Below are 115,343 nucleotides of genomic sequence, written 5' to 3'. Positions count from 1 at the left end.
GTTTCCCGAGAGATACGCATGATGCGCGCCACACCCTTGGACGGACCCACGAGTACGACCCCTCTCTCGAACATCGCGCCACGACGCGACCGGCGCCGCTTCGGCGGCTTGGCCCGCGCCGCGGCGGCCTTGCTGATCGCGGCCACGGTGTTGGTCGCCGGCTGCAAGCGCGATACCAGCGGACAATTGCCGGAGATCAGCGGCGAAGCGATCCAGGCCAAGCGCGATGCGATCAAGGGCTTCGCCCTGGTGGCGGCCTATCCCGATCAGAAGGGTAGCGACGAGCTCGCCATCGCCCTCGAATTCAGCCAGCCCCTGGTAGGCACCCAAAGCTTCGACGAGCTGCTGGCGGTGGCCGACAAGAACGGCGCGGCGGTGCAGGGCAGCTGGGTGCTCGACGAGGATGGCAAGATCCTGCGCTTCCCGCACGTCGAAGCCGGTAAGGACTACGTGGTCACCATCAAGGCCGGGTTGACCGCCGCGGCCGGCGACCGCATCGGCCAGCAGATCAGCAAGCCGGTCCACACCGGTCCGCTCGATCCGGTGGTCGGTTTCGCCTCGCAAGGCAGCGTGCTGCCGGCGCGCGACAGCCGCGGCCTGCCGGTGGTATCGATCAACGTGCCCGAGGTCGACGTCGAGTTCCTGCGGGTGAAGGAGAAGGAGCTGCCTAAGTTCTTCTCCGAATACCAGCGCGGCGGCCGTCGCGGCAGCTGGGATCTGGAACGCGACTGGGACGACAAGAAGCCGCTCTCCAAGCTGGCCGAGCCGGTCTACGTCAATCGCTTCGTACTCGGCGGCAAGCCCAACGAGCGCGTACTGACCTATCTGCCCCTGCAGGACATCAAGGAACTGCAGGAGCCGGGCCTGTACTTCGCGGTGATGAAGCGCGCCGGCCAGTTCAAGGACGAGTTCGAGACCGCGTTCTTCACCGTCAGCGACCTCGGCCTGCATGCGCGCGCCTACAAGGACAAGCTGTTCGTGCACGTGGCCTCGCTGCAGGGCGGCGAAGCGGTCAGCGGGGTCGAACTGAAAGTGCTCAACGCCGAAGGCGAGCCGATGCTGAAAGGCGAGACCGACGGCAACGGCAACGCCATGCTCGGTTACAAGCTCGATGCCGGTCATGTGCTGATCGCCCAGCGCGGCAGCGACGTGTCGATGCTGCCGTTCAACCAGCCGGCACTAGACCTGTCCGAGTTCGCCGTGGCCGGCCGCGAGCAGGCCTGGTTCGACGTGTTCGCCTGGTCGGGCCGCGACCTGTACCGCCCCGGCGAAACCGTGCGCCTGTCGGCGCTGCTGCGCGACCAGGACGGCAAGCCGGTCGACAGCAAGGGCAAGGCCTTGCAACCCTTGTTCCTGCGTTACGTGCAGCCGGACGGCAAGACCTTCCTGGAAACCCGCCTGCAGCCCGACGCGCAGGGCTATGTGCGGCATGCGCAGCTGATCCCCGCCGATGCCGCCACCGGCCGTTGGCGGGTCGAATTCCGTACCGACCCGAGCAGCAAGGAAGCGGTGCAGGGCATGACCCTGCGCATCGAGGAATTCCTGCCCGAACGCCTGAAACTCGAACTCGATGCGCCGGCCGTGCTCAAGCCCGGCCAGCCGTTCAAGCTCGGCGTCGATGCCGCCTATCTGTACGGCGCGCCCGCCGCGGGCAATCGTTTCACCGCCAAGCTCGCGGTGATGATCGAACAGCATCCGCTGGAGCAGTTGCCGGGCTATTTCTTCGGCGACCCGACCATCACCCTGCCCAAGGAAGCCAAGGACGTCGTCGACACCAGCCTGGGCGCCGACGGCAAGCTGCAGCAGGACATCGCCTTGCCCGACGAGGCCAAGCCGGTCAGCACCATCGCCGCGATCGTCACCGGCAGCGTTTACGAGACCGGTGGCCGCAGCGTCAACCGCAGCCTCAAGCGCGTGCTGTGGCCGGCCGATGCGCTGGTCGGCGTGCGTCCCTTGTTCGAGGACAAGGACGGCACCGATGCCGACAGCAACGCCGGCTTCGAGATCGCCCGCGTCGGCAGCGACGGCAAGCCGCGCCCGGCCAACGGCCTGCGCGTGACCCTGGTCCGCGAGCACCGCGACTATCACTGGAACTACGGCGACGAAGGCGGTTGGGACTACGACTTCACCCGCCGCTACGAAGACATCGAAGTGCGCAACGTCGACGTCGGCGCCGCGCCGGTCAAGCTGAACTTCCCGGTCAAGTGGGGCGAGTACCGGGTCGACGTCTACGACCCGGCGACCAAGCTGACCACGCGCTATCCGTTCCGCGCCGGCTGGAGCTGGGACGATCAGAACCGCGGCCTCGACGCGCGTCCCGACAAGGTCAAGCTCGCGCTCGACAAGACCGCCTACAAGGCCGGCGACACCCTCGAAGTTACCTTGACTCCGCCGCACGCGGGGCCGGGCCTGTTGATGGTCGAGAGCGATCGCATGCTGTACGTGCAGTCGATCGATGCCAAGGCCGGCAGCAAGTTCAAGATCCCGGTCACCGCCGACTGGGAGCGCCACGACGTCTACGTGACCGCGTTGGTGTTCCGCGGCGGCAGCGCTCCGAGCAAGATCACCCCCGCGCGTGCGGTCGGCGTGGCCCACGTCAAGATGGACCGGCGCGAGCGCAAGGTCGCGGTCGGCCTCCACGTGCCCAAGCTGATGCGTCCCGAGCAGGACCTGCCGGTCGTAGTCAGCGCGCCGCAGTTGGCCGGCAAAGAGGCCTACGTGACCGTGTCCGCGGTCGACCTGGGCATCATCAACATCACCCGCTTCCCGGTGCCGGATGCGGCCGCGCATTTCTTCGCCCAGCGCCGCCTCGGCGTCGACGGCTACGACGTCTACGGACGGGTCATCGAAAGCTACGAAGGCGAGACCGCCAAGATCCGCTTCGGCGGCGACATGGCCTTGCAGGCGTTGCCGCAGGCGCGGCGCCCGACCGCGCGCGTGCAGACCGTCGATCTGTTCGCCGGTCCGGTCAAGCTCGACGCCCAGGGCATCGCCCGCATCAAGCTGGCGGTGCCGGACTTCAACGGCACCCTGCGCGTATCGGCCCTGGTCTATGCCGGCGGCAGCTACGGCAATCGCGACGCCGAAACCGTGGTGCGCGCGCCGGTGCTCGCCGAAGCCAGCACGCCTCGCGTGCTCGCGCCCGGCGACAAGAGCAACGTGACCCTGGACGTGCAGAACTTCACCGGCAAGCCGGGCGAGTTCGAGGTGCGCGTGGAAGGCATCGGCCCGCTCGGCCTGTCCGACGGCCAGCACAAGCTCTCGCTCGGCGTCGAAGCCAAGCGGACCTTGACCTTCCCGATCGTCGCGCGCGAGGGTTATACGACCGCGCAAGTACGAGTGCGAGTGGACGGCAACGGCTACAAGGTCGACCGCCGCTACGACGTGCCGGTGCGTCCGGCCTGGCCGTCGGTGCTGCGTTCGCGCACGCGCGTGCTCGACGAGCTCGGCACGGTCCAGCTCGGCGCCGATTTCGCCGACGGGTTGATGGCCGATTCGGTCAACGCGCGCATGGTGATCAGCGCCTTGCCGCCGATCCCGTTCGCCAGCGCCTTGCAGGGCGCGCTGGAATACCCCTACGGCTGCGCCGAGCAGACCACCAGCAAGGGCTATGCCGCGCTCGAACTCGACGACGCCACCGCCAAGATGCTCGGCGCCAAGGGCCTCGACGCCAAGCAGCGGCGCGCGCGCATGGAAGGTGCGTTCGGCCGTCTGGCGGCGATGCAGATCGGTTCGGGCCATTTCTCGATGTGGGGCGACGGCGACTACGTCAACCCGGCGATCACCCCGTACGTGGTCGAGTTCCTGCTCGACGCGCGCGACGGCGGTTTCGCCGTGCCCGAGGCGATGCTGCAGAAGGCGCTGAAGGTGCTCAACGAGGATCTGCTCTCGGGCAATGCCTCGTTCTACGGTTACGACCGCCGCGAACACCTCAAGTTCGCCTATCAGGCCCATGCCGGCTACGTGCTCGCCCGCGTCAACCGCGCGCCGCTGGGCACCCTGCGCGCGCTCTACGACAACGATCGCAAGCAGAGCCTGACCGGCCTGCCGCTGGTCCATCTCGGCCTGGCCTTGTCGCTGCAGGGCGACAAGGGCCGCGGCGCCAAGGCGATCAAGGAAGGTTTCGCGCGCGATCCGGCCGAGCGTCCCGAGTACCTCGGCGACTACGGCAGCCGCTTGCGCGACGACGCCTTGATGATCGCCCTGGTGCACGAGCACAAGCTGTCCAAGCCCGAGTACGAGGCACGCGTGGTCGGCATGGGCCGCGAACTCGATGCGCGCCGCAACAGCGGCTGGCTGTGGCTCAGCACTCAGGAGCAGGTCGCCCTGGCGCGGCTCGGCAAGGCGTTGATGGCCGACCAGAGCAAGCAGATCTCCGGCCGCTGGACGGTCGGCGACACGGCGTCGGACGCCGACCCGGCCAAGCTGATCGGCCGCGTGTTCGACTACGCCGCGCTCGCCCGCGGGGTCAGCTTCAGCCCGAGCGGCCAACCGCCGTTGTACGCGAGCATGGAAATCGCCGGCGTGCCGCGTACCGCGCCGGCCGCGGACAGCTCGATGATCGAAGTCGGGCGCAAGTACTACACGACCGAAGGCAAGGAATGGTCGGGCGGCGGCCTGGTCGAGGGTGAGGCGCTGATCGTGCAGGTCACCATCAAGGCCCGTCGCGCGATGCCGGATGCGTTGCTCACCGACTTGCTGCCGGCCGGCCTGGAAATCGAGAACTTCAACCTCGGCGACGCCAAGCAGTGGGCCGGCGTGGTGGTCGACGGGATCGAGATTTCCGAACGCAGCAGCGCCGCCGAAGTCCGCCACGAGGAGTTCCGCGACGACCGCTACATCGCCGCGCTCAAGCTCGAGCAGAACCAGACCGCGCGGGTGTTCTACCTGGTGCGTGCGGTCACGCCCGGCACGTATACGGTGCCGCCGTCGTTGGTCGAGGACATGTACCGTCCCGATCTGCGCGGTGTCGGCCGGGCCTCGCCGGCCTCGCTGACGGTGCGTCAGCCTTGACCCGGCGCAAGGCGGCGGGAAGCGCGATGCTTTCCGCCGCGTTGGCCTCGCTGCTGGCGGCCTGCGCGGCGCCGACAGCGCCCGCGCCTGCGGCGGACCCGCCGCAAACGACCGCCGACGCCGGCGTTGCCGAAGCCGTGGCCGAAGCCGTCGCCAGCCCGGCCCAGCCGGCGAGCGAAGCGGCGCCGCCGGCGGCGCATCCCTTGCAGCGCGCAGCCGAGGCCTTGCTGCGCAAGGACACGCCGGAGTTCGACCGCTACTACGCCGACTACGCGATCGGCGACCTCGATCGCGACGGCCGCGACGACATCGCGGTCGAGTACGGCATCGGCGAAGAGGGCGCGATGCGCCATGTCGCCAATCACGTGCGCATGCTGATGGCGCGCGAGGGCGGGCTGCAACTGCTGGCCGACGACGGCGAGAATCTGTTCGGCTATTGCGCAGCCTTGCGCGACATCGTCGACGGCGTGCTGCGGGTCGACGCGCTCGAAGCCTGCATGGTGCCGTTCCCGAAGACCATCGCCCACCATCGCTACGAATGGTCGGGGCAGGGGCTGCGCCCGCTCGGCGAGGAATCGCCGGAGCAGCGCATCCTGTCGCAACTGGCCGAAATCGAAACCGCATTGCGCGAACGACGCGACGAGGTGTTGGTCCGTCATCTGCGCGAGCACCCCGTGTCGAGCCGCCCCGGCGCGGCGCCGACACCGGCCGAGCAGGGCGTCGATCGCTCCTTGTTCGTCGATGCGCCGCGGCGCGATGCTTTCGCCAAGGCGGTCGAGCGCTTGCGCAAGGCGGGGTTGCAGTCGCTCGGCAGCGACGAATGGCGGGCCACGGTGCGTGGCCGCGACGCCAACAGTAGCGGTGAGTATCGGCTGCAGATCGACCTGAGCCCGGACCAGGGCCTGGTCGAGACCGACGACGCCAGCTACGTGGTCGATGCCGACGTCATGCTGGAATGGCCGCAACGCGACGGCAGCCATTACCACGCCAATTTCCGCCTGATCGAAGGCGAGCTGTACCTGCTCGACCACAACTCCGATGAAGTCTGACGTCTGAAATCCGACGCGCGCGCGACCGACGCCAGGTGGCGCCGTAACATTCGTACTGCCCACGGTCCGGCCCGAGGCCGCGATCGACACCCACGCAAGGAGCGAACATGCGCAAGATCGCCGTACTGTCCCTGATGCTTGGCCTGGCGGCCTGCCAGTCGGGCACCGACGCCGCCCCGGCCGATACCGGCGCGGCGAAGAATGCGGGCGCCGAGTCTGGCGCGAGCGCCGTGCCGGCGTCCGCGAGCGAGACCCAGAAGGCCACCGCCGAGCGCGCCTTCGCGGCGCTGCGCAAGCTCGAGCCCGGCTTCGAGCGGCTGGGCTTCGAACACCTGATCGGCGACCTCGACCGCGACAGCCACGACGACGTCGTGGTCCTGTTCGGCCAGGGCACGCCCGATGCGACCATGGCCGCGTCGAAGAAACTGGTGGTGCTGATGAGCCGCGGCCAGGATTTCCAGGCGCTGCCGCAAGCCGGCATGCCGGAGTTCTGCCCGGAGCTCGACAAGATTTCGTCCGGCCGCCTGTACCTGCGCGCGATCGACATCTGTTCGGCGGCGCGCCCCAAGACCACCGACTATTACGTCTACGCGTGGAACGGCCAGACCGTCGCCCAAGCCGAACACCAGAGCCGGCAGCAGCGCGTCCTCGCCGAACTCGCCGAGCTCGGCCGGGCCTTCCGCATGCGCGACAAGAACATCGTACTCGGGCGCATGAACTTCCCGCTCGAGGCGGTCGGCCTGCCGATCTACGAGACCGAGCTGGAAAAAGTCGCCAAGGCCGCCGGCGGCAAGATCGACCGCGCCATGGCCGAGAAGCACTACACCGACCTGTTCCCGGATTCGCGCGCCGACACTTATGCCGAAACGATCGAGCAGGTGATCGGTCAGACCTTCCAGAGCGAACCGGACGGTACGCTGGTGGGGATGCGCAAGCGGCAGCAGGGCAAGACCGAGGAGGCGTATTCGATCAGCATCCGCCCCGACCCGGACGCCGACCGCGAGGAAGGCAACCACGACCTCATCGACGCCGAGGTGTCGGTGATCGCAGCGGCGGCCGAAGAGGTGGAAGTGGCCGACGGCGAGGGCGGCAAGAGCGTCGAACGCCAGGAAGGCGCCGAAAGCCTGATCCTGCACCTCATCGATGGACGCCTGCGCCTGGCCGCGTTCAACGTCGCAGGCTGAGCGCCCGCCGCGGCGCGCCGCTGCCTCCCGGGCAACGGCGCGCCGCGCTGACGTAAGCTGACCATGGTCTTTGCCGGTCGTAGCGTGTCCACCCTGTCCACCGAACCCTCCGTTCCGCCCCGGCGCGACCCGCGTCGGCGGCGTGTCGTCCTGAAATCGTCGCTGGCGCTGATGCTGTTCGCGATCATGGCGATGCTGCTCGATCTCGCGTTTCCGCTGCCATTGCCGAAACCGCGCGACGCCGGCGCCGTGGTCACCGCGTCCGACGGCACGCCGCTGCGCGCCTTCGCCGACCGCGACGGCGTCTGGCGTTATCCGGTGCGCGACAGCGAGGTCTCGCCGCTGTATCTGCAGGCGCTGTTGAACTACGAAGACCGCTGGTTCTGGAAGCACCCGGGCATCAATCCGGTCGCGATGTTGCGCGCCGCCGGCCAATGGCTGCGCAGCGGGCGGGTGGTTTCGGGCGGTTCGACCTTGACCATGCAGGTCGCGCGCATCCTCGATGCCGCGCCCGGGCAGAACCGGCGCAGCCTGTGGTCGAAGAGCCGGCAGATGCTGCGCGCCGTGCAGCTCGAAGTGCATTTGTCCAAGCGCGAGATCCTCGGCCTGTACCTCAACCGGGCGCCGTTCGGCGGCACCGTCGAAGGCGTCGAAGCGGCGAGTTGGGCGTATCTCGGCAAGCCCTCGTCGCGTCTGTCGCACGCCGAGGCCGCACTGCTGACGGTACTGCCGCAATCGCCGAGCCGACTGCGGCCGGACCGCGAGCCCGAGCGCGCGCGCAAGGCGCGCGACAAAGTGTTGCAGCGAATGGCGGCGCTGAAGGTCTGGTCGCAGGACGAAGTCGCCGACGCGCGGGTCGAACCGGTCGTCGCGCGCTCGCTGCAACCGCCGCGTTTCGCCCCGTTGCTGGCGCAGCGCTTGCGCGTGGAGAACCCTAAGGCCTTGCGGGTCGCGTCGACCATCGACCTGGAGCTGCAACGCACTCTGGAAGATCGCGTATCGGCGTATTTCTCCAGCCTGCCCGAGCGCACCTCGGCGGCCTTGCTGGTGGTCGACAACGCCAGTCTGGAAGCGCGCGCCTATGTCGGTTCGGTGACCTTCGGCGATGCCGCGCGGCTCGGCCACGTCGACATGGTCAAGGCCTGGCGTTCGCCGGGCTCGACCCTGAAGCCGTTCCTGTACGGCTTGGCGCTCGACGATGGCCTGATCCATTCCGAAAGCCTGTTCGTCGATGCGCCGCAATCCTTCGGCGGTTATCGCCCGGGCAATTTCGACACCGCCTTCAACGGCCCGGTCAGCGCGGCGACGGCCTTGCGCCTGTCGCTGAACATTCCCGCGGTCGATCTGCTCGACCGGGTCGGGCCCTCGCGTTTCTCCGCTCGCTTGGCCCACGCAGGCATCGACCTGCAGTGGCCGCGCGGCGCGAGCCCGAACCTGGCGATGATCCTCGGCGGCACCGGCGCGCGCCTGGAGGACTTGGTCGGTGCCTATTCGGCGTTCAACCGCGAAGGCATCGCCGGGCGGGTGCGCTATCAGCGCGATGCGCCGAGGCTGGAACGGCGGCTGCTGTCGCCGGGCGCGGCCTGGATCGTGCGCGAGATTCTCGAAGCCAACCCGCGTCCCGGCAGCGTCGAGGAAACCTTCGACACCCGCGGCCGGCCGCGGGTGGCGTGGAAGACCGGCACCAGTTACGGCTTCCGCGATGCCTGGGCGCTCGGCAGCACGCGCGGCTATACGGTCGGGGTCTGGGTCGGGCGGCCGGACGGCACGCCGCTGCCGGGCCAGTACGGCGCGGTGACCGCCTTGCCCTTGTTGTTCGAGGTGATCGACAGCCTGCCGCGCCAGAACGGCGACGCCGCACTGCGGCCGCCGCCGAAGAACGTCGAGCAGATCGAGATCTGCTGGCCGCTGGGCATCGCACCGGATCCGCAGGCGCCCGAACTCTGTCACAGGCGTCTGCAGGCCTGGACGCTCGACGGCTCGGTGCCGCCGACCTTCGCCGAACGCGATGCGCGTTTGTGGAACGCCGGGCTCGAACGCTATGAGGCCGATGCGCGCAGCGGCCTGCGCCTGTCGGGCGAATGCAGCCAGCCGCACGAACGCCGTTCGCGCGAACTCGCGCGTTGGCCGGCGCTGGCCTCGCCCTGGCTCGCCGCCGACACCCGCAAGGCCGCGCGTTTGCCGCCGTTGGCGCCGGACTGCAGCGACGATGGCCGCGATGCGGTCGAGGAGTTGCGCATCGAAGGCATCGACGACCAGGCCACGCTGGCGCGCGCGCCCGGCAACGCGACGCCGCTGCGTTTGTCGATCCGTGCGCTCGGCAGCGATGCGCGGGTGCGCTGGTTGCTCGACGGTCGCCTGATCGGCGAATCGCAGGGACGTGCGCGCTTCGACCACGACTTCGGCGAAGTCGGCGAGCACACCCTGACCGCGTTGGCCGACACCGGTGCCTGGTCGCGAGTGAGGTTCCGGGTGTTGCGCTAGGGCGCGCACGAGGCGCGAGTTGGCCCGCGCAGGGCGCCCTGGCGCTTGACGAAGAAACATACGAAAGGTAACTTACATCTAGTAAGTTACTTTTGGTAATTAATCTTTCTTTTGCCGGATACCCTCATGAACGCACTCATCGTCGTCGCCCATCCCGACCCGCAGTCGCTCACCCATGCCGTCGCCGCGCAACTGGCGGACGGGCTGTCGCAGTCGGGTCACGCCTTCGAGGTCGCCGACCTGGCCGCCGAAGGCTTCGACCCGCGCTTCAACAACGACGACGTCGCCGGCTTTTACCTGCGCGCTGCCGCGCCCGAGGACGTGCGCGCCGAGCAGGCGCGGATCGACCGGGCCGATGCGCTGGCCTTGGTGTTCCCGGTGTACTGGTGGTCGATGCCGGGCCTGTTGAAGGGCTGGATCGACCGGGTATTCGCCAACGGCTGGGCTTACGAGGAACGCGACGGGCGGGTGGTCAAGAAACTGCAGCATCTGCGCGTGCATTTGCTCGGCGTCGGCGGCGCCGGCCCGGGCACCTACCGCAAACACGGCTACGACGTGGCGATGAAGACCCAGATCGACCACGGCATCTTCGATTATTGCGGCGCCCGCGTGCTGACCTCGGAACTGTTGCTGCACACCAACCCCGACGAAGCCGCGGCGCATCTGCGCACGGCCTTCGCGCTCGGCCGCGGCCTGTTCGCCGAGGCCGAGCAGGGGGAAGCCGCCTGAGGCGGCGACGCAAACGGGAGGCATCGCGGTCGCGGCTCGCGCCGCTCCTACGGCGGCAGGACGCAGTTGCTCGTGTAGGAGCGGCATGAGCCGCGACCGAGGGACGCGCGGAGCACGCAACGCCGTCGCCGCCGATCGAAGATCGCGATCGGCGCGGGGTAGGAGCGGCGCAAGCCGCGACAACCGAAGCGACGGAGCTGGCCTCACGCCGCTCGTACCAAGGCGGGGAGCGCCGCCTCGGTAACTCCGGCTTACTTGCCGGTCAAACCGTTGAGCAGATCGGCCAGTTCGTCGGCGTGTTCTTCTTCCTGCGCCAGGATGGACTCCATCAGGCGCTTGGTGGTGGTGTCCCGGTCGCCGATGTAATCGATGATCTGCCGATAGCTGTCGATCGCGATGCGTTCGGCGACCAGATCCTCCTTGACCATGTCGCGCAGGTCGGTGCCTTCGACGTATTCGGCGTGCGCGCGCTTGGACAGCACGTCGGGATTGAAATCGGGGGCGCCGCCGAGTTGCACGATGCGTTCGGCGATGCGATCGGCATGCACCTGTTCTTCGTTGGCGTGTTCGAGGAATTCGGCCTTGATCGCGTCGGCCATCAGGCCGCTGGCCATGAAGTAGTGGCGCTTGTAGCGCAGCACGCAGACGATCTCGGTCGCCAGGGCTTCGTTGAGCAGCTTGATCACTGCCTCGCGATCGGCGCGGTAGCTGTCGGTGATCGCGCCGTCTTCGATGTGCTTGCGGGCACGGGCGCGGATGGTGGCGAGGTCGGCGACGAACGCCGAGGGTTTGCCGGCGGACGGCTGCGCGGGCGTCGAACGGGCGCCGGTCTTGCTGACGGGCTTGGCAGGCATGGTGCCTCCTGGCTGGTCGGGGGAAGAGAGCGGGGAAACCTCGTGCGGGCGGTTGTAAGGGAAACGCTGCTGTGCGCGTGGATGAAGCAGCCGGCCCGGACCTGCAGCGATCCGGGCCGGCCGTGGCTCAGACCTGTTGCAGCATGTACTCGGCCGAGGACACCCGGTACTCGCCGGGTTCTTCGACGTGCAGTTGCTTGACCACGCCATCGTCTGCGTACAGAGCGAAGCGCTTGGCGCGCGTGCCCATGCCGTAGGCGCTGGCATCGAGTTCCAGACCGAGCGCGCGGGTGAAGTCGCCGTTGCCGTCGGCCAGCATGATCATGCCGTCCGGAGCGTGCTGACTCTGCGCCCAGGCCTGCATCACGAACGGGTCGTTGACGGCCAGGCACAGCACTTCGATGCCCTTGTCGCGGAACTCCTGGAAATGCTGGACGAACCCGGGCAGGTGCTTCTCCGAGCAGGTCGGGGTGAAGGCGCCCGGCACCGCGAACAGCACGGCCTTGCGGCCGTCGAACAGGGCCCGGGTATCGACGCTCTCGATGCCTTCGTTGATGCGCTTGAGTACGACTTCGGGAAGGCGTTCGCCGACCTGGATGCTCATGGAAATCTCCTGTGGGGGTTCGAGTCTAGGCAGCAGGTTCTAAATACCGCGTCAACGCGACTTGAAATCGCGATCGTCGCCGCCATGCTGTCAGGCTAATGATGCGTCAAGACGGCGTGAGTGGGCTGCGCCGCGTATGGCGCTTGCGAGCGGGGAGCAACGATGCAGTTCAAGGATTACTACGAAACCCTCGGCCTGGAGCCGAGCGCCGGCGAGGCCGAGATCAAGACGGCCTATCGTCGCCTGGCGCGAAAGTACCATCCCGATGTCAGCAAGGAGGCCGGCGCGGAGGAGAAGTTCAAGGCCGTCAACGAGGCCTACGAGGCGCTGCGCGACCCGCACAAGCGCACCGCCTACGATCAGCTGCGTGCACGCGGCTACCGGCCCGGCGACGAAGTGCAGCCCACCGCGGGCGGCTACGGCGGCGGCAGCCCCGACTTCGAGGAGATCTTCGCCGGCGGTGGCGCCGGCGGCGGCTTCAGCGATTTCTTCGAGACCCTGTTCGGGCGCGGCCGTTCGGCGGCCGGCGGTTTCGGCCAGCAGGGCGCCCGCAGCGCGCCGCCGCGCGGCGATACCCGGGCCAAGCTCGCGGTGTCGCTGGAAACGGTCTACGAAGGCGGCAGCATCCGCATTTCGGTCAACAACAAGACCCTCGACGTACGCGTGCCGAAGGGCGTGCGACCCGGGCAACTGATTCGCCTGGCCGGGCAGGGCGCGCACGGCGACCTACTGCTCGAGATCGAATACGCCGCGCACCCGCATTTCGAAGTCGACGGCCGCAACGTGATCTACATGTTGCCGTTGGCGCCGTGGGAAGCCGCGCTTGGCGCGACCATCAGCGTGCCGACCCTGGGCGGCCCGGTCGAACTCAAGATCCCGGCCAACTCCGAGGCGGGGCGCAAGCTGCGCCTGCGCGGCCGCGGTTTGCCCGGTACGGCGGCGGGCGACCAGATCGTCGAACTGGAAGTGCTGGCGCCGCGAGCGGAAACGCCGGCCCAGCACGATGCTTACGAGGCGATGCGGGTGGCCTTCGGCGAGGATTGGCGGCGGGTCTGAGCGCCGCCGCGGCCATCGGTCGCGCCAGGCTTGGCCGGCGCCGCTCTCGGCGGGCTGGCCCGTGCGGCGACGGCGCCAGCGGCACCTGGAAAAGAAAAACCCGGCTCGCGCCGGGTTCGTCGGTCTGCTGCGTGGGTTGGGCCTGTATCAGAAGCCTTCCACGCCACGCATTCAGGCGGCCGAGGGCAGCAACTGCGCGATGATCTCGGACAGATCGGTCTCGCTGAACGGCTTGGTGATGTAGGCCTTGGCGCCCTGGCGCATGCCCCAGACGCGGTCGGTGTCCTGGTCCTTGGTCGTGACCAGCACGATCGGGATGTGTTTCGTCGTGGATTCGCGGCAAATCGAGCGCGTCGCCTGGAACCCGTTGAGGTTCGGCATCACCACGTCCATCAGGATCATATCGGGCAGCTCGCGCTTGGCCGCTTCGACGCCGGCGGCGCCGTCTTCTGCGGTCAAGGCTTCATGCCCCAGTTTTTCGACGATGCGACGAATGCCCTTCAGCTGGGACGGCGAATCGTCGACGATCAGAATACGCGCCATGTGTTTCCCCCAAGAACCTGCGGCCGATTGTAGCGACGCGCCGCGCCGCTGCAATGCCAACTAGATCACGACGAGGGTCCGGCCGACCGAACCGCCGGCCAACATGCCCGGAAATACCTGCGGCAGCTCGGCCAGACCGACTTCGCGGGTGCAGATCCGGTCCAGATGCGCGGGCTTCCAATCGCTGCCCAGGCGCTGCCAGATCTCGTCGCGGATGCTCCTTGCGGTGCCGGCCGAGGCGATGCCGAGCAGCGATACGCCGCGGATGATGAACGGCATGACCGTGGTGGCCAGCTCGTGGCTGGCGGCAAGGCCGGCGGTGGCGACGTTGCCGTAGGGCGCGGTCTGGGCAAGCAGGCTGGCCAGCATCGGCCCGCCGACGTTGTCCAGACCGCCGCCGAAGCGCGCCGACTCCATCGGTCGCGCGGTCTGCAGGGCGTCGCGGCCGAGCACCTCGTGGGCGCCGATCGAGCGCAGGTAATCGCCCTGTTCGGGCTTGCCGCTGATCGCATGCACCTCGAAGCCGGCGCGGCTGAAGATGTCCAGCGCGAGCGAGCCGACGCCGCCGGTGGCGCCGGTGACCGCGAGCGGTCCCTGCGCCGGCGTCTGCCGGTTGTCGAGCATGCGATGCAGGGCGAGCGCGGCGGTGAAGCCGGCGGTGCCGAGGATCATGCTCTCGCGCAGGCTCAGCCCGGCCGGCAGCGGAATCGTCCACTGCGCCTGCAGGCGCGCGTACTGGCCGTAGCCGCCGTCGCGCACCTCGCTCAGGCCGCAACCGGTGACCAGCACCGCGTCGCCTTCCTTGAACGCCGGATCGCTCGAGGCGACCACGTGGCCGGCGACGTCGATGCCGCCGACCAGCGGGAACCGGCGCAGGATCTTGCCTTCGCCGGTGCCGGCCAGCGCGTCCTTGAAGTTGATCGACGAGTACGCGGTCTTGATCACCACCTCGCCGGGCGCGAGATCGTCCAGGCAGACCGACTCGATGCCGCTGCGGTAGCCGCTGGCGTCGTTGTGGATGCGGAAGGCGTCGAAGGAGGCGGGTAGGGTCATTGCGTGCTCTGGCGGCTGTACGGCCCTGGCTGGCGCCGTGCGGGCGGTGGTTGGAGATGATAGCCGAGGACGGATCGGGCTATTTCGGCTGGGAGAGGGCGTTACTGGTGGCAGCTTCCTGTAGGAGTAGGTGTCCTACTGGATTTCCTTCGGTCACAAGCCGCGACCGCGGTCTTTCGATCTGGCGTCGTCGCTCGCCGCAGTCCAGGGTAGGAGCGACGCGAGTCGCGACCGCGCTCTGACGGCCTCGCGGCGCTGTTCGTCGCGGTTCCTGCAGGAGCGGCGTCCTACTGGATTTCCTTCGGTCATAAGCTGCGACCGCGTTCTTTCGATCTGGCGTCGTCGTTCGCCGCAGTCCCAGGGTAGGAGCGACGCGAGTCGCGACCGCGCTCTGGCGGTCTCGTGGCGTATCGCTCAAGAAAGATGAGGATCAAGATCAAACGCCTAGAGCTTCCGCCACTAAAGCGGCGGGTAACTTTCTTTTGTCCAAAGCAACAAAAGAAAGTCACCAAAGAAAAATGCTTTTCCTTGACGAAGCTCCCTTGCGAGTTCGCCGCATGCGCCGGGATTTTTCGATAGGACATCCTTGTCCTATCGAAAAACGGCGCACGTCCTGTGCGCCGCCCTCCGGGTCTCCAGGTGTTCTCGCGAGCTCGTCGCTGCGCCAAGCTATTCACAGCAACAGCAACAGCAACAGCAACAGCAACAGCAACGGTGATCCGCCTATGTAGGAGCGGCGTGAGCCGCGGCCAAGCAACCACGATCACTCGCGCCGGCGGCCGCGGATCGCGGTCGCGGCTCGCGCCGCTCCTACCCCAGCGCCTGAACGAGCCGTCGTAGCGGTTGCCGTTGCTGTGCGCCGATTCGCACTAGCGAAGGCAATCGGAGACCCGGAGGGCGGCGCGCAGGGATGCGCGCCGTTTTTCATCGGGACAGGGATGTCCCGTATGAAAAATCCCTGCGTCGGCAACGAACGTGCGGGCCTGTGATTCAAAGAGAAGCAACTTCTTTGGTGTGCACTGTCTAACCTCAAGCGCATCACCCACCCTTGAGGTCAGCGCATGGGAACCCAGTACAGCCACTTCAGCGCCGAAGAACGCGGTGTGCTCATGGCCATGAAGCAGCATGGCCATAGCGGCCGCGCTATCGCCCGAATGTTGGGGCGTGCCGATAGCAGCGTGTCGCGCGAATTGGCCCGCAATGGGGTGCGTACGCCGGGGCCCACCCCGGCGCTGGGTCGACCCCGGCGAGGCTATGATGCGGTTCGTGCTGGCGAACGGGCGCGGCGCTTGCGCCGTCGAGCGCGACGCGAGCGCAAGCTGAGCGCCGACAGTGCCTTGTGGCTGGAGGTGCAGCGGCGACTGGCACGTTATTGGTCGCCACGTCAGATCAGCCAGGGACTGCGCGAAGAATATCCTGACCGACCGGAGTGGCGGGTGTCGCACGAGACCATCTATACGGCGATTTATGCCATGCCCCGTGGCCCCATTCGGCGGGAGCTGACTCGTTTACTGAAGCAGCAGCGCGCTGCCCGCCGTTCGTCCGCACGGGGCCCGGAGCGGCGCGGTCGGATGCTGGATGTGCAGAGTATTCACCTGCGTCCGCCCGCCGCCACCGAACGCCTGGTGCCCGGCCACTGGGAAGGCGATTTCCTGGTCGGCGCACGCAACGCTTCGGCGATCGGCGTGCTGGTGGACCGCAAGACCCTGTTCACGGTGCTGGCGCGGATGCGTGGTTGCACGGCCGCTGACGCGCTGGAGGGATTCAGCCGGGTGCTGCGTCGTTTGCCGCTATCGGCGAGGCAGACGCTGACCTACGACCAGGGCAAGGAGATGGCGCTGCATCGGGTATTGACCCAGCGCACCAACGTATCGGTCTACTTCGCTGACCCAAGCAGTCCTTGGCAGCGCGGCATCTGCGAGAACACCAACGGTCTGCTCCGGCAATATTTTCCGAAGGGCACCGATCTGTCGGGCTACACGCAACGGCAATTGGATCGAATCGCTCATGAGTTCAACACGCGGCCACGGGCGTCGTTGGGCTATCAATTCCCGGCGGTGGTGTTCTTGCGTGAGCTGGGCATGCCTGAGTTAGCCGCGAAGGTTCGTCAGAGTGTTTTCGACTCGTTTGCTGCACTTAGACGTTGACAGTGCAGTTAGCTTTCTTTTGTTGCTTATGACAAAAGAAAGTAACCCGCCGCTTTAGTGGCGGAAGCTTTTAGCGTTTGATCTGGATCTGGATCTGGATCTGGATCTGGATCTGGTTCTGGATCTTGATCTAGCTTGATCTAGCTTGATCTAGCTTGAGAGAAACGCCGCAAACCCGTTACGGCGCGGTCGCGGCTTACGCTGCTCCTACAGGAACCGCGTCGAACAGCGCCGCCAGGCCGTCAGAGTGCGGTCGCGACTCGCGTCGCTCCTACCCCGGGGCTGCGGCGAGCGACGACGCTAGATCGAAGGAACGCGGTTGCGGCTCACGCCGCTCCTACAGGGAGAGATTCGCAGGCCTCATGGGGGCGAGGCGCCCGCATTCGGCACCCGACCGAACGACGGCAACCGGCAGCGTGTCGGCGGCGACAGCCTGGGGTCGTTCGGGTCTTGCGGCGGACGAGTTTCGGCCGACCAGTAGCCGGCGCAGCTGGCGGTCTCGATCAGGTCGACGGTCTCGCAGAACACGTCGGGGACGAAACGGGCGCGTTTGTCGATCGAGGTGGACGACAGGGCGCCCGGTTTCTTGCGGTCGCGCAGGCAGGCGACGGCGTTCTGGACGACGCGGCGCTCGCCGGAGGGCGTGCTTACGGTGATCGTGGAGGTCGGGCCATCGGAGACGCCCGCGGAGTACTCCGGCTGCAACTCGGCAAAGGCCTTGGAGTTCACCCGAGCGAACAAGGCGCGTCGATCCTGAGCCGAGAGTTCGTACGGAATCGCCAGGTCGCCGCTGGCGCTGCGCAGCGGGTGGCGGCCGGTGAAGTCGCGGGCGCTGAAGATCGCGACGCCGTCCGAGTTGATCCTGAGCTTGTAGGTCGGACAGCTATCGAGGCAACCGCTGCGCTCGATCTCGACCGTGGTGCGGTCGATGCCGCTTACCGGAGGCCGGGCCGGCTTGCAGGCCGCCACGGCGAGCAAGAGCGAGGGCAATACGATCCAGCGCATGGTCGGCCTCCTGTCCCTGGGGCTTTGTAGCTTAGCGCAGGGCGTTGCGCCGCTTCTCGTCCATCCACTTCGATGCGGCGGCCGGCTGGTACTCGCTCATCCAGGCCAGCATCGTGTCGAGGTCGTCGCCGTGCCACAGGTCGCGGCGCTGGTCGGCGTGCAGGAAGCGTTCTTCGACCATCCGGTCGAGCATCGACATCAGCGGCGAGTAGAAGCCGTCGATGTCGAGGAAGGCGCAAGGCTTGTTGCCGATGCCGAGCTGGCGCCAGGTCAGCATCTCGAACATTTCGTCGAGGGTGCCGAAGCCGCCGGGCAGGGCGACGAAACCGTCGGCGAGGTCGAACATGCGCGCTTTGCGTTCGTGCATCGAACCGACGATCTCCAGCTTGGTCAAGCCGCGGTGGGCGACTTCCCAGTTCACCAACTGCTCGGGAATCACCCCGATCGCTTCGCCGCCGGCTTCGAGCACCGCATCGGCGACCGTGCCCATCAGGCCGACGTTGCCGCCGCCGTAGACCAGGGCGATGCCGTCCTTGGCCATGCGCGTGCCGAGCGCCATCGCGCGTTCGGTATAGATCGGCTTGGAGCCGGAGTTGGAGCCGCAGTAGACGCAGAGGGTTTGCATGGGATTCGAGATTCGGGAGTCGGGATTCGGGATTGGCAAAAGCGGGAATTGTTGCGAGAGATTCGGCTCCGGGAGGCCTGAAAAGCAAAACGCCAGGCTAGGCCTGGCGTCTGCGTGAGAACCAGGCGAGGCGGGGTCGCTGTTGCGAATCCCGAATCCCCATTCCCGAATCCCGGCCGTCAATTGGCTTTATGAATCGCGCGCTTGTCGACCGCCATGGCCGCATCGTGGATCGCTTCCGACAGGGTCGGGTGGGCGTGGCAGATGCGGGCGAGGTCGTCGGCGGAGCCCTTGAACTCCATGGTCAGCACGCCTTCGTGGACGAGCTCGGAGACGCCGACGCCGACCAGGTGCAGGCCGAGGACGCGGTCGGTTTCGGCGTGGGCGATGACCTTGACGAAGCCGGCCGGCTCGCCCATGGCCACCGCACGGCCGATCGCCGCGAACGGGAAGCTGCCGGTCTTGTACGGCGTGCCTTCGGCCTTGAGCTGCTGCTCGGTCTGGCCGACCCAGGCGATTTCCGGCTCGGTGTAGATGACCCACGGGATGGTGTCGAAGTTGACGTGGCCCGGCAGGCCGGCGATGAGCTCGGCCACGGCGATGCCTTCCTCGAAGCCCTTGTGCGCCAGCATCGGCCCGCGCACGCAGTCGCCGACCGCCCACACGCCGTCGACGCCGGTGTGGCAGTGCTCGTCGACTTCGATCTGGCCGCGCTCGTTGAGCTTGACCCCGGTGCCCTCGGCCAACAGGCCCTTGCTGGCGGCGCGGCGGCCGACCGCGACGAGCAGCTTGTCGACCACCAGTTGCTGGTCGGCCTTGCCGTCGTTATAGGTCAGATGGACGCCGTCCTTCTGCACTTCGGCCTTGCTGACCTTGGCGCCGAGCTTGATCTCCAGGCCCTGCTTCTTGAATTCCTTGGCGGCGGTCTTGGCCACTTCGGCGTCGGCGACGGCGAGGAAGTCGGGCAGCGCTTCGAGGATGGTGACCTCGGCGCCGAGGCGCTTCCACACGCTGCCGAGTTCCAGGCCGATCACGCCGGCGCCGATCACGCCCAGGCGCTTGGGCACTTCGGTGAAGTCGAGCGCGCCGACGTTGTCGACGATCTTGTCGCCGTCGAACTTGGCGAACGGCAGTTCGATCGAATCCGAACCGGCGGCGATGATGACGTTGGTGCCCTTGAGCTCGACTTCCGAACCGTCGTGCTGCTTGACCTTGACGATGTTGCCCGGGTGCAGGGTGCCGAAGCCGTAGAACGGCGTGACCTTGTTGGCCTTGAACAGCATCGCGATGCCGCCGGTGAACTGCTTCACGATCTTGTCTTTGCGGCCGACCATGGTGCCGACGTCGATCTTGGCGTTGTCGGCGCTGATGCCGTGCTCGCCGAACAGGTGCTGCAGGTTCCAGTACTGGCGCGAGCTGTCGAGCAGCGCCTTGGACGGAATGCAGCCCACGCGCAGGCAGGTGCCGCCGAGGGCGGGCTTGCCGTCCTTGCCGAGTGCGGCGTCGATGCAGGCGGTCTTGAGGCCCAGCTGGGCGGCGCGGATGGCGGCGTGATAGCCGGCCGGACCGGCGCCGATGACGACTACGTCGAATTGCTCAGACATTGGGGGTCCTTGTTGGCTCGAAATGATTCAGGAGAAAAGGAGTGAGTATGGAAAAGTGAGAAATGAGTAAGGCAACGTCCGCCACTCACTCCTCACTCCTGTTGACTCTCAGCTCGCCCTTACATTCCCAGCAGCATGCGATGCGGATTTTCCAGCTGGTTCTTGATGTCGACCAGGAACAGCACCGCGTCCTTGCCGTCGATGATGCGGTGGTCGTAGGACAGGGCGATGTACATCATCGGCGCGGCGATCACGGCGCCGTTCTCGACGATGGCGCGCTCCTTGATCGCGTGCATGCCGAGGATGGCCGACTGCGGCGGGTTGACGATCGGGGTCGACATCAGCGAGCCGAAGGTGCCGCCGTTGGTGATGGTGAAGGTGCCGCCCTGCAGGTCTTCCAGCGCCAGCTTGCCGTCGCGCGCCTTCTTGGCGTAGTCGCCGATGGCCTTCTCGACCTCGGCGAAGCCCATGCGCTCGACATTGCGCAGGACCGGCGTGACCAGGCCCTTGTCGGTCGACACGGCGATCGAGATGTCGGCGTAGCCGTGATAGACGATGTCGTTGCCGTCGACCGAGGCGTTGACCACCGGGTGGCGCTGCAGCGCGTTGGCGGCGGCCTTGGCGAAGAAGCTCATGAAGCCGAGCTTGACGCCGTTGGCTTTCTCGAAGGACTCGCCCAGCTCCTTGCGCATCGCCATGACCTTGCCGAGGTTGACTTCGTTGAACGAGGTCAGCATCGCGATCGAATTCTTCGACTGCATCAGTCGCTCGGCGATGCGCGCGCGCATGCGGGTCATCGGCACGCGCTCTTCCGGGCGCGCGCCCGAGGCGTTGCCGACGCCGCCGGACTTGGCGTAGTTGAGGATGTCTTCCTTGGTGACCGCGCCCTTGCGGCCGGTGCCTTCGACCTGGGCAGCGTCGATGCCTTCCTTGTTCGCGGTGAAGCGTGCGCCCGGCGGCAGCTGGTCGTTGGACGCAGCGGCCTTCGGCGCTTCAGGCTTGGGCGTGATCGGCTGGGCGCCGGCGGCCGGCAGCGCTTCGGCCTTGGCGGCGGCCGGAGCGGCGGCGGCGGGCTGGGCCTCGGCGGCGGCACCGGCTTCGACGATCGCGAGCAGCTGCTGGCTGGTCACGGTCGAGCCTTCCTCGAACTTGATTTCCTTGAGCACGCCGTCGACCGGCGAGGGCACTTCGAGCACGACCTTGTCGGTTTCCAGATCGACCAGGTTCTCGTCGCGCTTGACCGCATCGCCCGGCTTCTTGTGCCACGTGGCGATCGTGGCGTCGGAGACCGACTCGGGAAGGACGGGGACTTTGATCTCGGTGCTCATGGGGCAGGCATCCTGGAGTGCTTGAAAGGGTGTGAGTCGTTCTTGGATGTGTGGTCGGCAGGCCAGCGCTTATTCAGCGCTGGACTCGCCTTGCAGCGAATTGACCAGCGCGTCGGCGACCAGCTTGGTCTGCTCGGCGACGTGGTCGGCCAGGTGGCCGGCCGCCGGCGACGGCGAACGCGCGCGGCCGGCGTAATGCAGGCTCTGCTTCGGCGCCAGGCAGGCGGACAGGTGGTGGCGGATCTGGTACCAGGCGCCCTGGTTCTGCGGCTCTTCCTGGCACCACACCACGTCCTTGGCCGCGCTGTAGCGCTTGAGTTCGGCCGCCAGCAGCTCGCGCGGGAACGGATACAACTGTTCGATGCGGAGCAGGGCGACGTCTTCCAGACCGTCCTTCTGCGCCTGCTCGAACAGGTCGTAATAGACCTTGCCCGAGCACAGCACGATGCGCTTGACCTTCTTGACGTTGGCCTGGGCGTCGGGGATCAGGTGCTGGAACTCGCCGTTGGCCAGCTCGTCCAGGGTCGAGACCGCGAGCTTGTGGCGCAGCAGCGACTTCGGCGTCATCACCACCAGCGGCTTGCGCGTGCTCATGCGCATCTGCCGGCGGATCATGTGATAGGCCTGGGCCGGCGTGGTCGGCGCGCAGACCAGCATGTTCTCGAGCGCGCACAGCTGCAGGAAGCGCTCCAGGCGCGCCGAGCTGTGCTCGGGGCCCTGGCCTTCGTAGCCGTGCGGCAGGAACAGCGCCAGGCCGCACAGACGGCCCCACTTGGCTTCGCCCGAGGACAGGAACTGGTCGATCACCACCTGGGCGCCGTTGGCGAAGTCGCCGAACTGGGCTTCCCAGATGTCCAGGGTCATGGGATCGGCGGTCGAATAGCCGTACTCGAACGCCATCACCGCTTCTTCGCTGAGCAGCGAGTCGATGATGGTCATGTCCGACGGCGTGCGCACCAGCTCGCGCAGCGGCATGACGTAGGCGTCGGTGCTCTGCTCGTGCAGGATCGCGTGGCGGTGGAAGAAGGTGCCGCGGCCGCTGTCCTGGCCGACCAGGCGCAGCTTGTAGCCTTCGCTGAGCAGGGTGGCGTAGGCCAGGTTCTCGGCGAAGCCCCAGTCGCCGCCGAGCTCGCCGGCGGCCATCTTGCGGCGGTCTTCGTAGATCTTGGCCACGCGCGGGTGCAGCTTGACGTTGTCGGCGACCGCATTGATCTGGGTGGCCAGGGCGTCGAGCTTGCTGCGCTCGAACTTGGTGTCGACCGGGTCGCTGAGCTTGCCCGACAGGTACTTGGACCAGTCGATGGTGAACTCGTCCGGCTTGACCTCGACCAGCTCGGTGGTGACCGCGCCCTGATCGAGCTTGTCGCGGTAGGTGTCGACCAACGCCTGCGCGTCTTCGGCCTTGAGCACGCCTTCGGAAACGAGGCGGTCGGCGTACAGCTCGCGCGGGGTCTTGTGCTTGCGGATCACCTGGTACATCAGCGGCTGGGTCGCGGCCGGCTCGTCGGCCTCGTTATGGCCGTGGCGGCGGTAGCAGACCAGGTCGATGACCACGTCGCGGCCGAAGCGCTGACGGAAGTCGAGCGCCAGTTCGGCGCAGAACACCACCGCTTCCGGGTCGTCGCCGTTCACGTGCAGGATCGGCGCGCCGACCATCTTGGCCACGTCGGTGCAGTACAGCGTCGAACGCGCGTCCTGGCGCTCGCTGGTGGTGAAGCCGACCTGGTTGTTGATGACGATGTGGACCGTGCCGCCGACCGCGAAACCGCGCGCCTGCGACATCTGGAACAGCTCCATGCCGACGCCCTGACCGGCGAACGCGGCGTCGCCGTGCAGCAGCACCGGCAGCACTTGCGCGCGACCGTTCTCGCCGCGGCGGGTCTGGCGCGAACGCACGCTGCCGGCGACCACCGGGTTGACGATTTCCAGGTGCGAGGGGTTAAACGCCAGCGCCAGGTGGACCGGGCCGCCGGGAGTGGCGACGTCGGCGCTGAAGCCCATGTGGTACTTCACGTCGCCGGTGTGGGCGTGCTCGTCGTGGTCGAACTTGCCTTCGAACTCGTCGAACAGCTTGCGCGGCGGCTTGCCGAGGGTGTTGACCAGGACGTTGAGGCGGCCGCGGTGGGCCATGCCGATCACCACGTCCTGCACGCCCTGATCGCCGGCGCGGCGAATGGTCACGTCCATCAGCGGGATCAGCGCGTCGCCGCCTTCCAGCGAGAAGCGCTTCTGGCCGACGTACTTGGTGCCGAGGTAGCGCTCCAGGCCGTCGGCCGCGGTCAGGCGCTCGAGGATGCGCTTCTTGTCGTCGGCGCTGCGGGCGAACTTGCCGCCGGCGCCTTCCAGGCGTTCGTACATCCAGCGGCGCTGTTCGGCGTCGGCGATGTGCATGAACTCCGCGCCGATCGGGCCGGTGTAGGTGGCCTTGAGCAGGGCGAGCAGGTCGCCGAGCTTCATGCGTTCCTTGCCGGCGACGCCGCCGGTGCTGAACTCACCGGACAGATCGCTTTCGGACAGGCGGTGGAAGCCCAGCGCCAGGTCCGGCGCTTCCGGCTTCTCGAGCAGGCCGAGCGGATCGATGTTGGCGGCGAGGTGGCCGCGCGAACGGTAGGCGGTGATCACCTTGCCGACCGAGCGCTCGCGCTCGTCGCTGGCCTGGGAACCGCCCGCGGCGGCCGTTACGACGCCCCGGGAGGCGGCGCGGCTGGCGGCGGCGATGCTTTCAATGGCGGCCGAATGCGGGATGTCCCCGGCTTCGCGGCCCTTGAACCCGTCGAAATAGGCTTTCCATTTGCCCCCGACGCTTTCGGGGTCGACCAGGTACTGCTCGTACAGGTCTTCGATGAAGGCGGCGTTGGCGCCGAGTTGCGAGGATTGCGAGAACTGCTTCAGGAGACTGTCCACGATGGCTATCGGGAAACTCTAGGTGGGCGGATTGGGGTCGCGCATACGCCAGGGGCGCGCGGACAAGGCCCGGAATTATAGCGGTAGTGTTAAGGCCAGCGGCATAACTACTTATGTCTAAGCGGCCGATTTTGTTCGATATCCGATGCCGGGGCGGATACGGACCGTTCCGGCAATGCCGCTTGGCGCGGGGCGGCAGGGCGATTGCGGGTGGCGGGACCCGCGCCAGGCCCGCTTGGCGACGATTTACCCGAGCCTCAGATTCCGAGCGCGCGGTACTCGCTGCAGGGGCGGGCGCGCTCCCAGACCGGGTCGAAATGCGCGCGCAGCTGGCGCGCGCGTGCGCCGCCGTCGAGCTGGGTCTCGCCGTCGTAGCGGTGGCCGAGGGGGCGGTAGTACCAACCGTCGCGGTCGTTGACCAGGTAGGCCGAGGGATATTTCAGGTCGACCGGCTCTTCGATGGCGCGGAACTCGAACACGCTCGACAGGCGCTGGCTCAGCCCGATCAACGGTGCGAGCGCGCGTTGCGGCGCGCCGGGGTCGTGCAGCAGCACCCGGATCGCGCCGCCGGAGGTGGCGAGCCGGCGCAGCGCGGCGACCACCTCGGGCCGGTCGAGCAGGCCCGGGTCGAGGTCGCGGCTGTAGATCGACAGGCCGCGGCGGGCGTTGGCGATGACCCCGGCCAGGGCGGCGAGGGCGGCGGCGCGGGTCTCGACGGGGTTGGCGGCGTCGAGCAACAAACGCATCGACTGGTGATCGATACCGGCTTCGACGAAACGATCGCCGAACGGCAGGAAGCCGCGGCGGGCATAGAAACCGATCGCGCTGGCCTGGGCGTGCAGGGACAGCTCGCGCCAGCCGAGCTGGCGGGCGCGTTCGATCAGGGCATCGAGCAGGGCCTCGCCGACGCCGCGGCCGCGCCAGCCGGCGAGCACGGCCATGCGGCCGATGCGCCGGTCCGGGGTCAGCCGGCCGGTGCCGATGGGGCGTTCTTCGGCGTCCAGGGCCAGCACGTGCTGGCACAGCGGGTCGTGCGGGTCGAGTTCGATCTCGGCCGGGACCTGTTGTTCCTGCACGAACACGGCCTCGCGCACCGCGCGCAGCGCCGCCAGGGCGGCGGCGTAATCGGCGACGGCGACGACCCGGAACCCGGCGCTCATTCGTCCTCCCCAGCGTCCTCGTCGTCGATGCCGAGGCGGTAGTGGCCGGCGGCGATGAGTTCCTGGACGCAATCGCGGCCGGCTTCGGACAGCGCCGAATACACGGCGGCGTCGATTTCGGCGGCGGCCGAGATGGCCTGGGCGTCGCCGGCGGGTAGGGCGAATTCCTGGCCGCTGACGTAGAGCCGGGCCACGGCGCCGTGCGCTTTGGCCCGCTTGGCCGGTTGCGCATGGGCCTTGCGCCAGGCCATGCGCGACCACGGATGGCGCCACAGGCTGGCGCCGCGTTCGAGGTCCCATTCGATCTCGATGCGCGAGCGCGGGTCGTCATGGCCGGACGAGACTTCGCCGGCGGCGCGGTAGACGGTGATGAAGCGGCCGAACCAGTCGCCGAGGCGGTCGGGGTCGTTCATGCGCAGGACGTTCAAGGCCTCGACCACCCGGCCCATCGCCGCGGCATCGATCTCGTTGGGATCGGCCGGCGGGCTCAGGTCGGGGTCGTGGTAGCGCAGGCTCTCGTCGGCTTCGGCGGCCAGGGTGTCGATGAAGTCGCCCATCAACTCGGCCGCCGAGGGCGCACGCATGCCGACCGAGAAGGTCAGGCAGGCATCCTCGGCGACGCCGTGGTGCGGCACGCCGGGCGGCAGGTACAGCATGTCGCCGGGGCCGAGCACCCAGTCGTGGCTCGGCTCGAACTCGCGCAGCAGCTTGAGCTCGGCGTCCGGGCGGAAGTCCTGCGGCGCGCCGGGGCGGGCGTCGATCTGCCAGCGCCGGTGGCCCTGGGCCTGCAGCAGGAACACGTCGTACTGGTCGACATGGGCGCCGACCGAACCGCCGGGCGCGGCGAACGAGACCATGATGTCGTCGATGCGCCAGCGCGGCAGGAAATCGAAGGCCGGCAACAGGGCGGCGACGTCGGCGTCCCACTTGTCGACGTCCTGGACCAACAGCGTCCAGTCCTGGTGCGGCATGCCGGGGAACTCGGACTCCTCGAACGGCCCATGCCGCAGCGAGTAACGATCGTTCGCGCGATCGTGCTGGATCAGGCGCGCCAGCACGCCCTCCTCGCAGGCCAGGCCGGCCAGGTCTTCGGGTTGGATCGGCGATTGCAGGCCGGGGAAGGCGTTGCGGATCAGCAGCGGGCGTTTCTGCCAGTAGTCGCGCAGGAACACGGCCGGCGGCATGCCGAGCGGCGGGCGTCGAGCGGCGTCGACTTCGATGAGAGGCGATTTCATGGGCGCGAAGTCTACGCCAGGGGCGTCGCGCTTGGCGTCGTCGTGGGTAGCGGAATCAGCGCGGCGTCAACGCGTCTTTCAGTTCGCTTTCGCGGCGTTCGATGTCGGTCTTGAGATCGCCGCCGCCTTCATGATGGGTAGCTGGCGCGGCCTGGCCGCCGCCGCCGAGTTCGCCGCCGCCCTGGGCCAGGCGCAAACGCTGCAGATGCGCCGGCTCGCGCGGCAGGGTCAGGTCGCGTGCGGCCAGCAATTGCTGACAGCGCTGCTGCCATTGCGCGAGTTGCGGGAATCTGCCGCCGTCGACCGGCCACCAGTAGACGTTCTCGACCACGGTCTGGGCGCCGATGCGCTCGGGCTTGGCCGCGCTTTCGAGGCGGTGGGTGGGGTCGGCGCCGCGTTCGAGCAGCCAATGGGCCTTGTCGAACTGGCCGCGCGAGTAATACGTCAGCAAGGTGTCGCCGCTGTCGCCATGGGCCGGCGCATCGATGTCGGCGCCGTGCTCGATCAGCAATTTGACGTTGTCCCATTGCCCGGCGAGCGCGGCGATCCGGGTCAGCGGTTGCCGGTCGAGGTCGCTGGTGTCGGCGCGGCCGCCGCGTTCTAGGAAGGCGCGCAGGATCTCCGGCGATTCGGCTTTCGCCGCCCACACCATGACCGTGCCGACCGCGGGCACGGCGCGGTTGGGGTCGGCGCCGGCATCGAGCAAGGCGGCGACGCCGGCGGCATTGCCGCGCAACACCGGCCAAGCCAACAGCGGCAGGCCGCCCGGGGACACCGCATTCGCATCGGCGTGGCGCTCCTTGACCAGCCGCTGCACCTCGTCGCCGCGACCGGCCGCGGCCGCCTGCGCGAGTTCGAGTTCCGGACCGTTGAAATGTTGCTCGATGTGCAGGTTCGGGGTCATGGCGACGACGGGCTCGGCAGAAGGTTTGGGTGCGACCGCGGGCATCGGTGCGGAGTTGCTGCAGGCGCACAGCGCCACCAGCAGCGAAGGCGCCCAGTGAGGGCACGAACCGCCTCGGGGGAAGGGCGCGCGGGTCATGTCGGCAGTATGGCCACTGCGGCAATCATCCGGCGTGAGTCCGGCTCGGCAAGGCTCATCGGCCTGGGCTCAGCCGTCGAGCTGTTCGCGCAAGGCCGCTTCTTCGCTGTCGATGTGGCTGGCCATGGAGTCGTCGAACACGCCGAAGCTATGCCGGTCGACCATTTCCAGCACGCTGGGGATGGTATCGGGCTCCAGCCCGGCCTCGATCGCGGTGGCCACGCCGGTCTCGATGGCGTCGGTCGCGTCGGCGGCCAGATCGCCGCCTTGCTCGACCAGGTCGCCCAGCGATTCGATGCCGTCGCCGAGGGTTTCCACACCGTCGCCGAACGCGCCGAGGATCGCGCCGGCCGGGCCGGGCAGATGCTCGTCGATGAATTCGGTGCCGCTGTCGATCAGGTCGGTGAAGCCGCCGACGATGTCGCCGAACAGGCCGCCGCCGTCGCCGACGGTCTCGGCGATGTCGCCGAGTTCGCCGATCGGCAATTGGTCGGAGGCGGCGTTGATGCCGTCGATGGTGTCGTCGAGCGAGACGATGTCGGGACGCGCTTCGCCGTTTTCGTCGGTGGCCTCGAGGGTGACCCGGCGGCCGACCGCGTCGGGCAGGGCCAGCACGCTGTCGGCGGTGGCGTTGGTCGGCAGCACCACATCGTCCTGCAGACGGTTCGCGGCCAGGCCGACGCCATTGAGGATGGCGGCGAAGCCGGCGGCGTTGTCCTCGGACAAGCCCGAGGTCGCGGCCTGCAATTCGGTCAGCAGGTCGCCGTCGACGTTATAGGTGGTGATGTTGCCGTCGGCCTGTTCGAAGCTGAGGCCGCGCTCGGCCAGTGCGGCCTCGACCGTGGCCGGGTTCACGCCGGCCGGGTTGGAGACGATGCCCGGGTTGCCGGTGACCAGCGCCGCCGCGGTGGCGAGGCCGCCGCCGAGCGAGTGGCCGCTGAAGATCACGTTGTCGCCGCCGTGTTCGGCGACCGAACTGGCGATGTCGATGGCCTGGTTGTAATAGGCCTCGTCGTTGCCGAGCGCCTGGGCGACGTCGGCGTTGACGTCCTCCAGGTCGGCGAAGTCGGTGCCCTCGAACTGCAGCACCGGCGCCGCATCGGGGCCGAACACCGCCGGGTCGGGGATGAACAGCTCGGCGTTGAAGCCGGAGCCTTCGGGATGCAACTGCTCCGGGGTCAGCCCGTACTGCTCCAACTCGGCCTCGCTGGCGCGATGCCAGCCATCCGGCACCGGGTCGTCGGCGCCGAGCGAGCGGCTCAGGGCCAGCACTTCACGGTCGTGGTACAGCGTTTGCAGCGCTTCGGTCTGCTGCCACAGGGCGCCGTCCTGGTCCTGCTGCGCCTGGGTATAGCCCTGCGTGAGCAGTTCGCGTTGTTCCGGGTTCGAGGTCGCGGCGTTGACCCGCGCTTGAATCTGTTCGGGAGTCTGCGCCGGCGGCGGAGGCGGCGGCTCCTGCTGCAGGACTTGTTCGACGACACGGGAGACGCTTTGGACGAAATCGGTGACGAAGGACATGACCGCGATCCGGGCTGTGACGGCTGCCGCGAATCTCGCCACAAGCTGCGCCGCTCCGCCATCCGGGCGGACCCTAGCCTAGGGTTCGCCCCGGGGGGCGCAGATCAGTCCAGCTCAGTCCGGGTTTGCGATCTCGTCGTAGCCGCGGCCGACGAACTGCAGCAGGCACCAGCCATTCCCGAACGGGTCGGCGATCTGGACGATGCGGCCCCAACGGGTGCTGCGGATACGGTCTTCCTGCGCCGCGCCGGCCGCGACCGCGCGGGCGAGCGCGGCTTCGATGTCGTCGACGACCACATCGCAGTGCACCGGCGTCCAATGACGCGAATACACCCGTACGTCGTGTCCGGCGGCCTGACTGCCTTCTTTCTTGAGCAGCAGGTAGATCGGCGCTTCGCCGCCGAGCAGTTCGACCACTTGATCGCCGAAACGGCGGCCGACCCGCAGGCCGAAGGCTTCGGTATAGAACGCGGTGGCCTCGTCGAGATGCGGTACGTCGATGTTGATCAATTGTTTCATCGGGCGGCTCCGCAGGCGATAGCCGCCGATCATGCGCGCTCCCGCGCTAAGGCCGTGTGGCGATGCGGGCCATGCCGTTGTCGGCGTAGCCCGCATGCGGGGCAGGCAGGCGCGGGCTCAAGGTGCCGACGCGCGTTCCTTGGCCAGGCGATCTTCGAGCTTGCCGGCCCCGGTCGCGGCGTACGCGCGACAATCGGTCGAAGTGCCCTGCGGCGCACCCGGCGCTGCGTCCAGTCGCGCCAGCAGGTTACTGGCGTTGGGGTGCGGGGTCACCAGGATGTCGCAAGGCAGCGCGGCGACGGTCTCGATGCTGCGGCGGAACGCGGCCAGTACGCCGGGATGGGCGGTTTCGTCGCTGTAGCGGTACACGTCGTCGGTGAAGGGCGTGAGGCTGTCGGCATAGGCGATCGCGCGGCACTCGCCGGCCCCGTCGCAGGCGCGCCAGCTCCAACTGGTGCCGCCGGGCGTGTGACCCGGAGTGGCGTGTGCGGTCAGCACGATCGGCCCCAGGCTCAGGGTTTCGCCGTCGCCGATGGCGCGTACCGCGGTCACCGGCGGGAACGGCGACACGCTCAGGAACTGCGGATCGCTGCGGTCGCCTTTGCCGGTTTCCAGCGCGGCGATGGCTGGCCTACGCGCGACCACGGTCGCGCCGGTGACGCGCTGCAGATAGGCGAGGCCGCCGGCGTGGTCGTTGTGTTCGTGCGAATTGAGCAGATAGCGGACCTCGCGCGGATCGAAACCGAGCGTGCGGATATTGGCTTCGATCTGCGGCGCGGCTTTTTCGGTGGCGCCGTCGACCAGCACATGGCCCTGCTCGGAGGTGATCAACACCGCGCTGAGCCCGCAGGTGCCGACGTACCAGGTATTGCCGTGGATGCGGCGCGGCTGGGTAGGCTGGTTCCAGTCCGGATCGGCCGCACACGGCGCGACGGCGGTGCCGGCGGAGGCGGTGGGAGCGGGCGTCGATGTCGACGCGCAGGAGGCCAATACGCAGATCAGGGAAGCGGCCAGCAGGCCGTCACGCAAAGACATCGGCGGATCCGAACGGAAGCGAAGGGGCGCTCACTATGTTCGATCGCGTCGTGCAGTGGAACCGCAAGATGCGCAAAGCGCGTTCTATCCAACTTTAGGAGCGACGCATCCCTTGGCTTTTGGCTGTGGGGTAGGAGCGACGCAAGTCGCGACCGCGCCGCCCCATGTTCGCGACGCCGCTGTCTGAAAGCCCGCGATCGCGGCTCGCGCCGCTTCTACGCAGACGCGACGCATCGCTCGGGCTTTTGGCTTTGGGGTAGGAGCGACGCAAGTCGCGACCGCGTCGCCCTAGGATCGGGGCGCGACTACCCGCAACCCCGCGGTCGCGGCTCGCGCCGCTCCTACACAGACGCGACGCATCGCTCGGGCTTTTGGCTTTGGGGTAGGAGCGACGCAAGTCGCGACCGCGTCGCCCCAGGATCGGGGCGCAACTATCTGCAACCCCGCGGTCGCGGCTCGCGCCGCTCCTACACAGACGCGACGCATCGCTCGGGCTTTTGGCTTTGGGGTAGGAGCGACGCAAGTCGCGACCGCGTCGCCCCAGGATCGGGGCGCAACTACCTGCAACCCCGCGGTCGCGGCTCGCGCCGCTCCTACACAGACGCGACGCATCGCTCGGGCTTTCGGCTTTTGGCTTTGGGGTAGGAGCGACGCAAGTCGCGACCGCGTCGCCCCAGGATCGGGGCGCAACTATCTGCAACCCCGCGGTCGCGGCTCGCGCCGCTTCTACCCTGGAGCGGATCGCATCGTCGTCCGCGAATCAGATCTCGCGCGCCAGCTTCTCGGCCAGGCCGGTGTAGCTGCCCGGGGTCATCGCCATCAGGCGCTGTTTGTCCTCGGCCGGCAGCTCCAGCGAGGCGATGAACTCGCGCATCGAGGCTTCGTTGATGCCGTGGCCGCGGGTCAACGCCTTGAGTTGTTCGTACGGGTTCGGCAGGCCGTGACGGCGCATCACCGTCTGCACCGCTTCGGCCAACACTTCCCAGGACGCGTCGAGATCGGCGGCAAGGCGCTCGGGGTTGGCGCTGAGCTTGCCCAGGCCGCGCAGCAGCGCGTCCAGGCCGATCAGGGCGTGGCCGAAGGCGGTGCCGAGCGCGCGCAGCACGGTCGAGTCGGTCAGGTCGCGCTGCCAGCGGCTGATCGGCAGCTTGGCGGCGAAATGCTCGAACAGGGCGTTGGCGATGCCGAAATTGCCTTCGGCGTTCTCGAAGTCGATCGGGTTGACCTTGTGCGGCATGGTCGAGCTGCCGACTTCGCCGGCCTTGACCGACTGCTTGAAGTAACCCAGCGAGATATAGCCCCAGACGTCGCGGCACAGATCGATGCAGATCGTGTCGATGCGGCGCTGCGCGTCGCAGACTTCGGCGATGCCGTCGTGCGGTTCGATCTGGGTGGTGTAGGGCTGCCAGTCCAGGCCCAGCGAAGCGACGAAGCGCTGGGCGAAGGCCGGCCAGTCGATGTCCGGATAGGCCGAGACGTGGGCGTTGTAGTTGCCGACCGCGCCGTTGATCTTGCCCGGCATCTGCGCGCCGGCGAGGGTCTCGCCCTGGCGTTGCAGGCGCGCGACCACGTTGGCGATTTCCTTGCCGACCGTGGTCGGCGAGGCGGTCTGGCCGTGGGTGCGCGACAGCATCGGCAGGGCGGCGTAGTCGTGCGCCATCGCGCGCAGCTTCTGGATCAGCTCGTCCAGGCGCGGCAGCAGCACGTGCTGGCGGGCCTCGTTGAGCATCAGCGCGTAGCTGAGGTTGTTGATGTCCTCGCTGGTGCAGGCGAAATGCACGAACTCCAGGGCCGGGCCGAGTTCGGCGTCGTCCTTGAGGCGTTCCTTGATCAGGTACTCGACCGCCTTGACGTCGTGATTGGTGGTGCGTTCGATCTCCTTGACCCGCGCCGCGTCCTCGATCGACAGCTCGTCGGCGAGCTTGCGCAGGCGGGCGGCGGCGGCTTGCGAGAACGGCTCGAGTTCGACGATGCCGGGCTCGTTCGCCAGCGCCAGCAGCCACTCCACCTCGACCTTGACGCGGGCCTTGATCAGGCCGAATTCGGAGAAGATCGGCCGCAGCGCGTCGACCTTGCCGGCATAGCGGCCATCGAGCGGGGACAGGGCGAGCAGGGTGGTCTTGGGGTCGGCAGACATGGCACGCGCAGGGCAGTAAACAGTCCGCCATTCTACAGCCACGCCGCCCCGGGCCGCTCCGGGCCCCCATGCCGCCTCCAAGACACCCGGATACAGCCGGATTTGGCGGTTCGCGGCCGCGCTCTCGACGCCCGCCGCGGTCGTGGCCATGATGGCGCCCGCCAGCCGCTGCACGCGCCAGCTCCCATGATCCGCCGGGCGTATCCTCGCAGCATCCGCGATACGCAGCGGCGCCTCGCGTCCCCCTTGAATCGATGGAGCTGGCCATGGCGACTTCCGCCAAGAGTGAAAGCAAGACCGCAAGCAAGACCGCGCCCAAGCGCGACGGCAAGCGCGCGGCGGATACGTCCGCGGCGGGCAAGGGCGCTACGGGCAAGCGAGCGACGGGCAAGCCCGCTGCCGGCTTCCGCCTCGAACACGACAGCATGGGCGAGCTCAGCGTGCCCGCCGAAGCCTTGTGGGGCGCACAGACCCAGCGTGCGGTGCAGAACTTCCCGATCTCCGGCGTGCCGATGCCGCGCGAATTCATCCGCGCGCTGGCCCTGGTCAAGGGCGCGGCGGCCGAGGTCAATGCCGGTTTCGGCCTGCTCGACAAGGGCCCGGCGGCGGCAATCCGCGCCGCGGCGGCCGAAGTCGCCGAAGGCCGTCACGATGCGCACTTCCCGATCGACGTCTACCAGACCGGCTCGGGCACGTCGAGCAACATGAACGCCAACGAGGTCATCGCGACCCTGGCCACGCGCGCCGGCAAGCATGCGATCCACCCCAACGACCACGTCAATCTCGGCCAGAGCTCGAACGACGTCATCCCGACCACGATCCGGGTGTCGGCGCAGTTGGCGGTAACCGAAGCCTTGTTGCCGGCGCTCAAGCACCTGCGCAAGACCATCGAGGCGCGTGCCAAGGAACTGGCCAAGGTCACCAAGACCGGCCGCACCCATCTGATGGATGCGATGCCGCTGACCTTCGGCCAGGAGTTCGGCGCCTGGGCGGCGCAATTGAGCTCGGCGCAGGCGCGCATCGAGGACAGCCTGAAGCGGTTGCGGCGTCTGCCGATCGGGGGTACCGCGATCGGCACCGGCATCAACGCCGATCCGCGCTTCGGCAAGGCCATGGCCAAGGCCTTGTCGGCCGCGACCGGCAGCAAGTTCGAGTCGGCCGCGGACAAGTTCGAGGGCTTGGCGGCGCAGGACGACGCGGTCGAGCTGTCGGGTCAACTCAATGCGTTGGCGGTGGCGCTGATGAAGATCGGCAACGACCTGCGCTGGATGAACTCCGGGCCGCTCGCGGGCCTGGGCGAGATCGAACTGCCGGCACTGCAGCCGGGCAGCTCGATCATGCCGGGCAAGGTCAATCCGGTGATTCCCGAAGCTTTGGCGATGGTCTGCGCGCAGGTCATCGGCCACCACGCAGCGATCACCGTGGCCGGGCAGAGCGGCAACTTCCAGCTCAACGTGATGCTGCCGCTGATCGCCCACGACCTGCTCGATTCGATCCGCCTGCTGGGCAACGCCATGCGCCTGCTCGCCGACAGCAGCATCGCCGGCTTGAAGGTGCGCCAGGCGCATGTGCGCGAAGCACTGGACCGCAACCCGATCCTGGTCACCGCGCTCAACCCGATCATCGGCTACGAAAAGGCCGCGGCGATTGCCAAGCAGGCCTACAAGGAAGGGCGTCCGGTGCTGGAGGTGGCGATGGCTGCGACCGGCCTGCCGGAAAAACAGCTGCGACGCCTGCTCGACCCGACCGCGCTGACCCGCGGCGGCATTCACGGAGGCGGCGGCGGTGGCGGTTGAAGCGGCCGCCGGGGGCCGGAGCCCAGGGCGGCCCGGATCTCCGGCCGGGATGCCCGAACGTTCCGATTTCACGGCACATTCACGGACGTAGCCCGGACATCGCGCCCGTCAGCGAATTGTTCGAGGATTTTATTTCGCGACCTGAGTGGGGTTTCGCGACGAGGCCGTTTCGCTATCCTCGCTGCGCATACAGGCAGCAATCCAGTCGCCGGGACATACTCGGCGGCAGTCGGACAGACCGGCAGGGGCGGTCGAGCGACAACCGGCATCCGGGCCATCGGCCCGGTCTAGGTCGCGTCGAACCCAACCGCCATCGGACTCATCCGCCGGACGCCCTTTGCTCCGCGGCATGGGGCGGTGCGTCCGCCGTTTTCCAGTTTTCGCACGCTTGCCGACGACCCGTCGCGCAGCCGGTTATTGAGCGGTAATCGGTCTGCAACGCCAGGTGTATATCGAGCGGTTCATGTCCCAACGTCCGGTCGACCGTCGCCAAGCGGCGGCCGGACGAGCTGTTTCCCCCGACCCCCGGATCCGATCCGGTCAGCCATAACCAGAAGTGGAGCTTCGCTCATGAATTCGATTCGATTCTTTCGGTACGCCGTCGTCCTGTCCCTGTTCGCCTGTGCCGGTTGCAACCCGCAGAGCGTGCCCATCGGCGACGAGCTGAAGTCCGAGCTGCTGGCCAGCCATGCCGCCCCGGCGGTCGCTGTCGCGGCCCAGGCTACGGTCGACCAGGTCGTCAGCAAGGCGCATTGAGCGACCCCTTCGTGGCGCGATCCGGCCGTGCCTCGGCACGGCTGGAGCATCGTCATCGTGCCCGGGGCCAGCGTCCAGGCGCGGTTCGGAAGTGGGAGCGGCGCCTTGGCGCCGCCGAAACTGCAGCCGCGCCGAGGCGCGGCTTAGGCGCCAGCCGTGCTCGCTCCGGCTCGTCTTGATACGGCTGGTTTAGGCCGGGCTCGTCTTTAGGCCGGGCTCGTCCAGGTCGGGCTTGAGGGCGCGACCGTCATCGGCCGGACTCTGTGCGATGGCCGCATCGTTCAGCGGCCGGCGACTGCGCACCGGAATCGATCGATGGGTAGGGTCGATGGACATTCATCGATATCGAGCGACGTCGCCGAAGTCCGCATCGCAAGGATGCGGATGCCGTTGCCGAAGATTCGCTCCTCATAACGCACGGTCGCGACGAACTGTCGCGACCGCCGCCGGTTCCGCGCTTGCGCTCAGCTGCGGCAGTCGCCGATCGAGCTGGCCTCGATCGCGGCGAAAGGCTCGAACGCGGGCAGGCTTGCACTGAGCTCTTCCTGCGCGGTACGCAAGTCCGCGAGCCGGTCGCACATGTTCTGCGCGCGCTGTTCGAACACCGCCGCGTCGGCCTCGACTTTCGTGCCGATCGAATCCGGATTGCCGCTCGCCAGGCCGTTCAAGATCGTGCTCACGGTCTTGCCGGCGAAGGCGGCGCCGTCCTTGCCGATGGCGACGCCTTCCTTGCTGATGTTCATGGCGTGGGCGAAATAGCGCTGACTGATCGCCCGCTGCTCCGGGCTGAGGGCGACCGCGTTGCCGTCGAGGCTCAGCGTGCCGTCGGCGCCGATTTCCGCATAGGCGCCGTCCTTGCCGCGCAGGATCACACGATCGTTGGCCCAGCTCATCGGTGCGATCACCGAAACGTTCACGCTGGTATCGGGCGCCTGCGAGCAAGCGCTCGCCGACAGGGCGATCAACATGGCGAAGGGAAGCGAGAGCGAACGTACGGCTTTCATGGCGGGCTTTCCTGAACGGTATAAGGACGGCCTGGACGAGGGGCCGGATCAATCGTCCCGATCAATCGTCTTGCGGCAAGTGAACTCGGCCGGCGACGCCGTTATGGCTAACCGAGCCGCTGCCGATCGAATGCACGCGCAAGTCGCCGCGCACGTCGTTGACTTCGAGGTCGCCCGAGCCGATGCGGCTCAATTCGACCGAGCCGCCGACGTTGCTGAGTTCGACGTCGCCCGAGCCGATCGAGCCGAGCTTGGCGTCGCGGGCGATGCGCTTGGCGGTGAGGTCGCCGGAGCCCAGCGAGATCAGCTGCAGCGAACCGATGTCCTGGAAATCGACGTCGCCGGAGCCGACATCGGCGGTGGCCAGGCCGCGCACGTTGCTGACCTTGATGTCGCCCGAGCCGACGTCGGCGCTGAGCGAGGCGACGCGGTCGACGTCGACATCTCCCGAGCCGACCTTGAGCTGGACCATCATCGTGTCCGGCACGGTCGCCTGCAGTTTCATGTAGCTGTAGCGGTTGAGGCCGAAGTTGATGTTGGAACGGTGCTCGGCGAGGACCACCAGCTTGTCGCCGACCCGCTTCTGGGTCACGGTCATGCCGGGCAGGTCGGCCGCATTGCTGGCGCAGGCGCGGCCGCTGACCGCGGCCTTGGCGCCCGGCGAGCCGGTGACGCTGAGCTCGTCCGGGCCGATGTCGAAGACCACCGCCTTCACCCCGGTCAGGTCGAGCTGCAGATTGCGCGGTGAGGAAAACTCGCAGCGTTCGGCGGCCTGGGCGGAGAACGGCAGCGACAGGGCGAGGGCGAGCAGGGGGATCGTATGGCGCATCGGGCGCTCCGGAGTTGAGGGTCGGTTCGATGGATGCGGCGCGGGCGAGCGGGGTTGCAATTATTTTCGCGGGACGGGTTTTCGTGGCGCCGGTTTTAATGGGGCCGGTTTTAATGGGGCCGGCGTTGCGGCGGAGCTCCGGTCCCGTCCGCGAACGGGACCGGAAGGCCGGCGATCAGCCCTCGTCGCGCCAGCGGCGCAGGCGGATCGCGGCGTAGACCATCAGCGCGCCGAGTACCGCACCGACCCACAAGTCGGCCGTGGCGAAGGCCTGCAGGCTGCTGGTGAAGTCGATGGCGCGGGCGATGTCCTCGGGGCCGTTGATGACACTGTTGGTATCGACGCCGTTGATCTGCGGGCTCAGGTACCAGCTGCCGGGGACGATGCTCAGCAGACCGCGGAACGCCACCGTGTACCAGATCGCGTCGTGCGGGATCTCGATGCCCGGCAGGATGTCGAGCCAGCTGATGAACATGCAGGCCAGCAGCGGGATCACCACCGCCCAGACGAAGGGCACGCTGCGTGCCCACGCCGAGCACAGCATCAGCCAGCCGACCGTCGGCAGGGCCCACAGCGCATACACCGGGATCGAGCACAGGATCTGCAGGACCAGGCGCAGCGGATGCGCTTCGGTGAAGACCCCGCTCGCGCCGGGCACGCCGTTGAGCAGCACCGCGACCCACGACAGCAGCCACATCACCGCGCCGACCGCCAGGCCGATGCCGATCGCCAGCACCGGGGCCAGCACCAGCGCCCACAACAGCTTGGACAGCACCGCCTGGGTGTCGGAGACCGGCAGCGACTTCCAGAACAGGATGCTGCGGTCCTTGCGTTCGTCGTAGATCGAGCCCAGGGCGTAGAAGAACACCACGAACACGAACACCACGCAGGCCAGGCCCATGCCGCTGAGCAGGGCGATATCGCCGGCGAGGCCGAACGCCGACTCGTGGCCGGAGACGTTGATGTTGACTCCGTCCATGTGCACGTCGCCGCGACGGATCGCGCTCTGCAGCATGATCGAGCTGGCGACCACGCCGAACAGCGAGAACACGATGGCGACCAGGCCGGTGATCACCGGGGCCCAGAAGAAGCCGCCGCGGTGTTCCCAGAACTCGCGCCGCAACAGCATCTTGAAGGTCTGCATCGGCGGGATCGCGGCGACCGCGCGCGGTGCGGCGGGGGCGAGGATATCGTCGGCGACGTTCATGCGTAGGTCCCCTTCATGGTGGCGACGAACAGATCGGCCAGGCCGGGCGTACGTACTTCGCCGAAACCGGCCAACTGCTCGGCCGGAACGCCGTCGAACAACATCACGGTCTTGCCGAACGGCAGCGAACGTTCGTCCAGCGGTTTGAGCGCGCGCGCCTGGGCGGCGGAGTCGGTGTTGACCAGCACTTCGATGAAGCGCTCGCCGAGCACTTCCATCGGGCTGTCGAGCACGACCTTGCCGTCGCGGATGAACATCACGTCGGTGAGGATGTGTTCGATTTCCTCGACCTGGTGGGTAGTCACCAGGATGGTCTTGTTCTCGTCGAAGTAATCCTCGAGCAGGCGCTGGTAGAACTGCTTGCGGTAGAGAATGTCCAGGCCGAGGGTCGGTTCGTCGAGCACCAGCAGGCGCGCGTCGATGGCCATCACCAGCGCCAGGTGCAGTTGCACGATCATGCCCTTGGACATTTCGCGCACGCGCAGGTTGGGCTTGAGCTGGGTGCCGTGCAGGAAACGCTCGCACTTGGCCCGGTCGAAGCGCGGATGCACGCCGGCGACGAACTCGATCGCTTCGCGCACCCGCAACCAGCGCGGTAGCACCGCGACGTCGGCGATGAAGCACACGTCGCGCATCAGCGCGTCGCGTTCGTGGCGCGGGTCGCGGCCGAGCACCGACAACTCGCCGTCGAAAGCGATCAGGCCCAGGATGGCCTTGAGCGCGGTGGTCTTGCCGGCGCCGTTGGGGCCGATCAGGCCGACGATGCGGCCGGCCGGGATGTCGAAGGCGGCGTTATCGAGCGCGAGCTTGTTCTTGTAGACCTTGCGCAGGCCGCGCGCGGTGACGATATGACCGGGGTCGATGTGGATGGCATTGGTCATGGGGCGTCTGCCTTGTCGTTGCCGGTGCGCGCACCGAGCAGTTCTTCGTTGCTGAGGCCCAGGCGCTGGATGCGCTCCAGGACCAGCGGCCATTCTTCGCGCAGGAAGCGTTCGCGCTCGTTGACGAGCAGTTTCCTTGCGGCTTCTTCGGTCACGTACATGCCCAGGCCTCGGCGTTTTTCGACCAGCGCCTCGTCCGCCAACTCCTGATAGGCGCGCGAGACGGTGATGGGGTTGAGTTGGTATTCGGCGGCGACCTGCCGCACGGACGGCAGGGCATCGCCTGGCTTGAGGACGCCGTCGAGCATCATCGCGATGACGCGCTCCTTGAGCTGGCGATAGATTGGAGCGCCGTCGCTCCATTGGATTGCGGTCATGGTTCAGCCCCGCGGCAGGAAGGAGAAGTAAGGCATAACGAGGTTCCGTCGGTTACGGCGCGCGGCGGTCCCGGCCTTGCGTTTGGTTTCGGTGCTTGCCGGCTCCGCGGCAACGAGGGGCTCGACCGCGTTGGCGATCGCGGTGAGGTCGGCGACTTCGCTGGCGATGCCGGCGACGAACAGACTGACTTCGGCGGCGCTGGCATCCTGGCCGAGCCGGTCGGCGCTGGCTTCGATGCGGCGCGCGATGGTGGCGACGTCGGTTTGGCGGCTGCGGGCACGCGCCACGAAGTCGCGGTCGAAGCTGATCTGCGCCTTGATCTGGCCCAGCTCGACCTGGATCGGGCGGGTCGCCACCGCGTCGCCGGCCAGCATGGCCAGTTCCGGGGCGGCGGACGCAACCGGCGCGGGGGAGGGGAAGGCGACTACCAGGCCCAGAACCAGGGCGCCGCCGGCGGCCATCAGGGCTGAAATGGAATTGTGGAGCTTGCGGTTCATATCGAACGTCCTGCTCGTTAGTGGGCCGGTGTTGTATGAAACTATAACACCTAAACACGTCGCGTCAATCGATACCGACCCAACTAAAGTCATACTTGGCCCAACCCGTCCGGCGCCGCCGGCTTTCCCCCATCGATCCTCCCGAGGCTGCCCGATGACTTCTTCGCTCCCCCGTTCAGGCCTGGCGCGTTGCGCCGGCCCCGTTGCGCTGCTGTCCTTGGTGCTGGCCGCCGGTGCGGCCGTCGCCGCCGGTGGGTCCATGCTCGACCGCAGCTTCCGCCCGCTGGCCGGCAAGACCGCGGTCAACCTCGGCGCCCGCTACGGCGGCGACGTGGTGTTGGTGGTCAATACCGCCAGCAAGTGCGGCTACACCCCGCAATTCGAAGCCCTGGAAGGCCTGCAGGCCAAGTACAAGGGCAAGGGCTTCGCCGTGCTCGGTTTCCCGTCGGGCGACTTCAAGGCCCAGGAATTCGAGGACGAAAAGCAGATCCAGGAGTTCTGCACCCTGACCTACGGGGTCAAGTTCCCGATGTTCGAGAAGGTGCATGTGATCGGCGAACAGGCGACGCCTCTCTACAAGGACTTGGCCAAGGCCGCCGGCGAAGCGCCGAAGTGGAACTTCCACAAGTATCTGCTCGGCCGCGACGGCCGCCTAATCGCCAGCTACGGCAGCAAGACCACGCCCGACGATCCGGCCGTGGTCGCGGCGATCGAGCGTGCCCTGGCGGTGCCCAGGCCGAAGGCCGCGAAAGCGCCGGCCACCGCCGCCGCGCCGCAGCCGGCAGCGGCACGCTGATCCTCCAGGCCGGGCATCGGCAGCGCTCGGGCGCGGCGTCGCATCGCGCCGGAATGGGGCGCTGCGCGCGCGGATCTGCGCAGGCGATCCGGTTTCCGGCGCTCGCGACTCGCGGCGGGATGGAACTTCCGGGCTTGTCCGCCGTCACACTGGAACATTGCCGCCGTAGCGCCGGCCCGCGACAATGACGGGCTTGCGCCGGACTGCGGCGTATCGATTCGCAAAAAGGAGCGGGACCCGATGAAGGCTTTCGTGCGCGGCGCGGCCGTGTTGATCACCACTGCGGCGCTGTTCAGCGGCGTCGCCTCTGCCCAGGACAAGACCGTGCTCGCCAACGACCGTGAAAAGATCAGCTATGCCATTGGCCTGGATGTGGCCAGTTCGCTCAAGCCGGTCGGTCCCGATCTCGACACCGCCGCTTTCGAGCGCGCGGTCAAGAACGTCTTCGACGGCGGCAAGCCGTTGATCACCCAGGAAGAAGCCCGCACCGTCGATCAGGCCCTGCGCGCGCGCATCGCCTCGCGCGACGGCAAGCCGGTTCCGGGCGCCGCCCCGGGCGCGCCGCCGCCGCCGGTGGCCAAGGACAAGGTCGGTCTGCTGATCGGCACCTTCATGGTCGGCCCGTCGCTGCAGCAGATCAAATCCGAGATCGAGCTGCCGCTGCTGGTGCAGGCGCTGCGCACCTCGCTGAGCGGCGGCAAGCCGCTGCTCGCCGAAGCCGAGGCCCGCACCGTGCTGACCGGTTTCAGCGAACGCCTGCAGGCCAAGATGAAGGCCGAAGCGGCCGCGGCCGGCGACGCCAACCTGAAGAAGGGCAAGGATTTCCTCGAGACCAACAAGAAGGTCAAGGGCGTGTTCGTAACCGGCTCGGGCCTGCAGTACATGGTGCTGCGCCAGGGTTCCGGCGAGCGTCCCAAGCCGACCGACAAGGTCAGCGTGAACTACAAGGGCACCTTGCTCGACGGCAGCACCTTCGACAGTTCCTACGATCGCGGCCAGCCGGCCGAGTTCCCGGTCAACGGCGTGATCCAGGGCTGGCAGGAAGGCCTGGCGATGATGCCGGTCGGCAGCAAGTTCAAGTTCTGGATCCCGGCCGAACTGGCCTACGGTCCGTCGGGCGCGCCGCCGAAGATCGGCCCGAATGCGACCCTCGAGTTCGAAGTCGAGCTGCTCGACATTCTCTGATCGTTCGCCGCCCAGACTCGTTGCGTTCAGCCGCCGGCTGGCAGTTTGTCCAGCCGTCGGCCCGGTTCCCACCCTCGTTTTCGGTTATTTCCTCCTCAGGAGTGCAGTTTGATGAAGCCTTTCATGCGTAACACCGCCCTCGCGTTCGCCGTGGCCTCGATGGCGCTGTTCGCGTCCGGCTGCAACCAGGCCGGCAAGCCGGCCGACGGCAAGGCCGCAGACGCGAAGCCCGGCGACAAGGCCGATGCCAAGAGCGACGTCAAGGCGCTCGGCGGCATGAAGACCGAGAAGGAGCAGGAAAGCTATCTGATCGGCATGGACATGGGCCGCTCGCTCGAGCTGCTCAAGGACGATCTCGACCTGGCCGTGCTGCAGAAGGCCATGCAGGCCAATATGAAGGGCGACAAGCCGCTGCTGAGCGACGATGAAGCGCGCCAGATCCGCGAGCGCCTGCAGGAAAAGGTCCGCACCAAGCAGATCGAGAAAATGGTCGCGATGGCCAAGAAGAACCAGGAAGAAGGCGACAAGTTCCTCGCCGCCAACGGCAAGAAGCCGGGCGTGGTGACCACCGCGTCGGGCCTGCAGTACCAGATGGTGACCGAAGGCAAGGGCGCCAAGCCCAAGAGCAGCGACACCGTGCGCGTGCACTACAAGGGCACGATGCTCGACGGCAAGACCTTCGACAGCTCCTACGATCGCAAGGAACCGGCGGTGTTCCCGCTCGGCGCGGTGGTCCCGGGCTGGCAGGAAGGCATCGCGCTGATGCCGGTCGGCAGCAAGTTCAAGCTGTGGATCCCGAGCAAGCTCGGCTACGGCGAGCAGGGCACCCCGGGCGGCCCGATCGGCCCGAATGCGACCCTGGTGTTCGACGTCGAACTGCTCGACATCGTCAAGCCCGGCGCGGGCGGTCCTGCCGGCGGCCCGGAATCGGCCGCGATGGGCGGCACGCACCCGCAGCACTGAGTCTTGCGACGCTCCGTGCCCGCGCGTGCGGGCACGGAGTCCGGCCGCAGGGCCGGGCAATACCTTCGATAGAGAACTACCCATGCGCGTCACCATCTTCGGCACCGGCTATGTGGGTCTGGTCACCGGAACCTGCCTGGCCGATGTCGGTCACGACGTGGTCTGCGTCGATATCGACCAGGCCAAGATCGAAGGCCTCGAGCGCGGGGTGATCCCGATCTACGAGCCCGGCCTGGAGCCGATGGTCAAGGCCAACCACGCCGCCGGCCGTCTCCACTTCACCACCGACGCCGCCGCTGCGATCGCTCATGGCGACCTGATCTTCATCGCCGTGGGCACGCCACCCGACGAGGACGGCAGCGCCGACCTCAAGTACGTGCTCGCCGTGGCGACGACCATCGGCCGCCATATCGAGCGCCAGGTGGTGGTGGTCAACAAGTCGACCGTGCCGGTCGGCACCGCCGACAAGGTCCATGCGACGATCGTCCGCGAATTGCAGGCGCGCGGCGTCGACGTGGCCTTCGATGTGGCCTCCAACCCCGAATTCCTCAAGGAAGGCGATGCGGTCAACGACTGCATGCGTCCCGACCGCATCGTGATCGGCGCGTCCAGCCCGGTCGCGCTGGAAAAACTCAAGCGCCTGTACGCGCCGTTCAACCGCAATCACGAACGCATCGTCTACATGGACCTGCGCTCGGCCGAACTGACCAAGTACGCCGCCAATGCGATGCTGGCGACCAAGATCAGTTTCATGAACGAAATGGCCAACATCGCCGAGAAAGTCGGCGCCGACATCGAAATGGTCCGCCACGGCATCGGTTCGGACCCGCGCATCGGCTGGCACTTCATCTACCCGGGCGCCGGCTACGGCGGCTCGTGCTTCCCGAAGGACGTGCAGGCGCTGGCCCGCACCGCCCAGCAGCACGGCTACCAGGCACGCCTGCTCGACGCGGTGGAAGCGGTCAACGACAGCCAGAAGGGGCATTTGTTCGAGCTGATCCAGCGCCACTACGGCGGCGACATCGCCGGCAAGACCTTCGCGGTCTGGGGCCTGGCGTTCAAGCCGAACACCGACGACATGCGCGAGGCCTCGAGCCGCACGCTGCTGAACCAGTTGTGGGACGCCGGCGCGCGCGTGCGCGCCTACGATCCGGAAGCCAACGAGGAAGCCGAGCGCATCTTCGGCGAGCGCGAGGACCTGGCGCTGTGCGATTCGGCGCGCGCCGCGCTGGCCGATGCCGACGCCCTGGTCGTGGTGACCGAGTGGAAGCAGTTCCGCAGTCCGGATTTCGTGCGGGTGCGCCAGGCCTTGGCCGACGGCGTGATCTTCGACGGGCGCAACCTGTACCATCCCGACGAGGTCGAGGCGGCCGACCTGGCCTATTACGGCATCGGGCGCGGGCGCTCGATCCTGATCGACGGCGATTGAGCCGTCGGCACGCATGGATTACCGCCTGTGACTTCCGAACTCGAGCAACGCCTGATCGACCTGGAAACGCGCGTAGCGTTCCAGGAGCATGCGCTCAATGAACTCAGCGACGCACTCGCCGCGGCACGCAGCGAGGAAGCGCGCAATTCGCTGCTCATGTACCGCGCGCTCGATGAAATCAAGCAATTGCGCAGTGCCATGGCGGCCACGCCGCTCACCGGCGGCGATGCCGCCGGCGAACCACCCCCGCCGCATTACTGATACCGGATCATGAGCGACACTCTTCGCGATCAACTGTTGGGCCTTGGCTTCAAGCCGGCTCCCAAACCCGAACGTCCGGAACGCTCCGAACGCAGCGGCGACCCCAAGCGCGGCGGCAAGCCGGGCGAGCGTCCCGGCGCCGCGCGTCACGATGCGCGCAAGCCCGGCGAGCGCGGTGCACGACCGCACGGCGAACGGCCCGGTGCCGGTAAGCCCGGTGCCGACAGACCCGGCTCCGAGCGCCCCAACGCCAACCGGCCGCAGGGCCAGCGTCCCGGCGCCGGCAAGCCCGGCCAGGGCCGCCCTGGTGCCAATCAGGGCTCAGGCCGGCCGGGGCAGGGCAAGCCGCGCACGCGCGAAGACATCGATCTGGCCAAGGCTTATGCGATCCGCGCCCAGCGCGAGAAAGACGAACGTATCGCCGCCGAGCAAGCCAAGCAGGAAGAGGCGCGCCTGCGCCGCGAAGCCCGCGCCAAGCTCGCCGAAGCGCTCAAGGACCAGGCACTCAATGCGCCCGATGCCGAGATCGCCCGTCACTTCCCTTATGGCGGCAAGATCAAGCGCGTCTACGTCACCGAAGCGCAGCTTAAGCAGCTCAACGCCGGCGAACTCGGCGTGGTCCAGCTCGAAGGCCGTTATGTGTTGGTGACCGCGGCGATGCTGGAGCAGGCCGAGGCGATCTTCGCGCCGGCGGTGGCGCTGAAGGTCGATCCGAATGCGCCGGCCGAGGACGATCCTTACGCCGATCCGTTGTACCAGGTGCCGGACGATCTGGTCTGGTGATCGTGGGCGGCGCGTCTTGCGCCGCCGGGGTCTGTCCATTTCGTTGTGTTGCGTAGGCTCGGCTCTCTGTGGATTCCTGTAGGAGCGACGTGAGTCGCGACCACGGGACACGCAGAAACAACAACGCCGATGTTGTTCATCGAAAGCGGCGCGCGATCGCGAGGGTAGGAGCGGCGCGAGCCGCGACCGCGCTGTGTTGGGTTTGCGGCGCACCTATCAAGCAAGACCAGAATCAAACGCCAAGAGCTTCCGCCACTAAAGCGGCGGGTTACTTTCTTTTGTCTAAAGCAACAAAAGTCCGTCTGGATTCCCTTCGGTCAAAGGTAACCAAAGAAGTTGCTTTCTTTTGAATCACAGGCCCGCACGTTCGATGCCGACGCGGGGATTTTTCATACGGGACATCCCTGTCCCGATGAAAAACGGCCTGCATCCATGCAGGCCGCCCTCCGGGCCTTCTTTAGCCTTCGCGCGTGCGAGACGGCGCACAGCAACGACAAGATCTTTGCGGCAACGGCAACGGCAACGGCAACGGGGCTTTGGCTTCGGGGTAGGAGCGGCGCGAGCCGCGACCGCGCCGTGCCGGGTTTGCGGCGCTTCTGTCAAGCAAGATCAAGATCAAACGCTCAAAGCTTCCGCCACTAAAGCGGCGGGTAACTTTCTTTTGTCCAAAGCAACAAAAGAAAGTCACCAAAGAAAAATGCTTTTCCTTGACGAAGCTCCCCTGCGAGTACGCAGCTCGCGCCGGAATTTTCCGATAAGACGTCCCTGTCTTATCGGAAAACGCCGCACGTCCTGTGCGGCGCCCTACGGGTCTCCACTTGACCGGAAAAGCAGCAAAGCAGATCAAAATCTCGGCAACGGCAACGGCAACGGCAACGGCAACGGCAACGGCAACGGCAACGCCGTCGCTCTTGGGTAGGAGCGGCGCGAGCCGCGACCGCGAATCTCGGCTGACGAAAATTTCTCGAAGCCATTTCGATCCAAGGCCCTGGCTCTGGCCGTGCGCCGCCGAGCACTAGCGAAGGCAATAGCAGACCCGGAGGGCGGCGCGCAGGGATGCGCGCCGTTTTTCATCGGGACAGGGATGTCCCGTATGAAAAAGCCCCGCGTATGCATCGCTCGTGCGGGCTGGTGATTCAAAGAAAAAGCATTTTTCTTTGGTTACCTTTCTTTTGTTGCTTATGACAAAAGAAAGTAACCCGCCGCTTTAGTGGCGGAAGCTCTTAGCGTTTGATCTTGCTTGAAGGTGCGTCGCGAGACCGCGCAGCGCAGTCGCGACTCGCGCCGCTCCTACTCTTGCGACAGAGCATAGTTTCGATAGAGAGCATCGGCGTTGTTGCCTCTGCGCGTCTCGCGGTCGCGGCTCGCGCCGCTCCTACTCTCGCGACAGGGCACCGCTTCGATAGAGGGCACCGGCGTTGTTGCCTCAGCACGTCCCATGGTCGCGGCTCGCGCCGCTCCTATCCCGCGGCAGCAGACCGCAACGCGTACTCAGCCATTGACGGCTTGCGCCCAACTCGCCTGATCTTCGTCGGCAACGGCCGGCCGCATCCCCTCGATCATCGCCGCGATCGCCTGCGCGGTGTCCAGCGGCCGTTCCATCGGAAACAGGTGGCCGCCCTCGATCCAGCGCCAGCGTTCGCCGACCAGTCGCTGGGTCGGCGCGGAACCGGCGTTGCGTAATTCGCGCGAACGCGTGCCGGCCAGAAAGCCGACCGGCACGCGGACCGACGGCGCCAGGCCGCTGAGCGCCGTGGTCGGCAGGGTGTGATAGATCCGGTATTCGATCTCGCGCTCGAACGCGAGTTCGCGGCTGCCGTCGGCGGCGGCGCGGGTGCCGTGTTCGACGTAATCGTCGAGCACGCGCTGGTCCCAGCAGGCGAACGCGGGCTTGGCCAGGAAGTGTTCGCGTACCGCGGTGCGGTCGGGCCAGAGCCGGCGACGCTGCAAGGTGGCGCGCATCGGCATCAGCAGATTGTCCAGGCCGGTGCGGCGGCCGATCGAAACCAGGCGCGCGCGCCAGCCGGCGATCAAGGGCGAATCCAACATGACCACGCCGGCGACTCGCCCGGCCAGCGCCGAGTCGGCCAACCGGTGCGCAGCAAGCAGGCTCAGATAGCCGCCCAGCGAGTGTCCGACCAGCCAGATCCGGCGCGCATTGCCGGCGGCGTTCTCGGCGCGGGCGACCAGTTCCTCGACCAGATGCGGCCAGTCCGGGGTCACCGGATAACGGGGGTCGTGGCCGATGCGCTCGGGCCGGACGACATGGAAACGCTCGGCCAGGGCAGCGAGCATCACCCGGTAGACCGGGGCCGGGAAGCCATTGGCGTGGGAGAACAACAGCAGGTCTTGCATGGCGATCCGTGGGCGGGTCGGGGTGCCGGTCGCGTTGGAAGCGGCGCGGGCAGGCCAGGAATGGCGTCACCATACCATTGCGTATTGAGGTGCGATAGCGGCGCCGGTCGCGTTTGCGGCCCCGTGTCGGATCGGCCGGTCCACACCGAAGTATTCGGCGGCACGAATGCCTTGGACGATGGCGCCTTGGACGATGCTCGGCGAAGGTCGGGAGGTGCGCGCGTCATGCGTACCGGCCTCGCATCCCGGCACGCCTGTGCGCGGACGCCTCAGTCCTAATCGAGTGCGCTGCTCAGCCAGTGTTTCGACTTGTGACCTAGTTCGCGGATCGTCGAGACGCCGAGGTCGCGGATGATCCGATGGGTGCGGTGCGGCAGCGGCGATTCGTCGATGTCGTGCGGGGCGATGTTCTTGCCGGGCACGCCGGGCAGGAACTCGACGCCGGCGGCGTGGTAGCAATGCTGGACCAACGCCGAGCAATACAGCGCGCCTTCCTTGGCCAGCAGATTGCTGCGCCGGCGCAGGCGACGGCTGTGCATCGCCATCAGGGTGCCGACCAGTTCGCTGATCGAATAACTCGACAGGCCCGACAGCAGGTCCAGGCCAGCGATCTGGATCTTGCGTACCTGTTCCGGGCTCAGGTCGAAATCGAGAATGGCGATGTTCGGAAAGGCTTCAGCGTCGTAGTAGCGGTCGACGCGATTTTCCTGCACGCCCAGGCGGATCTGCTTGTAGCGCAGGTCGAGATCGGACTCGATCACCCACCATTGCCCGTCGATGCGGCGTTCGCTGAAGACGAAGGCGTGCGACCACAGGCTGCGGTGACCGTCCTCGGTCAAGGGCGACTGCGCTTTGCGAATCAGTTTGTTGATCCAGTCGCGCCCGCCGCACAGGCCGATGCGGCCCGGGGCCGCGTGTTTTTCGATGAAGGCGGCGTTGCCGAGCGCATCGCCGGCGCGCTCGCCGGCCGCCTCGATCTCGTAACCGCCGGGTATCAGGATCTCGCTCATCCGTGCACGCTCGTGTTGACCAGTCCCTGGAGGGGGCGGCGGTGGCGCCGCCCGTCCGTCTTACTCGGGATCGTAATCCAGATTCGAAGCCAGCCAGCGTTCGGCCTGCGCCAGGGTCGCGCCCTTGCGGCGGGCGTAGTCCTCGACCTGCTCCTTGGAGACCCGGCCGACCACGAAGTACTGACTGTCGGGATGGCTGAAATACAGGCCCGAGACCGCCGCGGTCGGGTACATGGCGAAGCTCTCGGTCAGCTCCAGGGTGGTGTGGCGAGTCGCGTCGAGCATGCGGAACAGGGTGCCCTTCTCGCTGTGCTCGGGGCAGGCCGGATAGCCGGGGGCCGGGCGGATGCCGCGGTAGCCTTCGTCGATCAGGGCCTCGTTGTCGAGCGTCTCGTCGGCGGCGTAGCCCCAGAATTCCTTGCGCACGCGCTGGTGCATGCGTTCGGCCAGGGCCTCGGCGAAGCGGTCGGCCAGGGCCTTGAGCATGATCGCGTTGTAGTCGTCGTGATCGGCCTCGAAGCGGGCGACGTGCGGCTCGATGCCGATGCCGGAGGTGACTGCGAAGCCGCCGATCCAGTCCTGGCGGCCGGAGTCCTTGGGGGCGACGAAATCGGCCAGGCACAGGTCGGGCCGGTCGACCGGCTTGTCGACCTGTTGGCGCAGGAAGTGCAGGCGCACGCTCGAACGCTTGCCGTCGCCATCCACGTGGTCGACCTCGACGTCGTCGCCGACCGAATTCGCCGGCCACAAGCCGAACACCGCTTTGGCCTGCACCCACTTCTCGGCGACCATCTGCTTGAGCATGGCGCGCGCATCGCGGTAGAGCTCGCTGGCCTGGGTACCGACGATTTCGTCGGTCAGGATCGCCGGGTAGCGTCCGGCCAGTTCCCAGGTGTTGAAGAACGGGGTCCAGTCGATGTACTCGACCAACTCGTCGAGCGGGTAGTCGTCGAACACGTGCAGGCCCGGCTGCAGCGGCGCCGGCGGTTCGTATTCGCTCCAGTGGCCGTCGAAGCGCTGGCCGCGGGCTTTTTCCAGCGAGACCAGGCGCTTGCCGTCGCCGCGGTTGCGGTGGCGCTCACGGATCTCGGCGTAGTCGGAAGCGTTGGCGGCGACGAACGGCTCGCGCAGTTCGATCGAGATCAACGACTGGGCCACGCCGACTGCGCGCGAGGCGTCCTTGACCCAGATCGTCGGCGACTTGTAGTGCGGGTCGATCTTGAGCGCGGTGTGCGCGCGTGAGGTGGTCGCGCCGCCGATCAACAGCGGCATGGTGAAACCCTGGCGCTGCATTTCGCGGGCGACGTGGCTCATTTCTTCGAGCGAGGGCGTGATCAGCCCGGACAGGCCGATCAGGTCGGCGTTCTCGGCCTTGGCGCGGTCCAGGATGGTCTGCGCCGGCACCATCACGCCGAGGTCGACCACGTCGAAGTTGTTGCAGGCCAGGACCACGCCGACGATGTTCTTGCCGATGTCGTGGACGTCGCCCTTGACCGTGGCCATGACGATCTTGCCGTTGGACTTGCCGGCGTCGCCGGTACGCAGTTTTTCGGCCTCGATGTAGGGCAGCAGATAGGCCACGGCCTTCTTCATCACCCGCGCCGACTTCACCACCTGCGGCAGGAACATCTTGCCGGCGCCGAACAGGTCGCCGACCACGTTCATGCCGGCCATCAGCGGGCCTTCGATCACGTCGAGCGGACGCGTGGATTCGGCGCGCGCGGCTTCGGCGTCCTCTTCGATCCACTGGTCGATGCCGTGCACCAGCGAATGGCTGAGGCGGTCGCGCACCGGCTTGTCGCGCCAGGCCAGGTCCTCGACCTTCTTCTCGCCTTTCTTGCCTTTGTAGCGCTCGGCCAGGGTCAGCAGGCGCTCGGTACTGTCGTCGCGGCGGTTCAGCACCACGTCTTCGACCGCTTCGCGCAGCTCGCTGTCGAGGTCGTCGTACAGCGGCAGGCCGCCGGCGTTGACGATGCCCATGTCCATGCCGGCCTTGATGGCGTGGTACAGGAACACGGTGTGGATGGCCTGGCGCACCGCTTCGTTGCCGCGGAACGAGAACGAGACGTTGGAGACGCCGCCGGAGATGTGGCTGTAGGGGAAACGGCGCTTGAGCTCGCGCGTGGCCTCGATGAAATCGACCGCGTAGTTGTTGTGCTCCTCGATGCCGGTCGCGACCGCGAACACGTTCGGGTCGAAGATGATGTCCTCGGGCGGGAAACCGATGCGCTCGGTCAGCAGCTTGTAAGCGCGGGTGCAGATCTCGACCTTGCGATCGATGGTGTCGGCCTGGCCGACCTCGTCGAAGGCCATCACCACCACCGCGGCGCCGTAACGCCGGACCAGGCGGGCCTGGCGCAGGAACTCGGCTTCGCCTTCCTTCATCGAAATGGAGTTGACGATGCCCTTGCCCTGCAGGCATTTCAGCCCGGCCTCGATCACCGTCCACTTGGAGCTGTCGACCATTACCGGGATGCGGGCGATGTCGGGCTCGGCCGCGATCAGGTTGAGGTAGGTGACCATGGCTTGCTCGGAATCGAGCAAACCTTCGTCCATGTTGACGTCGAGCACTTGCGCGCCGTTCTCGACCTGCTGGCGCGCGACCACCACGGCCTCGTCGTAGCGGGCTTCGGTGATCAGCTTGCGGAACTGCGCGCTGCCGGTGACGTTGGTGCGTTCGCCGACGTTGACGAAATTGCTTTCGGGCGTGATCTGCAGCGGTTCGAGGCCGCTGAGACGGGTCTGGCGGGGGAGGGCGGTCATGGCGTGGGGGTCGTGATCGCTGGGGTGTGCGAATGGTGCGGATGCAGGCCGCGCGTGGTGGAACGGAGGATCGAAACGGCGGTCATGCCGCCTCGACCAGTTGCAGCGGACGGCGGGGCTCGACGCCCTCGACCACCGCGGCGATCGCGGCGATGTGCGCCGGGGTCGTGCCGCAGCAGCCGCCGACCAGGTTGAGCAGGCCGGCGCGGGCGAACTCGCCGAGCACCGCGGCCATGTCTTCCGGGGTTTCGTCGTAACCGCCGAAGGCATTCGGCAGGCCGGCGTTCGGATGGGTGCTGATGTGGGAGTCGGCGATCTGCGCCAGCACGTCGATGTGCACGCGCAGGTCTTTGGCGCCGAGCGCAGTTCAGCCCGATCGCGGTCGGCTGGACGTGGCGCACCGAGTACCAGAAGGCTTCGGCGGTCTGGCCCGAGAGGGTGCGGCCGGAGGCGTCGGTGATGGTGCCGGAGATCATGATCGGCAGGCGCGCGCCGCGCGCATCGAAGGCTTCCTCGACCGCGAACAACGCGGCCTTGGCGTTGAGCGTGTCGAAGATGGTCTCGACCATGATCACGTCGGCGCCGCCGTCGATCAGGCCGTCGGTGGCTTCGCGGTAGGCGATGCGCAACTCGTCGAAGGTGATTGCGCGGTAGCCGGGTTGGTTCACGTCCGGGCTCAGCGAAGCGGTGCGGCTGGTCGGGCCGAGCACGCCGATCACGTAGCGCGGCTTCGAAGGTTTGCCCTCTTTGACGTCCTGTGCCTCGGCCTCGTCGCAGGCCTGGCGGGCCAGACGCGCGCCTTCTTCGTTGAGTTCGCGCGCCAGGTGCTCCAGGCCGTAGTCGGCCAGCGAGATCGTGGTCGAGTTGAAGGTGTTGGTCTCGATCAGGTCGGCGCCAGCGGCGAGGTATTCGGCGTGGATGCCGCCGATGATGTCGGGCCGGGTGAGGGTCAGCAGGTCGTTGTTGCCGCGCTGGTCGCGCGAGCAGCCGCAGGCCTCGCCATGGACGTGCTCGGCGTCGCCGTCGTGGCCGCCCGCGTACAGCCGGTCGTAACCTTCGGCGAAACGCTCGCCGCGGTAGTCGGCTTCCTGCAACTCGTGTTGCTGGATCATCGTGCCCATCGCGCCGTCCATGATCAGGATGCGTTCGTCCAGGCCGCGCAGCAGGGTGCGGGCACGTTCGGGGTTGAGCCAGGGCAGGGTTTCCATCGGGGCCTCCTTACTTCTTCGCCGGCTTGCGGGCCGGTTCGGCGGCGGGTTTGCGCGCCATCAGGGCGATGACTTCGAAATGCGGCGGGCGCCGTTCGCGGGTCACGGTTTCGCAGCTGACGATGTCGAAGCCGGCCTTGGAGGCGAACTTCTGCAGGTCCTTCTCGGCGAAACCCAGGTTGACGTGGCCGAAGGCCTCGACCGCGCCGCGGTGTTCGTGGGCGGCCAGGCTGGTCAGCAGCAAGCGGCCGCCGGGGCGCAGCACGCGCGCGGCTTCGGCGACGGCCTGGGCCGGGTGTTCGGCGTAGGTCAGCGCGTGCATCAGCACCACCAGGTCGAAGCTGTCGGCCTCGAACGGCAGCGCGTGCATGTCGCCTTCGCGCACCTCGACGTTGCGCAGCTTGCGCAGGCGTTCGGAGGCGGCGGCGACGACCTTGGTGCTGGCGTCCAGGCAGACATAGCGGTTGGAGTGCGGTGCCAGCAATTCGGCCAGCACGCCGTCGCCGGAGGCGATGTCGAGCACGTCGCCGGGTTGCAGCAGGGGCACGGCCGAGCGCGCCAGGGCTTCCCAGGTCCGGCCCGGCGAGTAATGGCGCTCCATGTCGCCGGCGACCGAGTCGGCCCAGTTCTGGTCGGAGGCGCGCATGGCGAGCACTGCGGCCACGCGCTCGGCGTCCTGGCGCAGCAAGGGGTCGTCGCTGCCGGTGCTGAGGGTCTGCCAGAGCGCGCGCTGGGCCTGGTCGAGCGCGCCGTCGTCGAATCGGTAATAGGCCGACACGCCGGCGCGGCGGTCGCGCACCAGTCCGGCCTCTTTGAGCTTAGATAAATGCGTCGACACGCGCGGCTGGGCCAGGCGGGTGATCGCCGACAACTCGGCCACGGTCAGCTCTTCGCCTTCGAGCAGAGCGAGCAGACGCACACGGGTGGCGTCGGCGAACACCTTCAAGCGGGACGACCAGCCTTCGAGATCCATGGGTAACACCTTGGGAGAGGGAATCGGGAATAGGGAATCGAAGGTTGGGCAACGGGACGGCCATGAGGACGATTCCCGGTTCTCCATTCTCGATTCCCGTGTTCCATCAACGTATCGCGATATAGCGATAAGTGTGTTCCCGAGGGCGGTGCAGGTCAAGTCGGGGCGGCCCGGCCGTGGCTGCGCAGACGCCTCGCGGCGCAAACACAGGGACAGGCGCCGGGCAGGCCCATGGGTGGGGTTATTCAGCGCGCGCGGCTACAATTCGCATTCGCGGCCATCGACCCGGGCCGCGGACCAGGACGCAGAACCATCGCGCCGGTCGGGGATCGACGACGGCGCCGCCTACGGGCTGCCGCGCGCTCCGGCCGCAGTGCTCAAACCAGCAGAGGTGCCGACGTGGATTTTGGCTTTACCGAAGAGCAGTTGATGATCCAGGACGTGGCGCGCCGTATCGCCCAGGAAAAGATTGCTCCCAGCGCCGAGCACCATGATCAGACCGGCGAATTCCCGCTCGAGAACATCCGCACCCTCGGCGAGAACGGCCTGATGGGCATCGAAGTGCCGGCCGAGTACGGCGGCGCGGGCATGGACCCGATCTCCTACGTGCTGGCCATGGTCGAGATCGCCGCCGGCGACGCCGCCCACTCGACCATCGTGTCGGTCAACAATTCGCTGTTCTGCAACGGCATTCTCAAGTTCGGCACCGAGGCGCAGAAGCAGCTCTACGTGCGTGCGATCGCCGAGGGCCGCGAGATCGGCGCCTTCGCCCTGACCGAGCCGCAGTCGGGCTCGGACGCCACGGCGATGCGCTGCAAGGCGGTCAAGCAGGCCGACGGCAGCTTCGTCATCAACGGCAAGAAGAGCTGGATCACCTCCGGCCCGGTCGCCAAGTACATCGTGTTGTTCGCGATGACCGACCCGGACAAGGGCGCGCGCGGCATCACCGCGTTCATGATCGATACCTCCAAGCCGGGCTTCCACCGCGGCAAGACCGAGCCCAAGCTCGGCATCCGCGCCTCGGCCACCTGCGAGATCGAGTTCGAGGACTATGTGGCCGCGCCCGAGGACGTGCTCGGCGAAGAAGGCCACGGCTTCAAGATCGCCATGGGCGTGCTCGACGCCGGCCGCATCGGCATCGCCAGCCAGGCCATCGGCATCGCCCGCGCCGCCTACGAGGCGACCCTGACCTATGTGCGCGAGCGCAAGGCCTTCGGCCAGCCGATCGGCGCGTTCCAGATGACCCAGGCGAAGATCGCCGACATGAAATGCAAGCTCGATGCGGCCCTGCTGCTGACCTTGCGCGCGGCCTGGAAGAAGGCCGAGACCGAAAAGAACGGCGGCCGCTTCAGCAACGAGGCCGCCATCGCCAAGCTCACCGCATCGGAAGCGGCGATGTGGATCGCCCACCAGGCCGTGCAGATTCACGGCGGCATGGGCTATTCCAAGGAAATGCCGTTGGAACGCTACTTCCGCGACGCCAAGATCACCGAGATCTACGAAGGCACCAGCGAGATCCAGCGCCTGGTCATCGCCCGCAACGAAACCGGTCTGCGCTGAAGCGACAGACGATGAAACGTTTCGGCTCGTCACGGCCCACCGCCTGTCCTGAGGACGGCGGCATGGGTTTGCGCGCTTCGAACGAGCTCGCCGTACACGGTCCGCGCCCGATGGCGCGCGGCCGCGTCGGCGCGTCGCTCGATTACGGCGCCGCGTCCATTGCCGCCCTGCAAGCCTCGACCCGCAAGCTCTAACCTTTCTCTTGGCCCGCGCGAAAGCGTGGGCCTCATTCCATCCGGACCTCAGAGTTCCCATGAGCAACAAACCCAAAGCCGCGTCCAAGCAGGAACCCGCCAAACAAGCCTCGGCCAAGAAAGCGGGCCAGCCTGCCGCCAAGACCGTCGCCGCGAAGCCTGCCGCAACCAAGCCTGCCGCGACCAAGTCCGCCGCCGCGAAGAGCGCGACGGCCAAGTCGGTCGCCGCCAAGCCCGCCGCCAAGAGCGTTGCGCCGGTCGAAGCGCAGAGCGCCAGCGTCTCGCTGGAGCCGATCGTCGCCGCGATGCGCAAGCGCCTGCCGAAGGCGCGCCACGCGGAGGCCGAAGCGTTCGCCAAGGCGTTCTACAAGCGCATGAGCCTGGACGAGCTGCCGCAGCATCAGGCCGACGGCTGGGCCGCGCTGGCGACCGATTTCCTCGACTACGCGCGCGACCGCAAGCCCGGTAACGCCCTGGTGCGACTGTTCAACCCGACCATCAAGACCCACGGCTGGGAGTCGGCGCACACCGTGCTGCAGATCGCCAACGACGACATGCCGTTCCTGGTCGACTCGGTGACCATGGCCCTGGCCGACCAGGGCATTGGCGTGCACGTGCTCGGCCATCCGGTGGTGACCTTCCAGCGCGACAAGGCCGGCAAGCTGGTCTCGGTCGGGCAGGGCGTGCCCGAGTCGCTGATGCACCTGGAAATCGACCGCCTGACCAACGAGTCGATGGCCTCGGCCAAGAAGGCGCTGGAAACCGTGCTCGCCGACGTGCGCGCGATCGTCCGCGACTGGTCGCAGATGCGCGACAAGATGAACGAAGTGGCCGACGGCATGATCGGCGAGCGCATGCCGGTCAACGAAGACGGCAAGCGCGAGGCGCAGGCCTTCCTGCACTGGGCCGCCGAGAATCACTTCACCTTCCTCGGTTACCGCGAGTACGAGGTGATCAAGCACGACGGCCAGGACGTGCTCAGCGCGATCAAGGGCAGCGGCCTGGGCCTGCTGCGCGGTAAGGACGCGGGTAAGCCGCGTCCCTTGACTTCGCTGGCCGCGCATTACATTCCGCAGTCGGGTTCGGTCGATGCGCTGATCCTGACCAAGACCAATGCGCGCTCGACCGTGCATCGTCCGGGCTACATGGACTACATCGGCGTGCTGAGCTTCGACGACAAGGGCCGCCCGGTCGCCGAGAAACGCTTCCTCGGCCTGTACACCTCCAGCGCCTACAACCGCCGCCCCTGGGACATCCCGCTGGTGCGTCAGCGCCATGCCTACGTGATGGAGCAGTCGGGCCTGGCCCCGGACAGCCACAGCGGCAAGGCCCTGCGCCACGTCCTGGAAACCCTGCCGCGCGACGAGCTGTTCCAGTCGAGCGAGGAAGAGCTGTTCAAGACCACCTCGGGCATCCTCGGCCTGCAGGAGCGCGTGCGCAGCAAGATGTTCCTGCGCCGCGACCGCTACGGCCGTTTCTTCTCGGGCCTGGTCTACATCCCGCGCGACCGCTTCAACACCGACGTGCGTCTGCGCGTGGAGGCGATGCTCAAGCGTCGTCTGCACGGCGAGTACATCGACACCACCGTGCACATCGGCGAATCGCCGCTCGCGCAGATGCACGTGATCGTGCGTCCGAAGTCGGGCGAAGCGATCCAGATCGACCATGTCGCGATCGAGGCCGAGCTGACCGAGATCGTGCGCAACCGCCAGGACGAGCTGCGCGACGCGCTGGTCCAGCGCCACGGCGAGCAGCAGGGCCTGGCCCTGGCCAACCGCTACGGCCGCGCCTTGCCGGCGGGTTATATCGAGGAAGTCTCGGCCGGCGTCGCCGCCCAGGACATCGCCCACCTGGCCGCGCTGAGCGGTCCGGACGATCTGCGCCTGAGCCTGTGCCGCACCCGCCAGGGCGAGGGCGGCCTGCGCTTCAAGTTCTACCGCCAGCTCGACGACATCCCGCTGTCGGACGCTCTGCCGATGATGGAGAACATGGGCCTGCGGGTGATCTCCGAGCACCCCTACCGCCTGCGCGTCGACGAGCAGCCGGTCTACATCCAGGACTTCGAGGTCGAGACCGCCAACAACGACATCGACATCGACAGCCTCGACGAGAACTTCGAGGATGCGTTCGCGCAGATCTGGCGCGGCAACGCCGAGAACGACGGCTTCAACCGCCTGATCCTCACCGCCAACCTGTCCTGGCGCCAGGTCGCCATGCTGCGCGCCTACTGCAAGTACCTGCTGCAGGTCGGCGTGCCGTTCTCGCAGAGTTACGTCGAGGAAACCTTCTCGCGTTATCCGCTGCTCGCGCGCCTGCTGGTGGAATTGTTCGAGGCTCGCTTCGACCCGTGCACCGGCAAGGAGAGCAAGGCCGAGATCAAGGCCGGCCAGGACCTGTTGGTCCAGCAATTGCAGGCCCTGTCGGGCGGCGACGCCGCGGTCATGGCCGCGGTCAAGCCGGTCATCGATGCGCGCAACGGCAAGCGCGACGAGCAGGCCAAGGCCACCGTCGATGCGATCAAGGCGCTGCTCGACCGCGTCTCCAGCCTCGATGAAGACCGCATCCTGCGCAGCTTCATCGGCGTGATCAACGCCACCCTGCGCACCAGCTACTACCAGCGCGCCGCCGACGGCGCCGATCGCGGCTACGTCAGCTACAAGTTTGATTCGGCGCAGGTGCCGGACCTGCCGAAGCCGCGTCCGTACCGCGAAATCTTCGTCTACGGCCCGCGCGTGGAAGGCGTGCACCTGCGCTTCGGCCCGGTCGCCCGCGGCGGCCTGCGCTGGTCGGATCGTCGCGAAGACTTCCGCACCGAAGTGCTGGGCCTGGTCAAGGCGCAGATGGTCAAGAACACCGTGATCGTGCCGGTCGGCTCGAAGGGCGGTTTCTTCGCCAAGCGTCCACCGGCCGGCGGCGACCGCGACGCCGTGCTCGCCGAAGGCATCGCCTGCTACAAGATGTTCATCAACGGCCTGCTCGACATCACCGACAACATCGTCGACGGCAAGATCGTCGCCCCGCGCGACGTGGTCCGTCACGACCAGGACGATCCGTATCTGGTGGTCGCCGCCGACAAGGGCACCGCGACCTTCTCCGACATCGCCAACGGCATCGCCGCCGAGCACAAGTTCTGGCTCGACGACGCCTTCGCCTCGGGCGGTTCGGTCGGTTACGACCACAAGGGCATGGGCATCACCGCCAAGGGCGCGTGGGAGTCGGTCAAGCGCCACTTCCGGGCGATGGGCCACGACAGCCAGACCCAGGACTTCACCGCGGTCGGTATCGGCGACATGTCCGGCGACGTGTTCGGCAACGGCATGCTGCTGTCCGAGCACATCCGCCTGATCGCCGCGTTCGACCACCGCCACATCTTCCTCGACCCGAACCCGGATGCGGCGAAGACGTTCAAGGAACGCGAGCGCATGTTCAAGCTGCCGCGCTCGAGCTGGGACGACTACGACAAGAAGCTGATCGGCAAGGGCGGCGGCGTGTACCCGCGTTCGGCCAAGTCGATCCCGCTGTCGCCGGAGATCAAGGCCGCGCTCGGCATCGACGCCGGCGTCGCCGCGATGAGCCCGGTCGAGCTGATGAGCGCGATCCTGAAGTCGCCGGTCGACCTGCTGTGGAACGGCGGCATCGGCACCTACGTCAAGTTCAGCGGCGAGACCAACAGCGACGTCGGCGACCGCGCCAACAACGGTCTGCGCGTCGACGGCCGCGACCTACGCTGCAAGGTGGTGGGCGAGGGCGGCAATCTCGGCCTGACCCAGCTCGGACGCATCGAAGCGGCCCAGCACGGCGTGCTGCTCAATACCGACTTCATCGACAACTCGGCCGGCGTGGACACCTCGGACCACGAGGTCAACATCAAGATCCTGCTCAACGGCCAGGTGCAGGCGAAGAAGCTGACCCTGCCGGACCGCAACAAGCTGCTCGCCTCGATGACCGACGAGGTCGCCGAGCTGGTGCTCAACGACAACTACCGCCAGAACCAGGCGATCAGCCTGATGGAGCGGATGAGCCAGTCGCGTCTGGGCTCCAAGCAGCACTTCATCCGCACCCTCGAAGCGCAAGGCCTGCTCGATCGTCAGATCGAGTTCCTGCCGTCGGACGCCGAGATCTCCGAGCGCAAGGCGCGCGGCCAGGGCCTGACCCGTCCGGAACTGTCGGTGCTGCTGTCGTACTCCAAGCTGGTCGCGTTCCAGCAGATGCTCGACTCGGACGTGCCGGAAGACCCGTACCTGTCGAAGGAGCTGGTGCGTTACTTCCCGCAGCCGCTGCAGAGCAAGTACGCCAAGGCGATGGAGAACCACCGCCTGAAGCGCGAGATCATTGCCACCGCGGTGACCAACTCGACCATCAACCGGATGGGCGCGACCTTCCTGCTGCGCATGCAGGAAGACAGCGGCCGCACCCCGGGCGAGGTCGCCAAGGCCTTCACTATCACCCGCGAGACCCTCGACGCGCGCGATTTGTGGGCGCAGATCGACGCGCTCGACGGCAAGGTCGCCGAGTCGACCCAGATCGACGCCTTGCAGGTGATCTGGAATCTGCAGCGCTCGTTCACCCGTTGGCTGTTGTCGCGTCCGGGCACGATCCCCGACATCACCACGGCGGTGGAGCGCTACCACGACGGCTTCAAGAACATCCGCGCCGGCCACGGCATCCTCGGCGACGGCCAGCGTCCGGCGCACGATGCCGCGTTCGCCGACTGGAAGGCCAAGGGCGTGCCGGAAGCGCTGTCCGCCCAGTTGGCGGCGCTGCCGTACCTGGAACCGAGCTGCGACATCATCGAACTGGCGCGCGAGCGCAAGCTCAAGCCGGTCGAGGTGGCCAAGGTCCACTTCCGCCTCGGCGAAGCGCTGCGCCTGCCGTGGTTGCAGGAGCAGATCGACGCCTTGACTGTCGATGGCCGTTGGCACGCGGTCGCACGCGGCGTGCTGCGCGAAGAGCTGGGCGCGCAGCAGCGCATCCTGGTCGGCCAGGTGCTGTCGATGCCCGGTGCCAACGCCGATGCCAAGATCAAGCATTGGCTCGGCCGCGACGACGTCTCGCTGCGTTTCACCTTGGCCATGCTCAACGAGTTGGCCGCGCAGAAGTCGCTGGACTACCCGACCGCCTCGGTCGCGGTGCAGCGTCTGTCGCAGTTGGCCGCGCGCGGTTGATCGGGCGCTGACCTAAGCGTCGATGACGATGGGCCCTAAGCCCCTCTCCCACCCGGGAGAGGGGCTTTTTTGTGCGCTCTGTCATGTCGCGGTGGAGGCGCCGCTCCTACCCTTGAAGCCGCTCCTTCGCCGACCGTCGCGACCGGCGTGCAGAATCCGCAACGCCCTCCGGGTTATGCTGACGGCATCCTTCCGGAGCCGCCGATGACCGCGACGCAACGCATCGCCTTCCTCGCCAGTCACACCGACGAGGCCCAGCGGGCGCTCGCCGATCTCGTCGCACGCCACGGCCAGCACGAACCAGACGCAGCCGACGTCCTGGTCGCGCTCGGCGGCGACGGCTTCATGCTGCAGACCCTGCATCGCCATGGCGGCCTGGGCAAACCGGTGTACGGGATGAAGCTCGGCACCGTCGGTTTCCTGATGAACCAGCACAACGGCGAGGATCTGTTCGCGCGCCTGGAGGCGGCCGAGCCGGCGGTGCTGCGTCCGCTGGAAATGGTCGCCCAGACCGAATCCGGCGCGACTTTCGGTTCGCTGGCCTATAACGAAGTGTCCTTGCTGCGCCAGACCCGACAGGCCGCGCACATCCGCATCGACCTCAACGGCCAGACCCGGCTCGACGAACTGATCTGCGACGGCGTGCTGGTCGCGACCGCGGCCGGCAGCACGGCCTACAACTTTTCCGCCCACGGCCCGATCCTGCCGTTGGGCTCGGCCGTCATCGCCCTGACCCCGATCGCGGCGTTCCGGCCGCGGCGTTGGCGCGGCGCCTTGCTCAAGGCCGACACCGAGATCCGCTTCCGCGTGCTCGACCCCTACAAGCGTCCGGTCAGCGCCACCGCCGATTCGCACGAGGTGCGCGACGTGGTCGAGGTGATGATCCGCGAGTCGCGCGATCGCACCGTTACCCTGCTGTTCGACCCCGAGCACAACCTCGAAGAGCGCATGCTGATCGAGCAGTTCACCAGCGGCTGAGCGGGCTCAGAGCAGCCGTAGAAGGACCTCGCGCAGGCGCGGATCGGCGAGGTCGGGCAGGGCCGCCGCTTGGGTCGGTTCGAACCACTGCAGGTGTTGATGTTCGTCGCCGCGGGCCTCGGGTTCGCCGTCCCAGGCATCGATGCGGTAGACCCGCAGGACGAGGCCGTCGAAAGCGAGTTCGGCGACCACGCTGGCCGCCGTAGCGCAGTGCTCGTCGGACGTTGCGAGCACGGGCGGGCCGATGCCTGCTTCTTCCTGCAGTTCCCGCCACAGGGCCCGTTCGGGCGTCTCGCCGGCCTCGACGTGGCCGCCGAGCATGTCCCAGCAATTCGGTGCCAACCGCTTGTGCGCGGCGCGCAGGCCCAACAGCACGCGGCCTTGGCGCCACAGCAGGGCGCCGACCAGATCGATGCCGTGTTCGCCTGCGCTCATCGTTTGCGGCGCTCCTTCCTGCTGCGCGCTGTTCGAGCAGGGCGAGCGATGGTCGGCCTTGCTCGAAATCGCTTTAAGTTATGGATTAATAGTTATTAATATCAATAGTTTAAACAGCTAAATTAACGTCAATTATTGCCGACGGTTTTGTTGCGCATGCGCCGGGCGACTTCGCTGGCCGCGGCGATCAGCAAGGTCAGGGCGATCGTCGACAGCAGCTGCAGGCGTGGGCCTTCGATCGACAGCGCCAATACGAACACCAAGCCGAGGATCGCCAGGCCGGCCCAGGTCACGTAGGGGAAGGCCCACATCTTGAACGGCAGCACCGTGCCGGCGCGGTCGGCGCGGCGGCGCAGGATCAACTGCGAGACCAGCGACAGCGCCCACACCAGCAAGCAGGTCGAACCGACCACGTTCAACAGCGTTGGCAGCACCTTGTCGGGATACAGCAGCTCCAGCGCGGTGGCGACGAAGCCGAACGCCACGCTCGCCAGCACCGCGACCGTCGGCACGCGGCTGCGGCTGAGGTGGGCGAGCGCGCGCGGCGCTTCGCCGCGTTCGGCCAGCGAATAGATCATGCGCGAGGCGCCATAGAGATTGGCGTTGAGCGCCGACAGCAGGGCGACCACCGCGACCAGGGTGATCGCGGTCGCCGCGCCCGGGATGCGCGCGACTTCCAGCACCGCGGCGAACGGCGAATTCAACGACTCGCTGGTCCACGGCACCACCGCGATGATCACCGCGAGCGAGCCGATGTAGAACACCAGGATGCGCCAGGCCACGGTGCGGATGGCATGGGTGATGCTGCGCTCCGGGTCCTGGGTTTCGGCCGCGGCGACCGCGACGATCTCGGTGCCGCCGAAGGCGAACACCACCACCAGCAAGGCCGCGCCGACCCCGGCCCAACCCTTGGGCGCGAAGCCGCCGTGGTCGAAGAAGTTCGACAGGCCCGGCGAGGGCACGTTGGGCAACAGGCCGCACACCAGCAGCACGCCGATGGCGATGAAGGCGAGGATCGCAGCGACCTTGAGAATCGCGAACCAGAACTCGAACTCGCCGAAGTTGCGCACGCCGAGCAGGTTGACGCCGGTGAACACCGACATGAATACCAGCGACATCAGCGCCACCGGCAATTGCGGCCAGACCGTGGCGAGCAGGCCGGCGGCGCCGACCGACTCGGCCGCGATCACGATCACCAACTGCGCCCACCACAGCCAGCCGAGGGTGGCGCCAGCGGTCGGCCCCATCGCGTCGGCGGCGTACACCGAGAACGCGCCGCTGGTCGGCCGCGCCGCGGCCATCTCGCCGAGCGCGCGCATCACGATGATGACCAGCGCGCCGGCGATCAGATACGACAGCAACACCGCCGGCCCGGCGCTGCGGATGCCGACCCCCGAGCCGAGGAACAGGCCGGCGCCGATCGCGCTGCCCAGGCCCATCATCACCAACTGGCGCGACTTCAAGGCGTGGCCGAGCTGGGACGCGGCGGCGCCGTTCATGAGCGTGGCGGAGCGGGCAGGGACTTCGGTTGGGGACATGTCGGGCGTCCGGACGATGAGGCGGTGCGGAACGATACCTTGTCGCCGCGGTCGGCAACGAGGCCCGCGGCGATTCCGGCCCGAAACCGCAGGAATCGGTCGTCCGGCGCCGGTGCCGCGCGGCTAATCCGAGCGCGCGGCCGAGTCTTCGGCCGGCCTCGCAGTTCCGGGCGCACCTTGGGGCGGACCCGCAGCGCCGGCCAGGGCGAGGCTCACCACCATCGCCCCGGCCTCCTCGTCGAGGCGCAGGTCGACCCGGTAGCGCTCGCACAGGCGCTGCACGATCGCCAGCCCGAGGCCGAGGCCGGCGCTGCCTTCGCGTTTGCGGAACGGCTCGTGCAGGCGTTCGCGCAGCTCGGCCGGGATCGGATGGCCGCGGTTGGCGATGCGCAGGCATCCGCCGGCGACGCCGATGGCGACCGTGCCGCTCTCGGTGTGGGCGAAGGCGTTGCCGATCAGATTCGACAACAGGATATGCAGCACCGGCTGCGGCAGATCGATGCGCGCGTCGGCGGGTACCTCGACTTCGACTTCGACCGGCTTGCCGTCGAGCCAGACCGCCTGTTCGAGCACCACTCGTTCCAGCACCGGCAACAGCGCGATCGGCGCATCGGGCAGCACCACCGGCGCCTCGCGCGCCAGGGTCAGCAGGGTCGTTACCGTCTGTTCGAGTTGCCAGGCCGATTGGCGCAAGTGCAGCAGATGCTCGCGGCCGGCCGCGGACAGGGCGGGCTCGGCCAGCAGGCGTTCGCCGGCGCTGCGGATCACCGCCAGCGGCGTGCGCAGTTCGTGGCTGGCATCGCGGGTGAAGGCCTGTTCGCGGTCGATGAAGGCCTGGGTGCGTTCGGTCATCGCATCCAGGCCGCGTGCGAGCACGCCGACCTCGTCGTCGGGAAAACCGGCGGCGATGCGTTGCGGCCAGCGGTTCGGCGCCATGCTGTCGACCAGTGCGGCCAGGCGCGACAGCGGCGCGGTGCTGCGCCGCGCCAGCCAGGCGCCGATCGACAAGGCCAGGGCGACCACCGCGAGCGCCGACCAGCCCAGCCATTGCAGGATGCGGTCGCGCATCGGCCGCACAACCAGTTGCCGGCTGACCTCGGCGACCAGCCAGGCGCCTTGCGCGGGCGCCGGCGGCTGCAGCGCCTTGACGTGGTAATGGCGTCCGTCGCGGCCGGCGAACTCCGAGCGCCAGGGCTCGGACTCGCGTGCGGCGAGCAGATCGGCGGGGAAATGTTGGGTGTCCGGGTAGACGCGCATGAAGGCCTGTTGCGGCTCGGCCCAGCCGCCGTCGAGCGCATGCCGGCGCAACTGCGCGGCGGCTTCCTGTTCGAGCATCGAATCGAAGAAGGCGTCTTCGGTCGCGTACATGAAGCTCACCGCATACAGCCCGAACAAGGCCGCGACCGACAGGGCGAAGCCGGCGAAAGCGAGCATCAGGCGATTGCGCAGACGCCGTTTCGGTCGTTTCGCCGGGCCGCTCACGGTGTGGCGTCCTCGTCGCTTTCGAGCTTGAAGCCGACGCCGTGCACGGTGCGCAGCATCGGCCGCGCGAACGGCTTGTCGAGCGCCTGCCGCAACAGATACAGGTGCGAACGCAGCGGATCCGATTGCGGCGGCAGGTCGCCCCACAGGCGCTGGATCAGCTCGCTGCGGGTCAGGGTGCGCGGCCAGGCCTCCGCCAGGATCGTCAGGATGCGCAAGGGCGTGTGTTGCAGTTCCAGCAGGCGGCCTTGGCGGCGCACTTCGCCGCTGCGACGGTCGATGCTCAGGCTGCCGATGCGCAGGCCGTGCGGCTCGCCCGCGCGGTGCCGGCGCGACAGGGCCAGGCAGCGCGCGAGCAATTCTTCGCCGGCGAAGGGTTTGACCAGATAGTCGTCGGCGCCGGCCTCGAAGCCGCGCAGTTTGTCGTCCAGGCCGTCGCGTGCGGTCAGCATGAGGATCGGCACGTGACGGTCGGCGCGTGCGCGCAGTTCCGCGCACACGCGCAAGCCGTCGAGGCCGGGCAGGGTCAGATCGAGCACCAACACGTCGGGCGGATCGTTCAATGCCAGTTGCAGGCCGTTGCGGCCGTCGGCGGCGAAATCGACGGCGTGGCCGTGCTGTTCGAACATCGCCGCCATGGCCGTGCGCAGGGCCAGGTGGTCTTCGATCACGAGGATGCGCAAGCGGTCGTGCATCAGCGCTCAGCCGTCGATCCGTTCGAGAAGGCGCTTAGCATCGGCCATGTCCGGGTGACTGACCAGCACCTCGCCGATCATCGCCCGCGCCTGGGCCTCGTCGCCGAGCCGCCAGTGCGCTTCCGCCATGCCCAGGCGCAATTGCGGTTCGGGCATGTACGGCGCCGCCAGCTGCATGATCTCCAGAGCGGCGCGGGTGCGGGCCGGCTCAGGATGCGCCTGCAACTGGTAATAACCGATCAGCCCGATCAACTGCACGTGGTAGGCGTCCGGGGCGTCGGCGAGCGCTTTGTGCGCGGCCTCGCGTTCGCCGGCGAGCAAGCGCTCGACCAGGGCCAGGCTGCGTTCGTCGCGCCAGGGCGTGCGCGCGACCGGCGTGCGCCCGAGTGCGGCGACGATGGCTTCGGCGACGGCCGGGGTGGAGTAGGGGTTCTGACCGGTGATCAGGCGGCCGTCGACGGCCAGCCCCGGCATCATCAAGGGCGCTTCCCGCCAGCGTGCGCCGCGTTCGCGCAGGGCGTCTTCGAGCCGGAAGCGGAATTCCTTGGCCCAGCGTTTGCCGAAGATGGCTTCCTCCTCGTTGCTGAAACCGGTCAGTGCGCGGCCGGCGACCAGATAGGAGCCATCGTCGAGACGCACATCGACCAGCGCCGCCGGACCGTGGCAGACCGCCGCGACCACGCCGCCGCGCTCGTAGACCTCGGCGAGCAATTTCTTCAGCGCCGGATCGTCCGGCAGATCGAACATCGCGCCCTTGCCGCCGACCACGTAGACCGCGGCGTAGTCCTCGGCGCGCGCGGCCGACGTGGCCAGGGTCGTGTTCAACTGGTTCAGGCCGTGGCGTTCTTCGAGCAGGCGCGCGTTAAAGGCCAGCTTCGGGTCGTACTTGTCGGCCTCGGCGCCGCCGCCGCGCGGGCTGGCGACGTCCACCGCCAGGCCGTTGTCGCGGAAGATCAGATAGGCCTGGGCGAACTCGTCCATCTCGTAGCCGGGCCGGGTCTTGCCCTGGTCGCGGCCCTCGCTGCTGACCACGATCAAGACCTTGTCGGCGGCCTGGGCGATGCTGGTGGCGGAGTACGCCAGCAGCAGGCCCAGGGCCAACTGGCGCAAATGAGGGAATCGGAGGTTCATGGCGAGGACTGCGTGTGAAGGACGGCCAGTCTCGCGGGCGCCTGTGAAGCAAACTTCAAACGGCATCGAAGCGAGGCCCGCCATACGCAGCCGCGAGCGCACAGCTTGCGGCCACGCCTGGCGGCGGGGGACCGACATGGGGAAGTCCGTCCTATCTGCGTGGCGCGCGACAGGGCACAATGACGGCATGCCTGACCGTGATGCCGACCCGTTGATCGTCGCGATTTCCTCGCGCACCCTGTTCGACATGGAAGAGAGCCATACGCTGTTCGAGCGTGAGGGCATCGACGCCTACGCCGACTTCCAGCGCGAGCACGAGGACGATTTTCTGCGTCCCGGCGTCGCCTTCCCGCTGGTGCGCAAACTGCTTGCGCTCAACCAAGGCGCGCCGCCGGAGGCGCCGCGGGTCGAGGTGATCCTGATCTCGCGCAACTCCGCCGACAGCGGCCTGCGCATCTTCAATTCGATCGCCCATCACGGCCTGTCGATCAAGCGAGCGGCGTTCAGCAACGGCGCGCCGCCGTTTCCGTACATCCGTCCGTTCGGCGCCGACCTGTTCCTCTCGGCCAATGCCGAGGACGTCAGCGCCGCGCTCGCTGCCGGCGTCGCCGCGGCGACCCTGTTGCCGGCGATTCCGCCGTCGCGGCTGGCGCCGCATCTGCGCCCGGACCAACTGCGTATCGCCTTCGACGGCGACGCGGTGATCTTCGACGACGAGGGCGAGCGTGTCTCGCGCGAAGGCGGCCTGGCCGCGTTCGCCGAGCACGAGCGCAGCCATGCCGGCGAACCGCTCTCCGGCGGCCCGTTCCGTGGCTTCCTCGACGCCCTGCATCGCTTGCAGAAGGCCTTCCCGGTCGGCCAGGACGCACCGATCCGCACCGCCCTGGTCACCGCACGCTCGGTGCCGGCGCACGAGCGGGTGATCCGCACCCTGCGCGAGTGGGGCATCCGTCTCGACGAGGCCCTGTTCCTCGGCGGCCGCCCCAAGGGGCCGTTCCTGGAAGCCTTCGGCGCCGACATCTTCTTCGACGATTCCGAGCACAACATCCTGTCGGCGCGCGACCACGTCGCCGCGGGGCATGTCCCGCACGGGGTCGCGAACCGCTGATTTCGATCATCCGGGTCGAGGCTTCGACGAATATGCACTCGTTCCAGGCTGCGATTTGCGAGCGATGCGGCGGAACATTGGAGGCAGGTCCGAGAGTGGGGCAGGTGGACCTGTTCCACTGCGTGCATTGCCGAGCCAAGTCTTACGTGCACTTTTCATTGCCGATCGAAGAGATCCTCGCCGTTCGGGAAACAACGGTCGAAGTGGTGATCGACTGGCCGCTCGACCCTGCGCCCAAGCATGCGATGAAGCTCAAGCGAGCGATTTCCGCTTTTCTGGACCTGCCTCTAGACGAAATCCGCAACAGCTTCGCGAGCGGCCGACTCTGCTTGGGGCGGTACTCTCCAATGCGGGCGTTGGAGGTCGCGACGCTATTGCGCGTCGAGGGCTGGTCCGTCAGGGTGTGCGACTGACCGGCGCGCCAATGGCGCGTCAGTCGTCGTGCCGATGGCCCAGTTGGCTGCGTACCTCGCCGCCCGGGAATTTGCTGGTGTGCACGTTCGCATAGGCGTTGCCGCCACGCAGCGCACGCAGCAATTCATCGAACTCGCCGGCGGCGATGCCCTGGCCGGCCGGGCCGACCACGTCGGCGGCCATGATCACGCCCTGGATGGTCGCCGGCGGCGGCGGACACGGCTGCACGCCCGCAGGCGTCGGCGGGCTGGCCAGGTTCGAACACAGCCACACGGCGATGCCGCCGTTGACGCTGCGTTGGCCCACATGGATATGCGCCTGGGTGACGTCACCTTCGAGATCGGAATACGAAAGCTGGTAGTGGATCGCGCCGCCGTCGCCGATGCGGGCGCGGAACCCGCCGCTGGCGCCGGTGGAGACCAGCGGAACTTCCTGGCTGCCTTCCAGGACTGCGCGGAACTCGCGGTGTTCGGCCTGCGCTGAAACAAGCGGAAGCAACGCGACCATCGCGAACGCAGCGATACGTTTCATGTCGTCGTCCTCGTGAATCGTTCCCGCATTGCGGGCGGACGCGAGACGCGTCCGAACGGACGCTGCTCCCTGCGCCGTTAGCCGCGGGTGAAAGCATTCCCGGCATCAAACGTGCCAGAAATCCCCGGATTTTTGGCTCGATTCGTGCGAGCGCAGCGGCCGGACGAAGGCCTCGCAAGGCCTTCGGTGAGCGGTGCCTGTTCGAAGTCGTCGCAATCCGGTCGCCCGACGCCGTCGCCGCCGGCGTTTTTGTTTCACGGCAGCATCTTTTCCAGGGGCAGGCGCACGTCGGTCACCCGCCACTTCAGGCCGTCGCGGGTCAGCACGAACACCACCGGATCGCCGTCGGCGTTGTTGACCGTAGCGGTGAAGCGCGATGGCGACTCGAAGCGATAGCTCGCGTGCTTGAGTGGTTCCGCCGGTGGCACCTGCGCATAGGCGTCGCGGCGCGGCGCGGACGGGTCGAGGCGGCGCAGCAGATTGCGGCCTTCGAGCACGGCGCCGATACCGACCGGCGTGGCGATCGCATCGACCGCGGTGCCGGCGACGCCGCTGGCCAGGCTCAGGCCGAGCGCGCCGAACAGACTGGACTGCGCCTGCGGACCGGCGCGGCGGACGATGTAGTCGTCGACCTGGGCCTTCAGGCTCAGGCGCAGCGCGGCGAAGTCGACGTGCTTGCTGAGTTCGCCGGCGTTGCGCTCCTTGACCGCGGTGCGGATGGCGTCGACGGTGAGGAACGGCCCGGCGGCGACGTAGCCGAGCAACAGGACCAGGGCCAGGACCAACAGAGCTATCCATTTCTTCATCGCGGCGATCCAGGTGACGGACCGCCAGAGTAACGGCGTTGGCCTTACGCTGGCTTAAGAGACCTGGAGGTGCCGGAACTAACTGCTTCTCCGGGCGGTGGGAGAACGTCTTAAATCTTCATCCCGACCCTCTCGGTGAATGGGATAAGGGCGCTCGGCTCAGGCGGTCTCGACCGGGCGCGGGTCGCGCGCGTAGCGTTGCGCGGCCAGATGCAGCGCCAGTGCGGCCACCGAGCAGACCGAGCCGGCCATGAACGCCGCGGTGCCGCCGCCGTGCTGCCAGGCCAGTGCGGCCATGCCGGCGCCGAGCACGCCGCCGATGCCGCCGCTGAAGCCGGACAACATGCCTTGCGCCGAAGCCATGTCGCGGCGCGCCGGGAACAGCTCGGCCATGCGCCGCATGCAGCCGGCGTGGAACGCGGCGAAGCTCAACGAGTGGCCGGTCTGGGCCAGCGCCATCCAGGCGAAGGAATCGGCGAACCAGGCCACCAACACCCAGCGCAGCGCGGTCGCGAAGATGCAGGCCGCGATCAGGCGATGCGCACCGAAGCGCTGCACCAGCCGCGGCGCCTGCCAGAACATCAGGATCTCGCACACCACCCCGATCGCCCACAGCAGGCCGACCGCGAAACCGTCGTGGCCGTGCGCCTGCAGTTGCAGGGTGTAGAACACGTAGAAGGGGCCGAAGCTCAGCTGCACCAGCAAGACCGTGCCCAGCAGCCGGCGCGTGCCCGGTCGCCGCCACAGACGCTCGCGCGGCGTGCCTTCGAGCGGCGCCGGCGAGGGCGGATCGGCGCGGTGCAGCCAGGCTGCGGCGGCGGTCAGTACCAGCCAAGGCAGGCTCAACCAGACGAAGGCGTCGTTGCCGAGCCGGTCGAGCAACCAGCCGTAGCTTGCCGCAACGATCAGGAAGCCGACCGAGCCCCACATGCGGATCTTGCCGTAGTCGTGATTGCGCGTGCCCAGCGCGTTCAGGGTCATCGCCTCGAACTGCGGCATGACCGCGTTGAAGAACAGCGCGAACGCGCCCATCACCACGAACAGCATCACCCCGCCGTCGAAGCGGGCGAAGCCGGCGAACATCGCCAGCGCCAGCAGGCAGCCGGCGACCAGCCAATGCCCCGGCGCCTGGCTGCGCGCGACCTGCCGCGCCCAGGTCGGCGGCGCCAGGATCCGCCCGCCGTACCACAGCGCCAGCATTGCCCCGACCGCATAACCGCCATGACCGTTGGCGCTGACCCAGCGCCCGATGTAGGGCGTATAGGCGCCGAGCATGCCGAAGTAGCCGAGGTAGAACAGGGCGTAGCGGCGGAATTCGGCGGTGGACAAGTGAGGCTCGGCGAGGCGCGGCGGATGCCGCTCACGATACCGGAAGCGGTGTGGGATTCGGTTGCCGTGGGGCGCGGTTTCGGGAGTTTTTTCGATCGCTCCGGCCGGGCGATGCGGTGTCGGATCGGTAGGCCGGACCTTAGGGGCGGCGAGCGTCCGAGGTATCGCAGTTTCTCCGGTCGCGGCTCGCGCCGCTCCTACCCAAGAGCAGCGACGCTAAGGATTTTGTCGTTGTCGTTGTCGTTGTCGTTGTCGTTGCCGTTGCTGTGCGTAGCCGAGCACTCGCGAAGGCAATAGAAGACCCGGAGGGCGGCGCGCAGGGATGCGCGCCGTTTTTCATCGGGACAGGGATGTCCCGTATGAAAAATCCCCGCGTCGGCACCGAACGTGCGGGCCTGTAATTCAAAAAGAAGCATTTTTCTTTGGTTACCTTTCTTTTGTTGCTTATGACAAAAGAAAGTAACCCGCCGCTTTAGTGGCGGAAGCTTTAGGCGTTTTATCTTGCTTCGCAAGAAGCTACAAGCCACAAGCAAGTGCAAAGCTTCCGTCCGCTGACGCGGCCGGGTTACTTTCTTTTGCTAAGCCCAAAAGTCCGTCTGGATTCCCTTCGGTCAAAGGTAACCAAAGAAAAGGGCTCTCCTTGCAAGGGCACAGGCCACGAGTGCGATGCCCGCGCCGGGATTTTTCGATAGGACATCCTTGTCCTATCGAAAAACGGCGCACGTCCTGTGCGCCGCCCTCCAGGTCTCCACTTGGCCGGCACAGCGGCAAAGCAGATCAAAATCTCGGCAACGGCAACGGCAACGGCAACGGCAACGGCAACGGCAACGGCAACGGCCGTGCTCTGCGGCAAGAAGCACAGCAAAACAGTTCGAATCTTCGATCCCTCACGACGGCGGTGCGGATTCTCCCTGTCCCTTGGTCGCGGCTCGCGCCGCTCCTACCCAGGTGCAACTGCAACCCTAGCGGGTAGGAGCGGCGCAAGCCGCGACCGCGCCGCCCCACACCACGGCGCAGCTATAAAAAACGATCGGACTCGAAGATCAGAATTCCAGATCCAGCGCCGCGCACAGGTAATCGGTGAACGGCGCCAGCCCGGCCAGATCCTTCTCCAGCGTCTTCAACAATCGCGGCCCGGTCATGGTCTCGTCGTCGATCGCCCGCAAGGCGACGAAATTCTTGCGGCGCAGGTCGTCGGCGAACTCGAAATCGGCGGGGAAACCGCGCGGGGCGCGGGTCAGCATTTCGCTGTCGTCGAGGTCGTAGCGTCTGCGGAATTTCGGATCGTGCGCAGCGGCTTTCCAACTGCCCGGGTTGTCGAGCACGAAGTGGCGGATCTTGCGCAGCGAATCGGGCTGCGGGTGCCATACGCCGGAGGCGATGAAGCAGTTGCCGCCTTCCAGGTGGATGTAGAACGACGGCGCCTCGATCTGGCGGCCGCGCTCGTGGAACAGGCGCGCGCCCTGGTGGGTCTTGTACGGCGCCTTGTCGTTGGCGAAACGGGTGTCGCGCTGGATGCGGAACAGCGAGCCGCCGACGTTCTTCGGCTCGGAGCGGTAATGCGGGCTGACTTCGGCCAGGACCGGCTGCAGGTCGGTCAGCAGGCGCAGGAAGGGTTCGCGCACATGGCTCTCGAAATCGGGCTTGTGGGCATGAAACCATTCGCGGTTGTTGTGACGCGCCAGCGAACGCAGGAACTTGAAGCTGGCTTCGGAAAAATAGCGGCTCATGCGGCGGGCTCTTGGGCAGGCTCGTAGCGGGGGACGGGCAGTATTACAGGGCGGACTTCAAGCCGGCGTCGATATCGCCGGCCCAGGCTTCCAGGCGGTCGAGCAAAGCCTGCTTGCCGCCGTCGGCGCCGGCGAGCGCGCGGGTCTGCGCCAGCTCGGCGCGGAAGCGCTCGAAGCTGTACTCGGACAGGCCGGCCTCGTCGTACAGACGGCGGCGGCGGTAGTCGTCCCAGCGTCCGCGTTCTTGCGCGTCCAGGGTCTGCGGCCAATTGCGGGCGCGATAACGGAACAGCAGTTCCGGCAGGCGGGCGTCGCGGAAATCGAAGGCGGCCTGGGCCAGCGCTTGTGGCGGGGTGGTGCGCACCTGGCGGAACAGGCGCTTGTCGCCGTCGCCGATGAAGGCGTCGTACAGCGAAGCGTCGACGTCGGAGGGTTCGCGGGCACGGTCGTTGGCGTAGACACGGCGGACTTTCTCGACCAGTTCCGGACCGGCTTCGCGGATCTGCGCGGCGCGATACTCGACCTGGGCCGGGTCGATCGATAAACGTTCGAAATCGGCTGGGCGCAGGTGGTTCCAGGCGATCAGTGCCGGGCAGCGGTTCAGATGCACTTCCTTGAGCGCGACGCGTTCCTCGCCTTCGGGCAGGTCGGCGGTCGGCGTGTACAGGCGGTCGGCGATCTCGTCCGGCGCCAGCCGCAACAGCGCCGCCGGGTCCTGCACCAGGTCGAACACCAGCACGCGGTTGTCGATGCGCGGATGCCGCGCCAGTGGGATCACCGGCGCCGCGCACAGGCGGCTGGCCGGGTAGCGCTGCGAGACGTGCAGGGCCGGGGTCATCGCGATGGTGTCGAGCAAGGTCGCGGCGAAGCGCTTGTCGCGCAGGCGCAGGGCGTACTCCCATAGCTTCGGCTGCGCGGTCTTGAACTTGCGCGCGATGCCGATCAGGGCGCGCACGTCCGACAGTGCTTCGTGGGCATCGCCTTCGCGCACGCCGTTGGCTTCGGCCAGGTGTTCGAGTTTGAACGAGGTGGTGCCGTCTTCGCGTTGCGGCCAGACCACGCCCTCGGGGCGCAAGGCGTGGGCCAGGCGCATCACGTCGAGCAAGTCCCAGCGCGAATTGCCGCCGCGCCATTCGCGTTCGTAAGGGTCGTAGAAATTGCGGAACAGACCGTAGCGGACGAACTCGTCGTCGAAGCGCAGCGAGTTGTAGCCGGCGCTGCAGGTCTCCGGCCGCGACATCTCGTCGGAGATCAGGGCGAAGATCTCGGCCTCGCTGACACCGTCGCGCAGGGCGTCCTGCGGCGCGATCCCGGTGATCAGGGTCGCCACCGGCGAGGGCAGCAGATCGTCGGCGGGCTTGACGAAGACGCTGATCGGCTCCTCGATCGGATTCAGATCGGCGTCGGTGCGGATCGCCGCGAACTGGGCGATGCGGGTCGTGCGCGGGTCGGCGCCGAAGGTTTCGAGGTCGTAGAACAGAAAACTGGCGGGCATGGGATCACTCGTCCGCCGGCAAGGGCGACAAACGCTCGCGCACCAGCGCATCGACCGCCGGCCAGTCGAGGCTGGCCAGGCTGTCGTGGCCGCGGGTCAGTTCGACCAGCAGCTCGCGTTGTTGCAGGCCGCGGGCATAGGCCACTTCGTAAGGCATGCGGTGGAAGGTCACCATCGCGTAGCGCGGCATGAAGCGCTCGGGATGGCGTTCGGCGAGTTCGTGTTCGAGGGCGCGTTGCAGCAGGTAGTCGTCGTTGTCGACGCGGTCGCGCATTTCCAGATAGTTTTCCAGCGCCATCGCCTGGATCGCGCGCGCGCTCGGCAGGCGCTCGGCCTGGAACGCGGCGAAGGCGGCGGCGCGATCGTCGTCGGCGAGCAGGCGCTCGGCCAGGGCGACGCAATCCTCGAAGGCGCAGTTCATGCCCTGGCCATGGAACGGCACCATCGCGTGGGCGGCGTCGCCGAGCAGCACGGCGCGGTCGTCCAGGTGCCAGCGGTCGAGGTACAAGGTGGCGAGCAGGCCGGCCGGGTTGCGCTCGAAGTCTTGTTCGAGTTGCGGGATCAAGGGCACCGCATCGGCGAAGTCGCGCTCGAACAGGGCGCGCGCATCGGCGCCGTTGCGCACGGTCTCGAAGCTGGGGTCGCCTTCGTTGGGCAGGAACAGGGTAACGGTGAAGGTGCGTTCGTCGTTCGGCAGGGCGATGCACATGTAGCGGCCGCGCGGCCAGATGTGCAGGGCGTTCGGCTCGATGCTGAAACCGCCGTCGGGCGAGGGCGGGATCTCCAGTTCCTTGTAGGAATGGCCGAGGAATTCGGTGCGTTCGCCCAATTCCACCGCTTGTTTCATCGCCCCGCGCAGGGCCGAGCCGGCGCCGTCGGCACCGACCAGACTGTCGAACACGATCTCGTGCGCGCTGTCGTCGCGGTCGTCGTGGAACACCGCCAGCCGGCCGTCGAAATCGACCGATTGCAGGCCGCGGTGGAAGTGCAACTGGGCGCCGGCGTCCTCGGCGATCTGCAGCAGGATCAGATTCAACTCGCCGCGGTGCACCGACCAGATCACTTCGCTGTCGTCGCGTCCGTAGCGCTGCAGGTCGGTGCGGCCGTCGAGGAAATGCACCATGCGCCCGCGCATCATCACCGCCTGCGCCATGACCGCATCGTCGGCCCCGGCCAGGCGCAGCGCATGGCGGCCGCGTTCGGCCAGGGCGAGATTGATCGATCGCCCGCCCTGATAGCCCTTCAGGCGCGGGTCGCCGCGCTTCTCGTAGACATCGACCTCCCAACCGCGCCGCGCCAGCAGGGTGGCGAGCAAGGCGCCGGCGAGGCCGGCGCCGATGATGGTGATGTGCTTGGGGTTTGCAGTGTCGTTCAAGGAGTCGGGTCCTTGCTGGCGGCGATGAGGGACGGTGGGCGATGCAGGTTCAAGCCGTGTCCCTCCAGGCTTCCACCGCCCGTGCGAAGCGCAGCACGTCGGCGTGGGTGTTGTACAAGGGCGCCGGCGAGATCCGGATCACGTCGGGCTCGCGCCAGTCGCCGAGCACGCCGTTGCCGGCGAGGTAGTCGAACAGGTCGCGGCCGGCGGCGCGGCCGCGCAGGCCGCGACCGCCGATCACCCGCAACGACAGCTGGCAGCCGCGTTGCGCCGGGTCGGCGGGAGTGACGATGTCGAGCGTATCGGCGAGGCGCTCGCGGATCAGCGCTTCCAGGTAACCGGTCAGGCGCCGGGACTTCTCGCGCAGGGCGGGCATGCCGACCCGGTCGAACAGGTCCAGCGACGCGCGCAGCGGGGCGAGGCCGAGGATCGGCGGGTTGCTCAGCTGCCAGCCTTCGGCGCCGGCGGTCGGAACGAAATCGGGGCCCATGCGGAAGCGGGTCGAGGTTTCGTGGCCCCACCAGCCGGCGAAGCGCGGTCGGTCGGTGCGGGCGTGATGTGCGTGGACGAAACAGCCGGCGACCGCGCCGGGACCGGAGTTCAGGTACTTGTAGTGGCACCATACCGCGAAGTCGACGCCGCTGTCGTGCAACTGCAGTTCGAGGTTGCCGACGCCGTGGGCGAGGTCGAAGCCGCACAGCGCGCCCTGCGCATGCGCCAGGCGCACGATCGCCGGCAAGTCGAAGGCCTGGCCGCTGCGGTACTGCACGCCGGGCCACAGCACCAGGGCCAGGCGCGGGCCGTGCTCGGCGATGGCGCGTTCGATGGTGGCCATCGAGATCAGCCCGCCGGGTTCGTCGGGCTCGACCTCGATCAGGTCGGTGACCGGGTCGAAACCGTGGAAGGCGATCTGCGAAGCGACGGCGTAGCGGTCCGACGGAAACGAACCGGCTTCGATCAGGATCGCCGGGCGTTCGCGGGTCGGCCGGTAGAAGCTGACCATCATCAGGTGCAGGTTGGCGGTCAGCGAGTTCATCGCGATCACTTCGCCCGGGTGGGCGCCGACCAGCCGCGCGAGCGGGTCGCGCACCAGTTCGTGATACGGCATCCACTGCGCCTGACCGGTGAAGTGGCCTTCGACCGCTTCCATCGCCCACTTGTCCAGCACCTCTTCGACGTGTGCGCGTGCGCCGCGCGGCTGCAGGCCGAGCGAGTTGCCGACGAAATAGGCCTGCTCGTCGTCGCCGTGGCGGGGAATCAGGAATTCGCTGCGCAGGGTCGGCAGCGGGTCGGCGGCGTCGAGCGCGGCGGCATGGGCGGGGGACGACAGATCGGTCACGGGAACGGCCTGGGAACGTGGAGCGGTGATGAGAGACGAGGGTTCACGCGTACGCGTGGCGGCGTCGGCGACGAGCGCTCACTCGAAGCGCGACTTCGACAGCCCGAGCCATTCCAGCGCGGTGCCGTGATACAGCCGGGCCTGATCGGCCGGCGGCAGGTCGAGCGAGGCGATGCCGGCGCCGGGCGTCTGTTCGCCGAGCGGGAACGGGTAGTCGGTGCCGAGCATCACCCGCGACACGCCGCAGGTGTCGAGCAGGTATTCCAGCGCGCGCGGATCGGCGACCCAGGAATCGAAGTAGAACTGGTTGAGGTAATCGCGCGGGTTGCGCGGGTTGTCGGTCGCGACCAGGTCGGGACGCATGTTGAAGCCGTGTTCGATGCGGCCGATGGTGTAGGGGAAACTGCCGCCGCCGTGGGCCAGGCAGATCTTCAGCTTCGGCAGGCGTTCGAGTACGCCGCCGAACACCAGGCAGCAGGCCGCGCGCGATTGCTCGGCCGGCATGCCGACCAGCCACGGCAGCCAGTACTTCGGCATGCTCGGCGTGCCCATCATGTCCCAGGGATGCACCAGGATCGCCGCGCCGAGGTCGCTGGCCGCCTGGAAGAACTCGAACAGCTCCGGTGCGTCGAGGTTCCAGTCGTTGACGTGACTGCCGATCTGGCAGCCCTGCAGGCCGAGCTGGTCCATGCAGCGTTCCAACTCCTGCACCGCCAGGCGCGGCGACTGCAGCGGCACCGTGCCGATGCCGGCGTAGTGGCGCGGGTAGTCGCGGCAGGCCTGCGCCATGTGGTCGTTGAGCGCCTGGTGCAGGTCGAGGGCCTGGTTGGCCTTGGCCCAATAGCTGAACATCACCGGCACGGTGCTGATGACCTGCACCTGCACGCCGAAGCGCGCGTAGTCGTCGATGCGCTCCTGCGGGTCCCAGGTCTTCGACCAGATCTCGCGGAAGAACTTGCCGTCCTTGTAGATGCGATGGCGGCCGTCGTCGGTGTGGTGGATCACCGGGAAGCGCTCGTCGCCGTACTTGCGCGCCAGGTCGGGCCAGTCGCGCGGCAGGTAGTGAGCGTGGGTGTCGATCTTGAGCATCGTCGCCTCAGGTGTCGGGCATCACGTAGCGGCCCGGCGCCGGGTTCAGATGGCCGCAGTCCATGCAGGTCCGATGTTCGCGCGAGGAATAGAAACGCTCGAACACCGGCGGGAAATCGGCTTCGATGTCGTGCAAATGGAAGAACTCTTCGTACAGCTTGTGATTGCAGCGCTCGCAGTACCACATCAGACCGTCGTCTTCGTGCTCCAGGCGCTTGCGCTCGATCACCAGGCCGATCGAGTCGGGCATGCGCTGCGGCGAATGCGGCACGCGCGGCGGCAGCAGGAAGGTCTCGCCGGCGCGGATCGGGATGTCGCGCACAGCCCCATCCTCCTGGATCCGCAGAACCATCTCGCCCTCGAGCTGGTAGAACCATTCCGGGCCTTCGTCCCAGTGATAGTCGGTGCGCTGGTTAGGGCCGCCGACCACCATGACGATGAAGTCGCCGAGGTGGATCACCTTGTTGCCGACCGGCGGCTTGAGCAGGTGCCGGTGTTCGTCGATCCATTGATTGAGGTTGATCGGTCCAGGAAGCATTCACGTGCCCTCGGGCGGTGCGCCGTTCCGCTGCGGGGCGAAGGCGGCGATGCATTTGAGTTCGATGGCGATCGGCGTCGGCAGCGCGGTGATGCCGAGCGTGGTACGGCACGGCGCGCGTTCGAGGTCGGGGAAATACTCGGCCCAGACCGCGTTATAGGCGGTGAAATCGCGGGCCATGTCGGTCAGGTACACGGTCACGTCGACCAGGTCGTCCCAGCCGGCGCCGCTGGCTTCGAGCACGGCGCGGACGTTGGCGAACACCGAGCGGCATTGCAGCTCGATGTCGTAGGCGATCAGGCGGCCTTCGGCGTCGTGGACGTTGCCGGGGATGGCGTTGCTGGCGGCATCGCGCGGGCCGATCCCGGACAGGAACAGCAGCTCGCCGACCCGGCGCGCATGCGGGTACAGGCCGACCGGCCGCGGCGCCTTGGCGGCGCTGATGCCGCCGCCGCTCATCGCGGCGAACCGCCGTGGGTGGAGTGCACCGTGGCGACGGCGCGCTCGTAGGTGTCCTGCAGCGCTTCGAAGCTGTCGATGTTCATGCCGGTGTCGTGGACGCGGCCGTTGCGCAGGCTATAGACCCAGCCGTGCACGGCGAGCGGCTGCTGGCGCGCCCAGGCATCGCGGACGATGGTGGTCAGGCTGAGGTTCTGCACCTGCTCGATCACGTTGAGTTCGCACAAACGGTCGTGTCGCTCCTCGGCATGGGCATGCGAGATGCAGGCCACGTGCTTGTCGGCGACGTCGCCGACGTGGCGGATCCAGTTGTCGGCCAGGCCGAGACGGTGCCCGTGCAACGCGGCATGGACGCCGCCGCAGCCGTAGTGACCGACGACGAGGATGTGCTTGACCTTGAGCACGTCGACCGCGAACTGGATCACCGACAGGCAGTTGAGATCGGTATGGACCACGACGTTGGCGATGTTGCGATGGACGAAGACCTCGCCCGGGGCCATGTCGATGATCTGGTTGGCCGGCACGCGCGAATCCGAGCAGCCGATCCAAAGGTATTCGGGCGCCTGTTGGCGCGAGAGGCGGGCAAAGAACTCCGGGTCCTCGGCGCTGATGCGCTCGGACCATTCGCGGTTTCGTTCAAGCAGGTCGTGCAACGGGGTCATACAACGGTCATCCCAGGTGAAGGCCGACGTTCTTGGCGTCGGTGAAGAAACGCATGGCCTCGGCGCCGCCTTCGCGGCCGAGGCCCGACGCGCCGACGCCGCCGAACGGCGTGCGCAGGTCGCGTTGCAGCCAGGTGTTGACCCAGACCATGCCGACGCGCAATTGCGCGGCGAGGCGATGGGCGCGGTTGAGGTCGCGGGTCCAGACCGACGCAGACAGGCCGTAGTCGCCGGCATTGGCCAGGGCCAGAGCCTGGGCGTCGTCGTCGAACGCTTGAAGCGTCACGACCGGGCCGAAGATCTCTTCGCGGTTGCTCGCGCAATCCGGGCCGAGGCCTTCGATCAGGGTCGGCGCCACGTACCAGCCGGGTCGGTCCAGGGCATGGCCGCCGCACAGCACGCGGCCGCCTTCGCCGCGCGCGCGTTCGAGCGCGGCCAGGACCTTGTCGTAATGCGCCTGGGAGACCAGCGGGCCGAGCGAGGTGGCTTCGTCGGCGGGCTCGCCGATCTTCAGCGCCTGGGCGCGTTCGACCAGGGCGTCGCGGACTTCGTCGTAGATCGAGCGCTCGATCAGCAGGCGCGAGCCGCACAGGCAGATTTGCCCGGAATTCTGGAACGCCGAGCGCATCAGGGTGTCGAGATTGGCGCGCCAATCGCTGTCGGCGAACACCAGGGTCGGGTTCTTGCCGCCGAGCTCCAGCGAGACCTTGCGCAACAGCGGCGCGGCAATGCCGGCGATGCGCTGGCCGACCGCGGTGCTGCCGGTGAAGGAGATCGCGCGCACGGCCGGGTGCCGGACCAGGGTTTCGCCGACCTCGGGGCCGAGGCCGTGGACGATGTTGAGCACGCCGCGCGGGAAGCCGATCTGCGCGGCCAGCTCGCCGAGCAGGCTGGCGGTGGCCGGGGTCACTTCGGACGGTTTGGCGACCACGGTGTTGCCGGCCGCGAGCGCCGGGGCGATCTTCCAGGTGAACAGATACAGCGGCAGGTTCCACGGCGAGATCGTCGCGACCACCCCGAGCGGCGCGCGCAAGGTGTAGTTGAGCCCGGCCTGGCCGTGGTGGGATTCGCTGGCGAACTGGGTTGCGGCATGGGCGAAGAAGCGCAGGTTCGAGACCGCACGCGGGATCTCGGCCTCGCGGGCGAGCCGGATCGGCTTGCCGGCATCGCGCGATTCGGCTTGGGCGAAGTCTTCCAGGCGCGTTTCCAACGCGCTGGCCAATGCTTCGAGCCAGCGCGCGCGTTCGCTATGCGGCAGAGCCGACCAGGCCGGGAACGCAGCCTGGGCCGCGGCGACCGCGAGCTCGACGTCGGCGGCGTCGCCGGCTGCGACCTGCGCATACGCTTGCGCATTGGCGGGGTCGTGGACATCGAGCCAACGACCGCCGGCCGCATCGCGCGCCTGGCCGTCGATCCAGTGCCGGAATCTGTGCATGCGCCAAGCTTAACGCGTGGGCGCGGCAGCGCCCATAGCGCCGGGCGGCGGCAGGTCGCGGTTCCGTGACGGCGGCGTCCGGATGGCGTGCGCTTTCGGGGTAGGAGCGGCGCGAGCCGCGACCTCGCAGGGGCGTCGCAGGCCGGATGGCGCGGTCGCGGCTCGCGCCGCTCCTAGTCTGAAGACCCTCGCGAACGAATAACGATGCCTCCGACTTTGCCGATCCGGTCCGTGGCGCACGGACATGACCAAAGTCATGCATGACTGTTGGCCCAGGTGCACTGCAGCAATGTCGCCTCGCGCAGTCGCGACGACACGCAAGGGCGGTCGGCAACGGACGCGAAATACCGCGAAATAAGATGAATCGCTGCGCCAAGCGTCTCGTATCGGCAACCCCGATCGGCGCAACGGCGGCATCGCGAGTCACTGTCTCCCGGCACTTGACTGCCCGTGCAAGCACTGCGCACATTCCGAGAGGTGACTTTCATCCATGCCTTGCGGCGGCAACCAGCACTGCCGATCGGGCCCACAACGGCGGAACAATCTCGTGGATAGACGCAACTTCCTGACCATGTCGGGGCTCGGCATCGCCGGGCTGATGATTCCCTACGGCAGCGCGATCGCCGCCGAAGCCCTGTTGACGCCGCTGGACGTGGCCAAGAAGAAAGTACTCGCCGACACCGCGCTGACCGCGGCGAAAGGCGCGGGCGCGAGCTACTGCGATGTGCGCATCGGCCGTTATCTGCGCCAGTTCGTCATCACCCGCGAGGACAAGGTCCAGAACGTGGTCAATACCGAGTCGACCGGCATCGGCATCCGTGTGCTGGTCAACGGTGCCTGGGGCTTCGCCGCGACCAACCAGCTGAACGCCAAGAGCGTGGCCGAGGCGGCGCAACAGGCCGCCGCGATCGCGCGCGCGAACTCCAAGACCCAGACCCAGCCGGTGGTGTTGGCCAAGACCCCGGGCGTGGGCGAGGTGGCGTGGAAGACGCCGATTCGCAAGAACGCCATGGAAGTGCCGATCAAGGACAAGGTCGACCTATTGCTCGGCGTCAACGCCGCCGCGGTCAAGGCCGGCGCCGACTTCGTCAACTCGATGCTGTTCCTGGTCAACGAGCAGAAATACTTCGCCTCGACCGACGGCTCCTACATCGACCAGGACGTGCACCGCATCTGGACGCCGATGACGATCACCGCGATCGACAAGGCCAGCGGCAAGTTCCGCACCCGCGAAGGCCTGTCCTCGCCGATGGGCATGGGCTTCGAATACCTCGACGGCGCCGCCTCGGGCAAGACCGTATCGCCGAACGGCGTAGTCAACTACAGCAATTCCTACGACATGCTCGAAGACGCGGTCGCCGCCGCCAAGCAGGCGCGGCAGAAGCTCACCGCGCCCTCGGTCAAGCCGGGCAAGTACGACCTGGTGCTGGACCCCTCGCACACCTGGCTGACCATCCACGAATCGATCGGCCATCCGCTCGAACTCGACCGCGTGCTCGGCTACGAGGCCAACTTCGCCGGCACCAGTTTCGCCACCGTCGACAAGGTCAAGAGCGGTTTCAAGTACGGCAGCGACCAGGTCACCGTGTTCGCCGACAAGACCCAGCAGGGCAGCCTCGGCGCGGTCGGCTTCGACGACGAGGGCGTCAAGACCAAGCGCTGGAACCTGATCAAGGACGGCATCCTGGTCGACTACCAGACCATCCGCGACCAGGCCCACATCCTGGGCAAGAGCGAATCCGACGGCTGCTGCTACGCCGACTCCTGGTCGAGCGTGCAGTTCCAGCGCATGGCCAACGTGTCGCTGGCGCCGGGCAAGAACAAGCTCAGCGTCGCCGACATGATCAAGGACGTCGAGAACGGCATCTACATCGTCGGCGACGGCTCCTTCTCGATCGACCAGCAGCGCTACAACGCCCAGTTCGGCGGCCAACTGTTCTACGAGATCAAGAACGGCAAGATCACCGGCATGCTCGAAGACGTGGCCTACCAGATCCGCACCCCGGAATTCTGGAATTCCTGCGTCGCGGTCTGCGACGAAAGCGACTACCGCCTCGGCGGCTCGTTCTTCGACGGCAAGGGCCAGCCGGGCCAGGTCTCGGCGGTCTCGCACGGTTCCAGCACGGCGCGCTTCAACGGCGTCAACGTCATCAACACCGCCCGCAAGCTCGGCTGACCGGCGCAGGAGAATCCACCCATGAGCATCTTCACCGAAGCCGAAGCCAAGGCCATCCTCGACAAGGTCCTGGCGCTGTCCAAGGCCGACGAGTGCACCGCGACCCTGACCGGTTCCATCGCCGGCAACATCCGTTTCGCCCTCAACAACGTGTCGACCAGCGGCATCGTCAGCAACAGCAACCTGGCCGTGCAATCGGCCTTCGGCAACCGCGTCGGCACCGCCAGCATCAACGAGTTCGACGATGCCGCGCTAGAACGCGTGGTTCGCCGCGCCGAAGACCTGGCCAGGCTGGCGCCGGAAAACCCGGAGTTCATGCCGGCGATCGACAAGCAGAGCTATAAGCCGAGCCCGACCTTCAGCGCCTCGACCGCGGCGATCACGCCCGAGTTCCGCGCCCAGGTCGCAGCCGACTCGATCGCGCCGTGCCGCGCCGACAAGCTCACGGCCGCCGGTTTTCTCGAAGACGGCCAGAGCTTCGTCGCGGTGGCCAACAGCAAGGGCAATTTCGGTTACCAGCAGGCCACCAACTTCGATTACACCTGCACCGTTCGCACCGACGATGGCCGCGGTTCCGGCTGGGTCGGGCGTAACCTCAAGGATGCCAGCGAGTTCAAGGCCGACAACGAAGTGCGCATCGCCATGCGCAAGGCCACCGAGTCGGCCGAAGCCAAGGCGCTGGAGCCGGGCAAGTACACGGTGATCCTGGAGCCGGCCGCGGCCGCCGGGCTGATCTCGTTCATGATGAATTTCTTCGATGCGCGCCAGGCCGACGAAGGCCGCAGCTTCCTGTCGAAGAAGGGCGGCGGCAACAAACTCGGCGAGCAGGTCTACGACCCGCGCGTCAACATCAGCGCCGATCCCTGGGACCCGCGCGCCCCGGTATTGCCGTGGGATGCGCAGGGCCTGGCGCGCGAGAAGATGGCGGTGGTCGAGAACGGCAAGGTCACCGCGTTGGACTACTCGCGCTTCTGGGCCAAGAAGCAGGGCAAGCGTGCGGTCGGCACGCCCGGCAACCTGCTCATGGCCGGCGGCGACAAGTCGACCGCCGAGCTGATCAAGGGCACCCAGAAGGGCATCCTGGTCACCCGCACCTGGTACATACGGATGGTCGACCCGCAGACCGTGCTGCTGACCGGCCTGACCCGCGACGGCACCTTCTACATCGAGAACGGGGTGATCAAGCACCCGGTGAAGAATTTCCGCTTCAACGAGTCGCCGGTGATCATGCTCAACAACATCGAGGAACTCGGCCGGCCGGTGCGCGTGGCCGGCGACGAGTCCTCGTTCGTGATGATGATCCCGCCGATGAAGTTGCGCGATTTCACCTTCACCTCGTTGTCGGACGCGGTCTGACGACACTTGAACGCGCCGCTTGAGTGCGGCGTTTGAGGGGCGGCGCCGCCGGCGATCCGGCGCGCCGCCCGCATCGGTTCGCTGCAGCAGTGTCCCGCCGATTCTGCCCAACGTGATCTGCCCAACGCGATCTGCCGAACCCGACCCGCCGAACCCGAGCCGCCCGATGCAACGACGCGATTTCCTGAGTTTCACCGGCCTGGGTCTGGCCGGCCTGGCGCTTCCCTACGGCCGCGCGATCGCCGCCGAAGCCTTGCTGGAACCGGCCGACGTGGCGCACTGGCGGCGCCTGGCCGACACCGCGCTGAACGCCGCGCGCGAGGGCGGGGCGGACTATTGCGACGTGCGCATCGGCCGCTACCTGCGCCAATCGGTGGTGACCCGCGAAGCGCAGGTCCGCAACATCGTCAACGGCGAATCCGCCGGCGTCGGCATCCGCGTGCTGAGCCAGGGCGCATGGGGCTTCGCCGCCACCGACGCCTCGACCCCGGACGCCGTCGCGATCGCCACGCGCCAGGCGCTGGCGATCGCCCGCGCCAACGCGCGTGTGCAGAGCCGCAAGGTCGAACTGGCGCCGGTCGCCGGCGTTGGCGAAACGCGCTGGGCGACGCCGCTGCGCAAGAACGCGATGGCGGTGCCGATCAAGGAGAAAGTCGACCTGCTGCTCGGCGTCAACGCCGCCGCGCTCAAGGCCGGCGCCGACTACGTCAACTCGACCCTGTTCGTGATCAACGAACAGAAGTATTTCGCTTCCAGCGACGGCAGCTACATCGACCAGGACATCCATCGCATCTGGCTGCCGCTGACCGCGACCGCGGTCGACAAGGTCAGCGGCAAGTTCCGCACCCGCGACGGCCTGTCGGCGCCGATGGGCATGGGCTACGAATACCTCGACGCCGACCCGGCCGGCAAGGTCGCGCTGCCCGGCGGCTTGACCGGTTACGGACGCTCCTACGACGTGATGGAAGACGCGGTCGCCGCCGCCAAGCACGCCCGCGCCAAGCTCAAGGCGCCGTCGGTGAAGCCGGGCAAGTACGACCTGGTACTGGACCCGTCCAACCTGTTCCTGACCATCCACGAGAACGTCGGCCACCCGCTCGAACTCGACCGCGTGCTCGGCTACGAGGCCAATTACGCAGGCACCAGTTTCGCCACCCTGGACAAGCGCGAGCAGGGCTATCGCTACGGCAGCGAGTTGGTCAACTTCGTCGCCGACAAGACCCGTCCCGGCAGCCTCGGCGCGGTCGGCTACGACGACGAAGGCGTCAAGACCCGCGAGTGGGACTTGATCCGCGACGGCATCCTGGTCGACTACCAGGCCACCCGCGACGAGGCGCATCTGCTCGGTCACAAGCAATCGCACGGCTGCAGCTATGCCGATTCCTGGTCGAGCGTGCAGTTCCAGCGCATGGCCAATGTTTCGCTGAAGCCGGGCAAGCAGCCATTGAGCGTGGCCGAGATGATCAAGGGCGTCGAACGCGGCCTGTACGTGCACGGCCGCGGCTCGTATTCGATCGACCAGCAACGTTACAACGCCCAATTCGGCGGCCAGTTGTTCTACGAGATCAAGAACGGCCAGGTCACCGGCATGGTCGAGGATGCCGCTTACCAGATCCGCACCCCGGAGTTCTGGAGCGCCTGCGTGGCGGTCTGCGACGAACGCGACTTCCGCCTCGGCGGCTCGTTCTTCGACGGCAAGGGCCAGCCGAGCCAAGTCTCGGCGGTGTCGCACGGGTCGAGCACCACGCGCTTCAACGGCGTCAACATCATCAACACCGCGCGTGCGCTCTAGCCGATGGGGTTGAGGCAGGGCATGGCGGTTCCAGGCATCCAGACCGACGCAGGCAGGGCCCGGTGAACCGGGCGCAGTTCCTGCGGCTGATGCTCGGCGGTGCCGCCGGCGCCTGGCTGGCGCGTTCGCCGCTGGCCCAGGCCGCCCGCGCCGATTACGACTTCTGGTTCACCCGGCTCAAATACGACTCCGGCGACTGGGACGTCGACCAGCGCATGCCGGCCAACCTGATCACCTCGCTGATCGATTACACCAACCTGCGGGTCGACCCGAAAGAGCATGTGCTGGCGCTGGCCGACCCGAAGATGCTCGGCGCGCCGTTCTGCTACCTGGCCGGGCACAAGCTGGTCGAGTTCAACCCCGACGAACGCCGCAACTTCGAGCGCTATGTGCGCAATGGCGGCTTCGTCTTCGTCGACGACTGCAACCACGACATCGACGGTCTGTTCGCCAAGTCCTTCGAGGAACAGATGGCGAGGATTTTCGGCGCCAAGGCCTTGCGCCGGCTGCCGAAGAAGCACCCCATTTACCGCAGCTTCTTCGTCTTCGACGGCCCGCCCGCGACCGGCTTCGAGCTCAACGGCTGGGGCGACGACCTGGTCCACGACTACCTGCAAGGCATCGAGATCGACGGTCGCCTGGGCGTGCTGTACAGCAACAAAGACTACGGCTGCGAATGGGACTACGACTGGCGCAACAAACGCTTCCTGGCCGAGGACAACACCAAGTTCGCGGTCAACATCGTCATGTATGCGTTGAATTCTTGATGCTCGGGATTCGGGATTCGGGACTCGGGACTCGGGACTCGGCAGAGCACGGTGGTGGGCTCGCTTTTGCCCCCTTAGAAAAAGGGGGCGGCGATCGCGCAGCGGGCGCGGGGGATTTGCTGTTGCTGTTGCTTGCTTGAACGAATGTTGGCTTTCGGGATGACGAAATGAATACGAACGTGGCAACCGGCGGCAACGAAGCCGAACTGAAAATGCAGCTCGATCGCTTGGGCGCGCTGCGCGAAGCGATCGCCCAGGCGATCGTCGGCCAGCACGAAGTGGTCGAACAGTTGCTGATCGGCCTGCTGGCCGGCGGCCACTGCCTGCTCGAAGGCGTGCCCGGCCTCGGCAAGACCCTGCTGGTGCGCTCGCTCGGACAGGCCCTGGAGCTGCAGTTCCGGCGCGTGCAGTTCACCCCCGACCTGATGCCCAGCGACATCCTCGGCACCGAGCTGCTCGAAGAAGACCACGGCACCGGCCATCGCCATTTCCGCTTCCAGCCCGGGCCGATCTTCACGAATCTGTTGCTGGCCGACGAGCTCAACCGCACGCCGCCCAAGACCCAGGCCGCGCTACTCGAAGCGATGCAGGAGCGCACGGTCAGCTATGCCGGCGTGACCCACGCCTTGCCGGCGCCGTTCTTCGTCCTGGCGACCCAGAACCCACTCGAACAGGCCGGCACCTATCCCTTGCCGGAAGCGCAGCTCGACCGCTTCCTGCTGCATATCCGGGTCGGCTATCCGAGCGAGCGCGAAGAGCACGACATCCTGCTGCAGACCACCGGCAGCCACAGCGCCGAGGTGCCGCGGGTGATGGGCGGCGAAGAAATGATCGCCTTGCAGGCGCGGGTGCGCGAAGTGCACCTGGCCGACGATCTGCTGGTCTGGATCACCCGACTGGTGCGCGCCAGCCGCCCCGACGACAGCGCCTTGCCGGAAGTGCGGCAATGGGTGAAGTGGGGCGCCGGCCCGCGGGCCGGGCAGTCGCTGGTGTTGGCGGCGAAGGCGAGGGCGCTGCTGCACGGGCGCTATGCCGCGACCCGCGAGGACATCGTCGCTTTGGCCGCGCCGGTGATGCGTCACCGCCTGCTGCTGTCGTTCGCCGCCGAGGCCGAGCTGAAGAGCGCCGACGACGTCATCGCCGCGCTGCTGCGCGGCGTGCCGTTCCCCGGCGCTTGAGCACGCTCGGCGAGGCCTCGTGAAGGATTTCATTCCACCGCCGGTACGAGCGCGGCTGCGCAGCCTGCGGCTGTTGTCGCGGCGCGCGGTCGGCACCCACGGTATCGGCCTGCACAACAGCCGCAGCCGCGGCGCCGGGCTCGAATTCGCCCAGTACCGTGCTTACGAGCCCGGCGACGAACTGCGCCAGGTCGACTGGAAGTTGTATGCGCGCTCGGACCGCTTCTTCGTGCGCGAAGCCGAGCGCGAAAGCCCGCTCGCGGTCTGGTTGCTGGTCGACGCCACCGCCTCGATGAATCAGTGCGACGCGGCGCGCCCGGATTGGTCGCGGCTCGACGCGGCCAAGGCCCTGGCCGCCTGCGTCGCCGAGCTGGCACTGCGCCAGGGCGACCGTTTCGGTTTGATCGCCTTGCGTGAGGACGGCGTGCGTCTGGTCGCCCCGGCGACCGGTGCGCGCCAACGCGACCGCTTGTGGCTGGAGCTGCATGCCTTGTCGGCGCAGGGCGCCTGGCCGGCCGCGCAACGGCTGCGGCCGCTGTGGGAGCGCATCGCCGCCGGCGACCTGGTGCTGATGCTCGGCGACGGTTTCGACGACGGCAGCGATGAGGGCGCGGTCGCGATCGCCGAGCGGCTCGCCTCGGCGCGACGCGAAGTGCTGAGCATTCGCATCCTGACCGCCGAGGAACGCGACTTCCCGTTCCGCGGCGGTTACCACTTCCGCGACCCGGAAACCGGCGAAGAATTGCTCGGCGACGGCGCGGCCTTGCGCGACGAGTTTCTCGTCCGATTCGCTGCCGCGCGCAAGGCACTCGATGCCCGCCTGGACGCCAGCGGCATCCGCCACACCGAATACGTGCTCGACGAAGCGCTGGATCTGCCGCTGCGGCGGCTGTTCGGCGCGCGCGACATGGCGGAGCCGGCGTGAACCTTAGCCTGCTTCTGCCTGCCGCGCTGGCCGCATTGGCCGCGTTGCTCCTGCCGCTGTTGATCCATCTGGCGCGGCGCAGCGAACAGCGCCCGACCGATTTCGCCGCCCTGCGTTGGCTGCGGCAGCGGCCGAAGCCGCGGCACCGCATCCGCTTCGACGAATGGCCGTTGTTGTTGCTGCGTCTGTTGCTGCTGGCCCTGCTGGCGCTGTGGTTGGCGCGGCCGGTGCTGTTCGGCGCTGAGAGTGCGCGGCCGTGGATCGTGGTCGCACCGGGCGTCGACACCCAGGCCGCACGTGCCCAAGCTGCCGCATCCGATGCGCGCCTGCACTGGCTCGCGCCGGGTTTTCCACGTCTCGATGACGCCGCACCCGATCGGCCCGTGCCGCTGTCGAGTATGTTGCGCGAGCTCGATGCCAGCCTGCCGGCGGCAGCGGCGCTGACCGTGTTCGTGCCCGAGCGCATGGGCGGCGCCGACGGACAACGGCCACGGTTGTCGCGGCCGGTCGAATGGCGGGTCGTGCCCGGCACGATGCCGGTTGCGACCCCGACCAGCGCCATCGCCGCGCCGTCGCCGGTGGTCCGCTATGCCGACGATCGTGCAGCGGCCCTGCCGTATCTGCGCGCGGCGATCGCCGCCTGGCGCGATCCGGCGGCCGGCAGTCGCTCAACCGAATCGGTCGCGCCGAGCACCGAGGCGTGGCCGGCCGACAGCCGCGAGTTGATCTGGCTCGCGCCTGGTGCGGTGCCGAACGAAGTGGGCGAGTTCGCCCGCAACGGCGGGCGCGTGCTGCTCGATGCCGGCAGCGAATGGCCGCGCGACGCCTCATCGCCGCGTGCGCCATTGTGGCGCGACGGGTCCGGTGCGGCCCTGGTCGAGGGCGTCGCGTTCGGCCGTGGCCGGCTCATGCGCTTGACCCGTGCGCTGGTGCCGCAGGTCATGCCCGAGTTGCTCGAACCGGGTTTCCCGCAACGCGTACGCGGCTTGTTCGAGCCAACCGCTCCCGCGCCTTCTCGGGTCTCGGCTAAAGACCATGCGCCGGCGATCGGCGCTGCGGCCTATGCCTTGCCGCCGCGCGATCTGCGCTTGTGGCTGGCGCTGTTGATCGCGTTGGTGTTCGTGCTCGAACGCTGGCTGGCGACGCGCGCCCGACGCGGAGCGACGCCATGACCGCGGCGGCGATCCTCGCAGACAAGCTGCATTCGGCGCGCACCCGGCGCGCCCTCGATCTGGCCCTGTGCCTGCTGCCGTGGGCGCTGGTTGCGGCGGCATGGGCGTGGCGAATGCAGGGTCTCGTCATTGCGTTGGCGGTTGCGGCCGCGGTCGGCATTGCGGTCATCGTCGTCGCCTGGCGTAGCGCCCGGCGCCTCGACCATGCTTGGCTCGCGCGTCGCCTCAACGCCACCCGCAGCGACATGGACGACAGCGCCGATCTGTTGTTCGTATCGGGCGAGAGCTTGAACGGCTTGCAGCGCTTGCAGCAGGCGCGCCTGCGCGAACGTATCGAAACCGCAAACGGTCCCGAGCTGCGCCCGGCGTGGTCGGCACGGCGCCTGCTCCTGTCCGCGCTTGCTGCGGCGCTGGCCTTGATCGCGATCGGTCTGTGGCCACGCGCGCAGAGCGGCGCGCGCGATCTCGAAGCCTTGTCGCCGGCGCCCCAGGTCGCGGCCTTGCCCGGGCAGCCTCGCCTGATCGAACAAGGCCTGCGCATCGATCCACCGGCCTATACCCACTTGCCGTCGCGCAGCGAGCCCACCCTCGAAGGGCGCGTGCCCGAGAACGCGCGCCTGCGCTGGAATCTGCGTTTCGAGCCGCAGCCGAGCGCGGTCGAGCTGGTCTTCCACGACGGCCAGCGCTTAGCGCTGGCGCGCCAGAGCGACGGACGCTGGAGCGCCGAGCGGGTGCTGGCCAAGCCGGCCTTGTATCGCATCGTCGCCAGCGGCGCGCCGGAAGCGCAGACGCGCCGTCTGTACCGCCTCGACGTCACCGCCGACCGTGCACCGCAGTTGCGCATGCTCGAACCCGATCGCGGCCTGAGCCTGATGAGCGCGGGCCAGCGCGGCTGGCCGCTGGAATTCGAGGCCAGCGACGACTACGGCCTGGCCGCGAACGCGCAGCTGCGCATCACCCTGGCCCAGGGCAGCGGCGAGAACATCACCTTCCGCGAGCAGCGCCTCAGTCTGCGCGGCACGGGTACGACGACCCAGAAGCGCTATGCGCAGCGTCTCGACCTGGCCAGCCTCGGCTTCGCCAGCGGCGACGACCTCATCGTCCAGCTCAGCGTCGACGACAACCGCTCGCCTAAGGCGCAGACGGCGCTGAGCCCGAGCCTGATCCTGCGCTGGCCGGCCGACTTGGGCAGCGAGGCGACCGGCCTGGACGGCATGGTCAAGACCACCTTGCCGGCGTATTTCCGCAGCCAGCGCCAGATCATCATCGACGCCGAGGCCTTGATCGCGCAGCGGCGCAAACTCGACGAGGCGCGGTTTATCGAACGTTCCGACGCGATCGGCGTCGACCAGCGCCTGCTGCGCCTGCGCTACGGCCAGTTCCTCGGCGAAGAATCCGAAGGCGCGCCGCAACTGCCGACCAACGATCGCGACGAACCCGAGCCGCACGACGAACCCGGCCAGGCCCATGACCAGCATGCGCCCGCGGAAAAGGGGCAAGCCGCGAGTTCGGCGCCCGAGCAGCACGATGAGCATGCGCACACACCGAAGCCGGCCGCGCCGAGCTTCGGCGAGGAAGGTCCGGTGCTGGAGCAGTTCGGCCATACCCACGATCATGCCGAGGCCGCGACCTTGCTCGATCCGGACACGCGCAAGCTGCTCAAGGCCGCGCTCGACGAGATGTGGCAGTCGGAGCTGCATCTTCGACAGGGCCACCCGCAGCAGGCACTGCCGTATGCATACAAGGCGTTGGGCTTCATCAAGAAAGTGCAGCAGGCCACGCGCATTTATCTGGCCCGGGTCGGCCCCGAGCTGCCGCCGATCGACGAGAGCCGCCGCCTGAGCGGCGAGCGCGCCGGTCTGGCGCGACGCGGCGAGAGGCTAGCCGCAGCGAACGCGACCGACCCCTTGCTCGAATCGCTGTGGCGCGATCTGGAGCAAAGCACGCGCACGACCGAGCCGCCCCCGATCGACTACACCGGCCTGCAGCGTTGGTTGCGCGAGCACGAGTCGCGGGTGCCCGATCCCTTGGCCTTCGCCGCTGCCTTCGATGCCTTGCGCAACGAACCCGAATGCCGACGCTGCCGCGCCGAGTTGCGGCGCCTGCTGTGGCCGCTGCTGACGCGGCCGCCGGCGAGCGTGCCGCGGCGCGGGCAGGGCGATGCGGTCGACCGGCGTTATTTCGAGGCCTTGCAGCAGGAGGCCCGGCGATGATCGGCGCCATCGATCTCGATACCGGTCTGCAAAGCGGCCTTGAAACCGCGGTCGCCGGATTGCTCGGGTTCGCCGCCGTGCTGGCGATGGCGAGCCTGATCCTGCGCCAGTACCGCAGCGGGACCGGGGCGCGTGCGCGCGGCTGGCGGCTGGCGTTGTTGCTGATCGCGCAGCCATTGATGGCGGCCTTGCTGTATCTCGCGCTGTTCCCGCCGCTGGTCTACAGCGAAGCCGGCACCTTGGTGGTGGCGACGGCCGGTGCGAGCGCAAGCGATGCCACGATCGCCGGCGAGACCGGTATCGCTTTGCCCGAGGCCGTGGTCTCGGCCGACAGCGAACGCGTACCCGACCTCGCCACTGCACTGCGTCGACATCCCGGCACGCAACGGCTGCGCCTGCTCGGCGCCGGCTTGGAGCCGCGCGATCGCGATGCGGCACGCGGCTTGACGGTCGAATGGCAGCCGACCTCGTCGCCGCGCGGATTGGGCGGTTTGTGGGCACCACGCGAGGTCGCGGCCGGCGCCGAGTTCAGCGTGAGCGGACGAGTCGAAGCGATGCCTGGTGCGCTGGTCGAATTGCTCGACCCGGGTCTGCAACGGGTCGACCGCAGCATCTTGGCGGCGGACGGCGGTTTCCGCGTCGGCGCCATCGCACGCATTCCGGGCCTGATGAACTTCAGGCTGCGCTTGCGCGACGTGCGTCAGAACGTTGCCGAAGAGATCGAACTGCCCTTGTCGGTAGTCGCCGACACTCCGCCGCGAGTGCTGGTGTTGGCCGGCGCGCCGAGTCCGGAGTTGAAGTACCTGCGACGCTGGGCCTTGGACGCCGGAATCAAGTTGCACACCCAGATCGATGTCGGCGCTGGGCTGCAACTCGGCGATGCACCGCTGAGTTTGAATGCCCCGACCTTGGCGGGTTTCGACCTGGTCGTGCTAGATGAACGCGTCTGGGAGGGCCTGGGCGAATCGCAGCGTGCGGCCTTGCTCGGCGCCATGCGCGACGGCCTCGGCGTACTGCTGCGCATCGGCGGCCCTTTGTCGCCACGCACGCGCACGCAACTGCGGGCGCTGGGCTTCGAGCTCGGCGCCGGTGCGGACTCGGTCGAAGTGCGCTTACCGCCATCGAGCGCGGATGAAGAAGCGACCCGTGCGCGCATCGGCCCGGGCACGATCGACGCGCCGCGCGCCCGCGATGAGGCGATGGCCGAATTGCCGGTATTGAACCGCCGTGCGCTCACACTCGATGGCGCCGGTGCCCACAGCCTGCTGCGCGGCAAGGACGGCAAGGCTTTTGCGAGCTGGCGCAGCACTGGGCGCGGCCGGCTTGGCTTGTGGACCCTGAGCGACAGCTTCCGCCTGACCCTGGTCGGCCGCGACGATCTGCATGGGCAATGGTGGAGTGCCGCTTTTGGCGCACTGGCGCGGGCCCAGCCGAAGCCGGTACTGCGGATCGATGGTGAGGCGCGGCAGGGCCGGCGCGTATCGCTGTGCGGCTTGAGCGATGGGGCGCTGGTGCGTACGCCGCAAGGCCAGAACATTCATCTGTTGATCGATCCGGCCAGCGGCAGCGAACGCTGCGCCGCGTTCTGGCCGACCGAAGCGGGCTGGCATCTGTTGCGCCAGGGCGAGTACTCGCAGCCCTTCGCGGTGCGCGGACGCGACGAGGCGCCGGGCTTGCGGGCGAGCGAAATGCGTGAAGCGACATTGAACTTGATGGCGCAAGCGCGAGCGCCGACCGCTGCGGCCTCGTCGCTGGCGAATTCGGTCGCGTCTGCGCAGGTTCAGCGCGGCGCGTCGTGGCCGTGGTTCCTGGGCTGGTTGTTGGTCAGCGCGGGCGTGTGGTGGCTGGAGCGTTCGCGGCGCGGGCGTGTCGCGCAGGGTGAATAGCGGTAGCGACGAATCAGAGGGTAGGAGCGGCGTCCCACAGGGATTTCCTTCGGTCACAAGCCGCGACCGCGTTGTTGCGGTCTCGCAACGCCGCCTCCCGAAGCCGTTAGGGTAGGAGCGGCGCGAGCCGCGACCGCGCAACTGGTGGTTGCGGCGTTTCTTGCCGCAGAGCCGTAAGCAACATCTAAAGCTTCCGTCCGCTAAAGCGGCCGGGTTACTTTCTTTTGCTGGCCCAAAAGTCCGTCTGGATTCCCTTCGGTCAAAGATAACCAAAGAAAAGGCCTTCCTTGCAAGGGCACAGGCCACGAGTGCGATGCTGTCGCCGGGATTTTCCGATAAGACGTCCCTGTCTTATCGGAAAACGCCGCACGTCCTGTGCGGCGCCCTCCGGGTCTCCAGTTGACCGGAAAAGCGGCAAAGCAGATCAAAATCTCGGCAACGGCAACGGCAACGGCAACGGCAACGGCAACGGCAACGGCAACGGCAACGGTTGAACGTCGCTGTGCTGTTGCTGTGCGCCATCGCGCACTAGCGAAGGCAATCGAAGACCCGGAGGGCGGCGCGCAGGGATGCGCGTCGTTTTTCATCGGGACAGGGATGTCCCGTATGAAAAATCCCTGCGTCGGCATCGAACGTGCGGGCCTGCGATTCAAAGAAAAGCATTTTTCTTTGGTTACCTTTCTTTTGTTGCTTATGACAAAAGAAAGTAACCCGCCGCTTTAGTGGCGGAAGCTTTTGGCGTTTGATCTGGATCTGGATCTGGATCTTGATCTTGATGTTGATGTTGATCTTGATCTTGATCTTGATGTTGATGTTGATGTTGCTTGAGCGTCTCGCCGCGAGACCGATGCGGCGCGGTCGCGGCTCGCGCCGCTCCTACCCTTGCGACAGGACGCCGCTTCGATGCAAGGCATCGGCGTTGTTGCTACTACGCGTCCCGCGGTCGCGGCTCACGCCGCTCCTACAGTGGGACAACGCCGGATTCGGCGCGAGATCGTTTCCCCTCGCGACAGGACGCCCCTTCGATGAATGACATCGGCGTTGTTGCCACTACGCGTCCCGCGATCGCGGCTCACGCCGCTTCTACAGTGAGACAACGCCAGACTCGGCGCGAGATCGTTCCCTTAGGGCGAAGGCACACGCCCAAGCATCAAATCGACTGCATGCGCCCGCCATCGACGGCGAGACTCACGCCGTTGACGTAAGCCGCGGCCGGCGAACACAGGAAGGCGATGCAGGCGGCGATCTCGCCCGGTTCGGCGAAGCGGTTCGCCGGCACGGTCTTGCGCATGGCCTCGATCACCGCTTCCTGCGACTGGCCGCTGTTGCGGGCGCGGTCGCCGATGATCTGTTCGATGCGCGCGGTCTGGGTGTAGCCGGGCAGGACGTTGTTGACGGTGATGCCGTCGGCGCCGAGTTCGCGCGAGAGGGTCTTGGCCCAGCTCGCAACGGCGCCGCGGATGGTGTTGGACACGCCGAGGCCGACGATCGGTTCCTTGACCGAGGTCGAGATCACGTTGACCACGCGGCCCCATTGCGCCGAACGCATGCCGGGCAGCACCGCGCGCACCAGGGTCTGGTTGGCGAGCAGGTGACGCTGGAAGGCGTCCAGATAGGCGTCGTCGAGCGCGGTATGCGCCGGGCCGCCAGGCGGGCCGCCGGTGTTGTTGACCAGGATCTGCACCGGCTTGCCGGCCGCGAGCGCTTCGACCTGGGCGGCGAGGGCGGCCGTGTCGGCGACGTCGGCGGCGATCCAGCCGTGCGCCTGCGCGCCGCTGCGCGGCAAGGCCTGCGCGACCGCGGCCAGGGCGTCGGCGCGGCGCGCCAGTACGGTCACGTCGCAGCCCAGCAGGGCCAGCTCGTGCGCGGCGGCGCGGCCGATGCCTTCGGAGGCGCCGCAGACCAGGGCGTGCTTGCCGCTCAAGTTCAGATCCATATCAGTCTCCGCTACTCGGTAAGGCCATGCGCTCGCGCATCAGGGCGGCGACCGCGCGGCTGTCGTCGCGGTCCTGCGCCTGCAACTGGGTCGCGACGTTCTCGCGATTGGCCAGGGGATGGTTCTGGCTGAGCTTGAACTTCAGGGCGATGCGCTCGACCTTGAAGCGAAAACCGACGATGCCGCGCAATTGCCGGCGCAGTTCTTCGCGTTCGACTTCGAAGCGCCAGTCGCTGCCGATGCGGCCTTCGTGACGGGCGCTGAGGTCGTCGACGAGCTGGGCGAGGCCGTCCTCGTCTTCGAAAGTGTGCAGCTCGCCGTGCAGATGGGCGATGGCGTAGTTCCAGGTCGGCACTCGCGCCGCGCTTTCCTTGTCGGTGTACCAACCTGGGGACACGTAGGCGTGCGGGCCTTGCAGGATCGCCAGGGCCGGGCCGGCATGACGCGCTTGCGGGTTGGGGCGCGCCCAATGGCCGCGCAGTTCGACCTGCTCGCCGTCGCGTCGGTACAACAGCGGCAGGTGGCTGACCGTCGGCGCGTCGTCGCGCACGGTGATCAGGGTGGCGAAGTCGTAGGCGTCGGCCAGGCGATCGAGCGCGCCCAGGTCGGTTTCGGCGAAGGCGCGCGGCAGGTACATGGCGTCGGGCTCAGTGGCGCTGCGGCAGTTTCTGGATCATCAGCGTGCCCAGCGTCTGGTCGTCCTGGGCCTGCGGCGGTACCAGTTCGTCGAGAGCGAAGCCGCGCGCTTGCGCGTCCTCTTCGTCCAGGCCTTCGAGCTCGACGAACTCGGCGTCCATCAGCGCCGCACGGGCGGTGTCTTCGCTGTCGTAGGACAAAGTGTTGGCGTCGCTGTCGAAGACTTCGGCGGTGCCGGCCTCGCGCACGCGCAAACGCGCCCAGACCACGGTGCGGCCGAGCGTGGCCAGCCACCATTGGCCTTCGCCGGGAGCCGGCGCGGAGTGGGTGTCGTATTCGTTTTCGGTCATCAGGGCACCATCATGGAAAGCAGCCAGAGCAGGCCCGCGCAGGCCAGCGAGGCGAACACGATCAGTAACGAAACCCGCGCCGGCGTGGCCAGGCCGTCGAGGTTGCGGTCGCTCGCGGCGCGATAACGCTGGCGCAGCAGCCAGCCCCATGCGGACGGATTGGCGAAGGCGGCCTCGCCGAGTTCGCCGCGCAAGACCGGATGGCGGTCGCGCAGGTGGACCAGGGCCAGCGGCCAGAAGATCGCGAACGCGCAGAACGCGGAGATCGCGATGCCGACGAAGGTCAGGGCCAGGAACAGGATCACGTACTCTTACCTCTGTGGCCCAGGGGCCGGAATTAACGCCGACATCAATCATGTGCCGCGTGCGCGGCGGGGTAAAGCGGCCCGAGGTCGCGAGCGCTGCGCCTGTCCATGCGCTTTCACACCGTCATCCCCGCCTGCGCGGGGATAACGAACACGGAGCGAACCGAGCGACGGGATGGCGCACACGGCCGCGCCGCGCGAGGCGGGTGCGGATCAGAACTCGGCGCTGCCCGGTGCGCGCGGGTAGGCGATCGCGTCGCGGATGTTGCTCAGGCCGCAGACGTAGACCACCAGGCGCTCGAAGCCGAGGCCGAAACCGGCGTGCGGCACGGTGCCGTAGCGGCGGAAATCGCGGTACCAGTCGTAATGCGCCGGGTCCAGGCCGAACTGCGCCATGCGCGTGTCGAGCACGTCGAGGCGTTCTTCGCGCTGGCTGCCGCCGATGATCTCGCCGATGCCGGGCGCCAGCACGTCCATCGCCGCGACGGTCTTGCCGTCGTCGTTGAGGCGCATGTAGAAGGCCTTGAAGTGCTCGGGGTAGTTCAGCACCACCACCGGGCGGCCGACGTGCTGCTCGGTCAGCCAGCGCTCGTGCTCGGTCTGCAGGTCCAGGCCCCATTCGACCGGGAACTCGAACTTCTGCCCCGACTTCTGCAGCAGCGAGATCGCATCGGTGTAGTCGATGCGCTCGAACGGCGAGTTGACGAAGGTCTCCAGGCGGGTGATCGCATCGGGCTGGACGCGCTCGGCGATGAAGGCCATGTCGTCGCCGCGCTCGTCGAGCACTGCGCGGAACAGGTACTTGAGGAAATCCTCGGCGACCCGCGCGTTCTCCATCAGGTCGGCGAAGGCGATCTCCGGCTCGATCATCCAGAACTCGGCCAGATGGCGGGTGGTGTTGCTGTTCTCGGCGCGGAAGGTCGGGCCGAAGGTGTAGACCTTGCTCAGCGCCAGGCAGTAGGCCTCGACGTTGAGCTGGCCGGACACGGTCAGGAAGGTTTCCTTGCCGAAGAAGTCGCGCGAGAAATCGATCGCACCGTCCTTCTCGCGCGGCAGGTTGGCCAGGTCCAGGGTGGAGACCCGGAACATCTGGCCGGCGCCCTCGGCGTCGGAGGTGGTGATGATCGGCGTGCTGATCCAGTAATAGCCGTTCTCGTGGAAGTAACGGTGCACGGCCTGCGACAGGCAATGACGGATGCGCGTCACCGCGCCGAACAGGTTGGTGCGCGGGCGCAGGTGGGCGAACTCGCGCAGGTACTCCAACGTGTGCGCCTTGGGCTGCATGGGGTAGGTGAGCGGGTTTTCGACCCAGCCGACCACTTCCAGCTTCGAGGCCTGGATCTCGAAGTTCTGGCCCTGGCCCTGCGAGGCGACCAGGATGCCGGTGGCGATCACCGAGCAACCGGCGGTGAGGTGTTTGACCTCCTCGTCGTAGTTGGACAGCGTATTCGGCGCCACGACCTGGATCGGTGCGAAGCAGGAGCCGTCGCTGACGTTGACGAAGCTCAGTCCGGCCTTGGAATCGCGACGGGTACGCACCCAGCCGCGTACCGTGACTTCGCCGCCCGCCGGAATCTTGCCCGCGAGTGCCTGTTCGACGCTAACCACCGTCATGTGATGCCGCCCCAGCGCGTTGAAAAGTAAAGGACGGCGATGATAACGGATGCCGCCGGCACAGGGCGTGCCGGTCGCCGCGGCCTTAGACTGCGCTTTGGATCACGGGGGGGCGAGGCGCGGCATGAATCGGGTTTGGCGATGGCTCGGACGATGGGGACGCGGGTGGGCCGGCTGGATGCTCGCCATGGCGGCGGCAGCGACATGCGCGCAGGCGGCCGCAGCGGCGCCGGTGCCGGAGCCCTTGCCGGTGGTCGTGCTCGACGAGGCGCGCGCCGGCCATTTCGCCGGCCTCGCACTCAGCTGCGTCGGCCGCGAATACCCGAACAAGATCAGCCATCGCCTCGAAGGCGCCAAGGACGTGGCCGCGCCGAGCAAGCTGTATCCGGCCTTCTACGGCTGCTACGACTGGCATTCGTCGGTGCACGGGCACTGGCTGCTGGCGCGGCTGGTCGAGCGTTTCCCGCAGGCGCCGTTCGCCGCGCCGGCGCGGGCCGCGCTGGCGCGCAACCTGACCAGCGAGAACATCGCCGGCGAACTGGCGTATCTGCGCCGCAGCAGCGACGAGACCTTCGAACGCCCCTACGGCCTGGCCTGGTTGTTGCAACTGGGCTCGCAGTTGCGCGGCTGGGACGACCCGCAGGCGCGGCAATGGGCGGCGGCGCTGGAGCCCCTGGAACGCGAAGCCGCGGCGCGGCTGCTGCGCTGGCTGCCGAAACTGACCCGGCCGATCCGCGTCGGCGAACACAGCCAGACCGCATTCGCCTTCGGTCTGGCCCTGGACTGGACCCGCCGCAGCGGCGACCAGGCGCTGCGCGACGCCCTGGTCGCACGTTCGCGCTTTTTCTATCAGGGCGACCGCGACTGCCCCTTGGCCTACGAGCCCTCCGGGCAAGATTTCCTCTCGCCGTGTCTGGCCGAAGCCGACCTGATGCGGCGGGTGCTGGCGCCGGACGAATACGCCCGCTGGCTGCGCGAGTTCCTGCCGCAGGTGCCGCGCCGCGCGCGCGCCGACTGGCTGGTGCCGGCGCTGGTGCTCGACCCCGAGGACGGCAAGCTGGCCCATCTCGACGGCCTCAACCTGAGCCGGGCCTGGATGCTGGAAGGCATCGCCGCCGGATTGCCGCCGCGCGACCGCCGCATCCGCGCCCTGCGCGCCGCCGCCGCCGTGCATCGCGAACTCGGCCTGATCGCGGTCGGCGACAGCCATTACGCCGGCGCCCATTGGCTGGGCAGTTTCGCCACCTATCTGATGGCGCCGCCGGATGCGGCGCCGGCACCGGCACCGTCCGCGGCGACCGGGGCTGGGCGCAGCGACTGAGGCGTTCAGGCCCGAAGCAGCGTCTTTGCCGGCGCTGCGACAGGCTGCCCCGGCGGGTAGCGACCAGCCGCCTGCTTGAACGCCATCGCAATGCCGCCATATCGGGTACAGCCCGCCGATTCCAGGCTGCTACCATTCCGGTAGCGCCGATCCGGCCGCCGCCTTCCCGGTCGCAGCCGGCATCGAGTCAACATTCTTACGAGTACCGCCATGTCCGTGACCCTCGCCCCCGCCGCGCTCGCCCGTGTCCAGCATTTCCTGACCGAGACGCCGACCGCGCTGGGCCTGCGTTTCGGCGTGACCCGCACCGGTTGCTCGGGCTGGCAGCACATCGCCGACCTGGCCCGCGACGAACGCGAAGGCGACACCGTGTTCGAGCAGGACGGCGTGCGCATCTACGTCGATCCGATCAGCCTGCCGCTGGTCGACGGCACCCGCATCGATTTCCTCAAGCAGGGCCTGGGCGAGATGTTCGTGTTCCAGAACCCGAACGCGGCCGCCGAATGCGGTTGCGGCGAAAGCTTCACCACCCAGGCCGACGCGGCCTGAGGTCGACCGGGGCAGGGCGGCGCAAGCCGGGTACGGCTCCCGTCCGTATCGAGATTGCGCCTCGCAGCGGTCTGCCGCGTCGCGTTCTATCCAGCTCGCTCTAAGGGCTATGCCGGTTGAGGCCGGCGCGGCGTTGCCGCCAACTTTCGACATGCGGCAGCGGCGTTGGGCCGGGCTAGACTCGGCCGCTGGTCTCCTGGGGAAACGCACCATGCTCCGTCCCGTTCTGCTCGCCGCGGCCATCGCCGTGGGCCTGGCCGCGCCGCTGGCCTCGATGGCCGCTGCCGCGCCCGGCACTGCCGCATCCGCCACGCGCAACGCCAACGCCGCCACCGAGGCGCTGCACCGTTTGTTCGACGATGAGTGGGAACGCGGCCTGCGCGAGAACCCCGAAGGCGCCAGCTTCAACGGCGACAAGCGCTATAACGACCGCTGGACCGACGCCAGCCTCAGCGCGATCCAGGCGCGCCAGGAAAGCGACCGCCAGGCGCTGGCCAAGCTCAAGAGCATCGACCGCAGCCAGCTGTCGGAAGCCGATCAGCTCAACTACGACGTGTTCGGCTGGAACCTCGGCAAGAGCATCGAGCGGCAGAAGTACCGCGAATACCTGGCGCCGGTCGGGCAGAGCGGCGGCGTGCAGACCGCCGATGGCCTGGTCGAAGGCCTCTCGTTCGAGCAGGTCAAGGACTATCGCGACTGGCTCGCGCGCATGCGCGCCTTGCCGGTGCTGATCGAGCAGAACCAGGCCCTGCTGCGCGAGGGCGCCAAGGCCGGCATCACCCCGCCGCGCGTGCTGATGCAGCGCGTGCCCGGCCAGATCGCCAAGCAGATCGTCGAGGACCCCAGTAAGAGCCCGTTCTACAAGCCGTTCAACCGCTTCCCCGACAGCGTGCCGGCGGCCGAGCGCAAGGCGCTGCAGGCCGAAGCGAAGAAGGTCATCGCCGAGACCATCGTGCCGGCCTACCGCGAGTTCGGCAGCTTCTTCGAGAAGGAATACCTGGCCGCGGCGCGCACCAGCATCGCCGCCAGCGACCTGCCCGACGGCAAGGCTTATTACGATTTCCTCGCCGCCGATTTCACCACCACCAATCTGAGCGCCGATGCGATCCACAAGATCGGCCTCAAGGAAGTCGCGCGCATCCGCGCCGACATGGAGAAGGTCAAGGCCGAGGTCGGCTTCAAGGGCACCCTGGCGGAGTTCTTCACCTATCTGCGCAGCGACCCGAAGTTCTTCCACAAGACCCCGGCGGCGTTGCTCGAGGCCTACCAGGCGATCTCCAAGCGGATCGACCCGGAACTGGTCAAGATTTCCAAGCTGATCCCGCGCCAGCCCTACGGCGTGCGCCCGATCCCGGACAACGTCGCCCCGGACACGACCACCGCCTACTACTTGCCGGGCGCGGTCGACGGCACCCGCGCCGGTTATTACTACGTCAACCTGTACAAGCCCGAGGTCCGCCCGACCTGGGAAATGATGCCGCTGTCGCTGCACGAGGCGGTGCCGGGCCATCATTTCCAGTTCGCCCGCGGCCTGGAGCTGCCGGACGCGCCGATGTTCCGCCGCACCGGTTATTTCGTCGCCTACGGCGAGGGCTGGGGCCTGTACGCCGAGCGCCTGGGCTACGACATGGGCCTGTACGACGACCCCTACGACCGCATGGGCCAGCTGTCCTACGACATGTGGCGCGCGGTCCGGCTGGTGGTCGACACCGGCATGCACAGCAAGGGCTGGAGCCGCGACAAGGCGATCAAGTTCTTCATGGACAACGCCCCCAAGACCGAGCAGGACGTGGTCAACGAGATCGACCGCTACATCGGTTGGCCGGGCCAGGCGCTGGCCTACAAGATCGGCCAGCTGAAGATCTCCGAGCTGCGCGAGCGCTCGCGCAAGGCGCTCGGCCCGGCCTTCGACCTGCGCGACTTCAACGACGAAGTGCTGTCGACCGGCTCGGTGCCGCTGCAGGTGCTGGAGAAGCACATCGATACTTGGATCGCGGCGAAGAAGCCGGCGCCGGCGCCGAAATCGGCCGGCAAGCCGAAGAAGCGCTGATCTCCGAAAGCGGTGAGATGTACCGGGGTAGGAGCGGCGCAAGCCGCGACCGCGCCACCTCGGCCACCGTGGCATTCGCCGCCGCCCGCGTTCTCGCGGTCGCGGCTTGCGCCGCTCCTACCCAAGCCGGGGCGGGCGCCCTTGGCCGACCCATCCGCATCGATTTGCACCTAAGCCCTTGCCCTGCCATACTTTCCGGCTCTCGAACGGCCCAAGGCCGGTCGGGACCTTGCTCCACCGCGTCCGCATCCGGACCCCGGGGGGCTGAACCGGGTCGCCGTCGGCGATCCATCATCCACAAGGAAACACACCCATGCGTCATTACGAAGTCGTGTTCCTGGTCCATCCGGACCAGAGCGAGCAGGTGCCGGCCATGATCGAGCGCTACAAGTCGCTGATCGAAGGCGGCGAAGGCAAGATCCACCGTCTCGAAGACTGGGGCCGCCGTCAGCTGGCCTACCCGATCGAGAACCTGGTCAAGGCCCACTACGTCCTGCTGAACATCGAAGTCACCCAGACGGTGCTCAACGAGCTCGTCGACGGTTTCCGTTTCAACGACGCCGTGCTGCGTCACCTGGTCATGAAGCGCGACGATGCCGACACCGAGCAGTCGCTGATCATGAAGTTCAAGGACGAGAAGGGCGACAAGCCCGAGCGCGGTGAGCGCGGTGAGCGTCGTCGTCGTGACGACGATAGCGAAACCGCCGTCGGCACCGCCGACAACGCCGACGACAACGCCGAAGCCGCCTGAGGATTGCCCCCATGTCCAAGTTTTTCCGCCGCCGCAAGTTCTGCAAATTCACCGCCGAAGGCGTCAAAGAGATCGACTACAAGGATCTCAACACCCTGCGCCAGTACCTGACCGAGACCGGCAAGATCGTGCCGAGCCGCGTCACCGGCACCAAGTCGAAGTACCAGCGCCAGCTGGCCACGGCGGTCAAGCGCGCTCGTTTCCTCGCGCTGATCCCGTACACCGACAATCACAACGCCTGACGGCGTTAGGAACGAGTGGCGGCTGTGCCGCCTTGGAAGAGTGAGAAACGAGAGAGAGCTTTTCGCTTTCACTCATTCTCACTCCTCCGAACTCGTTCCTCGCTTCATCGGACAGCGAATCCCGCTGCGGACCTATAGGCCCGCTAACGAACACGGAGCAAGACCATGCAACTGATTCTCCTGCAGAAAGTCACCAACCTCGGCAACCTCGGCGACAAGGTCAACGTCAAGCCGGGCTACGGCCGCAACTACCTCGTGCCGCAGGGCAAGGCCGTTCCGGCCACCGCCAGCAACCTGGCCGACTTCGAAACCCGCCGTGCGGAGTACGAAGCCAAGGCCAAGTCGCTGCTGGAAGGCGCCGAAGGCCGCAAGGCCCGTCTGGAAGGCGCTTCGGTGACCGTCCACGCCAACGCCGCGACCGAAGGCAAGCTGTACGGCTCGGTGACCCCGCGCGACATCGCCGAGGCGCTGACCAAGGCCGGCTTCGAAGTCGGCAAGTCGGAAGTGATCATGGGCGAAGGCCCGATCCGCCGCACCGGCGAATACGACGTGCTGATCCACCTGCACGCCGACGTCGAAATCACGGTCAAGGTCATCGTCGCTGGCGAAGCCGCTTAATCGCGACCGCCCGATCGTAAGACTGCGAAGGGCGCCGAAAGGCGCCCTTCGTTTTTTCTGAAGGTGTCGGAGTTCCGGGCAGGACCCTGCCGTCGCAGTCTGTGCGACGCGCTCGTGACATAGAAAGGGCGAGTTGTCCCCTTCTTATCCACAGGGTTATCTGCAACGGGCATGGCCCGATCGAGACTACGATGCGTGTCCGGCCTCCTTCCTGCGACGTCGACCGACACCCATCGACGCCGATCCCCGGATCGCCGGCGCCCTCACCAGCCCCTGAGCCTTGATCGGCTCGATTGGCCGCACACGCGGCCGAACGACGAGGATCGTCTTTCCCGATGAGCGCACGTGGCGGATTCCGTAGCGAAAAACGTTTCGAGACCCGCGCCGAACAGCGCGTGGACCAGCTTCGGGTGCCGCCGCAATCGATCGAGGCCGAACAGGCCGTGCTCGGCGGCCTCATGCTCGCGCCCGACGCCTACGACCGCGTCGCCGACCAGATCGTCGAGGAAGATTTCTATCGTCGCGATCACCAGCTGATCTACCGCGCCATCCGCGAACTGGCCGAGAAGAGCCGGCCGTTCGACGCGGTGACCCTGGGCGAATGGTTCGACTCGCAAGGCCTGTCCGAACAAGTCGCCGGCGGCGCCTATCTGATCGAACTGGCCAGCACCACGCCCTCGGCGGCCAACATCACCGCCTACGCCGAAATCGTTCGCGACAAGGCGGTGATGCGCAAACTGATCGAGGTCGGCACCGAGATCGTCAACGACGGCTTCCAGCCCGACGGCCGCGACAGCGGCGAGATCCTGGCCAAGGCCGAGCAGCAGGTGTTCGCGATCGCCGAAGCCGGCGCCCGCGGCCGCACCGACTTCACCCCGGTCACCAAGGCGCTGTCGGAAGCCTTCGACGTGCTGCAGACGCGCTACGCCAGCGGCGGCGCGGTCACCGGCCTGGCCACCGGCTACACCGAATTCGACGAGATGACCGCCGGTCTGCAACCGACCGACCTGTTGATCCTGGCCGCGCGTCCGGCGATGGGCAAGACCACGCTCGCGCTGAACATGGCCGAGTACGCCGCGTTCCGCAGCAAGAAGGCGGTGGCGATCTTCTCGATGGAAATGTCGGCAAGCCAGCTCGCCCTGCGCTTGATCTCCTCGGTCGGCCGCGTCAACGCTCAGCGCCTGCGTTCGGGCCAGCTCGAGGACGAAGACTGGAGCCGCGTGACCAGCGCGATCCGCCAACTGCGCGAAGCCAAGATCTTCATCGACGACACCCCGGGCCTGTCGCCGGAGGTGCTGCGCGCCAAGTCGCGCCGCCTCAAGCGCGAGCACGACCTCGGCCTGATCGTGATCGACTACCTGCAGCTGATGTCGGTGCCGGGCAACAGCGAGAACCGAGCGACCGAAATCTCCGAGATCTCGCGTTCGCTCAAGCACCTGGCCAAGGAACTCAACCTGCCGGTGATCGCGCTGTCGCAGCTCAACCGCTCGTTGGAGCAGCGCGCCGACAAGCGCCCGGTGATGGCCGACTTGCGCGAATCCGGCGCTATCGAGCAGGACGCCGACGTGATCATCTTCATTTACCGCGACGACTACTACAACAAAGAGACCTCGCCGGACAAAGGCCTGGCCGAGGTCATCATCGGCAAGCAGCGTAGCGGCCCGACCGGCTCGCTCAAGCTGAAGTTCTTCGGCGAATACACCCGCTTCGACAACCTCGCCCACGACAGCATCGGCTCGTTCGAGTAATCCTCGGGCGTCGGGCCAGGGCTTAAAGCAAGACACGACGACGGCGCCTCGAGGGCGCCGTCGTCGTTTACGGCCGTCGCTGCTTGCGGCCAGCGCGGTTTACAACGCAATCTCGATCTGCGCCCGCAGTAACAACGAGGTCGGGCGCCGGCGCTGGGTGCCTTGCCAGCCTTCCTCATCGAAGTATTCCGCGCCGCTGACGAGATCCTGTTCGAGCAGGTTGCTCAGGCTCAGGCGCAACTTGCTGCGCTTGGCCAACTTCATCGAGGCATAGGCGTCGAGCTCGCGTCGCGGCGATTCGCTTTCGATCTCGTGCACGCCGGTTCGCACCGGGCCGCCGCTGCGATGGCTGTAGCTCGCGCCGACCGTCCAGACCGGGTTGACGACATAGTCGGCGGCCAGGGCCGCGGTCAGGCGCGGTTGGCTGTCGATGCGGTTGTGCGGGCCGGGCACGTCGTCGACTTGCGACCAGTTGCGGGTGAGGTTGAAGCGCAGGTCGACCGGCAGCGCGGCGAACCAGCGCGCCAGCGAGAGCTTGCTTTCCAGCTCGACGCCCCAGGTTCTGGCGCGTCCGCCGTTGGCCGGCAAGGCCACCCAGCGATCATCGATCAGCCGGGTCTCGGTGCGGATCAGTCCGTCGATCTCGCGCAGGTAGACGCCGAGACTGAGCATGGCGCCCTGGTCCCAGTACTTCTCGTAGGCCAGGTCGAGGCCGGTCGCGAGTTCCGGGCGCAGGTCGGGATTGCCTTGTTGATCGGGGTTGAGCGCGCGGTTGTTGGTCGAGGTGTAAGGGCGCGGGATCAGCGAACGCAATTCCGGCGCGCGGTAGCTGCGGCTCAGGCCCAGGCGGACCTGGTCGTTGCGGGTCTTGGAGAGTTTCCACAAGGACTGCAGCACCGGCGAGAGCACGCTCGCATCGTTGCGCACCGTCGCAATGCGGTTGCCTTCGCTGCGGGTGTCGATGCGCTCCCAGCGTGCGCCGAGATACAGCGACCAGCCCGGGCTCAGCGTCCATTCGTCTTGCGCGTACAGCGCCAGCCGCCGGAGGGTGGCGTCGAAGGAAAGGTCGCTGATCGTTTCCGGCTGGCCGGCGATGGCGCGCAGATGCTGCAGGCGCGATTCGCGGCGGCGTTCCAGGCCGGTCTCCCAGCCGAGTTCGAGCGCGTGCCGGCCACTGTCGCTCGCATCGGGCCCCGACAGCGGCAAGGCGTACTTGCCGCTGGAGCTCAAGCCATGCACGCGCAGTCGGCCGTCGGTGACGTCGTCGAGGTTCTGGTTGGCGTCGATCGCATAGCCCTGCTCGCGGAAACGCGAACGCTCGCGATTGCCGCTGAGGCCGAGTTTGCTGCTGAGCTTGCCGGCCTGGGCGAACTCATGGCTCCAATGCAGGTCGGTGCGCAATTGCACGACATCGGTGCCGGTGAACTGGCGGTAGCGGACATGATCGAGCTGCGGGCCCAGCGAGGTGGTCCAGCCGATGTCGGCGTATTTGCGCGCATGCCCGGCGTCGAGCCAGGACTGCAGGGCCAGGGTGTCGCCGTTGCGCAGGGTCAGGTCGAAACGCGGCGCGATCGCCAACGCGTCGCGATAGCCGTCGACGCGCAGGCGGGTGTCGCGTTGTGAAGCCAGCACGCCATCGCGGTCGCGTGCGATTTCGCTGCCGGTTTCCTCGACCAGGTATTCGCGCCGTGTCAATGAGGTTTCAAGCGAATGGCTGCGGTATTCGTCGCGGCGCGAATGGCTCCAATGCAGGCTCGGCAGGTGTCGGCCGTTCGACACGCCCAAGGCCAGCTTGAGTTCGTCGCTGTCGCGGCGTGCCTGCCGGGCGAGCACGATGTTGATGGTTCCGGCGATGGCGGCGCTGCGCAGGTCGGCGGTCGTGGTGCGCAGGATTTCGATCCGTTCGATCATCTCCGGCGACAGCGCGCCGAGGTCGAAACCGGGCGCGACCGCTTGTCCGTCGACCAGCAACTGGGTGTAGCCGCTGCCCATGCCGCGCAGCGAAATCGCGCCCGAGCTGCCGGGCGCACCGGTGCCGATGCTGACGCCCGGCAAGCGCTTCATCGCTTCGGCGAGACTGCCGTCGCCGAATGCGAGCAATTCGGCGCGCGTGACCACGGTGCGCGAGGCGGTGTCGTCGCGGCGCGCGTCGTGGCGGACCACGACGCTGTCGAGTTCGGCGACGGCGGCCGCAGCAGCAGGGGGCGAGGGCGCGGCCTGGGGCGGCTTGGCGCCGGCTGGGATCCAGGCCAGCACCGCGTGGGCGAGCAAGGCCAGGCGGCATGCCTTATGCAGCGGGGTCGGGGTGGGCGACGGCGTTGATTTCATAGGGACCGGGATAGAGGGCGCACTCGCGCGGCCGTCGCGCCTGGCGGCGCCGGAGCGGGCGAAGATCGCGGGCAAAGGCCGGCCCTCCCCGTGAGCGGGGCGTTCGAATCAGGCAGGCCGGGTAGGGCGGCGGCGCGGCTGGCGCGTCGCCGGGGGATGGCTCAGTGGCTCATCGCATCGGACTCACCGCAGCAGCGGTTCCGGGTCGACGCGTTGGCCGTTGTGCAGCATCTCGACGTGGACGTGCGGACCGGTGACTTTGCCGGTGGTGCCGACGCGGCCGATGCGCTCGCCGCTCGCGACCTGTTGGCCGACCTGCACCTCGTAAGCGTCGAGATGGGCGTACAGCGACTGCCAGCCGCCGCCGTGATCGAGCACGACCACGGTGCCGTAATTCGGCGCGTTGTCGTAGCGTTCGGTGGCCGCGACCACGACGCCGGCGGCCGGCGCATGCACGGGCGTGCCGCGTGCCGCGGTGAAATCGAGGCCGCGATGCGGGTTGCTGCGCGGCGGCCCGATCTCGCCGAAGTGGCCGCTGATCTTCGGCTTGCGCATCGGCGAGGAGAAGTCGATCTCCACGCTGGCCGTGGCAACGGCGGCGGCCGGGCCGGGTGCCGGCTTGGGCGCTGCGCTCGTCGGAGCGATCGTGGCGGCCTGCGTGGTCGTCGCCGGCGTCGCGGCGATCTGCACCGAGGCGATCGCCGCGCCGGCGACCAGCGCCGTCGCCGCCAGCAGCCAACGCAAGGCCGGAGGCACGCGGCGACGCCGGTCGCCTTCGATCATGTGGGCGATGCGCAGCCGGTGATGGCCGGGGTCCTTGCGCGAGAACGCCGCGGCCGAGGCCGGCAGAGACAGGCCGGCGGACAGGCGCAAGGTCTGCAGATAGGCCTGGGCATAGCTGCGGCGGCGGTCGGCGCGGTCGGCGATGGCCGCGGCGTCGCAGCGCAGCTCGGCGGCGATCTGCACGCGTTGGGCGATCAGGCGCAGGAAGGGATCGAACCACAGCAGGACCTGGACCAGCCGCATCCCGGCGGCGCGCTGCGGGTCGCGCCGGGCGAGGTGGGCCGCCTCGTGGCCCAGCACCATGCGCAGCTGTTCATCGCTCATCTGCGCGCTCAACGCGGCCGGGACCAGGATGGTCGGCCGCGGCAGGCAGACCGCGAACGGGCTGGTCGCATCGTCGATACTGCGCACCTCGATGCCGGCCTCGCCCAGGCGCCGGCATTCGGCGGCGACCGAACTGTCGTCGAGCGCGCCGCCGAGCGTGCCGTAGAAGGGGCGCGAAGCCGCGACGATGCGGCGCACCGCACGCAGCCCCGCCCACCAGCGCAGCGCGGCGACGATCGCGCCGCTGAGATACAAGGCGGCCAGCAGCGGTTCGAGCCAATCGCGCAGCGCGGCTGCTGCGGTCGGCGTCGCCGGCGACTCGGCGGCCACGCCCGACCAGGCGCCTGCATCGCTCAACATCGGCAGCGGCAGGGCGGGCGTGATCGGCCAGGACGAGGTCTCCGGCCCGAGCCAACGCAATGCGAGGGCGGCGGCGGTCGGCAAGGCCGCCAGCGTCCACACCCCGAGCCAGTAAGCGCGTGAGGCATGCGACAGGCGCAGGGTGCGATGCAGGCCGAGCCCTACGCCCCAGGCCAGCGCGCCGGTCGCCAGGCAGGCGCCCAGGTGCAGCGACCAGAATTCGAGGCTGGGCAATGTCATGCCTGCGACTCCGGTTCGCCATCGCGCAGCATCGCTTCGAGCTGGTCGATCTCGGCTTCGTTGAGCAGCCGGCTGTCGGCGAAGGCCTGGGTCGGCAGCGGCCCGTCGATTTCGAGCACGCGCTTGGCGAAGTCGCTGCTCAGCGCGGCCAGCACCGCGACCTTGCCGACCGCGGCACGGTAGACGTTGAGCCCGTGCTCGCCGATTTCCTCGACCAGGCCCTTGTCGACCATGCGTTCGAGGGTCTTGCGCGTCGACGAATACGACCAGTCCAGCAGCGGCGCGACGCGCTCGTGCAACTCGCGTGCGCTGCAAGCGTTCTCGCGCCACAGGCATTTCAGCAATTCCAGTTCGGCATTCGACGGGCGGATCATCGCAGGGCTCCAAGCGTCAGATGTCGTAAACATGCGACAAGTGTCGCAAGGTGTCAAGCCGAGTGGATCACATCGTCGGTCGAAGGGACTCGGTAGTCAGGTTGCGCTGCCGACGCAGCGACGTGGCGACGCAGCGTTCGCGCGCCGCGAAGCGCAGTTTCCGTCGATGGCCGATCGCGACCGTGCCGGGATCGAATCGGCGACCGCATCTCTCATCGCGCATCTCGATTCGAAGCCGCCATTGCATCGCGAATCGACGCGGCACTATCGCTGCGCGTCATACGCGCAGCGCGTCGCAGATTCGTCGAGCGACCGTGTCGAGACGCATACATGCTTGCGCGCGTTCAGCATCGCGACGTTAGCCTTGCGAACATGCGCGGCAGCGGCGTTGCGACTGGGTTGACGCAGTCGTGACGGATGCTGGCGCATCGTGCATCCCGTCCATATTCCTATCGGTGAGTCCATGAACCGCAAGCTCAAATCCACGATCGCCGTCGCCCTGATGTCCTGCGTCATGGCGACCGGCGCGGCTACCGCGCAGACCAAGTCCAAGTCCAAGGCGCACCAGCCGCGTTGCTACGACGTCGAAGTGCAGCGTCCGAAGCAGATCAAGGATCAACACAAGATCGCCGGCACCGCCATCGGTGCGGTCGCGGGCGGTCTGTTGGGCAACCAGGTCGGCGGCGGCAGCGGCAAGAAGCTGGCGACCGCGGCCGGTGCGGTCGGCGGCGCCTTCGCCGGTCGCAAGATCCAGGAAAACCAGCAGAACAAGACCGAGACCGTGATCGAGCGCCGCTGCGACTGAGCCGCGCCGGCCCCGATCCGACGGGGCCCGGCCGGTCCGATCCGATCGGTCTCGACCCAAAGCCGCGCAGGGTTCGCCCCGCGCGGTTTTTTCTTGGGCGAGGTTTTGCCGGTCGCGTCGTTTGCGCGGGATCGTTGCGGCGACTCGCGAGCGAGCGCTCTGGCGCGCATCGGCGCCCGCTAGAATATGCGTATGGCACGACCGACTTCCGCAAGCATCCACACCGACGCGCTGCGTCATAACCTCGCCCAGGCGCGCAGCATGGCGCCGCACAGCCGGGTCATGGCGGTGGTCAAGGCCGACGGCTACGGCCACGGTCTGGAGCGCGTGGCGCGGGCGCTCGAAGGCGCCGATGCCTTCGGCGTTGCGGCCTTGTCCGACGCCGACCGCCTGCGCGCGGCCGGCCTGTCGCAGCCGATCGTGTTGCTGTCCGGCTTCGACGAAGCCGACGACCTGCCGCAGTTGCGCCGGCTCGGCGTCGAGACCGTGGTCCACCACATCAGCCAGGTCGAGATGCTCGAGCAGGCCGGCGCCGGCGAGCCGATCCGTTGCTGGCTCAAGGTCGACAGCGGCATGCACCGGCTCGGCTTCGCGCCGCAGGATGTGCGCGAGGCGCATGCGCGCCTGGCCGCGGCGTCGAGCGTGGCCGAGGGCATCGTGCTGATGAATCATTTCGCCAGCTCCGACGAATTCGACAAGCCGCAGACGCGCCAGCAACTGCAGGCCTTCGCCGCGGCCACTAGCGGCCTGCCGGGCTCGCGGTCGCTGGCCAATTCCGCGGCCGTGCTCGGCTGGCCGGACTCGTACGCCGACTGGATCCGCCCGGGCGGCCTGCTGTACGGCATCAGCGCGGTCGAAGGGCGCACCGGCGCCGACTTCGGCCTGCGTCCGGCGATGACCCTGTCGACCCGCCTGATCGCGGTCAACCGGGTCGGCAAGGGCGAACGCATCGGCTACGCAGCGACCTGGGAATGCCCCGAAGACATGCTGGTCGGAGTGGCCGCGATCGGCTACGGCGACGGTTACCCGCGTGCGGCGCCTTCGGGCACGCCGGTGCGGGTCGCGGGCCACGACACCCAGGTCATCGGCCGGGTCTCGATGGACCTGATGACGATCGACCTGCGCGGCGTCCCCGAAGCCAAGGTCGGCGATCCGGTGGTGCTGTGGGGGCCGGAACTGCCGGTCGAACGCATCGCCGAGGCCAGCGGCACCATCGGTTACGAGCTGACCTGCTCGATCACCCGACGGGTGCGCTTCGTCGAAGCGTGAGCGCGTCGGCGCGGCTGCGACCCTGATCGAGGGCAGGGCAGACCCGCCTCGCGGGTGCTGGCTCGCGGATGCTGGCCACCCCGGTTCCGGCAGGCGTCGCGAGGCCGCGGATCGGCCGCCGAACCGTCTCCTGCAGGGGCTCCGAAAGGCGCAACGCACAAACGGGATGACCTCCCTACAGGCCGCAAAAAGTGTCATTCATCAGTGTAAATTTGTGATGTACATCACAAATTAATGATTCGCCTGGGCGATTTCTCCCATTCCCAGCCGATCCCCGAGCGCGCTAGCGTCGCTGGAGCGTCGCGGCCAAGACCGCACGCGGCTAACCGGCCCGGACCGCGTCCGGGCCGCAATCTATCTCGGGGAGTCACGAATGAAGCAACGCAATTTGGTGAGCGCACTGGGTCTGGGCCTGGCGATGATGGTCGCTTCGAGCATGGCCAATGCCGAAGGCCCGAACCCGAACCGGGTCTGGGTCAAGTTCAAGTCCGGTGCCGGTGCGGGCGCCGCCAACCGCGGCCTGGTCCAGGCCAACGTGCAGCAGAAGGTGCAGGCGTTGCGTACCCGGCTGGCCGCCGCCCACGGCGGCGACGCCACGGTCAACTTCCAGTTCGACAAGCTCAACGCCGCCGTGCTGACCCTGCCGTCGGCCGATGCGGTCAAGGCCCTGCGCGACAACCCCGATGTCGAATCGGTCGAGATCGACCAGCCGCGCTATCCGATGGCGCAGAGCGTTCCCTACGGTATCGACCAGGTCCAGGCCCGCGACGTGTGGGACGCCAATCGCGACGGCGTCATCGACACCGGCGCGGCCACCGGCGAAGGCATCAAGGTCTGCGTAATCGACTCGGGCATCAACTCGGGCCACGAGGATTTCGCCGGCATCGCCATGACCGGTTATCCGGCCGGCTGGAACACCGACACGTGCGGGCACGGCACCCACGTCGCCGGCACCATCGCCGCGGCCAACAACAGCACCGGCGTGGTCGGCGTCAGCCCGGGCAAGGTCTCGCTGCACATCGTCAAGATCTTCGGCAGCAACGGCTACAACGGCAGCAGCCACGGCCAGTGCTCGTGGACCTATAGCTCGACCCTGGTCGACGCGGCCAACCGCTGCGCCGCGGCCGGCGCCAAGATCATCAACATGAGCCTGGGCGGCGGCGGCAGCTCGACCACCGAGAGCAACGCCTTCCAGACCCTGGCCAACAACGGCGTGCTCAGCATCGCCGCGGCCGGCAACGACGGCAACGCCACCCTGAGCTATCCCGCTTCGTACGCGAGCGTGGTGTCGGTGGCCGCGGTCGACCAGAACAACGCCAAGGCCGACTTCTCGCAGTTCAACAGCGAAGTCGAACTCGCCGCGCCGGGCGTGGACACCTACAGCACCACGCCGCTGGCCAACGATCCGCTGGTGGTCGGCAACAGCCAGTTCGCCGCCAACCCCATCAGCGGCTCCAGGCAGACCACCGCCAGCGCCGGCTGGGTCAACGGCGGCCAGTGCACGGCCTCGTCGAACACCTGGCGCAACAAGGTCGTGCTGTGCCAGCGCGGCACCAACACCTTCACCGACAAGGCGAGCAAGGTGAAGACCGGCCGTGGCCTGGCCATGGTGGTCTACAACAACGTCGACGGCCCGCTGCAGGCCGGTCTGTACAGCTCGGCCACGCCGCCGCAGCCGGTGACCAGCACGCTGCCGGCGGTGGGCATCAGCAAGGCCGACGGCGAAACCATCATCGCCACCCTGGCCGGGCAGACCGCCACCGTCGATGCGACCCCGTCGGTCAGCAACGTCGCCTATGAGAACAAGAGCGGTACCTCGATGGCGACCCCGCACGTCGCGGGCGTGGCGGCGGTGGTGTGGAGCGCCAAGCCGACCGCGACCGCG

The 115,343-nt window shown here is 67.7% G+C and carries 92 protein-coding genes and 2 pseudogenes (1 of these 94 only partly in view); 41 read left to right on the top strand and 53 right to left on the bottom strand.

All coding sequences use genetic code 11. The features are described 5' to 3' along the window. The first annotated feature begins 21 nt into the window (after positions 1–21). From GLA29479_RS05135 to GLA29479_RS05115, 5 genes are all read left to right on the top strand, one after another. A complete protein-coding gene (locus GLA29479_RS05135; RefSeq protein ID WP_082638975.1) occupies positions 22–5,013 on the top strand; it encodes an alpha-2-macroglobulin family protein in 4,992 nt (1,663 codons plus the stop codon). A 26-nt stretch (positions 5,014–5,039) separates the two neighbouring features. After that, on the top strand, positions 5,040–6,062 hold the full coding sequence (locus GLA29479_RS05130; protein ID WP_057970978.1) for a hypothetical protein: 1,023 nt from the start codon (positions 5,040–5,042) through the stop codon (positions 6,060–6,062). A gap of 107 nt (positions 6,063–6,169) precedes the next feature. Further along, the gene (locus tag GLA29479_RS05125; protein WP_057970977.1) at positions 6,170–7,246 is read left to right on the top strand and encodes a hypothetical protein; all 1,077 of its coding nucleotides are present in this window, start codon (positions 6,170–6,172) and stop codon (positions 7,244–7,246) included. 171 nt (positions 7,247–7,417) lie between these two features. After that, the gene (gene pbpC, locus GLA29479_RS05120; protein WP_248842839.1) at positions 7,418–9,730 is read left to right on the top strand and encodes a penicillin-binding protein 1C; all 2,313 of its coding nucleotides are present in this window, start codon (positions 7,418–7,420) and stop codon (positions 9,728–9,730) included. Positions 9,731–9,856: 126 nt separating this feature from the next. After that, positions 9,857–10,459, top strand: coding sequence for an NAD(P)H-dependent oxidoreductase (locus GLA29479_RS05115; RefSeq protein ID WP_057917868.1), 603 nt, complete (start codon positions 9,857–9,859; stop codon positions 10,457–10,459). A gap of 251 nt (positions 10,460–10,710) precedes the next feature. Here GLA29479_RS05115 and GLA29479_RS05110 read toward each other — a convergent pair whose 3' ends face one another. Next, the gene (locus GLA29479_RS05110) at positions 10,711–11,313 is read right to left on the bottom strand and encodes a ferritin-like domain-containing protein (protein ID WP_057970975.1); all 603 of its coding nucleotides are present in this window, start codon (positions 11,311–11,313) and stop codon (positions 10,711–10,713) included. Positions 11,314–11,440: 127 nt separating this feature from the next. Then, positions 11,441–11,917 carry a peroxiredoxin gene (locus tag GLA29479_RS05105; protein ID WP_031370808.1) on the bottom strand — a complete coding sequence of 159 codons (477 nt, stop codon included), beginning with the start codon at positions 11,915–11,917 and terminating at the stop codon, positions 11,441–11,443. A gap of 162 nt (positions 11,918–12,079) precedes the next feature. Here GLA29479_RS05105 and GLA29479_RS05100 point away from each other — a divergent pair, with 162 nt between their 5' ends. Then, positions 12,080–12,973, top strand: a complete 894-nt coding sequence (locus tag GLA29479_RS05100; protein ID WP_057917870.1) for a DnaJ C-terminal domain-containing protein — start codon at positions 12,080–12,082, stop codon at positions 12,971–12,973. A gap of 171 nt (positions 12,974–13,144) precedes the next feature. Here the strand turns inward: GLA29479_RS05100 and pilH are convergent, their stop codons facing one another. Both pilH and GLA29479_RS05090 read right to left on the bottom strand, forming a co-directional pair. Beyond that, positions 13,145–13,516 (bottom strand): twitching motility response regulator PilH, encoded by a 372-nt coding sequence (gene pilH / locus GLA29479_RS05095; RefSeq protein ID WP_057970974.1) that lies wholly within the window; start codon positions 13,514–13,516, stop codon positions 13,145–13,147. Between the two features lie 60 nt (positions 13,517–13,576). Beyond that, complete coding sequence (locus tag GLA29479_RS05090; protein ID WP_057917871.1) at positions 13,577–14,569, bottom strand: YhdH/YhfP family quinone oxidoreductase; 993 nt, start codon at positions 14,567–14,569, stop codon at positions 13,577–13,579. A gap of 1,061 nt (positions 14,570–15,630) precedes the next feature. On the opposite strand from GLA29479_RS05090, the gene GLA29479_RS05085 reads away from it, so the two are divergent. Beyond that, entirely contained in the window at positions 15,631–16,716 is a 1,086-nt protein-coding gene (locus tag GLA29479_RS05085; protein WP_082638292.1) for an IS30 family transposase, read from the top strand. Between the two features lie 360 nt (positions 16,717–17,076). Here the strand turns inward: GLA29479_RS05085 and GLA29479_RS05080 are convergent, their stop codons facing one another. From GLA29479_RS05080 to purB, 12 genes are all read right to left on the bottom strand, one after another. After that, the gene (locus GLA29479_RS05080) at positions 17,077–17,721 is read right to left on the bottom strand and encodes a DUF6438 domain-containing protein (RefSeq protein WP_057970973.1); all 645 of its coding nucleotides are present in this window, start codon (positions 17,719–17,721) and stop codon (positions 17,077–17,079) included. Positions 17,722–17,752: 31 nt separating this feature from the next. After that, on the bottom strand, positions 17,753–18,346 hold the full coding sequence (locus GLA29479_RS05075) for an LOG family protein (RefSeq protein WP_057970972.1): 594 nt from the start codon (positions 18,344–18,346) through the stop codon (positions 17,753–17,755). Positions 18,347–18,525: 179 nt separating this feature from the next. Beyond that, the gene (lpdA, locus tag GLA29479_RS05070; RefSeq protein ID WP_057917874.1) at positions 18,526–19,950 is read right to left on the bottom strand and encodes a dihydrolipoyl dehydrogenase; all 1,425 of its coding nucleotides are present in this window, start codon (positions 19,948–19,950) and stop codon (positions 18,526–18,528) included. A gap of 119 nt (positions 19,951–20,069) precedes the next feature. Then, a complete protein-coding gene (sucB, locus tag GLA29479_RS05065; RefSeq protein WP_057970971.1) occupies positions 20,070–21,278 on the bottom strand; it encodes a dihydrolipoyllysine-residue succinyltransferase in 1,209 nt (402 codons plus the stop codon). Between the two features lie 69 nt (positions 21,279–21,347). After that, positions 21,348–24,182, bottom strand: a complete 2,835-nt coding sequence (locus GLA29479_RS05060; RefSeq protein ID WP_057917876.1) for a 2-oxoglutarate dehydrogenase E1 component — start codon at positions 24,180–24,182, stop codon at positions 21,348–21,350. A gap of 257 nt (positions 24,183–24,439) precedes the next feature. Continuing rightward, complete coding sequence (locus GLA29479_RS05055) at positions 24,440–25,342, bottom strand: GNAT family N-acetyltransferase (protein WP_057970970.1); 903 nt, start codon at positions 25,340–25,342, stop codon at positions 24,440–24,442. Beyond that, a complete protein-coding gene (locus GLA29479_RS05050; RefSeq protein ID WP_057970969.1) occupies positions 25,339–26,577 on the bottom strand; it encodes a ribosomal protein uL16 3-hydroxylase in 1,239 nt (412 codons plus the stop codon). The genes GLA29479_RS05055 and GLA29479_RS05050 overlap by 4 nt, the downstream gene beginning before the upstream one ends. Before the next feature lie 55 nt (positions 26,578–26,632). Next, entirely contained in the window at positions 26,633–27,481 is an 849-nt protein-coding gene (locus GLA29479_RS05045) for an ankyrin repeat domain-containing protein (protein WP_057970968.1), read from the bottom strand. A gap of 207 nt (positions 27,482–27,688) precedes the next feature. Continuing rightward, positions 27,689–29,137 (bottom strand): Tle-like phospholipase domain-containing protein, encoded by a 1,449-nt coding sequence (locus tag GLA29479_RS05040; RefSeq protein ID WP_057970967.1) that lies wholly within the window; start codon positions 29,135–29,137, stop codon positions 27,689–27,691. A 114-nt stretch (positions 29,138–29,251) separates the two neighbouring features. Continuing rightward, positions 29,252–29,656: a VOC family protein gene (locus tag GLA29479_RS05035; RefSeq protein ID WP_057920048.1), complete on the bottom strand. Its 405-nt coding sequence runs from the start codon at positions 29,654–29,656 to the stop codon at positions 29,252–29,254. Between the two features lie 117 nt (positions 29,657–29,773). Continuing rightward, positions 29,774–30,691 (bottom strand): subclass B3 metallo-beta-lactamase, encoded by a 918-nt coding sequence (bla, locus tag GLA29479_RS05030; RefSeq protein WP_082638290.1) that lies wholly within the window; start codon positions 30,689–30,691, stop codon positions 29,774–29,776. A 760-nt stretch (positions 30,692–31,451) separates the two neighbouring features. Beyond that, complete coding sequence (gene purB / locus GLA29479_RS05025; protein WP_057917881.1) at positions 31,452–32,828, bottom strand: adenylosuccinate lyase; 1,377 nt, start codon at positions 32,826–32,828, stop codon at positions 31,452–31,454. 266 nt (positions 32,829–33,094) lie between these two features. On the opposite strand from purB, the gene GLA29479_RS05020 reads away from it, so the two are divergent. After that, entirely contained in the window at positions 33,095–34,624 is a 1,530-nt protein-coding gene (locus GLA29479_RS05020; RefSeq protein WP_082638289.1) for a class II fumarate hydratase, read from the top strand. A 570-nt stretch (positions 34,625–35,194) separates the two neighbouring features. Continuing rightward, positions 35,195–35,380: a hypothetical protein gene (locus GLA29479_RS05015; RefSeq protein WP_057970966.1), complete on the top strand. Its 186-nt coding sequence runs from the start codon at positions 35,195–35,197 to the stop codon at positions 35,378–35,380. Positions 35,381–35,844: 464 nt separating this feature from the next. On the opposite strand, the gene GLA29479_RS05010 is transcribed toward GLA29479_RS05015, so the two are convergent. The 6 genes from GLA29479_RS05010 to GLA29479_RS04985 form a co-directional block, all read right to left on the bottom strand. Continuing rightward, positions 35,845–36,384 (bottom strand): YggN family protein, encoded by a 540-nt coding sequence (locus tag GLA29479_RS05010; RefSeq protein WP_144436360.1) that lies wholly within the window; start codon positions 36,382–36,384, stop codon positions 35,845–35,847. A gap of 61 nt (positions 36,385–36,445) precedes the next feature. Beyond that, positions 36,446–37,213, bottom strand: a complete 768-nt coding sequence (locus GLA29479_RS05005) for a DUF4097 family beta strand repeat-containing protein (protein ID WP_057917884.1) — start codon at positions 37,211–37,213, stop codon at positions 36,446–36,448. 175 nt (positions 37,214–37,388) lie between these two features. Further along, complete coding sequence (locus GLA29479_RS05000) at positions 37,389–38,420, bottom strand: ABC transporter permease (RefSeq protein WP_237051777.1); 1,032 nt, start codon at positions 38,418–38,420, stop codon at positions 37,389–37,391. Next, complete coding sequence (locus GLA29479_RS04995; RefSeq protein WP_031372977.1) at positions 38,417–39,301, bottom strand: ABC transporter ATP-binding protein; 885 nt, start codon at positions 39,299–39,301, stop codon at positions 38,417–38,419. The genes GLA29479_RS05000 and GLA29479_RS04995 overlap by 4 nt, the downstream gene beginning before the upstream one ends. After that, positions 39,298–39,678: a GntR family transcriptional regulator gene (locus GLA29479_RS04990; protein WP_057917886.1), complete on the bottom strand. Its 381-nt coding sequence runs from the start codon at positions 39,676–39,678 to the stop codon at positions 39,298–39,300. The genes GLA29479_RS04995 and GLA29479_RS04990 overlap by 4 nt, the downstream gene beginning before the upstream one ends. Before the next feature lie 3 nt (positions 39,679–39,681). Continuing rightward, positions 39,682–40,176, bottom strand: a complete 495-nt coding sequence (locus GLA29479_RS04985; protein ID WP_031372975.1) for a hypothetical protein — start codon at positions 40,174–40,176, stop codon at positions 39,682–39,684. A 154-nt stretch (positions 40,177–40,330) separates the two neighbouring features. On the opposite strand from GLA29479_RS04985, the gene GLA29479_RS04980 reads away from it, so the two are divergent. The 6 genes from GLA29479_RS04980 to GLA29479_RS04955 all read left to right on the top strand — a co-directional run bounded on the left by GLA29479_RS04980 (position 40,331) and on the right by GLA29479_RS04955 (position 45,593). After that, complete coding sequence (locus GLA29479_RS04980) at positions 40,331–40,972, top strand: glutathione peroxidase (protein ID WP_057917887.1); 642 nt, start codon at positions 40,331–40,333, stop codon at positions 40,970–40,972. 240 nt (positions 40,973–41,212) lie between these two features. Beyond that, positions 41,213–42,157, top strand: coding sequence for an FKBP-type peptidyl-prolyl cis-trans isomerase (locus GLA29479_RS04975; RefSeq protein ID WP_057917888.1), 945 nt, complete (start codon positions 41,213–41,215; stop codon positions 42,155–42,157). Between the two features lie 123 nt (positions 42,158–42,280). Next, positions 42,281–43,120, top strand: coding sequence for an FKBP-type peptidyl-prolyl cis-trans isomerase (locus tag GLA29479_RS04970; protein ID WP_144436359.1), 840 nt, complete (start codon positions 42,281–42,283; stop codon positions 43,118–43,120). An 82-nt stretch (positions 43,121–43,202) separates the two neighbouring features. Beyond that, complete coding sequence (locus tag GLA29479_RS04965) at positions 43,203–44,549, top strand: UDP-glucose dehydrogenase family protein (protein WP_057970963.1); 1,347 nt, start codon at positions 43,203–43,205, stop codon at positions 44,547–44,549. A gap of 27 nt (positions 44,550–44,576) precedes the next feature. After that, positions 44,577–44,810 carry a SlyX family protein gene (locus GLA29479_RS04960; protein ID WP_031372970.1) on the top strand — a complete coding sequence of 78 codons (234 nt, stop codon included), beginning with the start codon at positions 44,577–44,579 and terminating at the stop codon, positions 44,808–44,810. Between the two features lie 9 nt (positions 44,811–44,819). Next, positions 44,820–45,593 carry a DUF2058 domain-containing protein gene (locus tag GLA29479_RS04955; protein WP_057970962.1) on the top strand — a complete coding sequence of 258 codons (774 nt, stop codon included), beginning with the start codon at positions 44,820–44,822 and terminating at the stop codon, positions 45,591–45,593. A 1,491-nt stretch (positions 45,594–47,084) separates the two neighbouring features. Here GLA29479_RS04955 and GLA29479_RS04950 read toward each other — a convergent pair. From GLA29479_RS04950 to GLA29479_RS04930, 5 genes and pseudogenes are all read right to left on the bottom strand, one after another. Further along, positions 47,085–47,948 (bottom strand): alpha/beta fold hydrolase, encoded by an 864-nt coding sequence (locus GLA29479_RS04950; RefSeq protein ID WP_057970961.1) that lies wholly within the window; start codon positions 47,946–47,948, stop codon positions 47,085–47,087. A 275-nt stretch (positions 47,949–48,223) separates the two neighbouring features. Then, the gene (locus GLA29479_RS04945; RefSeq protein WP_057970960.1) at positions 48,224–48,958 is read right to left on the bottom strand and encodes a hypothetical protein; all 735 of its coding nucleotides are present in this window, start codon (positions 48,956–48,958) and stop codon (positions 48,224–48,226) included. A gap of 60 nt (positions 48,959–49,018) precedes the next feature. Next, on the bottom strand, positions 49,019–51,721 hold the full coding sequence (gene metH, locus GLA29479_RS04940; RefSeq protein WP_057970959.1) for a methionine synthase: 2,703 nt from the start codon (positions 51,719–51,721) through the stop codon (positions 49,019–49,021). Between the two features lie 82 nt (positions 51,722–51,803). Beyond that, positions 51,804–52,929, bottom strand: a pseudogene (locus tag GLA29479_RS04935) (homocysteine S-methyltransferase family protein). 46 nt (positions 52,930–52,975) lie between these two features. Beyond that, a pseudogene (locus tag GLA29479_RS04930) lies at positions 52,976–53,902 on the bottom strand (ArsR/SmtB family transcription factor); the annotation flags it as partial. Between the two features lie 399 nt (positions 53,903–54,301). On the opposite strand from GLA29479_RS04930, the gene GLA29479_RS04925 reads away from it, so the two are divergent. The 4 genes from GLA29479_RS04925 to GLA29479_RS04915 all read left to right on the top strand — a co-directional run bounded on the left by GLA29479_RS04925 (position 54,302) and on the right by GLA29479_RS04915 (position 61,799). Next, a complete protein-coding gene (locus GLA29479_RS04925) occupies positions 54,302–55,462 on the top strand; it encodes an acyl-CoA dehydrogenase family protein (RefSeq protein ID WP_057917897.1) in 1,161 nt (386 codons plus the stop codon). Between the two features lie 62 nt (positions 55,463–55,524). Beyond that, positions 55,525–55,656 carry a hypothetical protein gene (locus GLA29479_RS25925; RefSeq protein ID WP_282955876.1) on the top strand — a complete coding sequence of 44 codons (132 nt, stop codon included), beginning with the start codon at positions 55,525–55,527 and terminating at the stop codon, positions 55,654–55,656. A gap of 59 nt (positions 55,657–55,715) precedes the next feature. Continuing rightward, complete coding sequence (locus GLA29479_RS04920; RefSeq protein WP_057970958.1) at positions 55,716–60,821, top strand: NAD-glutamate dehydrogenase; 5,106 nt, start codon at positions 55,716–55,718, stop codon at positions 60,819–60,821. Between the two features lie 204 nt (positions 60,822–61,025). Further along, positions 61,026–61,799: an NAD kinase gene (locus tag GLA29479_RS04915; protein WP_031372354.1), complete on the top strand. Its 774-nt coding sequence runs from the start codon at positions 61,026–61,028 to the stop codon at positions 61,797–61,799. Positions 61,800–61,805: 6 nt separating this feature from the next. Here GLA29479_RS04915 and GLA29479_RS04910 read toward each other — a convergent pair whose 3' ends face one another. The 5 genes from GLA29479_RS04910 to GLA29479_RS04890 all read right to left on the bottom strand — a co-directional run bounded on the left by GLA29479_RS04910 (position 61,806) and on the right by GLA29479_RS04890 (position 67,080). Further along, the gene (locus GLA29479_RS04910) at positions 61,806–62,234 is read right to left on the bottom strand and encodes an NUDIX domain-containing protein (protein WP_057970957.1); all 429 of its coding nucleotides are present in this window, start codon (positions 62,232–62,234) and stop codon (positions 61,806–61,808) included. Positions 62,235–62,362: 128 nt separating this feature from the next. Then, positions 62,363–63,733 carry an amino acid permease gene (locus GLA29479_RS04905; RefSeq protein ID WP_057970956.1) on the bottom strand — a complete coding sequence of 457 codons (1,371 nt, stop codon included), beginning with the start codon at positions 63,731–63,733 and terminating at the stop codon, positions 62,363–62,365. Between the two features lie 162 nt (positions 63,734–63,895). Continuing rightward, the gene (locus tag GLA29479_RS04900) at positions 63,896–65,206 is read right to left on the bottom strand and encodes a sensor histidine kinase (RefSeq protein WP_057970955.1); all 1,311 of its coding nucleotides are present in this window, start codon (positions 65,204–65,206) and stop codon (positions 63,896–63,898) included. A gap of 44 nt (positions 65,207–65,250) precedes the next feature. Further along, on the bottom strand, positions 65,251–65,937 hold the full coding sequence (locus GLA29479_RS04895; RefSeq protein WP_211265067.1) for a response regulator transcription factor: 687 nt from the start codon (positions 65,935–65,937) through the stop codon (positions 65,251–65,253). Between the two features lie 18 nt (positions 65,938–65,955). Beyond that, positions 65,956–67,080: a type 1 glutamine amidotransferase domain-containing protein gene (locus GLA29479_RS04890; RefSeq protein ID WP_057970953.1), complete on the bottom strand. Its 1,125-nt coding sequence runs from the start codon at positions 67,078–67,080 to the stop codon at positions 65,956–65,958. Positions 67,081–67,267: 187 nt separating this feature from the next. Between GLA29479_RS04890 and GLA29479_RS04885 the strand changes: the two genes are divergently transcribed. After that, a complete protein-coding gene (locus GLA29479_RS04885; RefSeq protein WP_031372348.1) occupies positions 67,268–68,188 on the top strand; it encodes a 5'-nucleotidase in 921 nt (306 codons plus the stop codon). 104 nt (positions 68,189–68,292) lie between these two features. Further along, on the top strand, positions 68,293–68,601 hold the full coding sequence (locus tag GLA29479_RS04880; protein WP_144436358.1) for a hypothetical protein: 309 nt from the start codon (positions 68,293–68,295) through the stop codon (positions 68,599–68,601). A gap of 19 nt (positions 68,602–68,620) precedes the next feature. On the opposite strand, the gene GLA29479_RS04875 is transcribed toward GLA29479_RS04880, so the two are convergent. The 13 genes from GLA29479_RS04875 to GLA29479_RS04820 form a co-directional block, all read right to left on the bottom strand. Further along, a complete protein-coding gene (locus tag GLA29479_RS04875; RefSeq protein WP_057970952.1) occupies positions 68,621–69,133 on the bottom strand; it encodes a CHRD domain-containing protein in 513 nt (170 codons plus the stop codon). A 254-nt stretch (positions 69,134–69,387) separates the two neighbouring features. Then, complete coding sequence (locus GLA29479_RS04870; RefSeq protein WP_057917906.1) at positions 69,388–69,939, bottom strand: DUF2939 domain-containing protein; 552 nt, start codon at positions 69,937–69,939, stop codon at positions 69,388–69,390. A gap of 159 nt (positions 69,940–70,098) precedes the next feature. After that, positions 70,099–71,268 carry an MFS transporter gene (locus tag GLA29479_RS04865; RefSeq protein WP_057970951.1) on the bottom strand — a complete coding sequence of 390 codons (1,170 nt, stop codon included), beginning with the start codon at positions 71,266–71,268 and terminating at the stop codon, positions 70,099–70,101. Between the two features lie 197 nt (positions 71,269–71,465). After that, a complete protein-coding gene (locus tag GLA29479_RS24340; RefSeq protein WP_144436357.1) occupies positions 71,466–71,684 on the bottom strand; it encodes a hypothetical protein in 219 nt (72 codons plus the stop codon). 627 nt (positions 71,685–72,311) lie between these two features. Further along, a complete protein-coding gene (locus GLA29479_RS04860; protein ID WP_057917908.1) occupies positions 72,312–72,998 on the bottom strand; it encodes a DUF2461 domain-containing protein in 687 nt (228 codons plus the stop codon). A 43-nt stretch (positions 72,999–73,041) separates the two neighbouring features. Further along, positions 73,042–74,493: an exodeoxyribonuclease I gene (sbcB, locus tag GLA29479_RS04855; RefSeq protein ID WP_057970950.1), complete on the bottom strand. Its 1,452-nt coding sequence runs from the start codon at positions 74,491–74,493 to the stop codon at positions 73,042–73,044. Positions 74,494–74,497: 4 nt separating this feature from the next. Beyond that, positions 74,498–75,868, bottom strand: coding sequence for an FAD-dependent oxidoreductase (locus GLA29479_RS04850; protein ID WP_237051778.1), 1,371 nt, complete (start codon positions 75,866–75,868; stop codon positions 74,498–74,500). Positions 75,869–75,917: 49 nt separating this feature from the next. Further along, positions 75,918–77,207: a kynureninase gene (kynU, locus tag GLA29479_RS04845; RefSeq protein ID WP_057970949.1), complete on the bottom strand. Its 1,290-nt coding sequence runs from the start codon at positions 77,205–77,207 to the stop codon at positions 75,918–75,920. Between the two features lie 78 nt (positions 77,208–77,285). Further along, positions 77,286–78,296 carry an amidohydrolase family protein gene (locus GLA29479_RS04840; protein ID WP_057917911.1) on the bottom strand — a complete coding sequence of 337 codons (1,011 nt, stop codon included), beginning with the start codon at positions 78,294–78,296 and terminating at the stop codon, positions 77,286–77,288. 7 nt (positions 78,297–78,303) lie between these two features. After that, complete coding sequence (locus GLA29479_RS04835) at positions 78,304–78,834, bottom strand: 3-hydroxyanthranilate 3,4-dioxygenase (RefSeq protein WP_057917912.1); 531 nt, start codon at positions 78,832–78,834, stop codon at positions 78,304–78,306. Beyond that, the gene (locus GLA29479_RS04830) at positions 78,835–79,293 is read right to left on the bottom strand and encodes a RidA family protein (RefSeq protein WP_057917913.1); all 459 of its coding nucleotides are present in this window, start codon (positions 79,291–79,293) and stop codon (positions 78,835–78,837) included. Continuing rightward, positions 79,290–79,955: a carbonate dehydratase gene (gene can / locus GLA29479_RS04825; protein WP_057917914.1), complete on the bottom strand. Its 666-nt coding sequence runs from the start codon at positions 79,953–79,955 to the stop codon at positions 79,290–79,292. The genes GLA29479_RS04830 and can overlap by 4 nt, the downstream gene beginning before the upstream one ends. Positions 79,956–79,962: 7 nt before the next feature. Further along, complete coding sequence (locus GLA29479_RS04820; RefSeq protein WP_057970948.1) at positions 79,963–81,390, bottom strand: aldehyde dehydrogenase; 1,428 nt, start codon at positions 81,388–81,390, stop codon at positions 79,963–79,965. A gap of 547 nt (positions 81,391–81,937) precedes the next feature. Between GLA29479_RS04820 and GLA29479_RS04815 the strand changes: the two genes are divergently transcribed. The 10 genes from GLA29479_RS04815 to GLA29479_RS24335 all read left to right on the top strand — a co-directional run bounded on the left by GLA29479_RS04815 (position 81,938) and on the right by GLA29479_RS24335 (position 95,578). After that, positions 81,938–83,566, top strand: coding sequence for a TldD/PmbA family protein (locus tag GLA29479_RS04815; protein ID WP_057970947.1), 1,629 nt, complete (start codon positions 81,938–81,940; stop codon positions 83,564–83,566). 21 nt (positions 83,567–83,587) lie between these two features. Continuing rightward, positions 83,588–84,922 (top strand): TldD/PmbA family protein, encoded by a 1,335-nt coding sequence (locus GLA29479_RS04810; RefSeq protein ID WP_057970946.1) that lies wholly within the window; start codon positions 83,588–83,590, stop codon positions 84,920–84,922. Between the two features lie 166 nt (positions 84,923–85,088). Beyond that, positions 85,089–86,714 (top strand): TldD/PmbA family protein, encoded by a 1,626-nt coding sequence (locus GLA29479_RS04805; RefSeq protein WP_057970945.1) that lies wholly within the window; start codon positions 85,089–85,091, stop codon positions 86,712–86,714. A gap of 89 nt (positions 86,715–86,803) precedes the next feature. Further along, positions 86,804–87,481, top strand: a complete 678-nt coding sequence (locus GLA29479_RS04800; protein WP_144436737.1) for a DUF4159 domain-containing protein — start codon at positions 86,804–86,806, stop codon at positions 87,479–87,481. A gap of 167 nt (positions 87,482–87,648) precedes the next feature. Next, complete coding sequence (locus tag GLA29479_RS04795; protein WP_057970943.1) at positions 87,649–88,659, top strand: AAA family ATPase; 1,011 nt, start codon at positions 87,649–87,651, stop codon at positions 88,657–88,659. 19 nt (positions 88,660–88,678) lie between these two features. Next, the gene (locus GLA29479_RS04790) at positions 88,679–89,584 is read left to right on the top strand and encodes a DUF58 domain-containing protein (RefSeq protein ID WP_057970942.1); all 906 of its coding nucleotides are present in this window, start codon (positions 88,679–88,681) and stop codon (positions 89,582–89,584) included. Then, the gene (locus GLA29479_RS04785; RefSeq protein WP_057970941.1) at positions 89,581–90,756 is read left to right on the top strand and encodes a BatA domain-containing protein; all 1,176 of its coding nucleotides are present in this window, start codon (positions 89,581–89,583) and stop codon (positions 90,754–90,756) included. The genes GLA29479_RS04790 and GLA29479_RS04785 overlap by 4 nt, the downstream gene beginning before the upstream one ends. Then, positions 90,753–92,969: a hypothetical protein gene (locus tag GLA29479_RS04780; protein ID WP_057970940.1), complete on the top strand. Its 2,217-nt coding sequence runs from the start codon at positions 90,753–90,755 to the stop codon at positions 92,967–92,969. Before GLA29479_RS04785 ends, GLA29479_RS04780 begins: the two co-directional genes overlap by 4 nt. Next, the gene (locus tag GLA29479_RS04775) at positions 92,966–94,855 is read left to right on the top strand and encodes a hypothetical protein (protein WP_057970939.1); all 1,890 of its coding nucleotides are present in this window, start codon (positions 92,966–92,968) and stop codon (positions 94,853–94,855) included. Before GLA29479_RS04780 ends, GLA29479_RS04775 begins: the two co-directional genes overlap by 4 nt. Positions 94,856–95,254: 399 nt before the next feature. After that, positions 95,255–95,578 (top strand): hypothetical protein, encoded by a 324-nt coding sequence (locus tag GLA29479_RS24335; RefSeq protein ID WP_144436356.1) that lies wholly within the window; start codon positions 95,255–95,257, stop codon positions 95,576–95,578. A gap of 427 nt (positions 95,579–96,005) precedes the next feature. Here the strand turns inward: GLA29479_RS24335 and GLA29479_RS04765 are convergent, their stop codons facing one another. The 5 genes from GLA29479_RS04765 to asnS form a co-directional block, all read right to left on the bottom strand. Then, positions 96,006–96,791, bottom strand: a complete 786-nt coding sequence (locus tag GLA29479_RS04765) for an SDR family oxidoreductase (protein ID WP_057970937.1) — start codon at positions 96,789–96,791, stop codon at positions 96,006–96,008. Between the two features lies 1 nt (position 96,792). Next, complete coding sequence (locus GLA29479_RS04760; RefSeq protein WP_057970936.1) at positions 96,793–97,428, bottom strand: FMN-binding negative transcriptional regulator; 636 nt, start codon at positions 97,426–97,428, stop codon at positions 96,793–96,795. A 10-nt stretch (positions 97,429–97,438) separates the two neighbouring features. Next, the gene (locus GLA29479_RS04755) at positions 97,439–97,777 is read right to left on the bottom strand and encodes a hypothetical protein (RefSeq protein ID WP_057970935.1); all 339 of its coding nucleotides are present in this window, start codon (positions 97,775–97,777) and stop codon (positions 97,439–97,441) included. Then, positions 97,777–98,082 (bottom strand): hypothetical protein, encoded by a 306-nt coding sequence (locus GLA29479_RS04750; RefSeq protein ID WP_057917928.1) that lies wholly within the window; start codon positions 98,080–98,082, stop codon positions 97,777–97,779. The genes GLA29479_RS04755 and GLA29479_RS04750 overlap by 1 nt, the downstream gene beginning before the upstream one ends. Before the next feature lie 213 nt (positions 98,083–98,295). Then, positions 98,296–99,696, bottom strand: coding sequence for an asparagine--tRNA ligase (asnS, locus tag GLA29479_RS04745; protein ID WP_057970934.1), 1,401 nt, complete (start codon positions 99,694–99,696; stop codon positions 98,296–98,298). A 187-nt stretch (positions 99,697–99,883) separates the two neighbouring features. Between asnS and GLA29479_RS04740 the strand changes: the two genes are divergently transcribed. From GLA29479_RS04740 to GLA29479_RS04710, 7 genes are all read left to right on the top strand, one after another. After that, the gene (locus tag GLA29479_RS04740) at positions 99,884–101,017 is read left to right on the top strand and encodes a DUF2891 domain-containing protein (RefSeq protein WP_211265033.1); all 1,134 of its coding nucleotides are present in this window, start codon (positions 99,884–99,886) and stop codon (positions 101,015–101,017) included. 210 nt (positions 101,018–101,227) lie between these two features. After that, positions 101,228–101,566, top strand: coding sequence for a HesB/IscA family protein (locus tag GLA29479_RS04735; RefSeq protein ID WP_031372473.1), 339 nt, complete (start codon positions 101,228–101,230; stop codon positions 101,564–101,566). Between the two features lie 211 nt (positions 101,567–101,777). Beyond that, entirely contained in the window at positions 101,778–103,616 is a 1,839-nt protein-coding gene (locus tag GLA29479_RS04730) for a DUF885 domain-containing protein (protein ID WP_082638285.1), read from the top strand. Between the two features lie 313 nt (positions 103,617–103,929). Beyond that, positions 103,930–104,367, top strand: coding sequence for a 30S ribosomal protein S6 (rpsF, locus tag GLA29479_RS04725; protein ID WP_031372471.1), 438 nt, complete (start codon positions 103,930–103,932; stop codon positions 104,365–104,367). Between the two features lie 11 nt (positions 104,368–104,378). Next, positions 104,379–104,609 carry a 30S ribosomal protein S18 gene (gene rpsR, locus GLA29479_RS04720; RefSeq protein ID WP_031372470.1) on the top strand — a complete coding sequence of 77 codons (231 nt, stop codon included), beginning with the start codon at positions 104,379–104,381 and terminating at the stop codon, positions 104,607–104,609. A 165-nt stretch (positions 104,610–104,774) separates the two neighbouring features. Beyond that, the gene (gene rplI / locus GLA29479_RS04715; RefSeq protein ID WP_057917930.1) at positions 104,775–105,227 is read left to right on the top strand and encodes a 50S ribosomal protein L9; all 453 of its coding nucleotides are present in this window, start codon (positions 104,775–104,777) and stop codon (positions 105,225–105,227) included. A gap of 335 nt (positions 105,228–105,562) precedes the next feature. Beyond that, a complete protein-coding gene (locus GLA29479_RS04710) occupies positions 105,563–106,975 on the top strand; it encodes a replicative DNA helicase (RefSeq protein WP_057970933.1) in 1,413 nt (470 codons plus the stop codon). 99 nt (positions 106,976–107,074) lie between these two features. On the opposite strand, the gene GLA29479_RS04705 is transcribed toward GLA29479_RS04710, so the two are convergent. The 3 genes from GLA29479_RS04705 to GLA29479_RS04695 form a co-directional block, all read right to left on the bottom strand. Then, positions 107,075–109,303, bottom strand: coding sequence for a TonB-dependent receptor plug domain-containing protein (locus GLA29479_RS04705; protein WP_057970932.1), 2,229 nt, complete (start codon positions 109,301–109,303; stop codon positions 107,075–107,077). A gap of 183 nt (positions 109,304–109,486) precedes the next feature. Beyond that, positions 109,487–111,010, bottom strand: a complete 1,524-nt coding sequence (locus GLA29479_RS04700; RefSeq protein ID WP_057970931.1) for a M23/M56 family metallopeptidase — start codon at positions 111,008–111,010, stop codon at positions 109,487–109,489. Beyond that, complete coding sequence (locus GLA29479_RS04695; RefSeq protein ID WP_057917936.1) at positions 111,007–111,384, bottom strand: BlaI/MecI/CopY family transcriptional regulator; 378 nt, start codon at positions 111,382–111,384, stop codon at positions 111,007–111,009. The genes GLA29479_RS04700 and GLA29479_RS04695 overlap by 4 nt, the downstream gene beginning before the upstream one ends. A gap of 463 nt (positions 111,385–111,847) precedes the next feature. Between GLA29479_RS04695 and GLA29479_RS04690 the strand changes: the two genes are divergently transcribed. The 3 genes from GLA29479_RS04690 to GLA29479_RS04680 form a co-directional block, all read left to right on the top strand. Continuing rightward, on the top strand, positions 111,848–112,189 hold the full coding sequence (locus GLA29479_RS04690) for a glycine zipper 2TM domain-containing protein (RefSeq protein WP_057917937.1): 342 nt from the start codon (positions 111,848–111,850) through the stop codon (positions 112,187–112,189). Positions 112,190–112,381: 192 nt separating this feature from the next. Next, positions 112,382–113,458, top strand: coding sequence for an alanine racemase (gene alr / locus GLA29479_RS04685; RefSeq protein ID WP_057917938.1), 1,077 nt, complete (start codon positions 112,382–112,384; stop codon positions 113,456–113,458). Positions 113,459–113,831: 373 nt separating this feature from the next. Continuing rightward, positions 113,832–115,343 carry the 5' portion of a S8 family serine peptidase gene (locus tag GLA29479_RS04680; protein ID WP_057917939.1) on the top strand. 123 nt of this gene lie beyond the right edge of the window, so 1,512 of the gene's 1,635 nt are visible here — the first part of the coding sequence; the start codon lies at positions 113,832–113,834; its stop codon lies beyond the right edge, outside the window.

Origin of the sequence: Lysobacter antibioticus, assembly GCF_001442535.1 — a bacterium.
GTDB classification, from domain to species: Bacteria; Pseudomonadota; Gammaproteobacteria; order Xanthomonadales; family Xanthomonadaceae; genus Lysobacter; species Lysobacter antibioticus.
This window is presented reverse-complemented; position numbering and strand designations above follow the sequence as displayed.

Excerpts from the sequence above, each read along its gene's own strand:
- GLA29479_RS24340 (WP_144436357.1), bottom strand. The coding sequence starts at position 71,684 with ATGCTTCTTTTTGAATTACAGGCCCGCACGTTCGGTGCCGACGCGGGG.
- bla (WP_082638290.1), bottom strand. The coding sequence starts at position 30,691 with ATGTCTTTGCGTGACGGCCTGCTGGCCGCTTCCCTGATCTGCGTATTG.
- GLA29479_RS04795 (WP_057970943.1), top strand. The coding sequence starts at position 87,649 with ATGAATACGAACGTGGCAACCGGCGGCAACGAAGCCGAACTGAAAATG.
- GLA29479_RS05010 (WP_144436360.1), bottom strand. The coding sequence starts at position 36,384 with ATGAAAGCCGTACGTTCGCTCTCGCTTCCCTTCGCCATGTTGATCGCC.
- GLA29479_RS04870 (WP_057917906.1), bottom strand. The coding sequence starts at position 69,939 with ATGAAGAAATGGATAGCTCTGTTGGTCCTGGCCCTGGTCCTGTTGCTC.
- GLA29479_RS04840 (WP_057917911.1), bottom strand. The coding sequence starts at position 78,296 with ATGCTCAAGATCGACACCCACGCTCACTACCTGCCGCGCGACTGGCCC.
- GLA29479_RS04805 (WP_057970945.1), top strand. The coding sequence starts at position 85,089 with ATGCAACGACGCGATTTCCTGAGTTTCACCGGCCTGGGTCTGGCCGGC.
- GLA29479_RS04775 (WP_057970939.1), top strand. The coding sequence starts at position 92,966 with ATGATCGGCGCCATCGATCTCGATACCGGTCTGCAAAGCGGCCTTGAA.
- GLA29479_RS04970 (WP_144436359.1), top strand. The coding sequence starts at position 42,281 with ATGCGTAACACCGCCCTCGCGTTCGCCGTGGCCTCGATGGCGCTGTTC.
- GLA29479_RS05085 (WP_082638292.1), top strand. The coding sequence starts at position 15,631 with ATGGGAACCCAGTACAGCCACTTCAGCGCCGAAGAACGCGGTGTGCTC.
- GLA29479_RS04705 (WP_057970932.1), bottom strand. The coding sequence starts at position 109,303 with ATGAAATCAACGCCGTCGCCCACCCCGACCCCGCTGCATAAGGCATGC.
- GLA29479_RS04950 (WP_057970961.1), bottom strand. The coding sequence starts at position 47,948 with ATGCAAGACCTGCTGTTGTTCTCCCACGCCAATGGCTTCCCGGCCCCG.
- GLA29479_RS04760 (WP_057970936.1), bottom strand. The coding sequence starts at position 97,428 with ATGTACCTGCCGCGCGCCTTCGCCGAAACCGACCTGGGCGCGCTCGAT.
- GLA29479_RS05035 (WP_057920048.1), bottom strand. The coding sequence starts at position 29,656 with ATGAAACAATTGATCAACATCGACGTACCGCATCTCGACGAGGCCACC.
- can (WP_057917914.1), bottom strand. The coding sequence starts at position 79,955 with ATGACCCCGTTGCACGACCTGCTTGAACGAAACCGCGAATGGTCCGAG.
- asnS (WP_057970934.1), bottom strand. The coding sequence starts at position 99,696 with ATGACGGTGGTTAGCGTCGAACAGGCACTCGCGGGCAAGATTCCGGCG.
- GLA29479_RS04810 (WP_057970946.1), top strand. The coding sequence starts at position 83,588 with ATGAGCATCTTCACCGAAGCCGAAGCCAAGGCCATCCTCGACAAGGTC.
- GLA29479_RS05020 (WP_082638289.1), top strand. The coding sequence starts at position 33,095 with ATGGCGACTTCCGCCAAGAGTGAAAGCAAGACCGCAAGCAAGACCGCG.
- sbcB (WP_057970950.1), bottom strand. The coding sequence starts at position 74,493 with ATGCCCGCCAGTTTTCTGTTCTACGACCTCGAAACCTTCGGCGCCGAC.
- GLA29479_RS04835 (WP_057917912.1), bottom strand. The coding sequence starts at position 78,834 with ATGCTTCCTGGACCGATCAACCTCAATCAATGGATCGACGAACACCGG.
- GLA29479_RS05045 (WP_057970968.1), bottom strand. The coding sequence starts at position 27,481 with ATGACCCCGAACCTGCACATCGAGCAACATTTCAACGGTCCGGAACTC.
- GLA29479_RS04990 (WP_057917886.1), bottom strand. The coding sequence starts at position 39,678 with ATGACCGCAATCCAATGGAGCGACGGCGCTCCAATCTATCGCCAGCTC.
- purB (WP_057917881.1), bottom strand. The coding sequence starts at position 32,828 with ATGTCTGCCGACCCCAAGACCACCCTGCTCGCCCTGTCCCCGCTCGAT.
- GLA29479_RS04975 (WP_057917888.1), top strand. The coding sequence starts at position 41,213 with ATGAAGGCTTTCGTGCGCGGCGCGGCCGTGTTGATCACCACTGCGGCG.
- GLA29479_RS04965 (WP_057970963.1), top strand. The coding sequence starts at position 43,203 with ATGCGCGTCACCATCTTCGGCACCGGCTATGTGGGTCTGGTCACCGGA.
- GLA29479_RS05080 (WP_057970973.1), bottom strand. The coding sequence starts at position 17,721 with ATGCGCTGGATCGTATTGCCCTCGCTCTTGCTCGCCGTGGCGGCCTGC.
- sucB (WP_057970971.1), bottom strand. The coding sequence starts at position 21,278 with ATGAGCACCGAGATCAAAGTCCCCGTCCTTCCCGAGTCGGTCTCCGAC.
- GLA29479_RS04690 (WP_057917937.1), top strand. The coding sequence starts at position 111,848 with ATGAACCGCAAGCTCAAATCCACGATCGCCGTCGCCCTGATGTCCTGC.
- rpsR (WP_031372470.1), top strand. The coding sequence starts at position 104,379 with ATGTCCAAGTTTTTCCGCCGCCGCAAGTTCTGCAAATTCACCGCCGAA.
- alr (WP_057917938.1), top strand. The coding sequence starts at position 112,382 with ATGGCACGACCGACTTCCGCAAGCATCCACACCGACGCGCTGCGTCAT.
- GLA29479_RS04860 (WP_057917908.1), bottom strand. The coding sequence starts at position 72,998 with ATGAGCCGCTATTTTTCCGAAGCCAGCTTCAAGTTCCTGCGTTCGCTG.
- GLA29479_RS04995 (WP_031372977.1), bottom strand. The coding sequence starts at position 39,301 with ATGACCAATGCCATCCACATCGACCCCGGTCATATCGTCACCGCGCGC.
- GLA29479_RS04700 (WP_057970931.1), bottom strand. The coding sequence starts at position 111,010 with ATGACATTGCCCAGCCTCGAATTCTGGTCGCTGCACCTGGGCGCCTGC.
- rpsF (WP_031372471.1), top strand. The coding sequence starts at position 103,930 with ATGCGTCATTACGAAGTCGTGTTCCTGGTCCATCCGGACCAGAGCGAG.
- GLA29479_RS04985 (WP_031372975.1), bottom strand. The coding sequence starts at position 40,176 with ATGAACCGCAAGCTCCACAATTCCATTTCAGCCCTGATGGCCGCCGGC.
- GLA29479_RS04695 (WP_057917936.1), bottom strand. The coding sequence starts at position 111,384 with ATGATCCGCCCGTCGAATGCCGAACTGGAATTGCTGAAATGCCTGTGG.
- rplI (WP_057917930.1), top strand. The coding sequence starts at position 104,775 with ATGCAACTGATTCTCCTGCAGAAAGTCACCAACCTCGGCAACCTCGGC.
- GLA29479_RS05115 (WP_057917868.1), top strand. The coding sequence starts at position 9,857 with ATGAACGCACTCATCGTCGTCGCCCATCCCGACCCGCAGTCGCTCACC.
- GLA29479_RS04915 (WP_031372354.1), top strand. The coding sequence starts at position 61,026 with ATGACCGCGACGCAACGCATCGCCTTCCTCGCCAGTCACACCGACGAG.
- GLA29479_RS04780 (WP_057970940.1), top strand. The coding sequence starts at position 90,753 with ATGACCGCGGCGGCGATCCTCGCAGACAAGCTGCATTCGGCGCGCACC.
- GLA29479_RS05125 (WP_057970977.1), top strand. The coding sequence starts at position 6,170 with ATGCGCAAGATCGCCGTACTGTCCCTGATGCTTGGCCTGGCGGCCTGC.
- GLA29479_RS05040 (WP_057970967.1), bottom strand. The coding sequence starts at position 29,137 with ATGTCCTTCGTCACCGATTTCGTCCAAAGCGTCTCCCGTGTCGTCGAA.
- GLA29479_RS04830 (WP_057917913.1), bottom strand. The coding sequence starts at position 79,293 with ATGAGCGGCGGCGGCATCAGCGCCGCCAAGGCGCCGCGGCCGGTCGGC.
- GLA29479_RS05105 (WP_031370808.1), bottom strand. The coding sequence starts at position 11,917 with ATGAGCATCCAGGTCGGCGAACGCCTTCCCGAAGTCGTACTCAAGCGC.
- GLA29479_RS05075 (WP_057970972.1), bottom strand. The coding sequence starts at position 18,346 with ATGCAAACCCTCTGCGTCTACTGCGGCTCCAACTCCGGCTCCAAGCCG.
- metH (WP_057970959.1), bottom strand. The coding sequence starts at position 51,721 with ATGACCGCCCTCCCCCGCCAGACCCGTCTCAGCGGCCTCGAACCGCTG.
- GLA29479_RS04820 (WP_057970948.1), bottom strand. The coding sequence starts at position 81,390 with ATGCACAGATTCCGGCACTGGATCGACGGCCAGGCGCGCGATGCGGCC.
- GLA29479_RS04710 (WP_057970933.1), top strand. The coding sequence starts at position 105,563 with ATGAGCGCACGTGGCGGATTCCGTAGCGAAAAACGTTTCGAGACCCGC.
- GLA29479_RS04765 (WP_057970937.1), bottom strand. The coding sequence starts at position 96,791 with ATGGATCTGAACTTGAGCGGCAAGCACGCCCTGGTCTGCGGCGCCTCC.
- GLA29479_RS05015 (WP_057970966.1), top strand. The coding sequence starts at position 35,195 with ATGAATTCGATTCGATTCTTTCGGTACGCCGTCGTCCTGTCCCTGTTC.
- GLA29479_RS04910 (WP_057970957.1), bottom strand. The coding sequence starts at position 62,234 with ATGAGCGCAGGCGAACACGGCATCGATCTGGTCGGCGCCCTGCTGTGG.
- GLA29479_RS04875 (WP_057970952.1), bottom strand. The coding sequence starts at position 69,133 with ATGAAACGTATCGCTGCGTTCGCGATGGTCGCGTTGCTTCCGCTTGTT.
- GLA29479_RS04885 (WP_031372348.1), top strand. The coding sequence starts at position 67,268 with ATGCCTGACCGTGATGCCGACCCGTTGATCGTCGCGATTTCCTCGCGC.
- GLA29479_RS04730 (WP_082638285.1), top strand. The coding sequence starts at position 101,778 with ATGCTCCGTCCCGTTCTGCTCGCCGCGGCCATCGCCGTGGGCCTGGCC.
- GLA29479_RS05100 (WP_057917870.1), top strand. The coding sequence starts at position 12,080 with ATGCAGTTCAAGGATTACTACGAAACCCTCGGCCTGGAGCCGAGCGCC.
- GLA29479_RS05135 (WP_082638975.1), top strand. The coding sequence starts at position 22 with ATGCGCGCCACACCCTTGGACGGACCCACGAGTACGACCCCTCTCTCG.
- GLA29479_RS04890 (WP_057970953.1), bottom strand. The coding sequence starts at position 67,080 with ATGAACCTCCGATTCCCTCATTTGCGCCAGTTGGCCCTGGGCCTGCTG.
- GLA29479_RS05110 (WP_057970975.1), bottom strand. The coding sequence starts at position 11,313 with ATGCCTGCCAAGCCCGTCAGCAAGACCGGCGCCCGTTCGACGCCCGCG.
- pbpC (WP_248842839.1), top strand. The coding sequence starts at position 7,418 with ATGCTGTTCGCGATCATGGCGATGCTGCTCGATCTCGCGTTTCCGCTG.
- GLA29479_RS05050 (WP_057970969.1), bottom strand. The coding sequence starts at position 26,577 with ATGAAATCGCCTCTCATCGAAGTCGACGCCGCTCGACGCCCGCCGCTC.
- pilH (WP_057970974.1), bottom strand. The coding sequence starts at position 13,516 with ATGGCGCGTATTCTGATCGTCGACGATTCGCCGTCCCAGCTGAAGGGC.
- GLA29479_RS04905 (WP_057970956.1), bottom strand. The coding sequence starts at position 63,733 with ATGAACGGCGCCGCCGCGTCCCAGCTCGGCCACGCCTTGAAGTCGCGC.
- GLA29479_RS05000 (WP_237051777.1), bottom strand. The coding sequence starts at position 38,420 with ATGAACGTCGCCGACGATATCCTCGCCCCCGCCGCACCGCGCGCGGTC.
- lpdA (WP_057917874.1), bottom strand. The coding sequence starts at position 19,950 with ATGTCTGAGCAATTCGACGTAGTCGTCATCGGCGCCGGTCCGGCCGGC.
- GLA29479_RS25925 (WP_282955876.1), top strand. The coding sequence starts at position 55,525 with ATGGGTTTGCGCGCTTCGAACGAGCTCGCCGTACACGGTCCGCGCCCG.
- GLA29479_RS04900 (WP_057970955.1), bottom strand. The coding sequence starts at position 65,206 with ATGCTCGCTTTCGCCGGCTTCGCCCTGTCGGTCGCGGCCTTGTTCGGG.
- GLA29479_RS04920 (WP_057970958.1), top strand. The coding sequence starts at position 55,716 with ATGAGCAACAAACCCAAAGCCGCGTCCAAGCAGGAACCCGCCAAACAA.
- GLA29479_RS04740 (WP_211265033.1), top strand. The coding sequence starts at position 99,884 with ATGGCGGCGGCAGCGACATGCGCGCAGGCGGCCGCAGCGGCGCCGGTG.
- GLA29479_RS04800 (WP_144436737.1), top strand. The coding sequence starts at position 86,804 with ATGCTCGGCGGTGCCGCCGGCGCCTGGCTGGCGCGTTCGCCGCTGGCC.
- GLA29479_RS04980 (WP_057917887.1), top strand. The coding sequence starts at position 40,331 with ATGACTTCTTCGCTCCCCCGTTCAGGCCTGGCGCGTTGCGCCGGCCCC.
- GLA29479_RS04755 (WP_057970935.1), bottom strand. The coding sequence starts at position 97,777 with ATGACCGAAAACGAATACGACACCCACTCCGCGCCGGCTCCCGGCGAA.
- GLA29479_RS04735 (WP_031372473.1), top strand. The coding sequence starts at position 101,228 with ATGTCCGTGACCCTCGCCCCCGCCGCGCTCGCCCGTGTCCAGCATTTC.
- GLA29479_RS05055 (WP_057970970.1), bottom strand. The coding sequence starts at position 25,342 with ATGAGCGCCGGGTTCCGGGTCGTCGCCGTCGCCGATTACGCCGCCGCC.
- GLA29479_RS05005 (WP_057917884.1), bottom strand. The coding sequence starts at position 37,213 with ATGCGCCATACGATCCCCCTGCTCGCCCTCGCCCTGTCGCTGCCGTTC.
- GLA29479_RS04955 (WP_057970962.1), top strand. The coding sequence starts at position 44,820 with ATGAGCGACACTCTTCGCGATCAACTGTTGGGCCTTGGCTTCAAGCCG.
- GLA29479_RS04945 (WP_057970960.1), bottom strand. The coding sequence starts at position 48,958 with ATGAGCGAGATCCTGATACCCGGCGGTTACGAGATCGAGGCGGCCGGC.
- GLA29479_RS05090 (WP_057917871.1), bottom strand. The coding sequence starts at position 14,569 with ATGACCCTACCCGCCTCCTTCGACGCCTTCCGCATCCACAACGACGCC.
- GLA29479_RS05130 (WP_057970978.1), top strand. The coding sequence starts at position 5,040 with ATGCTTTCCGCCGCGTTGGCCTCGCTGCTGGCGGCCTGCGCGGCGCCG.